The sequence below is a fragment of the Rubrivivax rivuli genome, from assembly GCF_004016505.1.
GTDB classification, from domain to species: Bacteria; Pseudomonadota; Gammaproteobacteria; order Burkholderiales; family Burkholderiaceae_C; genus Rubrivivax; species Rubrivivax rivuli.
Genome location: NZ_SACR01000002.1, coordinates 1 through 110,366, shown reverse-complemented (window position 1 = coordinate 110,366; position 110,366 = coordinate 1). Strand labels below are relative to the sequence as shown.

Here is a 110,366-nt window from a genome sequence, read left to right as displayed (position 1 = left end):
TCGATCTGCGGGCGTTTGCCAACGACGATCGTGCTAATCTGATCGACCAGCTTTCCGAGCTGGTGCGCAAGCTGTGCATCCATGCGCGGCACCATACCCGAATTGCGGAAACCGGATTCCTTGATGAGCACCGTGTTCTACAGCCACCCCGATTGCCGTCTTCACGACATGGGGGCTGGCCACCCGGAGTGCCCGGCGCGGCTGGACGCCATCAACGACCACCTGCTCGCCACCGGCCTGGACATCGCGCTCGAGTTCAAGGAGGCGCCTGCCGCCACCGCCGAGCAGATCGAACGTGCGCACACCACGCACTACGTCACCGAACTGCAAGAGAAGCTGCAACTCGTGAAAACCAGCGGCGAATCACGCTCGCTCGACCCCGACACCGTGGCCTGCCCCGCCACGCTGAGCGCCGCGCTGCACGCCGCCGGCGCCGCCGTGGCCGCCACCGACGACGTGCTGGCCGGCCGCGCGCGCAACGCCTTCTGCAGCGTGCGCCCGCCCGGTCACCACGCCACGCGTGACGAGACCATGGGCTTCTGCTTCTTCAACAACGTGGCCATCGCCGCGCGCCACGCGCTGGACGTGCACGGCCTGAAGCGCGTGGCCATCATCGATTTCGACGTGCACCACGGCAACGGCACCGAAGACATCATCGCCGGCGACGAACGCGTGCTGATGTGCAGCTACTTCCAGCACCCGCTCTACCCCTACAGCGGCGCCGTGCCCAAGGGCACGAACATGGTCAACGTGCCGATGGCGCCCTACACGCGCGGCCCCGCCGTGCGTGAGGCCATCGAGCAGCAGTGGCTGCCGGCGCTGGAGGCCTTCCGCCCCGAGATGGTGTTCATCAGCGCCGGCTTCGACGCCCACCGCGAAGACGAACTCGGCCAGATGGGCCTGGTGGAGGCCGATTACGAATGGATCACGCGCCGCCTCGTCGAGGTGGCGAACCGGCACGCCCAAGGCCGCATCGTCAGCTGCCTGGAGGGCGGCTACCACCTCAGCGCGCTGGCGCGCAGCGTGGCGGCACACGTGCGCGTGCTGGCCGACGTGGCCTGATGGCCGCCGCTGCGGTGGGCCGCGGCCTCGACGCCGAGGAACTCGGCCGCCTGCTGCACGCGCTGTGGCAGCCCACGGCGCTCATCGAGATGGGCGTGATCGGTGGCTGCCTGGGCCTCGCGTGGGCGATCGTGCGGCTGGTGCGCGGGCCCGAGCCGCGCCGCGGCTCGATCTGGTTCGGCCATGGCGTGGTCGACGGCATCTTCTTTCCGGTGCTGGCGCTGCTGCTGGTGCTGCTGGCGCGCTGGGCGCTGAAGACCTGGGTGCCGCTGGCGGTGTTCAAGCTGGCGGTGCCGGTGCTGCTGTCGCTGGCCGTCATCAGGCTGACCGTGCGCGTGCTGCACGCCAGCTTCCCCGATTCGAGGCTCGTGCGGGTGGTCGAGCGCAGCGTCTCGTGGATGGTGTGGCTGGGCGTGGTGCTGTGGATCACGGGGCTGCTGCCGTTGCTGCTGCAGGAACTCGACACCATCCAGTGGAAGATCGGCAGCACGCAGATCAGTGTGCGCAACATCCTGGAAGGCGCGGTCAGCGCGGTGCTGGTGCTGGTGGGCGCGCTGTGGCTCTCGTCGATGCTGGAAGCGCGCTTGCTGCAGGGCGCCACCACCAACCTGGGCGTGCGCAAGATGGCGGCCAACGCGCTGCGCGCGCTGCTGCTCTTCATCGGGCTGATGTTCGCGCTGTCGGCCGCGGGCATCGATCTCACCGCACTGGGCGTGCTGGGTGGCGCTCTGGGCGTGGGCATCGGCTTCGGCCTGCAGAAGCTGGCGGCCAACTACGTGAGCGGCTTCGTCATCCTGGCCGAGCAGAGCATGCGCATCGGCGACCTGGTGAAGGTCGACAACTTCGAGGGCCGCATCACCGACATCAGCACGCGCTACACCGTCATCCGCGCCATCAACGGCCGCGAGGCCATCGTGCCCAACGAGATGATGATCACGCAGCGCGTGGAGAACGCCTCGCTGGCCGACTCGCGCATGCTGCTGAACACCGTGGTGCAGGTGGCCTACGGCACCGATGTCGAAGACCTGATCGTGCGCATGAAGGAGGCCGTGGCCGCAGTGCCCCGCGTGATGGCCGATCCGGCGCCCGCGGTGCTGCTGACCAATTTCGCGGCCGACGGCCTGGAACTGACGGTCGGCTTCTGGATCGCCGACCCCGAGAACGGCCAGGGTAACGTGCGCTCTGACGTGAACCTGGCCATCCTCAAGTTGTTCGAGGTCCTGCAGGTCGAGATCCCCTTCCCGCAGCGCGTGCTGCGCCGGGCTGCCGCCTGATGTCGCAACGGCGCATGCCAGGGGCTCGGCGGCCGAGTGCCGCGCACGCGTGGCTGCTCGCCGCGTTGCTGCTGGTGGCCCAGGGGCTGGGGCTGGTTCACGGCGTCTCGCACGGGCTCGGGCACGCTGTCGCGCACAGCCTCGCGCAGGGCACCCCGCAGCGTGACGCGCCTTCGTGTGCCGATGCAGGCCACGTCCACGAGTCCCGGCCGGTCTTCTCGGTCGCGCAGGTGCATGGCGGTTCACACGAAGCCGGCGATGCCGAGTGCCGCCTCATCGACCAGCTGGCGCATGCCGACGCACTGTTCGCGGCACCGGCCTGGGCCGGGCTGCCGCCGCCCGGGCGCGACGCCCCCGCCACGGCCCCGCGACTGGCCTGGGCCGCCGGGGGCTCGGCGGCCTACCTCGCCCGCGCTCCCCCGCGCGGCTGAGCCGGCGCAGGCGCCGCGCGCCTGCTTCACCCCGCCCTGTCCCTGACCACCGCCCCGCCGCCGCAGCGCGGCGCCGTGGCGGCCCTCTTCATTTCTGGTGCTGCCGTGCCTCAAGGCCGTCAGTGCCTGCGAGCCCTTTCATGTGCAAATCCTTTTCCGCCCCCCGTCGTCGCCGTGCCACCCGCCCGCGCGACCCTGCCTTGCATGCCTTGGCCCTTGCCGCCTGGCTGAGCGTGCCTGCCGTGCACGCGCAGACCGCCGCCCCGGCGGCGGCCCAGACCGTGGTGATCACCGGCAATCCGCTGGGCCGCGAAGCGGCCGCCGCGCCAGTCAGCGTGCTGGCCGGCAGCGGCCTGCTGCTGCGCCGCGCCGGCACGCTGGGTGAAACGCTCGACGGCCTGCCCGGCGTCAGCGCCAGCGGCTTCGGGCCCAACAGCAGCCGGCCCGTCATCCGCGGCCTGGATGGCGACCGCGTGCGCCTGCTCGATGGCGGTGCTGCCTCCATCGACGCCTCCAACCTGAGCTTCGACCACGCCAGCGCCACCGATCCACTGGTGGCCGAGCGCATCGAGGTGCTGCGCGGACCGGCAGCCTTGCTCTACGGCGGCAACGCCACGGGCGGTGTCGTCAACGTCATCGACAACCGCATCCCGCGCGTGGTGCCGGTGGGCGCCTTGAGCGGCCGCGCCGAAGTGCGTTTCGGCGGTGCCGCAGCAGAGCGCGCCGGCGCCGTGGTGCTGGAAGGCGGCGCCGGCGGCTTCGCCTGGCATGCCGACGCCCACGGCCGCCAGGCCAGCGACCTGCGCACGCCGCGCTACACGCCCATCGAGGACGGGCAGGCCCTCGAACCCACGAAGCGCGTGCGCAATTCAGCCGCGCGCACCGAAGGCGGTGCGCTGGGCGCCGGCTGGGTGGGCGCCAAGGGCTACCTCGGCGCTTCTTTCGACACCGGCGAGCAGCGCTACGGCGTGACGGTGGAACCCGACGTCATCATCCGCATGAAGCGCGACCGCAGCTCGCTGGCGGGTGAACTGCGCGCACTGGGCGGCCCCATTGCCGCCATCACCGCGCAGGCCAGCCACACGCGTTACCGGCACGACGAGGTGGAGGGCAGCGGCGAGATCGGCACCACCTTCCGCAGCACCGGTGATGAACTGCGCCTGCAGCTGCGCCACGCGCCCCTCGGTCCGCTGCAGGGCGTGTTCGGCGTGCAGACCGAGAAGCTCGACTTCTCGGCCCTGGGCGAAGAGGCTTTCGTGCCCGGCACCCGCACGCGCAGCACCGCGCTCTTCGCGCTGGAAGAACTGGACGCCGGCCCCGTGCGCCTGGGCTTCGGCCTGCGCACCGAGCGCGTGCGCGTGGCCAGCGTCGGCGATGCGCCCGATGCCGCCGAGCCGCGCTTTGGCGCGGCCGTCGAGCGCCGCTTCTCGCCCCGCAGTGCCTCGGTGCAGGCCAGCCTCGGCACGGGTCCGGGTTGGCAGCTCGGTGCCACGCTGGGCCACACCGAGCGTGCGCCGGCCTACTACGAGCTCTACGCCAACGGCGTGCACGTGGCCACCGCCGCCTACGAGCGCGGTGATGCCACGCTGCCCACCGAACGCAGCCGCCATGCCGAACTGGGCCTGGGTTGGTCGGGCGCCGGCAGCAGCCTGAAGTTCAGCCTTTGGCAGACCCGGTTTGCGCGCTACATCGCGCTCGATGCCACGGGCGTGGACATCGTCGTGCCCGGCGAGAACGGCGATCCCGACAGCAGCGTGCCCGAGTACGCCTTCCGCAGCGTGGGCGCGCGGCTGCAGGGCCTGGAACTCGAGGGGCGCACGCGGCTGTTCGACGCTGGCGCAGGGCGTCCTTTCGCGCTGGAGCTCAGCGGCAGCCTGGACCGCGTGAGCGGCCGCAACACCAGCACGGGCGAAGCGCTGCCGCGCCTGGCGCCGCTGCGGCTGCGCCTGGCGCTGCAGGCCCAGGCCGAAGGCTGGCAGGCCGGCGTGGCGCTGCGCCATGCCGCGAGGCAAAGCCGTGTGCCTGCCACCGACACCGCCACGCCTGGCCACACGCTGCTGGACCTGACAGCGGCCGGTGCACTGCCGATGGCCTGGGCGGGTGGTCGCACGCAGTGGTTCGCCAAGCTCAGCAACGTGACCGACCGCGTGGCCATCAATGCCGCGGCGATCGACACCGTCCGCGGCCTGTCACCGGCCGGCGGGCGCGCGTTGAGCGTGGGCCTGCGCGCCACCTTCTGACGGAGCGGCGGCCGTCCGCAGGCGTGTGCGAGAGGCGCTCGGTACACTGCGCCTGCGGGCCCAGGCCCGACCCCCAAGCAGTCTCCGAACCGTTCCATGCCGCCCGCTGACGACCCGCCTGCTGACAGCCTTCGCGTGCTTTGCGTCGAAGACAACCCGGTGAATCTGCAACTCGTGCGCGAGCTCATCGCCTTGCGCCCCGCGGTGCGCCTGCGCACGGCCGAAGATGGCCTCTCGGGCGTGGCCGCCGCCCAGGCCGAGCCTCCCGAGCTGGTGTTGCTGGACATCCAGCTGCCCGACATCGACGGCCTGGAAGTCATGCGCCGCCTGCGCTCGGCGCCGCGCACCGCAGGCTGCCGCATCGTGGCCTTGTCGGCCGATGCCATGCCCGAGCGCATCCGCGCGGCCTTGTCGGCCGGATTCGACGACTACTGGACCAAGCCCATCCAGTTCGATGCCTTCCTGAGGCATCTCGACCACCTCATCTCGGCCCGCGCGGCAGGGCAGGCCTTGCGCTGAGCCGGCTCAGGGCGCCAGGCGTTCACGGACCCAGGCGCCACCCACCTGCCGGTAGCGCAGGCGGTCGTGCAGGCGGCTCTTGCGGCCCTGCCAGAACTCCCAGGCGTCGGGCACGAGACGGTAGCCGCCCCAGTGTGGCGGGCGCGGCGGGTTCAACGCGTGGCGCACGGCAGCCTCGGCCGCGGCCTTCACGAGCACCGCACGCGAGCTGATCACCTGGCTTTGCGGCGAAGCCCAGGCACCGAGCCGCGAATCGAGCGGACGGCTGTGGAAGTAGGCGTCGGATTCTTCTTCGCTGGTCTTCTCGACACGCCCTTCGATGCGGACCACGCGCTCCAGTTCGACCCAGTGAAACTGGAGTGCAGCGAAGGGCCGTTGCGCCAGTTCGCGGCCCTTGCGGCTGCCGTAGTTGGTGTACCAGACGATGCCGCGTGCATCCACGCCCTTGATCAGCACCACGCGGGTGCTCGGCCGGCCGTCGTCACCCACGGTGGCCAGCGTCATGGCGTTGGGTTCGGGCAGCTGCGATTGCAGGGCCTGCTCGAACCAGAGCTGGAACTGGTGCAGAGGGTCGGCGGCCGAGGCCGTCTCGTCGAGTTCTGCCTTCTCGTAGCTCTTGCGCAGGCTGGCGATGTCTTCCATGCCGGGCAGTATAGGAAGGCGACAGAGCGTCTAGGGTTAACGCCCTAAGTGAATGGCCGTAAGTGGTTGGCCGTAAGTGATGGCCCCAGTTCATGGCGGGCCTCCACGGCGCCATTCTCGGCACCCAGGAAGAGGCCGCGCGCACAACCCGTGCCTGCCACGCGCGGCCAGACCACAAGCATGCGATTGCGCCCCACCATCGTCGTGCCCGCCGCCGGGCGGGGCAGCCGCTTCGGCGGGCCCTTGCACAAGCTGCTGCAACCCTTCGGTGGCAGCACCGTGCTGGGCACCACGCTGCGACAGGCGGTGCAGACCCAGCTGCCGGTGGTGCTGGTCACCACCGCAGCCATGCTGCCGCTGGCCAGCTTGGTGCTGGCCACGCGTGACATCGTGGTGCTCAGCGAAGAAGAAGCCGCGCGCGGCATGGGCGCCACCATCGCCCGCGGCGTGTCAGAGCGCTCGGGCGCGCCGGGCTGGGTGGTGCTGCCGGGCGACATGCCGCTGGTGCAGCCCGGCACCGTGCTGGCCGTGGCCGGCGCGCTGGAGCAGCACCCGGTGGTCTATGCCCAGCACCGGGGCCGCCGCGGCCACCCCGTGGCCTTCGGCGCCGAGCTGTATTCCGAGCTCATCCAGCTCAACAACGACGACGGCGCCCGGCGCGTCCTGCTGCGTTACCCGGCCCACGGCCAGGAGACCGAAGATGCCGGCGTGCTGCTCGACGTGGACACCGCCACCGATCTCGAAGCCCTGCGCCAGCGCGCCGTGCAAACCGCCGGCTGAAGCGCGCAGCAGGGCCGGCTAGAGCAGCCGATGGGCCTGTGCCAGCGCCATCAAGCGCTCCACCTCGCGGTCATGCCAGCCTCGCTCACGCAGGGCACGGGCGGTCTGTGCCAGGTAGTCCAGCGTGCTGCCGTAGCGGCCGCGGGCATGGCGCAGGATGTGCACCATCTCTTCGTCGGGCAGGCGCGGCAGGCAGGCCACGCTGCGGCGGCTGAGCGTGAAGGCCAGGGCCGGCACCACACCGTGCGCCGTGCGGGCCGGCAGCAGGCGCGCGTCGTACACGCCCGTGGGTTGTTCGCGCGCCCAGAGGCGGTCGAGCTCGGCCTCGGCGCTGTCGGTGCGCAGGCGGTACACCACGCCGCGGCAGGCGCCGCCCGGCAGCAGGGCGAAGACCAGGCCCGGTTGCTGGGGTGTGCCGCGGTTGATGCGAGAGCGCATGCGCAGCGCGCGGTGCCAGCCGCGCACCAGCGCCGGGCGGTGCTCGGCGGCTTCGAACTCGGGGCGCCAGATCAGCGAGGCATAGCCGAACACCCACCACTCGCGGTGAGGGCGCCATTGGGTGCGGAGCTGTCGCAGCGCTTCGGCGGGGTCGCGCAGCACCAGGCTGGCAGCGATGCTTTCGGTCATGGCGCGCAAGCATCGCACAGCCGCTGCGGGCGCTGGGCCCAGGATTGACGATGTAACCCGGTTACCGAATAATCGACGTAACGGTTACATGCCCGCTGCAGCCTGACGCTGCGGCTTCCACGCCCCACCGCCCGCCATGCCTGCATCCACCCCCGCCCCGGCCCTGCACCCCGTGATCGAGGCCGTCACGCGCCGCATCGCCGAGCGCAGCGCTGCCACGCGCAGTGCCTACCTCGCCCGGCTCGACCGCCTGGCCGGGCGCGCGCCCGGCGCCGCCCGCATGGGTTGCGCCAACGTGGCGCACGCCTTCGCGGCGCTGCCGGCCAACGACAAGTTCCGCGTCGTGGCCGAGAAGGCGCCGCACATCGGCATCGTCACGGCCTACAACGACATGCTTTCGGCGCACCAGCCGTACGAGGGCTACCCGGAACTCATCCGCGAGCAGGCCCGCGCCCAGGGCGCCACGGTGCAGGTGGCCGGCGGCGTGCCGGCCATGTGCGACGGCGTCACGCAGGGCCTGCCGGGCATGGAGCTCAGCCTCTTCAGCCGCGACACCATCGCCATGGGCACCGCGGTGGCGCTGACACACGACGTGTTCGATGCCGTGCTGCTGCTGGGCGTGTGCGACAAGATCGTGCCGGGCCTGCTGATCGGTGCGCTGCACTTCGGCCACCTGCCGTGCGTCTTCGTGCCCGCGGGGCCGATGAGCAGCGGCTTGAGCAACAACGACAAGGCCAAGGTGCGCGAGCAGGCAGCACAAGGCCTGGTGGGCCGCGAAGAACTGCTGAAGGCCGAGAGCGCGGCTTACCACGGCCCCGGCACCTGCACCTTCTACGGCACCGCCAACAGCAACCAGATGCTGCTGGAAGCCATGGGCCTGCACGTGCCCGGCGCGGCCTTCGTGCACCCGCACGCCGGTTTGCGCGAGGTGCTCACGCGCGAGGCCGTCAACACCGTGCTGGGCCTCACCCAGCGCGCGCGCTACACGCCCATCGGCCGCGTGGTCGATGAGCGCTGCATCGTCAACGCCATGGTGGCGTTGCTGGCCACCGGTGGCAGCACCAACCACCTCATCCATTGGGTGGCGGTGGCGCGTGCGGCCGGCATCCTCATCGACTGGAACGACTTCGCTGATCTTTCGGCCGTGGTGCCGCTGCTGGCCCGCGTGTACCCCAACGGCAGCGCCGACGTGAACCAGTTCCAGGCCGCCGGCGGCCCGGGCTATGTGCTGCGCGAGCTGCTGGACAGTGGCCGCCTGCATGGCGACGTGAACACCGTCAGCCCCCGCGGCCTGCGCGCCTACACCGAGCTGCCCACCACCGAAACCGGCACGCTGACTTGGCGCCGCCTGCCGCCCGACAGCGGCGACAGCAGCGTGCTGCGCCCCGCCGCGCGGCCCTTCAGTGAAAGCGGTGGCCTCAAGCTGCTGCAGGGCAACCTGGGCCGCGCCGTCATCAAGACCTCGGCGGTGCCCGAAGACCGCCACGTCGTGGAAGCCCCGGCGCGCGTGTTCAGCACGCAAGAGGCGCTGCAGGTGGCCTTCAAGGCCGGCGAGCTGAACCGCGACGTGGTCGTCGTGGTGCGCTTCCAGGGCCCGCACGCCAACGGCATGCCCGAATTGCACAAGCTCACGCCGCCGCTGGCGGTGCTGCAGGGCCAGGGCCACAAGGTGGCACTGGTGACCGACGGCCGCATGAGTGGCGCCAGTGGCAAGGTGCCGGCGGCCATCCACGTCAGCCCCGAGGCGCTGGCCGGCGGCCCTCTGGCCAAGGTGCGCGATGGCGACCTGATCCGCGTCGATGCGCTGGCCGGCACGCTGCAGGCCCTGGTGCCCGAGGCCGAATGGGCCGCGCGCGAGAACGCCACGCTCGACGCCACACAGGCCGAGGTGAACGCCTACGACCTGGGCCGCGAACTTTTCGGCGGCATGCGCCGCAACGTCACCAGCGCCGAGCAGGGCGCCGTGACTTGGCTTTGACCCCACAGGCTGTGAACATGAACACCCTCGAACTCGCCGACCACGGCCCCGTCATCCCCGTCATCGTGCTGCACCGCGTGCAGGACGCCGTGCCCATGGCCCGCGCGTTGGTCGAAGGCGGCGTGAAGGTGCTGGAGGTGACGCTGCGCACGCCGGCCGCGCTGGCCTGCATCGAGGCCATCGCACGCGAGGTGCCCGAGGCCATCGTCGGCGCCGGCACGCTGCGCGTGGCGGCTGACGCGCAGGCCGCGAAGAACGCCGGCAGCCGCTTCGCCGTGAGCCCGGGCTACACCGCGGCGCTGGGCGCGGCCTGCCGTGAGGCGCAGTTGCCGCTGCTGCCCGGCGTGGCCAGCGCCAGCGAGGTGATGGCCGCCATGGCCGACGGCCTGCAGTTCCTGAAGTTCTTCCCGGCCACGGCGGCCGGCGGCATCCCCATGCTGAAGGCGCTGGCGGGGCCCTTCCCGGACATCGCCTTCTGCCCCACGGGCGGCATCACGGTGGAGACGGCGCCGCAGTTCCTGGCGCTGCCGAACGTGAAGGTGTGCGGCGGTTCGTGGCTGACGCCGCAGGCCGCGGTGGACGCGGGCGACTGGGCGCAGATCACACGCCTCGCGAAAGCGGCTTCGGCGCTGCGCGCCTGAGGGCGGCCTCAGCGCTGCGCGCCTGAGTGCTTCCAGGCGTCGGCGCTCACCAGCGCCAGCCCGGCCCAGATGAAGACGAAGCCGATCAGCTTGGCCTGGCCGAAAGGTTCGTGGAAGAGCCACACGCCCAGCAGCAGCTGCAGGCTGGGCGAGAGGTACTGCACCAGCCCCAGCGTCGCGAGCTTCAGGCGCCTTGCGCCGGCCGCAAAACACAGCAGCGGCAGCGCCGTCAGCGGGCCTGACAGCAACAGCCAGCCGATCTGCGAGTTGGGCCCGGTGAGCAGCACGCCGTCGCGCGTGAAGGTCCACCACAGCAGGGCCGGGATCACCACCGGTGCCAGCAGGATGTTCTCCAGCGCCAGGCCTTCCAGCGCGCCCAGCGGCGCCGTCTTGCGCAGCAGGCCATAGAGGCCGAAGCTGCAGGCCAGCGCCAGCGCGATCCACGGCAGCCGGCCGCCCTGCCAGGTGAGCCACACCACACCGCAGGCCGCCAGCGCCACCGCCGCCCACTGCAGCAGGCGCAGCCGCTCGCGCAGCACCAGCACGCCCAGCAGCACATTGACCAGCGGGTTGATGAAATAGCCCAGGCTGGCCTCCACCACATGGCCGGTCTGCACGGCCAGCACGTAGACCATCCAGTTGCAGGCCAGCAGCAGCGCGCTGAAGCCGAAGAGCGCCACGCGCTTGGGCTGGCGCAGGTTCTCGCCCAGCCAGGCCCAGCGGCCTTGCCAGGCCAGCACCAGCAGCACGAAGCCCAGCGACCATACCGAGCGGTGCAGCACCACCTCCAGCGGCGGCACCTTCGCGATGAACTGGAAGTACAGCGGGAACAGCCCCCAGATGCCGAAGGCGAGGGCGGCGTAGGCGAGACCGGGGTTCATGCAGGCTTCATGGGAGGGGGCGGATTGTGGCAGCGCCAGCCGGCGCCACCTGCCGCGCCCGCGACAACCCTGGTGACGGCCGCCTTCGGCCGGTCCATCATCACCGCCCCATGGCCCGTGTCGTCTTCACCCCGCAGCTGCGCCGCTTCACGGCCACGCCCGAAGTGAGCACCGCCGCGGCCACGCTGCGCGCGGCGCTGGAAGACGCCTTTGCCGCGAACCCGCAACTGCGCGGCTACGTGCTCGACGACCAGGGCCACATGCGCGTGAACGTGGTGGCCTTCATCGACGGCCGCCGCTGCGACGACCGCGTGGGCCTGAACGACCCGCTGGGCCCCGAGAGCACGGTGCACGTGCTGCAGGCGCTGAGCGGTGGCTGAGCTTCCACTGCCGAGGAGACGCCGAGATGGACACACGCGCCTGGGTCGCCACCCGCAAGGGCCTGTTCGAGCTGCAGCGCAGCGATGCCGCGGCCACCGATTGGCGCATCGTGCGCCACAGCTTCCTCGGCGAGCCGGTGACCATGCTGCTGCCGCCGAGTGCCGACCCCCAAGGCCGCATGCTGGCGGCGCTGAACCTGGGCCACTTCGGCGTGCACCTGCACCGCAGCGAAGACGGCGGTGCCACCTGGGCCGAGGTGGCCGCGCCCACCTACCCGCCGCAGCCGCCGGAAGACAAGGGCTTCGCGTGGAAGCTGGTGCTGCTGTGGGCGCTGGAAGCCCAGCGCACGGAGGAGGGCAGCACGCTGTGGGCCGGCACCATCCCCGGTGGCCTCTTCCGCAGCAGCGATTGCGGCAGCAGCTGGCAACTGGTCGATGCGCTGTGGAACCGGCCCGAGCGCGCCGGCTGGTTCGGTGGTGGTTACCCCGAGCCGGGCATCCACTCCATCTGCACGCACCCGCAGCGGCCTGATGAACTGCTGGTGGGCCTGAGCTGCGCCGGCGCCTGGGTCACGCGCGACGGCGGGGCGAACTGGTTCATCCAGGCCAGCGGCATGCGCGCCGACTTCATGCCGCCCGAGCAGGCCGAAGACCCCAACGTGCAAGACCCGCACCGCATCGTGCGCTGCACGGCGCAGCCCGAGGTGCTGTGGTGCCAGCACCATGCCGGCATCTGGCGCAGCACCGACAACGCCGCCAGCTGGCAGCAGATCGAGGCGCCTGTGTCGAGCTTCGGTTTTGCGGTGGCCGTGCACCCGCACGATGCCGACACCGCCTGGTTCGTGCCCGCCATCAAGGACGAGAAGCGCGTGCCGGTGGACGGCGCGCTGTGCGTCAACCGCACACGCGACGGCGGCCAGACTTTCGAGACGCTGCGCACCGGCCTGCCGCAGCAGCACGCCTACGACCTGGTGTACCGCCACGGGCTGGACGTGTCGTCCGACGGCCGCAGCCTGCTGATGGGCAGCACCACGGGCGGCCTGTGGGCCAGCAGCGATGGCGGCGAGAGTTGGCACACCGTCTCGCTGAACCTGCCGCCGATCGCGGCCGTGCGCTTCGGCTGAGCAGGCCTTAAAGCAAGTCGCCGTCGACGTAGAACCAGCGCCCGTCTTCGCGCACGAAGCGGCTGCGTTCGTGCAGCCGGTGCGCGCGGCCGCCGAGCTTGCTGCGCGCGACGAACGTCACTTCGGCACTGTCGGCGCCCGTGATGCGGTGTTGCTTCACCTCCAGCCCCAGCCAGCGCAGGCCGGGCTCGAAGTTGAAGGGTTCGGCCGGCCGCGTGCGCGGGTGCCAGGTGGCGAGCAGGTAGGCCGCGTCTTCGCGCACGTAGGCGCTGTAGCGGCTGCGCATCAGCGCCTCGGCCGTGGGCGCCTGCAGGTGCAACTCGCCGCCATGCCAAGGGCCGCAGCAGGCGGGGTAGGGCAGGCCGCTGCCGCAAGGGCAGGGCTCGGTGGGGGCTGTGGCTGAGGCGGGGGCAGTCGGCTTCATCCACGCAGTGTGCCGCGCCGGCCGGCCCGCACCACGGTGCTGGGCAGGGGCATGGCGGCCAGCGCGCTGTTGCCTGCTTCAGGCGGCTCGCGCAGCTGCTCGCGGAAGGGCGCGAACAGCCACGAGCGCATGCCCACCAGCACCGTGAAGGCCTGCTTCTCGGTGCTGGGCAGCTTCTGGTTGCCCAGGTGCTGCTGCGAGAAGTCTTGCGCCAGGCGCTGCAGGCGTTCGTTGAAAAGCGCGGCTTGGGCTGGCGTCACCTGGCCGTGCACCAGCATCAGCAGTTCGCCGGCGCCGTCGAAGCCGCCTTCGAAGTAATCGGCCACCGCGTGCTGGCGGAAGAACTGCATCACCGGCCCGTGCGGGCGCCAGCGGAAGGTCTTGTCGATCTTCAGCCGGTAGCGGTTGTTCGCGCGCAGCTCGATGAAGCCCAGCTTGTCCAGCGCCAGCAGGCAGCCCACGGCCTGCGGCTTGCTGAGGGTGTAGGTCTGCACGATCTGCTCCAGCGTCCAGCCGCTCAGCGTGCAGATGGCCGTGAGCAGCAGCTTGGGGTCGGCCACCACGGCGCGCTCCTGCTCCAGCGTCAGCTCGCGCCGCGGCGGGCTGGCCAGGGCCACTTCGCGGGCCAGCTCGGCGAAGTCCATCTTCAGCACGGCCAGCACCTCGTCGATGCGCGACAGCGGCATGTCGGCCTTGGCAAACATGCGCTTGACGCTGCTCTCGGCCAGGCCCAGCTCGCGCGCGACATCGGCATAGGTCAGGCCGGCGCGGCGCAACTCGGCCTTCAGCACGGTGATGAGGTCCTGGCTGCTGCTCATGGCAGTCTTCCTTCAAAAAGTATCGCCAAACGATACCGGAAGTGCGATGAGGTGCCACGTCTCTTGGGGTGATGGATACCGAAGGCCGGCATCGGCAGGATGCGTTCCGTGTTCAACGAAACCCCCGCTGCCATGCAAACCGCCACCACCGCTTCAGCCCCCACGGCCCCCACCGCGCACATCGCCCACCACCCCAGCCGCCAGCGCGTTGCCACCGTCATGCGCAGCGACACCAAGGCCTGGCGCGTGCAGGTGTGGGTGAGCTTCGCCACCGCGGTGGCCTTGTGCGGCACGGGCCTGGCCTGGCTGCCGGGGCAGGACCTGGACCGCGCCTTCATGGTGATGGGCTACCTGTTCACGCTGTCGGCGGCTTTTGCCGTCAGCAAGTACGTGCGTGACAACGAAGGCCGCCGCGTCGACACGCCGATGTGGGGCCTGGTGGTCTGGGGCGGCTTCGCGCTGGCGATGGGCCTGACGGGCTGGGGCCTGTGGCGCATGGAGATCAACCCGACCTACAAGGCTTTTCTCGCGGTGAGCTGGCTCTTCCTCATCAGCAGCGTGTTCACGCTGGCCAAGACGCTGCGCGATGCCCACGAGTTGGCCTTGCACAACGCCCGCCACGGCCGTGACGCTGCCGACGACGCGAACGCCTGAAACCCCGCCCCGCCTGCGCCTGTTCCGTGCCTGTTGCCCCTGGAACCCTGTTGCTTCAACCTGAGGACCTCGACATGAAAAAGCTTGCCTTCACCCTCGCCCTGGCCGCCGCGCTGGCCGGCACCACCTTCACCGCCCCGGCCCACGCCCAGCGCGACACCATGGCCTCGGAGCTCAGCGCCCTCTCGGCGCTGCCGGTGGCGGTGTCGGTGGTCGCACCGGCCGTGCTGCTGTCCACCGGCGCCGTGTTCACCGTGGTGGCGGTGGAAGCCACCTCTCGCGGCACCGTGTGGGTGCTGGAGCGCGCCAGCGACGGCGCCCGCGCCAGCCTCACGCTCAGCGGCGCGGTGGTGGGCGGCGCCTCGCTCGTGGTGGGCGCCAGCGTGGTGGCCGTGGCCAGCACGGCCGGCTGGGTGATCTCGGCCGCCGGCAAGGCCATCGCCTTCATCCCCAACGAACTGGGCCGCGCGCTGCTGCACAACGAACGCATCACCTACTGATCAAGCGCTGAACGCCACCGCCATGAAGCTCACCACCCTCCTCACCACCCTGGCCCTGGCCGCCACGCTGGCCCTGGGCGCTGCCCCGGCCCAGGCCGGCCGCAGCTGCGAAGCGCGCCAGCCCGACACCACCGCCGTCGTGCGCGGCCTGAACCTGGCCGAGCGCACGGCCCGCGCGCTGGACGCCAGCGGCGCCGAGGTGGTGGTGCTGGCGCGCGCCGGGCAAGACCTCTCGAAGTACCGCCTGCGCTGGAGCCACCTGGCCCTGGCCTACAAGGAGACCACCGACACCGGCACGCGCTGGCGGGTCGTGCACAAGCTCAACCAGTGCGGCAGCGCGCGCGCCGATCTGTACCGCCAGGGCCTGGGCGAGTTTTTCCTCGACGACCCGCACGAGTTCGCCGCCGCCTTCAGCGTGCTCTCGGCCGAGGCGCAGCAGAAGCTGCACACGCTGCTGCATGACAACTTCAACGTGCAGAAGCTGCACCAGCCGGCCTACAACATGGTGGCCTACCCCTGGGCGCAGCAGTACCAGCAGAGCAACCAGTGGGTCATCGAGACCCTGGCCATGGCCATGGACGGCCGCATCCAGAACCGCGACCGCGCCCAGGCCTGGCTGCGGTACCAGGGCTACGAGCCCAGCGTGCTGCGGCTGGGCGCGTTGACGCGCCTCGGCGCCCGCGTGAGTGCGGCCAACGTCGCCTTCGACGACCACCCGAACGAGAAGCGCTACAGCGACCGCATCGAGACCATCACCGCCGATTCGGTGTTCGACTGGCTGCCCCGTGCCGGCCTCGGCCAGCGCCTGCAGGAGGTGCGATGAACCTCGGCCGCCGTCACGCCCTGTGTTGCGGCGCCGCTTTGGGCGCCGGGCTCTTCACCAGCTTGATGAGCCCGCCGGCCCGGGCCGCGCTGCGCAACCCCTGCCGCGGCGCGCTGCCGCCTGCGCTGGCGCAGCACCCGATGGTGCTGCAGGCCTTCGAGGGCATCGACGCCGCACGGCTGGTCGACACCCACGCCCACCTGCTGGGCAATGGCGACAGCGGCAGCGGCTGCACGGTGCACGCGTCCATGCACCAATGGTGGCGGCCCACCGAGGTGCTGCGCCGCCGCGCCATCCTCAACGCGGCCTGCGTGGCGGCCGATGCACCGTCCATCGACCGCGCCTACGTGCAGCGCCTGCAAGAACTGGCCGCGGGCTTCCCGACGGGCGCGCGCTGGTGGCTCTACGCCTTCGACCGCGCGCACGACAACGCCGGCCGGCCCGATGCCGAGCACACCACCTTCCACGTGCCCAACGCCTATGCCGAGCGCATCGCGCGTGAGAACCCGGGCCGCTTCGACTGGGTGGCCTCGGTGCACCCCTACCGCGAAGACGCCGTGCCGACCCTGGCCGCCGCGCTGGACGCCGGCGCCGTGGCGCTGAAGTGGCTGCCCAGCGCGATGAACATCGACCTGGCCGATGCCCGCTGCAAGCCCGTGTACGAGCTGCTCGCCCGGCGCGGTGTGCCCGTGGTGGTGCACTGCGGTGAAGAGAAGGCCGTGCCCGGCGCCGAGCAAGACGCCTACGGCAACCCGCTGGCGGTGCGGGCGCCGCTGGCCCTGGGCGTGCGCGTGATCGTGGCGCACTGCGCCTCGCTCGGCCGCGCGCGCGACACCGATCGCCGCAACGCGCCGCTGGTGCCGGCCTTCGACCTCTTCGCGCGGCTGATGGACGAGCCGGCGCACCGCGGCCTGCTTTTCGGCGACCTGTCGGCCGTGTTCCAGCGCAACCGCGAGCCCGCCGTGTGGCAGGCCGTGCTGCAGCGGCGCGACTGGCACGCCCGGCTGCTGCACGGCAGCGACCACCCGCTGCCCGGGCTGATGCCGCTGTTCTCGCCACCGGCGCTGGTGAAGGCCGGCCTGCTGGCCGAGGCCGACGTGCCGGTGCTGCAGGCCGTGCGCGAGCACAACGCGCTGCTGTTCGACTTCATGCTCAAGCGCCGGCTGCGTTGGCAGGGGCAGGGCCTGCCAGCGGCGGTGTTCGAGGGGGCGGCCTTGTCACCGCGCCCCGCTACAGTCAGCGGCGGCTGAGCCGTTTCGCCACCCACCCGAGGAAGACCGTGTCGACCCCGTCCAGCATCACCGCAGCGCCCGGCCCCGCGCCGCACGAGCACCCCAACCAGTTCGCGCTGCTCGGCCAGCGCCGCTTCGGCCCCTTCTTCTGGGTGCAGTTCCTCGGCGCCGGCAACGACAACCTCTTCAAGTTCGCCTTCACCGTGCTGGTCACCTACCAGCTGCAGGTGAGCTGGCTGCCGCCGGCCATGGCCGGGCTGGTGATCGGCGCGCTCTTCATCCTGCCCTTCGTGCTGTTCTCGGCCACCAGCGGGCAGCTGGCGGACAAGTACCCGAAGGAGGTGCTGATCCGCTTCGTCAAGAACCTCGAGATCGCCATCATGGCGCTGGCCGGCTGGGGCTTCGTGGTGCAGCACGTGCCTGTGCTGCTGGCCTGCGTCTTCCTCATGGGCCTGCACAGCACGCTCTTCGGCCCGGTGAAGTTCGCCTACCTCCCGCAGCATCTGAACGAGCGGGAACTCACAGGCGGCAACGGCATGGTGGAGATGGGCACCTTCGTGGCCATCCTGCTGGGTCAGGTGGCCGGCGGCCTGCTCATCGCCATCCCCGGGCAGGGCGGCATGTACGTGGCCATCGGCTGCGTAGCCGTGGCCGTGCTGGGCCGCGCGATGGCGCAGGCCGTGCCCGTGTCGCCGGCCACCGACCCCGGCCTGCAGATCAACTGGAACCCCTTCACCGAGACCTGGCGCAACCTGAAGCTGGCGCACGGCAACGTGGTGGTGTTCCGCTCGCTGCTGGGCATCAGCTGGATGTGGTTCTTCGGCGCCGTGTTCCTCAGCATGTTCCCGGCCTTCGCGCGCGACGTGCTGCACGGCAACGAGCAGGTGGCCTCGCTGCTGCTGGTGGTGTTCTCCATCGGCATCGGCATCGGCGCGCTGCTGTGCGAGGTGCTCTCCAAGCGGCACGTGGAGATCGGCCTCGTGCCGCTGGGCGCCATCGGCATGAGCGTCTTCGCCATCGACCTCTACTTCGCCGCGCGCGGCCTGGCGCCTTCCAGCGGCTACACGCTGGCGGCCTTCGTGGCCCAGCCCGCGCACTGGCGCGTGATGGCCGATCTGGCGCTGCTGTCGCTGTTCGCGGGCATCTACAGCGTGCCGATGTACGCGCTGATCCAGTTGCGCAGCCAGCCCACGCACCGCGCGCGCATCATCGCGGCCAACAACATCCTGAACGCGCTGTTCATGATCGTCAGCAGCCTGGGTGTGGGCGCTCTGCTGGCGGCGGGTTTCACCATCCCCGAGGTCTTCCTGGTCGTGGGCCTGCTCAACGCGGTGGTGGCCGGCTACATCTTCCTGCTGGTGCCCGAGTACCTGCTGCGTTTCATCGCCTTCATCCTCACGCGCTGCATCTACCGCTTCCAGGTGCGCGGCGACGAGCACATCCCGGTGCAGGGCGCGGCCATCCTCGTGTGCAACCACGTCAGCTTCATCGACGCCGTGGTGCTGATGGCGGCCAGCCCGCGGCCCATCCGCTTCCTCATGGACCACCGCATCTTCGCCATTCCCGTGCTGGGCTGGCTGTTCCGGCTGGGCAAGGCCATCCCCATCGCGCCGCAGAAGGAAGACCCGGCGGCCTACGAACGCGCCTTCGTGCAGGCGCGTGCCGTGCTGGACGAGGGCGACCTGCTGGCCCTCTTCCCGGAAGGCGGCATCACGCGCGACGGCAGCCTGGGCGAGTTCAAGGGCGGCGTGATGAAGATCCTGCAGACCCACCCGGTGCCCGTGGTGCCGATGGCACTGCAGAACCTGTGGGGCAGCTTCTTCAGCCGCATCGAAGGCGGCACGGCGATGGTCAAGCCCTTTCGCCGCGGCCTCTTCAGCCCGGTGGGCCTGGTGGCCGGGCCGGCGGTGCCGGCGGCCGAGGCCAGCCCGGCACTTCTTCGCGAACGTGTGGCCGCGCTGCTGTCGGCGGGCCCCGGCAGGTAGCGCCTGCTTGCAAAGCCCGCCAAGGCCTGCGATACCATGTACTTGAAACCTCTTTTGATGAAGGGACGACGTTCCATGACGACTCAGACCTCCCGCACCCCGTCGCCGCTGGCGCGTGCCACCGCCCTGGCCCTGCTGCTGGGCGCCTTCGCCGCGGCACCGGCACTGGCCGGCAGCTCGGCTTCGTCGGCCTCGTCCGACAGCGTCTCCACCTCGGTGGGCAGCAGCTCCACGTCCATCCAGACCTCCAGCGACAGTTCCAGCGGCGACAACAAGGTCGCCGAGGGCGATTACCGCGTCATCGAGGTGGCCGAGGCCCCGGCCCGTGCCGACACCGTGCGCCTGAAGCTGCACGCCGTGGCGGCCGACGCCAAGCAGGGCGAGTTCTTCCTCTACATGCCCAAGGAAGCCTACGAGCAGAGCCGTCTGGGCCAGGGCAGCGTGGTCACCGCCCGCGCCCGCGCCTACGGCCTGGAATTCGCGAACGCGCGCGCCCAGAAGCCCTTCTTCCTGGTGCTGGCCGACGAGTGGTTCCGCGAACTGCAGACCAAGATCGTCCGCCTTTGATCCGCGCGGCCCTGGCCGCGCTGGGCCTCGCGGCTGCGCTGTGCAGCCCGGGAGCCCAGGCCACCTCGCTGCGCGCCTGCGATCCGCCCGACAACCTCACGGCGGAGCAGAAGGACAAGATCTTCACCTTCGGCGCGGTCATCAAGACCGAGCTCGAGAAGTCGGGTGTGCGCCTGGCGCTCATCGCCCGCGCTGGTCTCGACCTCGGGCGGTTTGGCGTGCGTTATTCGCACGCCGGCTTCAGCCTCAAGCACAGCCCCGACACGCCCTGGGCCATCCGGCAGCTCTACTACGCCTGCGACGAGAAGCAGCCGCACATCTTCGACCAGGGCATGCTTGGCTTCCTGCTGGGCATGAACGAGCCCTCACGCGGTTTTGTTTCGGTGCTGCTGCTGCCCGAGGCCGAGGCCGCGGACATCGAGCGCGCTGCGCTCGACAAGAACCAGGCGCTGCAGCTGCTGGGCGCCACCTACAGCGCCAACGCCTACGCCTTCAGCCAGAAATACCAGAACTGCAACCAGTGGGTGGCCGAGGTGCTGGCCGCGGCGCGCGGGGGCCTGCTGCAGGGCCCGGGGGCCGCAGCGCCGGCACCGCAGCCCCCCTTGCCGCCTTTGCGTGAACGCGCCCAGGCCTGGCTGAAGGCCCAGGGCTACACCCCCAGCGTCATCGATGTGCGCTGGCGCCCGCTGATGTGGGGCACGGTCTTCGTGCCCTGGCTCAACAACGACGACCACCCGCCCGAAGACCAGGCGCAGGCGATCTACCGCGTCAGCATGCCGGCGGCCATCGAAGCTTTCCTGCGCCAGCAGGTGCCCGGCGCGCAGCGCCTGGAGTTCTGCCACACCGAGCGCCACGTGGTCGTGCGCCGCGGCTGGACACCCATCGCCGAGGGCTGTGTGCCCGAAGAGGGCGACACGGTGGTGCCGCTGGGCTGAGGGCGTTTTTCGCGGTCGGCCAGGATCCCGCCACTTGCCGAAAATACTGTATAGACGTACAGTATTTTCGTGGTCCTTCCGCCTGTTGCCCCGTCTTTGCCCTTGTCGCCGGTTGCGCCTGTTCGCCCACCGGGCGGTGGGGTGCGCCGCCTGCGTGGTCCTGGGGGTTTGCCGGCGGCCTTGTCCGGCGGGCGGGGGGCGCCCCCCGGGGGACAGGCGGGGCTGTTTGCCGATGACGAGCCGGCCCCGCTGTTGCCACGGCCACAGCAGCCACCGTCCGCCCCCACGCCGCCCTGCGTGGAGCCCGTGGCCCCGCCCGGCCCCGCCCCCGGCTTGTTGCTGCCCCCTGCGCCTGAAACCCTGCACCCGGCCCTGTGGCGCGCGCACCAGCTGGGCCGGCCCGTCGGCGCCGGCCTGCCCAGCGGCTTTGCCGCGCTCGACGCCCAGCTGCCCGGCGGCGGCTGGCCGCTGGGCGCGCTGACCGAGTTGCTGCTGCCGCACGAAGGCCTGGGCGAACTGCGCCTGCTGGCCCCCGCGCTGGCCGCGGTGCAGGCGCAGCAGCGCTGCGTGATGTGTTTCGACCCGCCGGCCTCGCCCTGCGCCTGGGCGCTGTCGGCCCTGGGCCTGGATTTGCAGCAGCTCGTGCTGCTGCGCGCCCGGCAAACGCTGAAAGGCCCGGCGCGCAGCCGCCTGCCGGCGCCTGACGTGCTGTGGGCGCTGGAGCAGGCGCTCAAGAGCGGCCACGTCGGTGCCGTGCTGGCCTGGCTGCCGGCGCGGCTGCCGGCCGATGCGCTGCGCCGCCTGCAATTGGCCGCGCAGTCGCATGACGGCCCGGTGTTCCTGGTGCGCGATGCCGCGCTGCGCCACCAGCCCAGCGCCGCGCCGCTGCGCCTGGCGCTGGCCGGCGCGGGCGCCGACCGCCTGCGCGTGGCCTTGCTCAAGCGCCGCGGCCCGCCCCTGGCCCAGCCGCTGGTGCTGGCGCTGCCGCCGGTGCTCTCGGGGCCGGCTGCGGCGCGCGCGCAGCGGGCCGTGGCGGCGCCCATGGGCGCCACGGCCGCGGTGTCGCCGCGCTGAGCGGCCGCGCTGTCGCTGCTGACCGTGCTGTCTGCCTGGAAGCTGCCTGATGCTGTGGTGGGCCCTGCACCTGCCGGCCTTGTCGCTGGAGGCCTTCATCGCCACGCTGCCGCCCGAGCAGGCCGCGCGGCCGGCGGCGCTGGTGGCCGCGCACCGCGTGGCCGTGGTCAATGCCGAAGCCGCGGCCTGCGGCGTGCGCGTGGGCATGAAACGCGCCACCGCGTTGGCGCTGGCCAGCGATCTGCTGCTGGCCGAAGCCAACGCCACGCGTGACGCCACCGCGTTGCGCGCCGTGACCCACACCGCGCTGGCCTACACCCCGGCCGTCACGCTGCAAGACCGCCAGACCGTGCTGATGGAGGTGCAGGGCAGCCTGCGCCTCTTCGGCGGCGCGGCCGGCCTGCAGCAGCGCCTGGCCGCCGCGCTGGCGCCGCTGGGCCACCGCGTGCAGATGGCCGCGGCGCCCACCGCGGTGGGGGCGGGTCTGCTGGCGCGCTGGTACCCGCAGCCGGGCGGTGCCAACGCAGCCGCGCCAGAGGGCGCTGCCGCAGCGAACCTGCTGCACGGCCCGCACAGCACCGACCTCACCGCGCTGCAGGCGCTGCTGGCCGGCGCACCGGTGTGGCTGCTGGGCCCGGGCCGCGAGCACTGGGAAGCGCTGCAGGGCATGGGTCTGCACACGCTGCACGATCTGCAGCAACTGCCGCGTGCCGGTCTGGCGCGTCGCTTCGGCACCGAGGTGCTCGACGAGCTCGACCGCGCCCTCGGCCAGCGCGCCGACCCGCGGCGCTGGCTCACTCTGCCCACCGTCTTCGAAAGCCGGCTCGAACTCTTCGCGCGCGCCGAAACCACCGAGCAGGTGCTGCATGGCGCCGGCGTGCTGCTGGCGCGGCTGCTGGCCTGGGCGCAGGCGCGGCAGGCGCGCGTGGGCGGCTTCACGCTGCGCATGCGCCACGAGCGCCAGCGCCAGGTGCTGCAGCCGCCCACCGAGCTGGCGGTGGCCCTGGCCGACCCATCGGCCGAACTCGGCCACCTGCAGCTGCTGCTGCGCGAGCGGCTGGCGCGCGTGGTGCTTACCGCACCCACGCTCGAGCTGCAGCTGCACTGCCAGCAGCTGGTGGCCGGTGAGGCGCCCAACGGCGAACTTTTCCCCACCCGCGCCGGGCAGGCCGAAGGCCTGGTGCGCCTGCTGGAGCGCCTGCGCGCGCGCCTGGGCGACGACCAGGTGCTGCGCCTGCAGCCCGTGGCCGACCACCGCCCCGAGTGCGCCACCCGCACCGTGCCCGCACAAGGCGGCGCAGGGGCTGCCGCCGGGGATGGGCCGGCCGATGCTCACCTGCAGGCCACCCTCGCGCTGGCCCAGGCGCAGGCCCACGGCCTGCTGCCGCTGCATCGCCCCACCTGGCTGCTGCCGCAGCCGCAGCCCCTGAGCGAACGCGACGCCGTGCCCTGGCTGCAGGGCCAGCCGCTGCAACTGCTGAGCGGCCCCGAGCGCATCGAAACCGGTTGGTGGGACGGCGAACCCGCCACGCGCGATTACTACATCGCCCAGACGCGTGAAGGCGCGCTGCTGTGGCTGTGGCACGCGCGCCTGCCCAGCGCCGACGAGGCGGCGCCGCGCTGGTTCCTGCAGGGGCGCTTTGGGTGAGGCGCGCCGAAGCGCTGGAAGGCGGGCCTGGAGCCCGCCCTGGAGTCCAGCCTAAAGCCTGATGACGAAACGCAGCCCCGGCCCGCCGCCAAAGGCCTCGGGCTTGGTGAAGCGCTCCAGCAGCTCGCCGCCATTGGCCGTGATGACCCGCTGCGATGGCGCGTTGTCGACGTCGGTGGTGAGCTCCACCTCGCGCAGCCCGAAGCCGCGCGCCAGCGGCAGCAACTGCGCCAGCGCCTGCGTGGCGTGCCCGCGGCGCTGCTGCCAGGGCACCACGGCATAGCCGATGTGGCCCAGCACGTGCGGCGGCATCGGCCCCAGGTCGCGCGGCCAGCGCAGGTTGATGCTGCCGCAGAAGCCTTCGTCGCTCCACATCCAGCGCACGATGCCGGGCAGGCGCTGCACCTGGCTGCCGTCGGGCAGCTTCACCGGCGGGCCCAGGGCCTCAGGGTCGTGCGTGACGGCGAGAAAGGCCGCGGCATCGGCCGCGATGTCGGCCAGCTGCTCTTGCGCCGCCTCGGGCCGCGTGGTGTTGGGCGACCAACCGCGAGACAAGGCCTCGCAATAACCGGCCAGGTGCTCGGGGGCGGGGCGGACGAGCTGCATGCCGGGCTTGCGGTGAAGCTTCAGGCGGGCTGCAGCACCTGCAGCAGCCAGCGCTGCAGGTCGCGCACTTCTTCGATGCACACCGAGTGCTGCATCGGGTAGTCGTGCCAGTCCAGCGGCTGGCCCAGCGCCTGCAACTGGTCGCGCGCGGCAGCACCCCGGGCCAGCGGCACCACGGGGTCGCTGCGGCCGTGGGCCAGGAACAGCGGCGTCAGCGCGTTGGCGTCGTGGCGCTCGGCTTCCAGCGCGGCGGCCAGCGGCATGTAGCCGGACATGCCCACCAGCCCCGCCAGGCGCTGGCCGTAGCGCAGGCCAGCGCCCAGCGTGATGGCGCAGCCCTGCGAGAAACCGCCGAGCACGATACGGTTGGCAGGCACGCCACGCGCCACCTCGCGGTCGATGAGCGCGTGCACTTGCGCAAAGCTCTCGCGCAGACCGCCTTCGTCTTCGCGCCGAACCAGATCGGTGCCGAGGATGTCGTACCAGGCGCGCATGCGGTGGCCGCCGTTGATCGTGACCGCTCGCTCGGGCGCGCGCGGGAAGACCCAGCGCACCGGGCCCACGGCGGCCAGCTTCATCTCGTCGGCGAAAGACAGGAAATCGGTGCCGTCGGCGCCCAGGCCGTGCAGCACGATGATGGTGGCCCGCGGCTCGGCGCCGGGGTGCACTTCGAAGGTCTGCAGCGCGTCCATCAGTAGTTCAGGCATCAATAGTTCAGGCCCATCGCGGTGCGCACGTCCTTCATGGTCTGGCGCGCCACCGTGCGCGCGCGCTCGGTGCCCATCTCCACGATCCAGTGCACCTGCTTGGGGTTGGCCAGGTACTGCTCGGCGCGCTCGCGCCACGGGGCCTGCTCCTTCACGATGGCGTCGATCACCGGCTGCTTGCATTCCAGGCAGCCGATGCCGGCGCTCTTGCAGCCCTGCTGCACCCATTCGTGCGTGGGCGCGTCGGTGTAGACCTTGTGCAGCTGCCACACCGGGCAGCGCGCCGGGTCGCCGGGGTCGGTGCGGCGGGCGCGGGCCGGGTCGGTGGCCATGCCTCGCACCTTGCGCGTCACCTCGGCCGGCTCTTCGCGCATGAGGATGGCGTTGCCGTAGCTCTTGCTCATCTTCGCGCCGTCCAGGCCGGGCAGCTTGCTGGTTTCGGTCAGCAGCGCCTGCGGCTCGGTGAGCACGCTCTTGCCGCTGCCCTTGAGGTGGCCGAGCAGCAGTTCGCTGTCGTCAGGCGTCCAGCCTTCCACCTGCGCGGCGGCCTTGTTGACCATGCCTTCGCCCTTGGCCAAGGCCTCGGGGCTGCCGGTCTCGCCGAATGCCTTGCGCTGCTTCTCGAAATAGCGCGCGTCGTCCTTGGGCAGCTTGGCCAGCGCCGCGGCCACCTGGGCCTCGAACTGGCTGCTGCGGCCGTAGAGGTTGTTGAAGCGGCGCGCCACCTCGCGCGTGAGCTCGACGTGGCTGCTCTGGTCTTCACCCACGGGCACGTGGTTGGCCTTGTAGATCAGGATGTCGGCGGCCTGCAGCAGCGGGTAGCCGAGGAAACCGTAGGTCGCGAGGTCGCGGTCCTTCAGCTTCTCCATCTGGTCCTTGTAGGTGGGCACACGTTCCAGCCAGCCCAGCGGCGTGCCCATGGCCAGCAGCGTGAAGAGCTCGGCGTGCTCGGGCAGGCGGCTCTGGATGAAGAGCGTGCACTTGTCGGGGTCCAGGCCGGCGGCGATCCAGTCGATCACCATCTCGTAGACGAACTTCTCCATGACCTCGCGCTCTTCGTAGTGCGTGGTCAGGGCGTGCCAGTCGGCCACGAAGAAGAAGCACTCGTGCTCGTGCTGCAGGCGCACCCAGTTCTTCAGGGCGCCGTGGTAGTGGCCGAGGTGCATGGCGCCGGTGGGGCGCATGCCGGAGAGAACGCGTGATCGCATGGTGGGCTACCGGGCTAGCGGGCAAAAGAGGCTGGCGGGGAAGGCCGCGATTGTCTCAGCAAGCCACGGCGCGGCGCAGGCGCCCGCCTACACTCCCGGCCGCTGCCAGCCGACCACCGCCATGAAACGCATCGTCATCCTCATCTCGGGCCGCGGCTCGAACATGGAAGCCCTCCATCAGCGCTGCACCGAGCAGGGCTGGCCGGCGCAGGTGGTGGCCGTCATCGCCAACCGCCCGCAGGCCGGCGGCCTGGCCTGGGCGGCCGAGCGCGGCATCGCCGCGACCTGCGTGGACCACAGGGCCTACCCCCAGCGCGAAGCCTTCGACGCCGCCCTGGCCGCCGCCATCGATGCCCACGCGCCCGACCTCGTGGTGCTGGCCGGTTTCATGCGCGTGCTGGGCGCTGATTTCGTGCGCCGCTATGAAGGCCGGCTGCTGAACATCCACCCTTCGCTGCTGCCGGCCTTCCCGGGCCTGCACACGCACCGGCGCGCGCTGGAGGCCGGCTGCAAGGCCGTGGGCGCCACCGTGCACTTCGTGACGCCCGAACTCGACCACGGCCCCATCGTGATGCAGAGCGTGGTGCCGGTGCTGCCCGGCGACGACGAGCAGAAGCTGGCCGCGCGCGTGCTGGCCACCGAGCACGTGATCTACCCGCTGGCCGTGCGCTGGTTCGTGGAAGGCAAGCTGCGCGTGGAGAACGGGCTGGTGATCCAGGCCGACGGTGCTTCGCAGGTGTTGATGTAGGGCCGCGCCCTCAGTCGCCGATGCGGGTGAAGCGCGGCTGTACGCGGCCGTCGATCGTCACCGTCTCGAAGAACATCGCGTAAGGCCGCACCCAATCGCCGCTCTGGTTGTAGAGCGGCCGGTAGAGCACCAGCGGCTCCAGTGTCTCGCTGTGGCGCACCACGCCCAGCAGTTGGTACTCGCCGCCCTTGTGGTGGCGGTAGCGGCCGGGCGGGGCGGCGGGCAGCGGTGGCAGATCTTCCGAGGCGACGTGGGTGGGCGGGTTCATGCCGGGCAGGATAATCCGGCGATGCATCCGAAAGCCCTTGTCGACCTGAGCACCGAGCTGCTGCGCGCCGTGCTCAAGCTCGACCAACCCGCCGATGGCGTGGTTTCTGCCTTTTTCCGCCAGCACCGTGCCCTGGGCTCGCGCGAGCGCCACGCGCTGGCCGAAACCGCCTACACCGTGCTGCGCCAGCGCCTGCTGTTCCAGAACCTGGCGCAAAGTGGCACCGGCCCGCTGGAGCGCCGCCTGGTGCTGCTGGCTTGGCAAGGGACGCCCAACTACCTGCTGGCCGCTACCGAGGCGCATGAACAGGCCTGGCTGGACAAGATCCGCCAGATCGACCCCGCCACCCTGCCCGAGAAGCAGCGCCACAACCTGCCCGACTGGCTGGCCGCGCCGCTGAAGGACACGATGGGCGACGACTTCTGGCCCCTGGTGCAGGCCTTGAACGAGGCCGCGCCGTTGGACCTGCGCGTCAACGTACTCAAGGCCAAACGCGACGAGGTGCGCCAGGCCTTGGCCGATGCCGGCCTGGCCGCCGAGCCCACGCCTCATTCGCCCTGGGGCCTGCGCCTGCACGGCAAGCCTGCGCTGCACAAGCTGGACGTCTTCACCCGGGGCCTGGTGGAAGTGCAGGACGAGGGCAGCCAGCTGCTGGCGCTGATCACCGACGCCAAGCGTGGCGAGATGGTCGTCGATTTCTGCGCCGGCGCCGGTGGCAAGACCTTGGCGCTGGGGGCGGCCATGCGCAACACGGGGCGGCTGTACGCCTTCGACGTCTCGGGCCACCGGCTGGACGCCTTGAAGCCGCGCCTGGCACGCAGCGGCCTGAGCAACGTGCACCCGGCGCAGATCGCCCACGAGCGCGACGACCGCATCAAGCGCCTGGCCGGCAAGATCGACCGCGTGCTGGTGGACGCGCCCTGTTCCGGCCTCGGCACCCTGCGCCGCAACCCCGACCTGAAGTGGCGCCAGAGCCCCAAGGCGGTGGAAGAACTGCAGGCCAAGCAGACCGCCATCCTGGCGAGTGCCGCGCGCCTGCTGAAGCCCGGCGGCCGGCTCGTCTACGCCACCTGCAGCCTGCTCGCGGCCGAGAACGAGGCCGTGGCCGAGGCCTTCACGGCCGCCAACGCTGCTCAGTTCGAGGTGCTGCCGGCCTTGCAAGCCCTGGAAGCCGCCCGCGTGGAAGCGCCGGCCCCGTTGGTGGCGGGCCCATACCTGCGCCTGTGGCCGCACCGGCACCAGACCGACGGCTTTTTTGCCGCGGCCTGGCAAAAGCGTTGAAATCAGGCGCTTCTGTCGCCATCTGATTTGATCTGGCGCAGGGTTTTGCGTCTTGGGCCGCGTTTGCGGGGTGTTGGCTACGCATAAACCGCAGCACGCGAGGCGTCGCCCCCCTACAATCAGTCGGTAACTTTTAAGCAGTCCCCAAGGAAAAGCTGATGGATCAACTGTGGCAGGTGCACGACGCGGTCGTCCAAATGCTTTCGCACGGCTTGCTCGAAGCGAGCTGGTGGCAAGTGCTGCTTTACACGCTGGTGACCACGCACCTCACCATCTGCGGCGTGACGATCTTCCTGCACCGCGCCCAGGCACACCGCGCGCTGGAACTGCATGCGATTCCTTCGCACTTCTTCCGTTTCTGGCTGTGGATCGGCACCGGCATGGTCACGAAGGAATTCGTGGCGGTGCACCGCAAGCACCACGCCAAGTGCGAGACCGAAGAAGACCCGCACAGCCCGCAGGTCAAGGGCCTGAAGGCGCTGCTGCTCACGGGCGTGGAGCTCTACCGCGTCGAAGCCAAGAACAAGGAAACCGTGGCCAAGTACGGCCACAACACGCCTGACGACTGGATCGAGCGCAACCTCTACACCCGCTACTCGTGGCAGGGCGTGGGCCTGATGCTGATCCTGAACCTCACGCTGTTCGGTGCCATCGGCGCGGCGGTGTGGGCTGTGCAGATGGCCTGGATCCCGGTGATGGCCACCGGCATCATCAACGGCATCGGCCACTACTGGGGCTACCGCAACTTCGAGGCGCCCGACGCCTCCACCAACGTCTCGCCCTGGGGCGTGCTGATCGGTGGCGAAGAGCTGCACAACAACCACCACACCTACCCGACCTCGGCCAAGTTCTCCGTCAAGCCTTACGAGTTCGACGTGGGCTGGATGTACATCCGCGCCATGGAGAAGGTGGGCCTGGCCCGCGTGAAGAAGGTGCCGCCCAAGCTGGAACTGGGCACCGCCCGCCCGGTGGCCGACGGCAAGACGCTGGAAGCCGTGATCGCCAACCGCTACGAAGTGATGGCGCGTTACGCGAACGAGCTGAAGGCGGCCGTGGGCAGCGAACTGGCCCGCCTGCAGGCCCAGGGCGCGCAGAACAGCGCGCGCTTCCGCAACCTGCGCGTGGCCAAGACCTGGTTGCACCGCGACGACGACAAGATCCCTCAAGGGGTGAAGCCCACGCTGCAAGAGGCGCTGGGCGAAAGCCCGCAGCTGGCCAAGTTGGTGGCCATGCGCGAAGAACTGCGTGCGCTGTGGACGCGCACCGGCGTCAGCGCCGAGCAGCTCGTGGCCGACCTGCAGGCCTGGTGCCGCAAGGCCGAAGAGAGCGGCATCGCCGCGTTGCAAGAGTTCTCGATGAAGCTGCGCGCCGCGCACGCCTGAGTCGGTTCCTGCCTCCGGAAGAAGCCCGCGTCAGCGGGCTTTTTTCATGGGGCGGGCGCGAGCCTCAAACCTGCGCGATGCCCGCGTACTCGGCCTGGCGCTGCAGATCGGCGCTGGAGTCGCTGTAGGCGATGGCGACGGCCTGGAAGTTGTCCTGCACGGCGAGAAAGGCGTCGACCACGTCGGGGTCGAAGTGCCGGCCGCGGGTCTGCTGGATGATGTGCGTGGCCTGTTCGTGGCTCATCGCCTCCTTGTGCAGGCGACGGCTGATCAGCGCGTCGTACACGTCGGCCAGGGCCATCAGCCGGCCCGACAGCGGGATGGCGCTGCCGGCCAGGCCTTCGGGGTAGCCGCTGCCGTCCCACTTCTCGTGGTGCGAGTAGGCGATTTCCTTGGCCACGTTGAGGTAGTCGACATCCACGCCGAGCTTGCGCTTGGCGTTGGCGATGGCGTCCCGGCCCAGCGTGGTGTGGGTCTTCATGATCTCGAACTCTTCCGGGCTGAGCCTGCCGGGCTTGAGCAGGATGCGGTCGGGGATGCCGGCCTTGCCGATGTCGTGCAGGGCCGCCGCCCGGAACATCAGGTCGATGTGCGTGGAGGTCAGCGAGGCCGCCAGGTGCGGCAGCGTCGACAGACGCCAGCCCAGGGCCTTGACGTAGTACTGCGTGCGGCGGATGTGGTTCGAGCTCTCGGTGCCGCGCGTTTCGGCCAGCGTGGCCATCACCAGCGTGGTGACGTCCTGGATGGCCTGCAGCTGCGCCGTGCGCAGCGCCAGTTCGTCCTGCAGGCCCTGCAGCCCGGCGCGCGCCGCAGCGGCCACGCGCAGCGCCCGTGCGCGGGCCTGCAGGCGCGCGGCCAGCAGCGCCTCGCCTTGCGGCAGGCCGATGCAGTCGGCAGCGCCGCGCTGCAGCCACTGGGCGGCAGCTGCTTCGTTGGCCGCATCGAGCAACACCACCACGGGCCCCGCGGTCGCGTCGCCGGGCACCGCTTCGCACAGTGCCGCGAGTTCGAGGCCGGGCAGGGCGGCGTCGGCCACCACGAGCGCGGGCTCCAGCCCGGCCACGGCCCGGGCGCGCTGTGCGGCTTGCACATCGGGCAACGCGGCAGGGCCTTCACGCTGCCATTGGACGGTGGCCCAGCCCCGCAGCGCCGCCTGCGCCAGGTTGCAGGCCGGGCCGGGCGCGGCCAGCAGCAGCACGGAAGCGAGTTCTTCAGAAGGGGCAGGGTGGGTCAAGGCCATGGTGAAAGCGGGCCGCAGGTGTTCAAGCGATGTCGCCGGCGTGCACGCCGTAGTGTCCGCTGCGGCGGTCTTCGAAAAAGCGCTCCAGCGTCAGGCGCACGGTGCGGAAGGCGAGTTCGTCCCAGGGTACTTCGTCTTCGCGGAAGAGCCGGGCTTCGATGGTCTCGGGGCCGGGGGCGAGCGTGGTGTCGAGCATGCGGGCACGGTAGAACAAGTGCAGCTGACCGGCACGCACCACGTTCAGCACGCTGAAGAGCGGCTCCAGTTCCACGCGGGCGCCCGCTTCCTCCACGGTCTCGCGCAGCGCGCCCTCCGCCGTGCTTTCGCCAAGCTCCAGGAAGCCGGCCGGCAGCGTCCAGAAGCCGAAACGCGGTTCGATGTTGCGGCGGCATAACAGCACCTGCTCGCCCCACACGGGCACGGTACCCACGACGTTGATCGGGTTCTCGTAGTGGATCTCGCCGCACGCGGTGCAGACGGCGCGCTCGCGGTTGTCGTCGGCAGGCACGCGGTAGCTGACCTCGGCACCGCAGACGCGGCAGTGCTTGATTCGACGGTGCAGGAACATGCAGACCAGTGTACCGGGGCCCCCCTGGCCCTCGGCCCCTGTGGGGAACCCGCGGCGGGCCGGTGGGTATCGCGTGGCATCATCTTCCGACTTCTTCCACGTTGCCTGCGCTGCCGCGCGCCACACCGCCATGAGCTTCGTCTTTCCGCCCTCCGCCCCCGTTGCCGTGCCCGTGGCAGGCGGTGGCAGCCTGCCGGTGCACCGCATCTACTGCGTGGGCCGCAACTACGCCGATCACGCGGTGGAGATGGGCTTCACCGGCCGCGAGCCCCCCTTCTTTTTCATGAAGCCTGCCGATGCCATCGTGGCGGTGCCGGACGGCGAAACCGGCCACATCGACTACCCCACGCTCACCGCCAACCTGCACCACGAGATCGAGCTCGTGGTGGCCATCGGCACCGGCGGCCGCAACATCGCTGCAGCCGATGCGCCCAAGCACATCTGGGGCTATGCCGTCGGCCTGGACATGACGCGCCGCGACCTGCAGAACGAGATGAAGAAGCAGGGCCGGCCCTGGTGCATCGGCAAGGCCTTCGATCAGAGCGCGCCCATCGGCCCCGTCGTGCCGATCGCGAGCACGGGCGAACTGCTCACCGGCGCCATCACGCTGGCCGTCAACGGCACGTTGAAGCAGCAGGGCGACCTGAAGGACCTGATCTGGAGCGTGAACGAGACCATCGAGCAGCTCAGCGCCGCCTGGACGCTGCAGCCCGGCGACCTGATCTTCACCGGCACGCCGGCCGGCGTGGGCGCGGTGGTGCGCGGTGATGTGATGGAAGGCGCCGTCGCCGGCCTGGGCACCCTGAAGGTGGCGGTGCGGTAAGCACCGCGGGCTGTGGAAAGCGCACGGGCCATGGAGCTCTTCAACTACTTCCGGTCGTCGGCCTCGTACCGCGTGCGCATTGCGCTGGCGCTCAAGGGCCTGGACTACGCCTACCTGCCGGTGCACCTGGCCAAGAGCGAGCAGCTCGGCGAGAGTTATGCCCAGGTCTCGGCCAGCCGCCTGGTGCCGCTGCTGCGTGACGGTGAGGCCAGCCTCACGCAGTCGCTGGCCATCATCGAGTACCTCGACGAGACCCACCCACAGCCACCGCTGCTGCCGGGCACGCCGGCCGAGCGGGCGCGTGTGCGTGCGCTGGCGCTGGACATCGCCTGCGAGGTCCACCCGCTGAACAACCTGCGCGTGCTGCGCTACCTGGTGCGCGACCTGAAGGTCAGCGAAGACGACAAGAACCGCTGGTACCGCCACTGGGTGGAGACGGGCCTGGAGGTGGTGGAACGGCAGCTGTCCGCAGCGCCCGCCACCTTCTGCCACGGCGAAGCGCCGACGCTGGCCGACTGCTGCCTGGTGCCGCAGATCTTCAACGCGCAGCGCTTCAACTGCCGGCTGGACCACGTGCCCCAGGTGATGCGCGTCTTCGACGCCTGCATGGCCTTGCCGGCCTTCGAACAGACCCGGCCCGAGCGCTGCCCGGATGCGGAGTGAGGCTGCGCTGAGCGCCAGCGTGGCCGCGCCGCTGTTGCGGCTCGCCTGGCGGCTGCCCCCTGGCGTGCAGGCCGGCATGAGCACCCGCGACGGCGGCGTGAGCAGCGGCCCGCATGCCACGTTGAACCTGGGCGTGGCCGTGAGCGACGCGCCGGCCGCGGTGGCCGAGAACCGCGCGCGTTTTGAAGCCGCGATGGGCGCGCGCCCGGTGTGGCTGCGCCAGGTGCACGGCAGCAACGTGCTGCACCTGCAGGCTGGCTGTGGCAGCCACCCTGAGACTCCGGCCGATGCCGCGTGGACGCGCGAGCGCGGCATCGCCTGCACCGTGCAGGTGGCCGATTGCCTGCCGGTGCTCTTCGCGCTGCGCGATGGCTCGGCCGTGGCCGCCGCACATGCGGGCTGGCGCGGCCTGGCCGGCGGTGTGCTGGAAGCCACCGTGCAGGCGCTGTGCGCAGGCACAGGCGCAGCCCCTGCCGAGGTGCAGGCCTGGCTGGGCCCGTGCATCGGACCGCGCCAGTTCGAGGTGGGGGCCGAGGTGCTGCAGGCCTTCGGCGATGACCCCGTGCAGCCCGACCCCGGGCGCTTCGTCTACCGCGCGCGGCCCGATGGCACGGCGCGTTGGCTGGCCAACCTGCCGGCGTTGGCCGCGGCCCGGCTGCAGGCGCTGAGCGTGGTGGCCGTCACGGCCGAGGGCGCGTGCACGGTGGAAGACGCCTCACGTTTCTTTTCGTTCCGCCGCGACGGTGTCACCGGCCGCATGGCCGCCGCCATCTGGCGCACCTGAGCCGGCGGCGGCGGCCGCCAGCGCCGCCTCTTCGGCGGCCTCGGCGGCGCGGCGCGCGCGGCGCCGCGCCGGCGTGCCGAAGATGTAGAGGAAGATGGACAGCGGCAGCATCCCGTAGAGCAGGAAGGTGAAGAAGGCGCCGAGCACCGAGCCCTGCGTCGACAGCGCCTCGGCCACGGCCATCATCAGCACGACATAGATCCAGGCGATGGCGATCAAGTACATGTGGGAACCCGCAAAGTGCCGCGGCCGGTGGCGGCTAAAGTGCATACACCGTCATGGCGCCGTCAGCGCTTCGGCGTAGAACGTGAAGTCGTGCCGCCCCGGCGTGGCACCCGCATGGCCAGGAGCGCCCGCCGAGCGCCCAGAAAGACCCAGGAGACACGACCGTGAAGCACAAGCCTAGCGCAGCTTTCCCACCCGCTGCAGCGCCCGTGCAGGCATTCGGGGCTGCCTTCGGGGACATCTTCAAGTCCATGGCGGGCTTGAACTTGCCGGTGCAGCAGCTGGCCGAGATCCAGGCCAACTACCTGAAAAGCGCTGCGGAGGTGTGGAACCAGTCGCTTCACACCCTGCAGGGCGAGGCTGCAGCAAGCCCCAAGGCCTTGGGCGACCGCCGGTTCGGCAGCGAGTGGCTTGGCAACCCGGCCTCGGCCTTCACGGCGCAGATGTACCTGCTGAACGCGCGCACGCTGATGCAGATGGCCGAGAGCGTGGAGGGCGACGCCAAGACACAGGCGCGCATCCGCTTCGCCGTGCAGCAGTGGGTGGACATGGCCAGCCCCAGCAACTTCTTGGCGCTCAACCCCGAGGCGCTGAAGAAGGCCATCGAGACCCAGGGCGAGAGCCTCACCACCGGCATGCACCATCTGCTGCAGGACCTGCAGAAGGGCCACGTCTCGCAGACCGACGAAAGCGTGTTCGAGGTGGGCCGCAACGTGGCCACCACGGCCGGGCAGGTGGTGTTCGAGAACGCGCTGTTCCAGCTGATCGAATACAAGCCCTTGACGGCCAAGGTGCACGAGCGGCCCATGCTCTTCGTGCCGCCCTGCATCAACAAGTACTACATCCTCGACCTGCAGCCCGACAACAGCGTCATCCGCTACACCGTCGAGCAGGGTCACCGCACCTTCGTGGTGAGCTGGCGCAACCCCGACGAGAGCCTGCGCGCCACCACCTGGGACGACTACATCGAAGACGGCGCCATCGCCGCCATTCGAACGGTGCAGGCCATCAGCGGCCAGGAGCGCATCAACACCCTGGGTTTCTGCGTGGGCGGCACCATCCTCTCCACGGCGCTGGCGGTGCTGGCCGCACGGGGCGAGCAGCCGGCGCAGAGCGTGACGCTGCTGACCACGCTGCTCGACTTCGAGAACACCGGCATCCTCGACATCTTCATCGACGAGGCCTCGGTCCAGCTGCGCGAGATGACGCTGGGCCCCGACGCCCCGGGCGGCCCCGGCCTGCTCAAGGGCCAGGAACTGGCCACCACCTTCAGCTTCCTGCGGCCCAACGACCTGGTGTGGAACTATGTCGTCGCCAACTACCTGAAGGGCGAGGCGCCGCCGCCCTTCGACCTGCTGTACTGGAACGGCGACAGCACCAACCTGCCCGGGCCCATGTATTGCTGGTACCTGCGCCACATGTACCTGCAGAACGAACTGAAGCAGCCCGGTGCACTGACCGTGTGCGGCGAAGCAGTGGATCTGGGCGCGATCGAAGCGCCGGTGTTCATCTATGGTTCACGCGAAGACCACATCGTGCCCTGGCCGGCGGCCTACGCTTCGGTGGCGCTGTTCAGCGGCGAGCGACAGTTCGTGCTGGGTGCCAGCGGGCACATCGCCGGCGTCATCAACCCGCCGGCCAAGGGCAAGCGCAGCCACTGGACGAACAACACCGGCTCAGCAAAGCACCCGGCCACCGCCGAGGCCTGGTTCGCCGGCGCCACCGAGCACCCGGGCAGTTGGTGGCCGGTGTGGAGCGACTGGCTCAAGCCGCAGGCCGGCAAGCTCGTCAACGCTCCGAAGAGCGCAGGCAGCGCCAAGTTCAAGCCCATCGAACCGGCCCCGGGGCGCTACGTGCGCGCCAAGGCCTGACATGGAGCCCCCAAGCTCGCTCGCGCTCGCTACCCCCCGAGGGGGCCGCCCGCCGACGGCCCGGCTGAGCCGGTTCCGTGGCGGGGAGCTTGAAGTTTTCCGCTCTTCGATCATTCCCAGGAGACATCCATGAGCCAGCAAGACATCGTCATCGTCGCCGCCGCCCGCACCGCGGTGGGCAAGTTCGGCGGCACGCTCGCCAAGACCCCGGCGCCCGAACTCGGCGCCACCGTGCTGAAGGCGCTGCTGGCGCGCAGCGGCCTGAGCAGCGAGCAGATCGGCGAGGTGATCCTCGGCCAGGTGCTCACCGCCGGCAGCGGCCAGAACGCCGCGCGCCAGGCCGTCATCAAGGCCGGTTTCAACACCGGCGTGCCGGCCATGACCATCAACAAGGTCTGCGGCAGCGGCCTGAAGGCGGTGATGCTCGCGGCGCAGGCCATCCGTGATGGCGACAGCGAGATCGTCATCGCCGGCGGCCAGGAGAACATGAGCGCTGCGCCGCACGTGCTGCTGGGCAGCCGCGACGGCCAGCGCATGGGCGACTGGAAGATGGTCGATTCGATGATCACCGACGGCCTGTGGGACGTCTACAACCAGTACCACATGGGCATCACGGCCGAGAACGTGGCCAAGAAGTACGGCATCACGCGCGAGGCGCAGGACGCGCTGGCGCTGGCCAGCCAGCAGAAGGCCGCCGCGGCGCAGGAAGCCGGGCGTTTCGTCGACGAGATCGTGCCCGTCAGCATCGCTCAGAAGAAGGGCGACCCGATCGTGTTCGCGGCCGACGAGTTCATCAACAAGAAGACCAGCGCCGAGGCCCTGGCCGGCCTGCGTCCGGCCTTCGACAAGGCCGGCAGCGTGACGGCGGGCAACGCCAGCGGCCTGAACGACGGCGCCGCCGGCGTGATGGTGATGACGGCCGCCAAGGCCGCCGCCTTGGGCCTGAAGCCGCTGGCGCGCATCGCCAGCTACGCCAGCGCGGGCCTGGACCCCGCCCTCATGGGCATGGGCCCGGTGCCCGCCGCGAAGAAGGCGCTGGAGCGCGCCGGCTGGAAGCCGCAAGACCTGGACCTGCTGGAGATCAACGAAGCCTTCGCTGCCCAGGCCTGTGCCGTGCATCAAGAGATGGGCTGGGACACCAGCAAGGTCAACGTCAACGGCGGCGCCATCGCCATCGGCCACCCCATCGGCGCCAGCGGCTGCCGCATCCTGGTGACGCTGCTGCACGAGATGATCAGGCGCGACGCGAAGAAGGGCATCGCCTCGCTGTGCATCGGCGGCGGCATGGGCGTGGCCCTGACCGTCGAGCGCTGAGCGCTCGCGCCACCTGTTTCAACCCCCCGAACAACACCGGGCGAACCCGCTTGACCGCAACAGGGCGGCCGGCGAACCTCGCCCCATCCAGCACCTAGGAGAGAGAAATGTCGAAGAAAGTGGCTTACGTGACCGGCGGCATGGGCGGCATCGGCACCGCCATCTGCCAGCGCCTGGCCAAGGAAGGCTTCACCGTCATCGCCGGTTGCGGCCCGAGCCGCGACCACGCCAAGTGGCTGGCCGAGCAGAAGGCCCTGGGCTACGAGTTCCACGCTTCGGTGGGCAACGTGGCCGACTGGGAAAGCACCGTCGCCGCGTTCACGAAGGCGCGCGAGGAACACGGCGCCATCGACGTGCTGGTGAACAACGCCGGCATCACGCGCGACCGCATGTTCCTGAAGATGTCGCCGGAAGACTGGCACGCCGTCATCGACACCAACCTCAACAGCATGTTCAACGTCACCAAGCAGGTGGTGCCGGGCATGGTGGAAAAGGGCTGGGGCCGCATCATCCAGATCAGCAGCGTGAACGGCGAGAAGGGCCAGGCCGGCCAGACCAACTACTCGGCCGCCAAGGCCGGCATGCACGGCTTCACGATGGCGCTGGCGCAGGAGCTGGCTGCCAAGGGCGTGACGGTGAACACCGTGAGCCCGGGCTACATCGGCACTGACATGGTCCGCGCCATCAAGCCCGAGGTGCTGGAAAAGATCGTCGCGACGATCCCCGTCAAGCGCCTGGGAACGCCGGAAGAAATCGGTTCCGTCGTGGCCTGGCTGGCCGGCCCTGATTCGGGCTTCACCACCGGCGCCGACTTCAGCTGCAACGGTGGCCTCCACATGGGTTGAGCGCCTGCGCTGCACCTGTTCAAAAGGCGGCCTGCGGGCCGCCTTTTGCATGCTCAGCCGTCGATGAAGAACTTGATGACGCTCTTGGCCGCGAAGCCCACGAGCCCGAAACCCAAAGCCAGGAAGAGCACGAAGGTGCCGAAGCGCCCAGCCTTCGATTCGCGTGCCAGCTGCCAGATGATGAAGGCCATGTAGAGCATGAACGCGCCCACCCCGAAGGTGAGCCCGAACTGCGCGATCTGCTCTTCGGTGTAGCCGAACATCAGGCTGGCGCCCCGGCGGCTTCGTCGGGTGGCACCAGATCGCGGTAGGCGTGCCAGCTGGCGTGCGCGAGCCAGGGCACCACCACCACGAGGCCCACCATGAAGCTGGCCATGCCGACGAGCGTGAGCACGAGGATGAGCGTGGCCCACAGCGCCATTGCCGGCGGGCTGGCCAGGGCCGCGCTGGCGCTGGTCATCACCGCCTGCAGCACGCTGTGCGGGCGGTCCAGCAGCAGGGGCAGGGCGACCACGCTGCTGATGAACATGGGTGCGGCCAGCGCGCTGCCAAGCATCAGCCAGATTTCGAAGAGCAGGCTGTGGTCGCTGAGCACCACCACGCGCAGGAAATCGGCCGGGCTGCCCACCGGCGCTGGCGCGAAGCGCGTGATCAAGGATGCCGAGGTCAACACCCAGCCGGTGCCGGCCAAGGCCAGCAGCAGACCGAAGACGACGAGGCGGTGGTCCCGGGGGCGCCATGCGGCCAGCGCGGTGCGCAGCGTGGGCCGCTGGCCCTGTTCCAGCGCGCGGCTCACGGCGTAGAGGCCGGTGGCCACCACCGGTGCCACCAGCAGGAAGCCGCTGAAACTGCCCGCCAGGGCCCAGAAGCGGTCGCGCGCGAGGGTCAGCAGCAGCGCGCCGAAAGCCGCCGCCAGCGCGCCGTGCAGCAGGCCCGGCAGCGGGCAGCGCCACAGGTCGGCCCAGCCCAGGGCCAGCCACTGCAGCGGCCGCGTGGCCGGCACCGGACGGACGCGCAAGGCCGCGGTACGTCGCTCAGGCTGGGACATGCGGCGTCTCCAGGGGCCGGTGCAGGGGCGCTGCGGCCCAGCGGGCCGCCACGGCCTGCAAGGTGGACGGATCTCCGTTGTCCAGGGCCACCACCTCGGCCTGCGCGTAGTGCTTGAAGTTGCGGGCCATCGATTTCTCGTAGACCGGGTCGTAGTGCAGCGTCAGCAGTTCTTCCACCACGCCGCCGTGCGCCCCGGCGCGGGCGCGCTGCTGCCAGCCTTCCACCACCGCGGCGCCGCGCAGCTCGCGCAGTGCGGCCAGGCGCTGGCAGAAGCTGTCGGTGTCACGCACGAAGTGCGCGTAGTCCTGCAGCAGGAACTGCACGCGTGCGGCCAGCGGCATCTGCACCTGCAGGCACCGAGCGGCGCGCACGGCCTCCGTCAGCGCCTCGGGCAGGCGCAGCCGGCCGATGGTGCGGCTCTCGCCTTCCACGAACACCGGGCGCGCCGGGTCCAGCGCGCGCAAGGCCTGCCACACCTGCGTTTCAAAGGCCTTCTGCGAGGGCTGCGGGCGCCCCGGTTCAGGGCCCAGCACGCTGCCGCGGTGGCAGGCGATGGCCTCCAGGTCGAGCACCTGCGCGCCTTCGGTGGCCAGCGCCTGCAGCAGCCGGCTCTTGGCGCTGCCGGTTCGGCCACACAGCACCACGAACTGCAGCCGCGCGGGCAGCACCTCCAGCTCGGCCAGCACGGCGCGGCGGAACTCGCGGTAGCCGCCTTCGAGCACCTGCACCTGGAAACCGATCTCACCCAGCACCAGGCTCAGCGAGCCCGAGCGCTGGCCGCCGCGCCAGCAGTACACCAGCGGCCGCCAGCTGCGCGGCAGTTCGGCGGCGTGCGTCTCGATGTGCTGCGCGATGTTGCGCGCCGCCATCACCGCGCCGCGCTTGCGCGCATCGAAAGGCGAGACCTGCTTGTACTGCGTGCCGATGTCGGCGCGCTGCGCGTCGTTCAGCACCGGCCAGTTCACGGCCCCGGGCAGGCGGTCTTCGGCGTGTTCGCTTTCGCTGCGCGCATCGATCACGGCATCGAACTGGCCGAGCTGTGCAATGGCGTCGGCGGCGGTGATACGGCGCAGGCTCATGTCGGCGGGAGAGGGGCTGGGATGGCGGGCCCGGCTTCAGCCGCCTGAAGCCGCCACCGCATCGAGCAGTTCGCTCTCGATGCGCAGCTGGGCCTTGCTCTTCTGCAGCTCGGGGCCGTCGACGAGAAAGGTGTCTTCCACGCGTTCGCCCAGCGTGGTGATCTTGGCCAGCTGCAGGTTGATGTGGTTGCGGCCCAGCACGCGGGCGATGGCGTAGAGCAGGCCCGAGCGGTCGCTGGCCGAGACCGTGAGCAGCCAGCGCTGCGCGCGCTCGTCAGGCGCCAGCGAGACGCGCGGCGTGACGGGGAAGCTGCGCACGCGGCGCGAGACGCGGCCGCTGCGCGGCTCGGGCAGCGGGCCCTCGCTGGCCAGCGCCAGGCCGAGCTGCGTTTCCACCAGCGAGACCAGATCGCGGTACTTGAGTTCGTGGTCGCTGCCGGCGTCGCTCCAGGCTTGCGTGGCCACCACCTGGAAAGTGTCGAGCGCGTAGCCGGCCTTGGTGGTGTGCACCTTGGCATCGAGGATGCTGAAGCCGGCGTTGTCGAAGTAGCCGCAGATGCGCGCGAAGAGGTCGGGCCGGTCGGGTGCGTACACCAGCACCTGCAGCCCGTCGCCCACCGAACTGGGCCGGGCGTTGACGATAGGCAGCGGGCTCTTCACGTAGCGCCACAGGCTGCGCGCGTGCCAGGCGATGTCGGCGGCGTCATGGCGCGCGAAGTAGCTCACTTCCAGCGTCTGCCACAGCGGCTCTTCGGTGCCGGGCAGCGCGCTGTGCAGGGCCAGGTTCTGCCGGGCCTCTTGCTTGCGCGCCTCGATCTCGGCGTCGAGGTTGGGCTGCGCGCCGCCCAGCGCCCGCAACGTGTAGCGGTACAGGTCCTCGAGCAGCTTGCCCTTCCAGGCGTTCCACACCTTGGGGCTGGTGCCGCGGATGTCGGCCACCGTCAGCAGGTACAGCGCCGTCAGGCGGCGCGGCGTGCCCACCAGCCTGGCGAAGCCGGCGATGACGTCGGAATCCGAGAGGTCTTCCTTCTGGGCGATGCGGCTCATCGTGAGATGGTGCTGCACGAGGAACTCGACCAGCTGGGCGTCCTCGCGGCCCAGGCCGTGGGCGCGGCAGAAGCGGCGCGCCTCGATGCTGCCGAGATCGGAGTGATCGCCGCCACGGCCCTTGGCGATGTCGTGGAACAGCGCCGCCACGTACAGCAGCCAGGGCTTGTCCCACTGCGCCGCCAGCTGGCTGCAGAAGGGGTACTCGTGAGCATGCTCTGGGATGAAGAAGCGCCGCGCGTTGCGCACCACCATCAGGATGTGCTGGTCGACCGTGTAGACATGGAACAGGTCGTGCTGCATGCGCCCGACGATGCGCCGGAAGGCCCACAGGTAGCGGCCGAGCACGCTGGTTTGGTTCATCAGCCGCATGGCATGCGTGATGCCGCGCGGCTGGCGCAGGATGTCGAGGAAGAGCTCGCGGTTGATGGGGTCGCGGCGGAACTTCGCGTCCATCACGTTGCGCGCGTTGTAGAGGGCCCGCAGCGTGCGGGCGCTCAGGCCCTGCAGGCCGGGCGTCTGCGCGAAGACCAGGAAGGTCTCCAGGATGGCGTGCGGGTTCTCGGTGTAGAGATCGTCGTGCGCCACTTCCAGCATGCCGGCGCGGTCGAAGAAGCGCGCGGTGATCGGGCGCATGGGGGCGTCTGCCGAGCCGTTGATGCGCTCTTCGATGTTGAGCATCAGGATCTGGTTCAGCTGCGTCACCGCCTTGGCCGCCCAGTAGTAGTGGCGCATCAGCACTTCGGAGCTGCGCTGCTCCTTCGTGGCCTTGTAGCCGAAGCTCTCGGCGGTGGCGGTCTGCAGGTCGAAGACCAGGCGGTCTTCGCGCCGCCGCGCCACCGTGTGCAGGCGTGCGCGGATGAGCTTGAGCGTGCCTTCGTGCTTCATCAGCTGCGAGGCCTCGAAGGGCGTGATCAGCCCCTTGGCGGCCAGTTCGGCCCAGGTGCGCCCCAGGCCGGCGGCACGCGCCACCCACACCACCACCTGCAGGTCGCGCAGGCCGCCGGGGCTTTCCTTGCAGTTGGGCTCCAGCGAGTAGGGCGTGCCTTCGTACTTGACGTGGCGCTGCTGCATCTCCAGCGTCTTGGCGCGCAGGAAGGCCTTGGGGTCGATGGCGGCCTGGTGCACCTTCGTGAAGCGCGTGAACAGCCGCCGCGCGCCCGCCACGAGGCGCGATTCGAGCAGCGCCGTCTGCACCGTCACATCACGCGCGGCCTCGGCCACGCACTCGTCGACAGTGCGCACCGAGGAGCCGATCTCCAGGCCGATGTCCCAGCAAGCGGTGACGAAGGCGCTCACCGCGGCGGCGGTGGCTTCGTCGGGCGGCGAGGCGTTGTCGGGCAGCAGCAGCAGCACGTCGACATCGGAGTGCGGGAAGAGCTCGCCCCGGCCATAGCCGCCCACAGCCACCAGCGCCGCCCCCGCCGGCAGCCCTGCGCCGCGCCAGAGTTCGGCCAGGGTGCCGTCGACATGCCGTGCCAGGGCCCGCACCAGGCGGCCGGCGGCTGGCGCGGTGGCGCGGGCCGCCGCAAAGCCCGCCAGCAGTTCGGCTTTGCCGTCGCGGAAGCGCGCGCGCAGGGCACCGATGCTGGCGGCGGCCTCGGCCACGCGCGCGGCTCCGGCGCTCAGGAGGTGACCAGGCTCGGCGCCCGGCAGGCCGCCGGCACCAGCACCGAGCCGTAGCCCAGCGGCGCGAAAGCCGGCGGCGGCGGGCTGCCGTCGCTGACCGTCAGCACCTCGTAGCCCGTCTCGGTGACGAGCACGGTGTGCTCCCACTGCGCCGAGAGGCTGCGGTCGCGCGTGACGATGGTCCAGCCGTCGTAGGGGCGGTTGCCCTTGCGGTCTTCCTTGATGTCGCGCTTGCCGGCGTTGATCATGGGCTCGATCGTGAAGATCATGCCCGGCACCAGTTCTTCCAGCGTGCCTGGGCGGCCGTAGTGCAGCACCTGCGGCTCTTCGTGGAAGCGCTTGCCGACGCCGTGGCCGCAGAACTCGCGCACCACGGTGAAGCCGGCGGTTTCGGCGAAGGTCTGGATGGCATGGCCGATGTCGCCCAGGCGTGCGCCGGGCTTGACCTTCACGATGCCCTTCCACATGGCGTCGAAGGTGATCTGGCACAGGCGCCTGGCGGCGATGCTGCCTTCGCCCACCACGAACATGCGGCTGTTGTCGCCGTGCCAGCCGTCCTTGATGACGGTGACGTCGATGTTGACGATGTCGCCGTTCTTCAGCGGGCGGTCGTCGGGGATGCCGTGGCACACCACCTCGTTGAGGCTGGTGCACATCGAGGCCGGGTAGGCCGGGTAGCCCGGCGGCTGGTAGCCCAGCGTGGCCGGGATGCCGCCCTGCACGTTCACCATGTGGTCGTGCGCGAGGCGGTCAAGCTCCTTGGTGGTGACACCGGGCTTGACGTGGGGGGTGAGCATGTCCAGCACTTCGCTGGCCAGCCGGCCGGCCAGGCGCATGCCTTCGATCTCGGCGGCGGATTTGAGGGTGATGGCCATCCCGGGATTATCCCACCGGGGCCCTAAAATCGCCGGCTCCCCCTCCTGCCCACCGGAACCTGCCGGGTCTGCATGACTGCCACGCCGCTCCATCTGATGCACTTCGAGGGCGGCGCCGCGCTCTCGGCCTTCCGCGCCCAGGCCCTGCTGGCGCGCCTGCAGGCGGCCTGCCCGCGCATCACCGGTGTGGCCGCGCGCCACGTGCACTGGGCCGGCTTCGATGCTGCGCCGTCAGGCGCCGAGGTGGACAAGCTGGCCGCGCTGCTGACCTACGGCGACGCCTACACCGGCCCCGCCAGCGGCGAACGCGTGGTGGTGATGCCGCGCCTGGGCACCGTCTCGCCCTGGGCCAGCAAGGCCAGCGACATCGCCCGCAACGTGGGGCTGCAGCTGCACCGGCTGGAGCGCGTCACCGAGTTCGTGCTCACGCTGAAGGCGCCGCTGCTGGGCATGGGTTCGCCCAAGCCGCTGAGTGCCGAAGAGCGCGCAGCCGTGGCCGCCGAGCTGCACGACCGCATGACCGAGAGCGTGGCCTTCGAGCGCGAGGCCGCGCGCCACCTCTTCGACGTGCAGCCGGCCGCGCCGCTGGCGCATGTGGACGTGCTCGGCGCCGGCCGAGCCGCCTTGGTCACGGCCAACACCGAGTTCGGCCTGGCACTGAGCGACGACGAGATCGACTACCTGGTGGCCGCCTTCACGCAGCTGGGCCGCAACCCCAGCGACGTCGAGCTGATGATGTTCGCGCAGGCCAACAGCGAGCACTGCCGCCACAAGATCTTCAACGCGAAGTTCACCATCGATGGCGTGGAACAGCCGCACTCGATGTTCGGGATGATCCGGCACACCGAGAAGACCAGCCCGCAGCACACGGTGGTGGCCTACGACGACAACGCCGCGGTGATGGAAGGCGGCCCGGCCACGCGCTGGCTGCCGCAAGGTTTCACCAACGCGCCGGCCTACGGCCCGCGGGAGGAGACCACGCACGTGCTGATGAAGGTGGAGACGCACAACCACCCCACGGCCATCAGCCCCTTCCCGGGCGCCAGCACGGGCGCGGGCGGCGAGATCCGCGACGAAGGCGCCACCGGTCGCGGCGCGCGGTCCAAGGCGGGCGTGACGGGCTTCAGCGTCAGCAACCTGCACCTGCCGGGCACGAACGAACCTTGGGAGCAGAACCCCATCGGCAAGCCGGCGCACATCGCCAGCCCCTTGCAGATCATGACCGAGGGCCCGCTGGGCGGCGCGGCCTTCAACAACGAGTTCGGCCGGCCCAACCTGGGCGGCTACTTCCGCGTCTTCGAGATGCCCGTGGCCGGCGTGCAGCGCGGTTACCACAAGCCCATCATGATCGCCGGCGGGCTGGGCAGCATCAGCGAGAGCCAGGTCAAGAAGCTGCCTTTCGGCGCGGGCACGCTGCTGGTGCAGCTGGGCGGGCCGGGCATGCGCATCGGCATGGGCGGCGGTGCCGCCAGCAGCATGGCCGCCGGCAGCAACACCGCCGCGCTCGATTTCGACAGCGTGCAGCGCGGCAACCCCGAGATCCAGCGCCGGGCGCAGGAAGTCATCAACCACTGCTGGGCGCAGGGCGCGATGAACCCCATCGTCGCCATCCACGACGTGGGCGCTGGTGGCATCAGCAACGCCTTCCCCGAGCTGGTGGACGGCGCAGGGCAGGGCGCCACCTTCGACCTGCGCAAGGTGCCGCTGGAAGAAAGCGGCCTGGCGCCCAAGGAGATCTGGTGCAACGAAAGCCAGGAGCGCTACGTCCTGGCCATCAACCCCGAGCTGATGCCGCTCTTCGAGCAGATGGCCGCGCGCGAGCGCTGCCCTTATGCCGTGGTGGGCGTGGCCACCAGCGAACGCGAACTGGTGCTGGAAGACGGCCCGGGCGGCGATCGCGTGATCGACATGCCCATGGACGTGCTGCTCGGCAAGCCGCCCAAGATGCACCGCGACGTGGCCCGCATGGCGCGCAGCGAAAAGCCGCTGGACCTGACGGGCGTGAAGCTGGAGACCGTGGCGCTGGACGTGCTGCGCCACCCCACGGTGGCGAGCAAGCGTTTCCTCGTGACGATCGGCGACCGCACCGTGGGCGGCCTGAACCACCGCGACCCCATGGTCGGCCCCTGGCAGGTGCCGGTGGCCGACTGCGCCGTGACGCTGGCCGACTACAGCGGCTTCCGCGGCGAGGCCATGGCCATGGGCGAGCGCACGCCGCTGGCCGCGCTGGACGCCCCCGCTTCCGGCCGCATGGCCGTGGGCGAGGCCGTCACCAACCTGCTGGCGGCGCCCATCGAGCTGCCGCGCGTGAAGCTCAGCGCCAACTGGATGGCTGCCTGTGGCGAGCCGGGTGAAGACGCGGCGCTCTACGACACGGTGAAGGCCGTGGGCCTGGAGTTGTGCCCGGCTTTGGGCATCGGCATCCCGGTGGGCAAGGATTCGCTGTCGATGAAGACGCGCTGGTCCGACAACGGCGCGACGAAGCAGGTGACAGCGCCGGTCTCGCTGATCGTCACGGCGTTTGCCACGCTGCCCGACGTGCGGGGCACGCTGACGCCGCAGCTGCAGCCGGGCGACACCACGCTGATCCTTGTCGACCTCGGCGAAGGCCGCAAGCGCATGGCCGGCAGCATGCTGGCGCAGGTGCTGGGCCAGTTCGGCCACGAGGTTCCTGACCTCGACGACCCGCAGTTGCTGAAGAACCTGGTCGCCGCCGTCAACGCGCTGCGCGCGCAAGGCTGCCTGCTGGCTTATCACGACCGCAGCGACGGCGGCCTGTGGGCGGCGGTGTGCGAGATGGCCTTCGCGGGCCACCTGGGCGTGAGCCTGAACGTCGACATCCTCGTCACCGAAGGCGACGGCATCAACGACAGCTTCGCCGAGTACGGGGATTCCAAGAACTGGGCCAGCCAGGTGAGCGAGCGCCGCAACGAGCTGATGCTCAAGGCCCTGTTCAACGAAGAACTCGGCGTGGTGCTGCAGGTGCCGACCGCGCAGCGCAACGAGGTGATGGCCACGCTGCGCGAGCACGGCCTGAGCCGCCACGCGCACTTCATCGGCAAGCCCAACGAGCGCGGCGTGGTGGAGGTGTGGCGCGACACCAAGCTGCAGTTCAGCGCCCCGCTGCACACGCTGCAGCAGCAGTGGGACGAGGTGAGCTGGCGCATCGCGCAAGGCCGCGACAACCCGGCCTGCGCCGACAGCGAACACGCCGCGGCCGGCGTGGCCGACGACCCCGGCTTGCACGTGCACCTGACCTTCGACGCGGGCAGCGCACCCGCCGTGCTGAGCACGCGCCCGAAGATGGCCATCCTGCGCGAGCAGGGCGTGAACTCGCACGTCGAGATGAGCTACGCGATGCACGCCGCTGGCTTCGACACCTTCGACGTGCACATGAGCGACCTGCAGGCGGGCCGCGCGAAGCTGGCCGATTTCCAGGGTCTGGTGGCCTGCGGCGGCTTCAGCTACGGTGACACCCTGGGCGCCGGCGAGGGCTGGGCGCGCAGCATCCTCTTCAACCCGGCCCTGGCCGAGCAGTTCGCGGCCTTCTTCAACCGCCCCGACACCCTGGCCCTGGGCGTGTGCAACGGCTGCCAGATGATGGCCGCGCTGGCGAGCATCATCCCCGGCACGCAGGCCTGGCCGAAGTTCACGCGCAACAAGAGCGAGCAGTTCGAGGCGCGGCTGAGCCTGGTGGAAATCCTGCAGAGCCCCAGCCTCTTCTTCACGGGCATGGCCGGCAGCCGCTTGCCCATCGCCGTGGCGCATGGCGAGGGTTTTGCCGATTTCAGCCAGCGCGGCGACGCGCAGGCCGTGCACGCGGCGATGCGTTTCGTGGATAACCACGGCCGCGCCACTGAGGCTTACCCGGCCAACCCCAACGGCAGCCCCGGCGGCCTGACCAGCGTGACCACGGCCGACGGCCGCTTCACGGTGCTGATGCCGCACCCCGAGCGTGTGTTCCGCAACGTGCAGATGAGCTGGACCTCGGGCAACATCGGTGCGCCCAGCCCGTGGATGCGCATGTTCCACAACGCCCGCCAGGCCTTGAAGTGAGTCCTGCATGAACCTCACCGTTCGCCGCCTGCTCGTCGACCTGAAGACACCCTTCGCCCGCCATTGGGCGGGCGGCTGTGCCTTCCGCAGCGCCTTCTTCAACGCGCTGTCGATGAGCTTCCCGGCGGGCGAGCAGCTCTTCATCGACAGCGTGAAGCTGGGCGTGCAGCAGCTGTCGCCGGAGCAGCAGGCGCGCTTCGCTGACGAAGTGAAGGGTTTCATTGGGCAGGAGGCCACGCACCGGCGCATCCACACGCTGTTCAACGAACAGCTCACCGCCCAGGGCTATGTGAACCACTGGGAAGGGCGCATCGCCCAGCGGCGCGAACGGATGGCCGAGCTGGACCCGCGCAACTGGCTGGCCGTGACCGCGGCGACCGAACACCTGACGGCGGTCTTTGCCGAGTACCTGCTGGCCCACCCCGAGTCGCTGGCGGATGCCGAACCGCGCCTGCGCGACCTGTGGCTGTGGCACTCGGCCGAAGAGAGCGAACACCGCAGCACGGCCTTCGACCTCTACACGGCCGCTGGCGGCAACCACGCCTGGCGCGTGCGCATCTTCCGCATCGTCGCCACGCATTTCGCACTGGACGTGGCGCGCCAGACCCTGCACAACCTCTGGCGCGACGGCCATTGGTGGCGCCCCGCCACCTGGGCCGGTGCCTGGCACCTGCTGATGGGCCGCGACGGGCTGCTGCGCCACAGCATCGTGCACGGCCGGCGCTACCTGCGCGAAGACTTCCACCCTTCGCAGGGCGACGGCCGTGCCGCCGAGGCCTGGCTGGCCGCCCACGCCGAGCTGGCGCCGCCGGTGCGCGCCGGCGCCTGAGCGCTGCGGGCCGCATGCCTGCCCGACACCCCGCGCTGGCGCGCGCCCAGGCCTTCGCCGGGCGCTATGGCTTGCAAGCACCGGTGCTGATGGCGCCGATGGCCGGCGCCAGCCCCGTGGCGCTGGCGCGGGCGGTGGCGCAGGCCGGCGGCATGGGCGCGCTGGGCGCCTTGCTGATGGACCCGGTGGCCATCACCGATTGGGTGGCGCGCTTCCGCGAAAGCGGCGGCGGGCCGCTGCAGATCAACCTGTGGGTGCCTGATCCGCCACCGCGTCGCGACGCCGCGCACGAGGCTGCGCTGCGCGAGTTTCTTGGCCGGCACGGCCCGCCCGTGCCAGCGACGGCTGGCGATGTACCGTTGCACGACTTCCACGCCCAGTGCCAGGCGCTGCTGGCCGCGCGGCCGATGGCGGTGTCGTCGATCATGGGCCTGCTGCCGCCGGCCTTCGTGGCGCAGTTGAAGGCGGCCGGCACCGCCTGGTTCGCCACCGTCACCACCGTGGCGGAGGCGCGCGCGGCCGAGGCGGCAGGCGCCGATGTCATCGTCGCCCAGGGCGCCGAGGCCGGCGGCCACTGCGGGGCCTTCCGTGCCGAGGCCGCACGCGACGAAGCGGTGGGCCTCTTCGCGCTGCTGCCGCAGGTGGTGGATGCGGTGCGCCTGCCCGTGGTGGCCACGGGCGGCGTGGCCGATGCGCGCGGGGTGGCCGCGGCGCTGCTGCTGGGGGCCAGCGCGGTGCAGCCCGGCACGGCGCTGCTGCGCACGCCCGAAGCGGCCGTGAACCCGGCCTGGGCCGAGGGCCTGGCCGGGGCCGCACCTGAAGGCACGCGGCTCACCCGCGCGTTCTCCGGCCGCGGGGGCCGGGCGCTGGCCACCGGCTACGTGCAGGCCGCGGCCGCGCCCGGGGTGCCCGAGCCTGCCCCCTACCCGGTGCAGCGCGGGCTGACGGCCGCGATGCGCGAGGCCGCGGCGGCGGCTGGCGATCTGCAGCACCTGCAGGCCTGGGCCGGCCAGGCCGCCGCCCTGGCGCCAGCGCGGCCGGCTGGCGACGTGGTGCGCGGCCTCTGGGCCGGCGCCTGCGAACTGCTCGGCTGAAGGCTGCGGCAGCAGCCCGGCGCAGCGCTCAGCGCCGCTGGGCCGGCGCCGGGCCAGGCACCGTGCGGCGCATCTGCTCGCAGGGGTCGGGCCGGGCTTGCGCTGGCGTGTAGACGCGGCGGTCGTAGGCGGTGAGCGGGTCGCCCTGCTCCAGCACGCCGATGGCTTCGCTGCGCGCCCGCAGTTCGGGCGCCATCCAGTGCGCCACGCCGATGTCCACGCGCACGTGGCCATTGCCGGCCAGCAGCACCACGCCCCGCTCGCTGTGCTGTTGCAGCACGCGGGCCATGAACTGGTCGCGCGCCACCTGGGCCAGGGCCATGCGGCGGGCCGTGGCGGTGTCCAGCAGGCCGCAATGGCTGGCCTCGATGCCGGCGGCCTGGCGGGCCAGCAGGTCCTCGGGCACCGCGGCGTCGAAGCCGGTGGCGGCCAGTCCCTCGCGCATCACGCGGCGGGCTTCTTCGCGGCCGACGTTGGCCGCCACGATGGGCAGGCCTTTGGCCAGGGCGGCCTCGATGAAGGGCCGGTAGTGCGGCCAGTGCCAGCCACCGCCGCCGGCGGCCTGGATCAGCGCATCGGCACCGGGCCGCGGGTTCTGGGCCAGCAGGCGGTCGATCAGCGGCTGCTTGTCGCGGTCGAACTGCTCCAGCGCCAGCGCAGGGCGGGCGCCGCGGGCCAGCAGGGCGGAGAAGGCCTCGGCGCGCAGCGCATGCTGGGCGGCGTTGTCGTGCACCTCGCCCAGCAGCACCACGGGCAGCCGCAGGGCCAGCGGGCGTTCAAGCGCCGGCGTGCCGCAGCCGGCGAGGCCGAAGAAAACGAAAGCGGCCGCGAGAAGCGGCCGCCATGAGCAGGGGGGAGAGGCCATGCCGGCATGCTAGCCGGCCGGCCGCCCCGGCGTCAGTTCAGTTGCTCGATGCCGGCGATGGCCCAGCTGCGGCTGTCGTCGTGCGGCTTGACCAGGTGCCACACCTCGTTGAAGGCCACCGGCGCCGCGCCGGCTTCTTCGACGATCAGGCCGTGGAAACGCACGCTGACGATCTGACGGTCGGCTTCGTTGGCAACGTCCAGCACCTCGGCTTCCACCTGCTGCACGTCGGTGTGCTGGCCGGTGTTGCCGCGCTCGAGCAGGTCCATGCGCAGCGAGGCGAAGAGCTCGGGCGTGGTGAAGCGCTTGAGGTCTTCCAGGTCGGCGCTGTCATTGGCGGCCTGCAGGCGGATGAAGATCATCTTGGCAGTGCGGGCGAAGCCTTCGGCGTCGAAGGCGGCGGGCACGAAGGCTGCGGCCACCGGGGCGGCCACGGCGGCGGCAGCGGCCACAGGGGCAGCGCCGGCGGCGGGCAGCGAGGGCTCGTTCAGCGCGCTGCGTTCCATCGGCGCCGGGGTCACCGGGGCGGGCTGCTGCACTTCCCAGGCACCGCGGCTGCTGCCGTTGGCGCCAGCACCGGCACCGGCCAGGGCCGGGCCGCCCATGCTGGCGTTGTTGCCGGCCTTGTTGCCGAAGCGGCGCATCAGGAAGACGCCCAGCGCCACCACGGCCACGGCCAGCAGCGCCAGCATCAGGAAGTTGGCGAAGGCTTCACCCAGACCCAGGTGGCTCATCAGCGCGGCCAGGCCCAGGCCGGCTGCGAGGCCTGCGATCGGGCCCATCCAGCTGCGCTTGGCCGGGGCGGCCGCTGCGGCGGCGCCGGGCGTGGCTGCGGCGGCGTTGGTGGGCGCGGCTTGCTGGCCCTGCGCCGGCGTGGCCGGCTTGGCCGGCGGCGCCGTGGGGGCCGTGCGCTCCGGCATGTTGCGCTGCATGCCCGACGACTTGTTGCCACCCAGGCGCTTGGCCTCGGCATCGAAGGGCAGGCTGGTGGTGAAGACGGCCACCGCCAGGGCGCCGATCAACCAAGTTTTCATGGGGAACTGTTCCTCGTGAGACATGCGGGATGAACCAGGGCTGCGCGCACCCAAGCGCGTCAGCACGCGTGAGTGTCGGTGACAGGGCCACAGCGGCCAAATCGGCAGCCGCATGGCCTTGTGCAGTTTGCGGGCTCCGTGCAGTCGGGCGGGTTTCGGCGTGCCACGGCGGACGCGACGCGAGGCAGAATGCAAGGAATGGCAAGCAAACGTGTCCGTCAGCTGTTCGGTGCCGTGCTGTTGGCCGCCAGCCCGGTGCTGGCCCAGGGCGACCGCACTTTCGAGCGCGAACTGTTCAAGACCCGCTTCGAGCAGGAGGTCAAGTTCCGCGCTGCCGCCATCCACGTGGCCTGGGGCGCCGAGGCGCTGTGCGACGCCACGACGCAGATCGAGCCCTTCGTGCTGCTGTCGGTGCACTCGATGCGCAGGCGCCTGGACGACAAGGACATGGCGCTGTTCCGCGAGATCACCGGCATGGACGAGAAGTGGCGCGTGGTCTGGGCCGACGAGGCGGCGCCCGAAGACCTGCACGTGCGCGACGTTGTCACCCACGTCAACGGCCGCCCCTTGCCGGCTGGCGGCACGCGCTTCGAGATGGGCGCGCTCTTCCGCGGCGGATCGGTGGTCTCCAACGACGACGGCGGCTTCTGGGACGCCATGCTGAAGGCGCGCAAGGAGGCCAGCGAAGGCAAGCCCATGACGCTGACGCTGGAAGACGGCCGCAAGCTCACGGTGGAGACGCAGAAGGGCTGCGCCGGCAGCGTGACGGCGAGCTCCTTCGACAACGACCCCGACAGCTTCTGGCGCCAAGGCACCGAGCGCGCCAAGATCCCGGCCAACGCGATGATCGAAGCGCAGACCGCCGACGAGTTCCGCTGGCTCGCGGCCTTCGGCACCTACTTCCAGGCCAGCCAGAGCGCGATCAAGGCCTCGCAACGCAGCGAAGGCGTGAGCAACGGCTTCCTGGTGGGCAAGATCCTGGCCATCGCCGTGCCGGGCGCGGGCATGCTGCTGTCTGCGGCCGAGGCGCAGGCCGAGAAGGCCATCGCGGTGGACAGCATCGTGGGCAGCGCCGACCTGTTCGCCAACGAGGTGGTGGCTTCGCTGGGGGGGGATCCCTCGGCGGGCTTGCGCCTCACCGAGCGCCTGATGGCGCGCGGCGTGAAGGTGGATGCGGTGATGATGGACGACTTCCGCCGCAGCAATTCGGCCAGCCACGCCAAGCAGATCAAGGCCATCCAGGTGGCGCAGGCCGAGCGCGAGCGCGCCGAACTTCGGGCCCAGGAAGACGCCGAGCGGCGCAAGCAGTTGATGCTGCCGCCCTTGCTGCCGCCGCTGCTGAAGTAGGCCCGTCGCTACGGGCTGTAGCTCACGCGCCGGCCAGGCGGCCGATCCACTCGCGCAGCGCGAAGACCGTGTCCTGCAAGCGGCTGGCGTTGGGCAGCCAGTCGTGCCAGCTCAGGCTGCCGGACTGCGGCAGGTCCATCGGTGCCGGGACGATCTCCATGGCTGCGCCCGCGGCCTTCTCGAAGTTCAGCACGGCGCGACGCATGTGGAAGTCGTGCGTCACCAGCACGATCCGCTGGATGCCATCCGCCCGCAGCATCGCGACCGTGCGCTGCGCGTTCTCTCTGGTGTCGCGCGAAGCCGATTCGATCCAGCGCAGAGGGCGCCCGAACTCACGTTCGGCGATGCGGGCCCCGATCTCGGCCTCGCCGGGCCCCTCGCGGGCGCCGTGGCCGACGCCCCCGCTCATGGCCACCGGCAGGCCGGTGGCGCGGCTCAGCCAGAGGCCGTAGCGCAGACGCTCCATCGTGCGCGGCAAGAGCGATGACATGCCGTACTCCGGCGCGTAGGACCGGCTGCCGCCGCCGAGAACGACGATGGCGGTCTTGGCTTGGCCCTTCAGCGACAGCACCTGCGCTTCGGTCAGCGCCGGCGGCGGGCGGGTCAGCACGCGAGTGAGCATGCCGCTCACGGCCCCGGTGCACGCGAGCCACAGGCTCACCACCCCGAGAAGGATCAGGAACCAGGCCAGCAGACGCCGGCGGAACATGAGCCGCGCCCCGACCAGCACCAGCAACAGCATGGGCAAGGGCGGCAGCAGCAGCACGCCGACGAGGGGCTTCCAGCTCTCGATACCGAGGGTGAGGAACAGCTCGTTCATGCGACCTCGCCCGCCGCGGCCTCACCGGACCTTGGCTTCAGAAGAAGGCCTGCAGGCCGGTTTGCGCCCGGCCGAGGATGAGCGCGTGCACGTCGTGCGTGCCTTCGTAGGTGTTGACGGTCTCGAGGTTGATCATGTGGCGGATGACGTGGTACTCGTCGTGGATGCCGTTGCCGCCATGCATGTCGCGCGCCATGCGCGCGATCTCCAGCGCCTTGCCGCAGCTGTTGCGCTTGATCAGACTGATCATCTCCGGCGCGACGCGGTCTTCGTCCATCAGCCGGCCCACGCGCAGCACGGCTTGCAGGCCCAGCGTGATCTCGGTCTGCATGTCGGCCAGCTTCTTCTGGATGAGCTGGTTCTGGGCCAGCGGGCGGCCGAACTGCTGGCGGTCCATCGTGTACTGGCGGGCGGCCATCCAGCAGAACTCGGCGGCGCCGAGCGCACCCCAGGCGATGCCGTAGCGCGCCTTGTTCAGGCAGCCGAAGGGGCCCTTCAGGCCGCTCACGTTGGGCAGCAGGTTCGCCTCGGGCACGAACACGCTGTCCATCACGATCTCGCCCGTGATGCTCGCGCGCAGGCTCATCTTGCCTTCGATCTTCGGTGCGCTGAGGCCCGGCATGCCCTTCTCGAGGATGAAGCCGCGGATGCTTTCCTGCCCACCGACCTTGCCATCGGGGTCTTCCAGCTTGGCCCAGACGACGAATACATCGGCGATGGGGCTGTTGGTGATCCACATCTTGCTGCCCTTGAGCAGGTAGCCACCGTCCACGGGCTTGGCGCGGCTCAGCATGCTGGCCGGGTCGCTGCCGTGGTTGGGTTCGGTCAGGCCGAAGCAGCCCACCCACTCGCCGGTGGCCAGCTTGGGCAGATACTTCTGGCGCTGCGCCTCGCTGCCGTAGGCGTGGATGGGGTGCATCACCAGGCTGCTCTGCACGCTCATCGCGCTGCGGTAGCCGCTGTCCACGCGCTCGACCTCGCGGGCCACGAGGCCGTAGCACACCGAGTTCAGCCCGGCGCAGCCGTAGCCTTCGATGGTGGTGCCCAGCAGGCCGAGAGCGCCCATCTCGCTCATGATCTCGCGGTCGAACTTTTCGTGCCGCGCGGCCATCAGCACACGGGTCTGCAGGCGCTCCTGGCAGTAGGCGGCGGCAGCGTCGCGCACGGCGCGCTCGTCGTCGCTGAGCTGGCTGTCGAAGAAGAAAGGGTCATCCCAGGTGAACTTGGTGGCCATGGCAACTGCTCCGGATAATCCAGCGAGTGTAAGGATTCAGGCTCGGTGGCGACTGTCACCTGGGCAAACCGGAGAGTGCGGGTGAACGAGCAAGTGAGCGAGCCAGTGAACGAGCAGGCGATCACCTTGGGCGGTGGCTGCTTCTGGTGCGTGGAAGCGGTGTTCGAACTGGTCGATGGGGTCATCGCCGTGGAGAACGGCTACTGCAATGGCCACGTGCTGCGGCCCACCTACGAGGCCGTGTGCAGCGGCAGCACCGGCCATGTGGAGGTGGTGCAGGTGCGTTTCGACGCCAACCGCATCAGCCTGCGCGAGGTGCTGGAGATCTTTTTCGTGGTGCACGACCCGACCACGCTGAACCGCCAGGGCAACGATGTCGGCACGCAGTACCGCAGCGGCATCTACCTGCACGATGGCTCGCAGGAGGCGGTGGCGCGCGAGGTGCTGGCCGAGGCGAATGCCGCCAGCGGCGGCCGCGTCGTGACGGAGCTGAAGCTGCGCGAAAACTACAGCACCGCCGAGGGCTACCACCAGCACTACTACGCGCGCAACCCGAACGCGGGCTACTGCGCCTACGTCGTGGCGCCCAAGGTCGAGAAGTTCAAGCGCACCTTCCGTGCGCGAGTGAAGGCGTGAAAGCCTGAAAGCCTGAACGCCTGAACGCGCGATGGGCCTGAAGAGCGGCCGGCCCTTCCCCGGAAGCCGGGTCAGAAGGGCGTGAATTCGATCGGGCCGTCGAGGTCGGGGAAGACGCTGTCGAGGCTGCGTCGCAGCAGCTGGCGGCGCTGGCGGGCATCGTCGTCCGTCGCGCTCAAGGTGTCGAAGACCGGGGCGCGCAGGAGCCACAGGTCCACCGGCTCTTCGGCGGCCCGCACCTGCACGCGCAGCCACTCGGCGCCGGGCAGCGTGTCCAGGGCCTGCAGGTAGCTGGTCTTCAGGTCCACGAAGGCCTGCCGGGCCGCCATGCGCGCGCCGCGGTCGCCCGGCAGGCCGGCGAAAGCGGCACCGGGCGTGAAGTCGCGGGGGGCGATGGAGGCTTGCATGGGCTGTGCTTCAGAGCGGCGCGAACTGCGAGCGCGGCGCGCGGGTCGGGAAATGGCGGTTGAGCAGGTCCACGCGGGCCTGCGCCTCGAACTGGCTGTGCGCCACGCCCACCAGCCGGTAGACGTCAGCGCGCGTGTGCCACAGCTCGCGCAGCGAGCGGGCGTCGTGGATGCGGCGGCGCAACTCGTCGGCCTCGACGCTGTCGATGTCCGACAAGGTGGCGAGAAACTCCATGCGCACGCCGGGCAGGCGGTTGATGGGCGGTGCCACCTCGTGCGGGGCCGGGGCCAACAGCCAGAACATCAGACGCTGCCAGGCGTTGCCTTCGGGCGCGTAGCGCAGCGAGGGCGGGCAGACTTCCACGCGCAGGCTGCTGGGGTCGGCCAGCGTCGTGCTGCGACGGCTCCAGCGGGACAGGGGGGCGAGGGCTCTGAGCATGTTGGGTTTATCGGCCGCAGGTGACTGCAACCTGAGGGCGATGCTCGGGCAAGCCGGCCCTGGCTGATGGGCGGAAGAGGCGGGCCAAGGCGGGCCAGTTCGCGGCGGGCCGGGTTGCTGCGGACGCCTGCCCGCCGCGCGGCCGGTTAGCCTTGCCGCCCCCTCATCGGAGAGATGTCGCGTGGTGAAGACCTGGATCAAGCGCGGGGCCTGGGCCCTGCTGGCGGTGGTGGTGCTGGCGCTGGCGGCGGGGCTGATCTACGCCCGCCGCACGCTGCCTGTCACGGAAGGCCGGCTGGCCTTGCCCGGCGTGCAGGCCGAACTGCGCATCGAGCGCGATGCCCAGGGCATCCCCAGCATCCGCGCCGCCAGCGAGCGCGACGCCTGGTACGGCCTGGGCGTGGCGCACGCGCAAGACCGGCTGTGGCAACTGGAGACGCACCGCCGCATCGCGGCCGGCCGGCTGGCCGAGGTGTTCGGCCCCAGCGCGCTGGAGACCGACCGCTTCCTGCGTGCCCTGGGCGTGCGCCGTGCCGCGCAGCAGCAATGGCAGCGCCTGCCCGAGAGCAGCCGGCTGGCGCTGCAGGCCTATGCCGATGGCATCAACGCCGTGCTCAGCGACGGCCTGCGGGCGCGGCCGCCCGAGTTCGTCATCCTGGGCGTGCAGCCCGAGCCGTGGACGCCCGTCGACAGCCTGGGCTGGGCCACCATGATGGCCTGGGACCTGGGCGGCAACTGGTCCACGGAACTGCTGCGCCTGCGCCTGTCGCTGCAGATGCCGGTGGCCCGCGTGCACCAGCTGCTGCCGCCTTACCCGGGCGAGCAGCCGCGCCCGACACTCGACTTCTCGGCGCTGTACCGTGGCCTCGGTCTGGACGGCCAGAAGACCACCGTCACCGCCTGGGGCCGCCTGCCCGACATCGCGCCCGAGAGCGGCATCGAGGGCGTGGGCAGCAACAACTGGGTGCTGGCCGGCAGCGGCACCACCACGGGCGCGCCCCTGCTGGCCAACGACCCGCACCTGAAGCTGAGCACGCCGGCGCTGTGGTACTTCGCGCGGCTGGAAGCGCCGGGCGCCAACGGGGTGGCACCTCTGAAGGTGGCTGGCGCCACGCTGCCCGGCATCCCCGGCGTGGTGCTGGGGCAGAACGCGCACATCGCCTGGGGCTTCACGAACACGGCGCCCGACGTGCAGGACCTCTACCTCGAGAAGCTCGACCCGCAGGACCCCAACCGCTACCGCACGCCCGAGGGCTGGGCGGTTTTCGAGACGGTCACCGAGATCGTCAAGGTCAAGGGCCAGCCCGATGTCGCGATGACGGTGCGCCGCAGCCGCCACGGCCCCGTGATCAGCGACGCCGGCAATGCCCCCGACGTGCTGGGCCCCGCCGAGCGCCCCACGCACGTGCTGGCGCTGCGCTGGACGGCGCTGGATGTGGACAGCGACCCCATCGCGCCGGCCTTCGCGATGCAGCGTGCCGAGTCGGTGGCCGCTTTCGTGGCGGCGGCGCGCGGCTGGGTGGCGCCGATGCAGAGCATGGTGGTGGCCGACAAGGCCGGGCGCATCGGCCTGGTGGCCCCGGGCCGCGTGCCGCTGCGCCGCGCTGACAACGACCTGCAGGGCCTGGCGCCCGCGCCCGGCTGGGAGGCGAAGTACGACTGGGCCGGCTGGGTGCCGGCCGACGAAACCCCGCGCGAGTTCGACCCGCCGCGCGGCTGGATCGCCACCGCCAACCAGCGCATCGTGCCGGCCGACTACCCGCACTACCTCACCAGCGAGTGGGCGTTGCCCTACCGGCAACAGCGCATCGAGCAGGTGCTGGGCGCCAAGCCCAAGCACAGCCTGGACGACCTGGCGGCGCTGCTGGCCGACGAGATGTCTCTCGCCGTCGCGCCGCTGCTGCCTTTTGCCCTGAAGGCGAAGTCGGTGCACCCGCTGGCGCCGACGGCGCAGGCGCTGCTGAAGGATTTCGACGGCCGCATGGCCGCCGACCGCGCCGCGCCCCTCATCTACTGGGCCTGGCAGCGGCAGCTGGCCCGCGCCGTGTTCGCCGACGACGTGAGCGAGGCCTTGTGGGAGAAGTCGCTGGCCGGCCGCAACTTCCAGGATGCACTGGAGCGGGTGCTGAAGGCCGACGACGCCGCCTGGTGCGACCAGCGCGACACCCCACTGGCCGAGAACTGCGCCGACCAGGCCGGCCTGGCGCTGACACGCGCCTTGGGCGAACTGCAGCAGCGCTTTGGCGCCGACCTCACGAAGTGGCGCTGGGGCGATGCCCACCAGGCGCGCGGCGAACACCGGCCCTTCAGCCGGGTGCCGGTGCTGCACCGGCTCTTCGAACTGCGCGCGCCCGTGGGCGGCGACACGCACACGGTGAACGTTTCGCGCGTGAACCTGCGGCCCGACAAGCTGACCGGCGATCTCTTCCACAGCGACCACGGCCCCAGCCTGCGCGCGCTGTACGACCTGGGCGACCCGCAGCAATCGCGGGTGATGAGCTCCACCGGCCAGAGCGGCAACGTGTTCTCCGCGGCCTACCGCAGCTTCCTGAAGCCCTGGGTGGCGGTGCAGTACGTGCCGCTGTGGCCGCGCGCCGGCGAGGCGGGCGAGCTGCTGGTGGTGACGCCGGCGCGGCCCTGAGGCGACGTGGCGGGGCCGCGAACGACCCCGCGATTCAGAGCGCGCCGTAGCGCGCCTTGCGCTCGGCGGTGTAGTCCCACCACGGGCGCGCCTCGGCGCCGCCCATGAAGGCCGTGGCGGCCATGAAGGTGTCGAGCACGCAGGGATCCTGGCGCTTGCCGGTTTTCTCGCACAGCGCCACGTAGAGCGCATGCGGGTCGCGGCCGGCCAGTTCCTGCGGGTGCTGGATGCCGAGGCTGCGCAGGTCGCCGGCGATGGAGGGGCCGATGTTGGGCAGTTGCTCCAGCCGTTCGCATTCGGCCGCGTGCCGGGCCTTGCGCGGCGGGATGGCCTTGGGTGGCGGACTCCCGAGATCGCGATCAAGCTTCCCGCCACGGATCCGGCTTGGCCGGTCCGTCAGCGGACGGCCCCCTTGGGGGGTAGCGAGCGGAAGCGAGCTTGGGGGCTCCATGTCACATGAGCATCGTGTTGCGGATGAGACCCACCGCGATGCCTTCCAGCTCGAAGTCGGCCGCATCCAGAGGCACGTGGATGGTCTGGAAATCGGGGTTCTCGGGCAGCAGCTCGATGCCCTTGCTGGTGCGGCGCAGGCGCTTGACCGTGACGTCGTCACCCAGGCGGGCCACGACGATCTGGCCGTTCTTGGCGTCCTTGGCCTTCTGCACGGCGAGCAGGTCGCCGTCGAGGATGCCGGCGTCGCGCATGCTCATGCCGCGCACCTTCAGCAGGTAGTCGGGGCGGCGGGCCCACATCGAGGCTTCCATCAGGTAGGTCTGGTCGACGTGCTCTTGCGCGAGGATGGGGCTGCCCGCCGCCACGCGGCCCACCAGCGGCAGCGTGAGTTGCGCCAGGTGCGGCAGCGGCAGCATGTACTGCTTGCCGAAGGGCGCCAGGCGCGCCTCGTTCAGCGCGCGCAGCGTGTCAGACTTCAACCTGATGCCGCGCGAGGTGCCGCCCACCAGTTCGATGACGCCCTTGCGCGCCAGGGCCTGCAGGTGCTCTTCGGCGGCGTTGGCCGACTTGAAGCCCAGCTCGGCCGCGATCTCGGCCCGCGTGGGCGGCGCGCCGGTGCGTTCGATGGCGCTCTGCACCAGGTCGAGCACCTGTTGCTGGCGGGCGGTGAGCTTGGGGCTGTCATCGATCATCGGCAGGCACTTCCGTAGGTTGGCGGGCACTGGCATTCCGTCCAGTGGCTGTATTTTTATCCAGAAAGCTCATCCATGCCAAGCACCGAGGGCGTGATCGTCATCCTGGGCACCGGCGGCACCATCGCCGGCACCGCCGCCAGCGCCACGCAACACACGGGCTACACCGCCGGCGCCCTGGGTGCCGAGGCCCTGTTGGCCGCCGTGCCCGCGCTGCAAGGCCGGCCGCTGGAAGCCGAAAGCATCGCCCAGATCGACAGCAGCAACATGGACGGCGCCACGTGGGCGCGGCTGGCCACGCGCTGCGCCACCCACCTGGCGCGGCCCGAGGTGGCCGGGGTGGTCGTCACACACGGCACCGACACCCTGGAAGAAACCGCCTACTGGCTGCACCGCGTGCTGGCGCCGCAGAAGCCGCTGGTGCTGACCGCGGCCATGCGCCCGGCCACGGCGCTGTCGCCCGACGGGCCGCAGAACCTCTTCGATGCGGTGAACGTGGCCGGCACACCGGGCGCGCGTGGCGTGCTGGCGGTGCTGGGCGGCGTGGTGGTCGGCGCGGCCGACCTGCGCAAGGTGCACGGCTACCGCGTGGACGCCTTCAGCGCCGGCGATGCAGGCCCGATGGCGCTGCTGGAAGACGGCCGGCTGCGGCTGCTGCGGCCTTGGGCCGAAGGCACGCCGCATGCCGCAGCCGCGCACCTGCCCGGTTTGCTGGCGGGCCAGCCCTGGCCACTGGTGGACGTCGTCACCAGCCACGCCCTGGCCGATGGCCGTGTGGTGGAGGCCCTGGTGGCCGCTGGCAGCCGCGGCCTGGTGGTGGCTGGCACCGGCAATGGCAGCGTGCACGCGGCCGTGAAGGCCGCCGCCGAGCGCGCGATGGCGCAGGGTGTGCGCGTGCTGCGCGCTTCGCGCTGCCAACTCGGCGGCGTGGTGGGCGGGGCGCCCGACGATCTGCCGAGCGCCGGCACGCTGACGCCGGTGCAGGCCCGCATCGAGCTGATGCTGGACCTGCTGGTGGAAGCTGGCTGAGTGAGGCCTGGGCTTCAGACCACCGACAGCGTCACGTCGATGTTGCCGCGGGTGGCGTTGCTGTAGGGGCAGACCTGGTGGGCGGTGGCCACCAGGGCTTCAGCGGCGGCCTTGTCCATGCCGGGGATGCTGATGGCCATGGCGACGCTGATGCTGAAGGCGCCTTCCTTGCCCGTCATCGGGCCGATGGCCACTTCGGCGGTGATGCTCACTTCGGCCGGCAGGCTGATCTTCTGGCGCGCGGCCACGGCCTTCATCGCGCCGATGAAGCAGGCCGAGTAGCCCGAGGCGAACAGCTGCTCGGGGTTGGTGCCGGGGCCGTCGTCGCCGCCCAGCGCCTTGGGCGTGGACAGCTGCGACTTCAGGCGGCCGTCGTTGCTGGCGGTGGTGCCGGCGCGGCCGCCGGTGCTGGTGGCGGTGGCGGTGTAGAGGGCTTTGTCGATGGCCATGGTGTTTCCTTCGGGGCGGGGTGGGTGAAAGACGCGGGCCGGTTCAGGCCACGCGCGGGAGGGACGCGGAGAGCTCTTCGCGCAGGGCGTGCAGCCGCGCGGTGAGCGAGGAGAGTTCGCCGAGCGTGCAGCCCGAGGCCTGGGCCACCTGCGGCGGCACGGCCGCGGCCCGCTGTTTCAGCGCGCGGCCGGCAGGCGTGAGTTGCAACAGCACGCGGCGCTCGTCGGCGGCATCACGCAGGCGCTGCACATAGCCTGCGCCTTCCAGGCGCTTGAGCAGCGGGGTGAGCGTGCCCGAGTCGAGGGCCAGGCGTTCGCCCACGGCGCCCACCGTGAGGCCATCGCCTTCCCACAGCACCAGCATCACGAGGTACTGCGGGTAGGTCAGGCCCAGCGGGTCGAGCAAGGGCTTGTAGAGCTTGGTCATGGCCAGCGAGGCCGAATACAGCGCGAAGCAGAGCTGGTGGTCCAGCGCGAGCCAGGCGGGGTCGGCGGTAGGGCTGGGGGCTTTGGAGCGCGGCATGGGCATTAATATAGCGCGCAATTGAATTGTGTGCAATGCAAATGACGGCGAGCCGCCGGCTGTCGGTGGTGAAACAAGCGGGCGGCCCTTTCAGCCCGCCGCCCGTCGCCCGCAGCCCACTCAGCCGGCCTGCAGCGCTTCCAGCTGCGTCTGCAGCTCGATCCAGCGCTCTTCCAGCATCGCCATCTCGGCGCTGGCGTGGGCCAGGCGGCGGCCCAGGTCGGCGTAGGCCTCGGCGCTGGCGTCGGGGCGCGAGAGCTCGGCCTCCAGCGCCGTCTTCTCGGCGGCCAGCTTGGCCAGCCGCATGTCGATGCCGGCCAGTTCGTTGCGCAGCGGGCGCGTGACCTCGGCCTGCTTGATGCGGGCCTGCTTGGCTTTGTCGCGGTCTTCGCGGCTGGCCGGGGGCGGCGGGGAAGGGGCTTTGCTCGGCGCGGGCGCAGACGGTTTGCCGGCGGCTGGCGCGGGTGCGGCGGCCTTGGGCTTGGCCGCAGGCGCCGGCGCTTCGGCCACGCTGTTGCCGCGCGGCGGGTCGGGGATGGGCTGGCCGCGCGCCGCAGCGCGCGAGACATCGAGCAGCCACTTCTGGTAGTCGTCGAGGTCGCCGTCGAAAGGCTCGACCTTGCCCTTGGCCACGAGCCAGAACTCGTCGCAGGTCTCGCGCAGCAGCGCGCGGTCGTGGCTGACCAGCATCACCGTGCCTTCGAACTCGTTCAGCGCGATGGACAGCGCCTCGCGCGTCTGCAGGTCGAGGTGGTTGGTGGGCTCGTCCATCAGCAGCAGGTTGGGGCGCTGCCACACCAGCATGGCCAGCACCAGGCGCGCCTTCTCGCCACCCGAGAGGCTGCCCACGGCCTGCTGCACCATGTCGCCGACGAAGCGGAAGCGGCCCAGGAAATCTCGCAGCTCCTGCTCGCGCGCGGCGGGGCCCACGTCGCGCGCCAGGCGCACCATGTGCATCAGCGGGCCGTCGTCCAGGCACAGCACGTCCACTTCCTGCTGCGCGAAGTAGCCGATCACCAGGCCTTTGCCCTGTGTCGTCTTGCCGCTGATCAACGGGATGGCGCCGGCGATCGTCTTCACCAGCGTCGACTTGCCCTGCCCGTTGGCGCCCAGGATGCCGATGCGCTGACCTGCCAGCACGCTGCGGCTGACGTTCTGCACGATGGGCGTGCCGGCATAACCGCAGCTGATGCCGTCGAAGGCCAGCATGGGGTTGGGCAGGCTCAGCGGTTCGCGGAACTCGAAATGGAAGTCGCCGGCCGTCATCACCGGCGCCAGCTTCTCCATGCGCGCCAGGGCCTTCACGCGGCTTTGCGCCTGCTTGGCCTTGCTGGCCTTGGCCTTGAAGCGGTCGATGAACTTCTGCAGGTGGGCCACACGCTCCTGCTGCTTGGCGAAGGCCGCGGCGGCTTGGCTCAGGCGCTCGGCGCGCATCTCTTCAAAGGCCGTGTAGTTGCCGCTGTAGCGCGTGAGCTGCTGGTCCTCCAGGTGGACGATGACGTTGCAGATGGCGTCGAGGAACTCGCGGTCGTGGCTGATGATGATCATCAGGCCCTCGTAGCGCTTGAGCCAGGCTTCCAGCCACACCAGCGCGTCGAGGTCGAGGTGGTTGGTGGGTTCGTCCAGCAGCAGCAGGTCCGACGGGCACATCAGTGCGCGCGCCAGCTGCAGCCGCATGCGCCAGCCGCCCGAGAAGGTGTTGACCGGCGCATCGAGCTGGTCCGATCGGAAGCCCAGGCCCAGCAGCAGCGCCTGCGCGCGCGCCGGTGCGTCGAAGGCGCCGGCTTCGTCCAGCGCCTGGTGGGCCTCGGCCATGGCGTGGCCGTCGTCGGCGGCTTCGGCGGCGGCCAGCGCGGCCTGCGCCTGCATCAGCGGGATGTCGCCTTGCAGCACGAAGTCGGTGGCGCCGTCGTCCGTTTCAGGCACGTCCTGCGCCACCTCGCCCACGCGCCAGCGCGGCGGGATGTCGACATCGCCGGCATCGGCCTGCAGCCGGTTCGTCATCAGCGCGAAGAGGCTGGACTTGCCGGCGCCGTTGCGGCCGATGAGGCCGACCTTCTCGCGCGGCTGCAGCGTCACGCTGGCGTTCTGCAGCACGACCTTCACGCCGCGGCGCAGGGTGACCTGGGAAATCTGGATCATGGGTTCTCTTGGGCAGGCAAGGCGCCAGCATGGCGCAAGGCCTCGGCGGTGATGAGCAGCACCTGGTCGTCGCCGGCGCTGGTGCTGAGCCACACCACCTCCAGCGCCGGAAAGGCGGCTTCGAAGTGGGCGCGCTCGTGGCCGATCTCCAGCACCAGCACGCCCTCGTCGTTCAGGTGCTGCGGCAGCGCGGCCAGCAGGCGGCGGATGAAGTCCATGCCGTCATCGCCGCCGGCCAGGGCCAGCGATGGCTCGGCGCGGTACTCGGGCGGCAGCGCCGCCATCGAGCCGCTGTTGACGTAGGGCGGGTTGCACAGCACCAGGTCGAAGCGCCGGCCGGCCACGGCGGCCAGGCCGTCGCCCTGGTGCAGCGTGATGCGGTCTTGCAGGCCGTGGCGGGCGACGTTCTTCGCGGCCACGGCCAGCGCGTCGGCGCTGAGGTCGGCGGCGGCCACCTGCACCTCGGGCCAGGCCATCGCCGCCAGCACCGCCAGGCTGCCGTTGCCGGTGCACAGGTCCAGCACCTGTTGTGTTTGCGGATGCAGCCAGGCGTCGAAGCTGCCTTCGGCCAGTGGCTCGGCGATCAGCGAACGCGGGATGATCACGCGCTCGTCCACGAAGAAGGGCACGCCCTGCAGCCAGGCTTCACCGGTCAGGTAGGCGGCGGGGCGGCGCGTGCGGATGCGTTCTTCCACGAGGGCCTGCACCTGCAGTTGCTCTTCCGCGCGGGTGTCGCGTTCGGCCTCGGCATCCAGCGCATCGAGCGGCAAGCGCAGGCGCCACAGCACCAGCCAGGCGGCTTCGTCGAAGGCGTTGGTGGTGCCATGGCCGAAGTGCACACCCGCGGCCTGCAGGCGTTCGGCGGCCTGCTCCACCAGGGTGATCAGCTTCATGCCGCCGCCGTGCCGAGAAAGCCTTCGGCCGTCTGGCGGTAGACCTGCTTCAGCGGCTCCAGCGCCGCCACGTCCACCCACTCGTCGAGCTTGTGGATGCTTTCGTTGATGACGCCGAACTCCATCACCTGGGGGCAGATCTGCGCGATGAAGCGGCCGTCGCTGGTGCCGCCCGTCGTGCTGAGTTCGGTGCTGAGATCGGCGCCCTGGCCCTCGCCACAAGCGGCGGCAATGGCCGCCAGCAGCGCGGTGCTCAGCGTGCCGGGTGGGGTGAGAAAGGGCTCGCCCCCCAGCGTCCATTCCAGCGTGTGCGGCACGGCGTGGCGCTGCAGCACTGCTTCAACGCCCTGGCGCAGCGCGGCCGGCGTGCTTTCGGTGCTGAAGCGGAAGTTGAAGTCGAGCACCAGCTCGCCCGGGATGACGTTGAACGCCCCCGTGCCCGCATGGATGTTGCTGACCTGGAAGCTGGTGGGCGGGAAAAACGCGTTGCCGCGGTCCCACTCGGTGGCCACCAGCTCGGCCAGCGCCGGCGCCAGCAGGTGCAGCGGGTTGGCGGCCAGTTGCGGGTAGGCGATGTGGCCTTGCACGCCGTGCACCACCAGCCGCCCCGACAGCGTGCCGCGCCGGCCGTTCTTCACCATGTCGCCCAGCCGGTGTACCGAGGTGGGCTCGCCGACGATGCAGCCGTCCAGCCGCTCGCCGCGCGCGCGCAGCAGCTCCACCACGTGCCGGGTGCCGTGCAGGGCCGGGCCTTCCTCATCGCTGGTGATGAGCAGCGCCACGCGGCCCGGGTGCCGGGGGTGGGCGGCCACGAACTCGCAGGCGGCCACCGTCATGGCGGCCACGGCGGCCTTCATGTCGGCCGCACCGCGCCCGAAGAGGCGCGGCCCGTTGGGGTAGGCGGCGCCGCTGCGGTGCGTGGGCACGAAGGGGTCGGTGGCCCAGCGTTCCAGCGGGCCGGTGGGCACCACGTCGGTGTGGCCGGCGAACACGAGCGTGGGCCCGGGCACGCCGGCGTCGTGCACCGCCCAGAGGTTGGTCACGCGGGCCTCGGGCGGGCCGGCGTCCAGCGCCTCGCAGGCGAACCCGGCAGGCTGCAGGTGCTGCAGCAGCAGCGCGCGGCAGCCGGCGTCGGCCGGGGTCACGGAGCGGCAGGCGATCAGCGCCTCGGTCAGGCGCAGCGTGGCGCCCACGGCCGCGGTGGTGCCGGTCATCGCTTCGTGGTCGCCCACGGCGGCTGCGCGCTGGCCCGGGGCTCTTCGGGCCGCACGTCGATGCTGAACTCGGTGAAGGTGGGCGCTTCCTGCTCTTCCTTCTTGGGCGCGGTGCGCGAGGCTGGTGCCTGCTCGTTCTGCAGGCGCCACAGCAGGTTGGTGGGCGAATCGGCGTAGGCCAGGCCTTCGTCGCGCGACACCACGCCTTCGCTGATGAGCCGCGCGATGTCGGCCTCGAAGGTCTGCGAGCCTTCGGCCAGGCTCTTCTCCACGGCTTCCTTGATGGCGGACAGGTCGCCCTTGTCGATGAGCTCGCTCACGAGCTTGGTGTTCAGCAGCACTTCCACCGCCGGCACGCGGCCGCCGCTGTTGCTGCGCAGCAGGCGCTGCGAGATCACCGCGCGAAGGCCGCTGGACAGGTCGGACAGCAGCGTGGGCCGCGCTTCGGGCGTGTAGAACGACAGGATGCGCCCCATCGCGTGGTAGCTGTTGTTCGCGTGCAGCGTGGCCAGCACCAGGTGGCCCGAGAGCGCGTAGCTGAGCGCCGCGCTCATGGTCTCGCGGTCGCGGATTTCGCCGATGAGGATGCAGTCGGGCGCCTGGCGCAGCGCATTCTTCAGCGCGATCTGCAGGCTTTGCGTGTCGCGGCCCACCTCGCGCTGGTTGATCACGCTCTTCTTGTTGCTGAAGAGGAACTCGATGGGGTCTTCGATGGTGAGGATGTGCCCCGTCATCTGCTGGTTGCGCCATTCCAGCATGGACGCCAGCGTGGTGCTCTTGCCGGTGCCGGTGGCGCCCACCATCAGGATGAGGCCGCGCTTCTCCGTCACCAGCTGCGCCAGCAGCGGCGGCACGCCCAGCGAATCGAGCGATGGGATCTCGAAGGGAATGCAGCGGATGACCGCGGCGATGCTGCCCCGCTGCTTGAAGGCCGAGAGCCGGAAGCTGCCCACGCGTGAGACGCTGATGCCGACGTTGAGCTCGCCGGTGTCGTCGAGCTCTTCCAGTTGCTGCGGTGCCAGCATCTCGGCCAGCAGCTGGCGCGTCTGGTGCGTGGTGAGGACCTGGTCGGAGAGCTGGAGGATCTGCCCGTTGATCTTGATGAGGATGGGCGTGTTGGCCGACATGTAGACGTCGGACGCGTTTTTCTCCGCCATCAGGCGCAGAACGCGTTCCAGATTGTTGGCCATGCTCGGTCCTCAGCAGAAGGGCAGGTGCAGGGAACGCGGCCTCAGGCGCGCAGCAGCTCGTTGATGCTGGTCTTGCTGCGCGTCTGCGCGTCGACGCGCTTGACGATGACGGCGGCGTACAGGCTGTAGGGCTGGCCGCCCGCCGCCGTCTTGGGCAGGTTGCCGCTGACCACCACGCTGCCGCTGGGCACGCGGCCGTAGCTGATCTCGCCGGTTTCGCGGTTGAAGATGGGCGTGCTCTGGCCGAGGTACACACCCATGCCCAGCACCGAGTTCTCTTCGACGATCACGCCTTCCACGACCTCCGAGCGCGCGCCGACGAAGCAGTTGTCTTCGATGATGGTGGGGTTGGCCTGCAGCGGCTCCAGCACGCCGCCGATGCCCACGCCGCCGCTCAGGTGCACGTTCTTGCCGATCTGCGCGCAGCTGCCCACGGTGGCCCAGGTGTCGACCATGGTGTTCTCGCCCACGTAGGCGCCGATGTTCACGTAGCTGGGCATCAGCACCGCGCCCTTGGCGACGAAGCTGCCGCGGCGCGCCACGGCCGGCGGCACCACGCGCACGCCGGCTTCGCGCATCTGCGCCTCGTCCAGGTGGCTGAACTTGGTCTTCACCTTGTCGAAGAAGCCCAGGTCGCCGGCGCGCATCACGGCGTTGTCGTTCAGGCGGAAGCTCAGCAGCACGGCCTTCTTCAGCCATTGGTTCACCTGCCACTCGCCCACGCCGCGCTGCTCGGCCACGCGCAGGCGGCCGCCGTTGAGTTCGGCAATCACGGCTTCCACCGCTTCGCGCACGTCAGGGGCGTTGAGCGCGCTGATCTCGGCGCGGGCTTCCCAGGCGGTGTCGATGGTGGCTTGCAGTTGGGCGAGATTCATCGCGGGCTTTCGGTGAGTTCTTGGGTGTACCGGACGATGCGTTCGGCGGCTTCCAGGCATTCGGCCACCGGCGCCACCAGGGCCATGCGGATGCGGCCGGTGCCGGGGTTGGGGGGGGTGTGGCCGGCCACGCTGCGCGCCAGCAGGCTGCCCGGCAGGACCTGCACATTGTATTGAGCGAGCAGGCCGCGGGCGTAGGCGATCTCGTCGCCCGGCCCCGCCGGGCCGCCGGGCACAGCCGGAATGCCGGCCCAGAGGTAGAAGGCGGCGTCGGGCAACTGCACGTCGAGCACCTGCGCCAGAACAGGCGTGACCTGCGCGAACTTGCGGCGGTAGAGCTCGCGGTTGGCCACCACGTGGGCTTCGTCGTTCCAGGCGGCGATGCTCGCGCGCTGCACCAGGCCGCCCATGGCGCTGCCGTGGTAGGTGCGGTAGAGCAGGAAGGCCTTGATGAGCTTGGCGTCACCGGCCACGAAGCCCGAGCGCAGGCCGGGCACGTTGCTGCGCTTGGACAGGCTGGTGAGCGCGATCAGGTTCTTGAAATCGCTGCGCCCCAGCGCCTGCGCAGCCTGCAGGGCGCCGAGCGGCGGCTCGTCGCGGAAGTAGATCTCGCTGTAGCACTCGTCGCTGGCGATCACGAAGCCGTGGCGCTCGCTCAGCTCGAACAAGGTCTGCCATTCCGACAGCGGCATCACCGCGCCGGTGGGGTTGCCCGGGCTGCAGACGTAGAGCAGCCGCGTGCGCGCCCAGGTGGCCTCGCTGACCGCGCCCCAATCGGCGGCGAAATTGCGCGCCGGGTCGCTGGGCACGAAATGCGTCTGCGCGCCGCCGAGCAGCGCCGCGCCTTCGTAGATTTGATAGAACGGGTTGGGGCACACCACCAGCGCGTCGCGCTCGGCCGGGTCCAGCACCGTCTGCGCCAGCGCGAAGAGGGCCTCGCGCGAGCCATTCACGGGCAGCACCTGGGTGCCCGGGTTCAGCACCACGCCGTAACGCCGCTGCACCCAGCCGGTGAAGGCCTCGCGCAGCGCGGGCTCGCCCAGCGTGGCGGGGTAGGCGCTCAGGGTGGGCAGGGCCTGCAGCAGCGCATCCTCGATCAGCACCGGCGTGGCGTGCTTGGGCTCGCCAATGCCCAGGCTGATGGGCCGGTAGGCCGGGTTGGGCGTGATGTCGGCGGTGAGTTCGCGCCAGCGCTCGAACGGGTAAGGGTGCAGGCGGGCGAGCAGGGGGTTCATGCACCGGGATTATCCCGGTCCCCTCGCACCGCCGCCGAGGTCAAGGCGGCCGCTGGCCGCCCGCGGGGCCGTCTCAGGCGTGCTGCAGGCGGAAAGCCGCCACCACGTCCACCAGCTGCTGGGCTTCGTGGCGCAGGCTCTCGGCGGCCGCCGCACTCTGCTCCACGAGGGCTGCATTGCGCTGCGTGGTCTGGTCCATCTGCGTGACCGCCTGGCCCACCTGCGCCACGCCGGCGCTCTGCTCCTGGCTGGCCGAGCTGATCTCTCGCACGATGGCCGTCACGCGGGTGATGGAGTTCACCACCTCGGTCATCGTGGCGCCGGCTTCGTCGACCTGGGCGGTGCCCTGCTCGACACGTTCCACGCTGGCCGCGATCAGGCTGCGGATTTCCTTGGCCGCCTCGGAGCTGCGCTGGGCCAGGCTGCGCACTTCGCTGGCCACCACCGCGAAGCCACGGCCCTGCTCGCCGGCACGCGCGGCTTCCACGGCGGCGTTCAGTGCCAGGATGTTGGTCTGGAAGGCGATGCCGTCGATCGTGCCGATGATGTCGGCGATCTTGCGGCTGCTCTCGTTGATGCCGCGCATGGTCTGCACCACCCGCGTGACAGCCTCGCCGCCGCGGCTGGCCACGACGCTGGCGTTGTTGGCCAGTTCGTCGGCCTGGCGGGCACTCTGGGCGTTCTGCTGCACCGTGCTGCCCAGTTGCTCCATCGAGGCCGATGTCTCCTGCAGCGCGCTGGCCTGCTGCTCGGTGCGTGCCGAGAGGTCGGCATTGCCCTGCGCGATCTCGTTGCTGGCGCCGGCCACGCGTTCGCTGCCGCTGCGCACCTGCTGCACCACGGTGGCCAGGCTGGTCTGCATGTGCTTCAGGCCGGCCATGAGGCTGGTGGTGTCTCCGCGGCGCAGCGGGATGTTGGTGCTGAGGTTGCCTTCGGCCACGGCGCGTGCCACGGCCGAGGCCACGGCAGGCTCGCCGCCCAGTTGCTTGAGCAGCCCGCGCGTGATCAGCACCGCCATCACCACGCCCAGGGCCAGGGCCAGGGCCACCAGGCCCAGGTTGACCGTGCGGCTCAGCTTGTAAGTGGCCGCTGCGCCGTCGGCAGCATGGCTGCCCCGTTCGAAGCTGAAGGCCGATAGCTTGTCCAGCTCGGCGATGGCTTCGTCGGCGGCCATCTTGGCCGCACCATCGCTGATGTCCCGCGCGTCGTCGACCTTCTCGCTGCGCCCCAGTTCCTGCACCTTGGCGCTGAAGCCCAGATACTCCTTCCACTTGGCACCCAAGGCGGTGGCCATGGCCTTTTCCTCGGTCAGGGCCGCCAGCTGCGCGTGCGCGGCGAGCTTCGCATCGACGCGGCCGTGCACTTCCTTCAGCTTGTCTTCGTATTCGGCACGGTAGCTGGCGTCGGCCGCCCGCGCGTGCTTCATCTCCAGATCGCGGTACTCGAGCATGGCCGCGCGTGCCTCGCCCAACGCGCCGACGCTCGGCAACCAGTGCCTGGCCAGGTCATCGGACGCTGCATTGACGCGTGCCAGGTTCACCACCGACGCGATACCGAGCAGGGCGGTCAGCGTCAGCACCGTGGCAAAAGCCAGGCTCAGCCGGGTGCCGATGCGCATGCTGCCGAACCAGGTCGAGAAGCGGGCCATGGTGTTCATCCTCGTGTGTTGTCTCGCTCTTTTTGCCTGCCGCGCACGCCGTGCGCGCGGGGTCTCACTTCTTGTAGCCGACGTAGGTCAGGCCGATGGTCTTGCCGCCGGCGTCCTTGATGGGGTGGTAGCAGGCGTCGAACTTGGTGCCCAGCACGTCGACCTCGCCGCAGAACTTCTCGCCCTTGTTCATCGCCTCGTAGGCCTTGGCGCGGGCCAGCGTGGTGCCCACGCCGCGCTTGCCCTCGGGCGTGAGCACGTTGGTGCTGACGCGGACGTAGTCGTCGCCGTCCTTCACGAACACCGTGGCGCTGGCGCCGGTGCTCTTCTTGATCTCGTCGACGACGTCGTAGTTGTTGTTGATCTTGCGCGGGCCGAAGAACAGCGCGCCGACGGTCTTGTCGCCGGCCTTGTCGGTGCCTTCCACCTTGGCCGGGCCGATCTTGGCCAGGCGGGCCTCCAGCGCGGCGATGGCGGTCTTGGGGTCGTTGGCGTGGGCGGCGAAGCTGGCGCTCAGCAGGGCAGCGGCGGCGAACGCGTAGAGGCTCTTCATGGGTCTATCTCCGGTGTAGAGGGGTCAGGTCATGGCTCACGAGCCGCGAAAAGGCCCGGGGTCCCTGGGATATCGGGAGTTCGCGGGCCAGCTTGAGCCCGCGCAAGCCCTGGTGATTTCGGGGTGTTCAGCGCTCAAGTTCGGCCTTTTGCGGCCGAGGGGGCTGCGCGCCGATGCGGGCCGGGATCAGGCCTGCATCGAGCCTGGAACCAGGCTGCTGCAGGCCCTGAGCAGACCTACAGCGCCCCTCGGCAGCCGGCCACGCCGCAGCGGCAGGCCAGGCGGCCTTCGTGGTGGGTTTCGCCGTAGTCGACGGTGATCTCTTCACCGGGCGCGATGTCGCGCAGCGCGTAGAACTCCACCCGCCCCTGGCGGATGCACAGCCGCGCGTTGGGGCGGCAGCTGTGGTTGGTGTAGCGCATGGGATCGGCGCTCTTGCTGAAGTCGATGGCTTTGCGGGCGCTCAGCTCCACGATCATGATGCGTTCGCTGCGCGTGGCGCGGATGCGCGCTTCCTGCACGCTGATGCTCTCGCCGCGGATCTCGCCGATCTTCAGCCGCGCGCGCACGGCCTCGGCCGCGAAGGCCCCCTGGCCGTCGATGGCGCTGGGGTGCACGTCCACGGCGAACTTCTGGTACGCCGGCCTGGCGGGCACGGTGGGCACGGTGACGCCTGCGGCCGCCGAGGGCACCGGGGCCGGGGGCCGGGCATCGTGCAGGCGCGGCATGGGCGTCAGGCGCCGGGCAGGTCCACCTTCGGGGCCGGCTTCCAGCCCTTCTGGCGGTGTTCCACCGTCACCAGGGTGCGGATGCCGCCGCGCACGAACCAGTCGGCGTGGATGCGCACGTAGCGCGGCGCGATGGCCTTCACGATGTCGCTGACGATGGTGTTGGTCACCTTCTCATGGAAGGCGCCCTCGTTCCGGTAGCTCCAGAAATACTGCTTCAGGCTCTTGGTCTCGACGCAGAAGCGGTCGGCCACGATGTCGATCTTGAAGTGCGCGAAATCGGGCTGGCCGGTCAGCGGGCAGAGGCAAGTGAACTCGGGCACGTCGAAGTGGATGAGGTAGTCGCGCTCGGGGGCCGGGTTCGGGAAGGCCTGCAGTTCCTTGCCCGGCGCGCTGGGCGGTGTGGCGGGCTTGGCGCGTTCGGGGGGCGAGGGCGGTGTCTTGCGGGCCATGGCGTCGGGGCGGCTGGAAGGGGTGGCGATGCTATCATCGCGCCCGCCCTGCGCCTTGGTAGTTGGCGCAATTTCTCAATGAAATCAAGCACTTGCGATCGCGCTCTGCCGCACTCGCCGGTGCTCACGACGGCCCCCGATGCGCCTGAACCAGATCAAGCTTGCGGGCTTCAAGTCCTTCGCCGAACCCACCACCTTCCAGTTGCCCGGGCAGCGCGTGGGCGTGGTGGGCCCCAACGGCTGCGGCAAGAGCAACATCATGGACGCCGTGCGCTGGGTGCTCGGCGAGAGCAAGGCGTCTGAGCTGCGTGGCGAGAGCATGCAGGACGTCATCTTCAACGGCAGCGGCAACCGCAAGCCGGCCAGCCGCGCCAGCGTGGAGCTGGTGTTCGACAACACGCTGGCGCGTGCCGGCGGCCAGTGGAACGCCTTTGCCGAGATCGCCGTCAAGCGCGTGCTCACGCGCGACGGCACCAGCAGCTACTTCATCAACAGCCAGCCGGTGCGCCGGCGTGACGTGCAGGACGTCTTCCTCGGCACCGGCCTGGGCCCGCGGGCCTACGCCATCATCGGCCAGGGCACCATCAGCCGCATCATCGAAAGCCGGCCCGAAGAGCTGCGCCTCTTCCTGGAAGAAGCCGCCGGCGTCAGCAAGTACAAAGAGCGCCGCCGGGAAACCGAGAACCGCCTCAAGGACACGCGCGAGAACCTCACGCGCGTGGAAGACATCCTGCGTGAGCTGGGCGGCAACCTCGAGAAGCTGGAGAAGCAGGCCGAAGTGGCCGCGCAATACCGCAGCCTGCAGGAGCAGGGCACCACCAGGCTGCACCAGCTGTGGTTCCTGAAGCACCGCGACGCCGCCAGCGAAGAAGCCCGCGTGCAGGCCGCCGCCCTGGCCGCCACCAACGCCCTGGAAAGCCGCATGGCCGACCTGCGCGCCGTGGAAGCGCAGTTGGAGCAGGTGCGCCAGGCGCACTACGCCGCCAACGACGTGCTGCACGCCAAGCAGGGCGCCCTGGGTGAGGCTGCGCTGGAAGTCAGCCGGCTCGAAGAACGCATTCGCTACGTGGTGGAAGGCCGCCAGCGCGCGCAACAGCGTCTGGCCGACCTGAAGACGCAGAACGCGCAGTGGGAAGACCGGCAGGAGACGGCCAAGGCCGAGCTGGAAGACATCGCCGCGCAGATCGAAGGCGCTGACGAGCAGGCCGGCGTGCTGGCCGCCCAGGCCGAAGAGCAGGGCTTCGAGTTGCCGACGCTGGAAGACGCGGTGCGCACGGCGCAGGGCGTGGCCAACCAGCAGCGCCAGAACGTGGTGCAGGTGCAGCAGCAGATCCAGGTGCTGGCGGCGGAGAGCCGCAGCATCGAAGAGCAGTCTCGCGGGCTGCGCACGCGGCGCGAGCGCCTGGCCACCGAGCGCCAGGGCCTGCAGGCGCCCGACATGGGCAAGATCGACACCCTGCGCGCCCAGGAGGCGGCAGCGGCCGAGCAGCGAGACGTGCTCGACGCCCGCCTGCACGAGCTGCAGGAAGAGGTGCCGCAGCTCGATGAGCAGCGCCGCGCCGCGCAGGCCCGCGTGAGCAGCGAGTCGGCACGCCTGTCCGACATCGGCGCACGCCTCGATGCGCTGCGCGCGCTGCAGGAGAAGGTGCAGACCGAGGGCAAGCTCAAGCCCTGGCTGGAAAAGCATGGCCTCTCCGGCCTGCAGGGCCTGTGGACGCAGGTGCACATCGAAGCCGGCTGGGAAACGGCGCTGGAAGCCGCGCTGCGCGAGCGCCTGAACGCGCTGGCCGTGGGTCGGCTCGACACCGTGCGCGCCTTCGCCACCGATGCGCCGCCGGCCAAGCTGGCCTTCTACGCCACGCCCGCCGGCGCCGCACCGCACACGCACCAGACGCTGCCGCAGCTGGCGCAGCGTCTCCAGCTGGGCGATGCGGGGCTGAAGGCGCTGCTGTCGGATTGGCTGGAAGGTGTCTACACCGCCACCAGCATCGACGAAGCGCTGGCGCAACGCAGCCAGCTCACACCGGGCGAAGTGATCATGACGCGCGAAGGCCATGCCGTCAGCGCGCACGCCGTGGCCTTCTATGCGCCCGACAGCGAACAGGCCGGCATGCTGGCCCGCGCGCAGGAGATCGAGAACCTGGGCCGCCAGCAGAAGGCGCAGGCGCTGATCGCCGACGACGCCAGGAGCGCCAGCGTGCGCCTGGAAGCCGCCTACACCGAGGCCAGCCAGCACCTGCAGACCGCCCGCCGCGAGGCCGCCGAGGCGCAGAACCGCGCCCACGGCCTGCACGTGGAACTGCTGCGCCTGACGCAGCAGGCCGAGGCCGCCACCAGCCGGCGCGAGCAGCTCAGCGAAGAGCTGGCCGAGATCGACGCGCAGATGGAAGCGCTGGAAGAGCGCAAGGCCACGGGCGAAGCGCGCTTCGAAGAGCTGGACATCGGCCTGGGCGACGCGCAGCAGAAACACGCCGAACTCGAAGACGCCGTCATCGCCGCCGAGCGCAAGCTGGCCGATGCGCGCGAGCAGCAGCGCGCGCTGGAGCGCCAGGCGCAGGAGGCCCGCTTCCAGGCGCGTGCGCTGGCCGCGCGGCGCGACGAGCTGCAGCGCAGCATCGAAACCGCCGCGGCGCAGGTGGCGGCCAACCTGCAGGCCGGCGAACAGCTGCAGCTGGAGCTGGGCAGCTTCGACGACGCCGCCGCGCAGAGCGGCCTGCAGGCTGCTCTGGAACTGAAGAGCGAGCGCGAGAAGGCCCTCGGCCTGGCGCGCAGCGAGTACGACGACCTGAGCGCGCAGCTGCGCCGCGCCGACGAGCAGAAGCTGGGCTTCGAACGCAGCCTGGAGCCGCTGCGCGAGCAGATCACCAAGCTGCAGCTGGAGCTGCAGGCGGCGCAGCTGGGCGGCGCGCAGTTCCTGGAACAGCTGACCGCGGCCGAGGTCGACTTGGAGGCGCTGGCGCAGGGCATCGAGCGCGACGGCATCAAGCTCTGGGGCCTGCAGACCGAGATCGACCGCATCCAGAAGGAGATCAACGCCCTGGGTGCGGTGAACCTGGCGGCGCTGGACGAGCTGACCGCCAGCCGCGAGCGCAAGACCTTCCTGGATGCGCAGAACGCCGACCTGCTCGATGCGATCAAGACACTGGAAGACGCCATCACCAAGATCGACCTGGAAACGCGCGACCTGCTGGCCAGCACCTTCAACCAGGTGAATGAGCACTTCGGGCGCATGTTCCCCACGCTCTTCGGCGGCGGCAATGCCAAGCTGGTGATGACGGGCACCGAGATCCTCGATGCCGGCGTGCAGGTGATGGCCCAGCCGCCGGGCAAGAAGAACAGCACCATCCACCTGCTCTCGGGCGGCGAGAAGGCGCTCACGGCCATCGCGCTGGTGTTCGCCATCTTCATGCTCAACCCCGCGCCCTTCTGCCTGCTGGACGAGGTGGACGCGCCGCTGGACGACGCCAACACCGAGCGCTACCGCAACCTCGTGCACGAGATGAGCCTGAAGGGCACGCAGTTCCTCTTCATCAGCCACAACAAGATCGCGATGGAAATGGCCGAGCAGCTCATCGGCGTGACGATGCAGGAGCAGGGTGTCAGCCGCATCGTGGCGGTGGACATGGAAGCGGCGCTGTCGATGGCGGAAGCCTGAATGGAGCTGGGCCTCGGCACAGCGCTGGCCCTGGCGGGCGCGGCCGTGCTGGCCGGCTTGGGCCTGCACGGCTGGTGGACCACGCGCCGCGCGGCCCAGCACGGCCAGCCCCGCGGCGGGCCCACCAGCGTGCTGCCCGGTGACCGGGTCGAGCCGCCCCTGGGCGCCGACCCCGTGACGGCTGGGCTTGCCGACACCGACACCGACCCCGACACCGAGCCCGCGCCCCTGCGCACGCCGGCCCGCCGCGTGCCGCGCCTGGACGCGCTGATCGACGCCATCGTGCCCATGGTGCTGGAAGCCCCGGTCAGCGGCGACATGGCGCTGCAGCACCTGCCGCCCAGCCGCCGCGCCGGCAGCAAGCCCTTCTACATCGAAGGCCTGGACACCGAAACCGGCACCTGGGAACCCCTGCAGGCCGGCCGGCGCTATGGCGAGCTGCAGGCCGGAGTGCAACTGGCCAGCCGCACGGGCGCCCTGGGCGAGATCGAGTACAGCGAGTTCATCCAGAAGCTGCAGGCCTTCGCCGACGCCATGGGCGCGCGCATGGACCCGCCCGACATGCTGGAGGTGGTGGCCCGCGCGCGCGAACTCGATGGCCTGACCAGCCCGCTGGATGCGCAGCTCACCGTCACGCTGCGCACCAACAGCGTGGCCTGGAGTGTGGCTTTCGTGCAGCAGGTGGCGCAGCGCGCGGGCCTGGTGCCTGGGGCGGTGCCCGGCCGCATGGTGCTGCCGTCCGACGAAGAGGGCGCGCCGCCGGTGCTGGTGCTGGCCGTGGACGCGCAAGCCGCCTTGGCCGCGCTGGGCGAGAGCCCGCAGGCCGCCGCGGTGCGCGAGTGTGCGCTGGTGCTCGACGTGCCGCAGACGGCCGCCAGCGCCGAGCCCTTCCCGGCCTGGCACCTGCTGGGCAAGCAACTGAGCGACGACCTCGACGCCACCGTGGTGGACGACCAGGGGCAGCCGCTGACCCTGCACGACTTCGCCGGCATCGGCCGCGAGGTGAACGAGCTCTACGCCCGCCTGGAAGCGCTGGACCTGGCCGCCGGCTCACCCGCGGCGCGCCGCCTTTTCAGCTGACCCCCCATGAGTGCCGAGACCGACCTGGCGCCGCGCGCCGCCGAGCTGCGCGCGCAGCTGCACCACCACGCCCACCTGTACTACGTGCTGGATGCGCCTGCGCTGCCTGACGCCGAGTACGACCGCCTGTTCCAGGAGCTGCAGGCCATCGAGGCTGCGCACCCCGAGCTGCTGACGGCCGATTCGCCGACGCAGCGGGTCATCGGCCGGGTGCTCGATGGCTTCACGCCCGTGCGGCACGCGGTGCCGATGCTGAGCATCCGCACCGAGACCGACACCACCGCCGCAGGTGCCACGGCTTTCGACGAGCGTGTGCGCCGCGAACTCGCGCTGTCGCCCGAAGCGCCGCCCGTGGCCTACAACGCCGAGCTGAAGTTCGACGGCCTGGCGCTGAACCTGCGCTACGAGCACGGCGTGCTGGTGCAGGCCGCCACGCGCGGCGATGGCGAGACGGGCGAGGACGTGACGCAGAACATCCGCACCATCGGGCAGATCCCGCTGCGCTTGAGGGGCGAGGCTGAAAGCCTGCCACCCGTGCTGGAGGTGCGTGGCGAGGTCTACATGCGCCGCGATGACTTCGAGCGCCTGAACGAACGACAGCGCGAGAAGGGCGAGAAGACCTACATCAACCCGCGCAACACCGCGGCCGGCGCCGTGCGCCAGCTGGACCCGGCCATCACCGCGCAAAGGCCGCTGAGCTTCTACGCCTACGGCCTGGGCGAGGTGCAGGGCTGGGCGCAGCCGCCCACGCACAGCGCCACGCTGGATGCGCTGGCCGCTTTCGGCCTGCCCGTGTGTGCCGACCGCGCCGTGGCGCTGGGCGCCGAGGGCCTGGTGGCTTTCCATGCCGCGATGGGGGCGAAACGCGACGCGCTGCCCTTCGACATCGACGGCGTGGTCTACAAGGTCGACAGCGTGGAGTTGCAGCAGCGCCTGGGCTTCGTCACGCGCGAGCCGCGCTGGGCCGTGGCGCACAAGTACCCGGCGCAGGAGCAGCTGACGCGCCTGAACGCCATCGAGATCCAGGTCGGCCGCACCGGCAAGCTCACGCCCGTGGCCAAGCTGGAGCCGGTGTTCGTGGGCGGCACCACGGTGAGCAACGCGACGCTGCACAACGTCTTCGAGCTGCGCCGCAAGGGCGTGCGTGTGGGCGACACGGTGATCGTGCGCCGCGCGGGCGACGTCATTCCCGAGGTGGTGGGCCGTGTGCCGGGTGAACGCGCCGCCTACGTGCCCAACTTCCGCCAGCCCACCGCCTGCCCCGTGTGCGGCAGTCGCGTGCTGCGCGAGAAGGGCGGCATGGACCACCGTTGCACCGGCGGCCTGTTCTGTGCCGCGCAGCGCAAGCAGGCGCTGCTGCACTTCGCGGGGCGCCGCGCGATGGACATCGAGGGCCTGGGCGACAAGCTGGTCGACCAGCTGGTGGATGGCGGCCTCATCCGCACCTTGCCCGAGCTCTACAAGCTGGGCGTGGCCAAGCTCGCGGCGCTGGAGCGTTTTGGCGAGAAGAGCGCGGCGAACCTGGTGGCTGGGCTCGAGAAGAGCAAGACGACCACCTTCGCGCGCTTTCTCTACGCCCTGGGCATCCGCCAGGTGGGCGAGACCACCGCGAAGGACCTGGCGCGCCACTTCGGCGGCATCGACCGGTTGATGGCCGCGAGCGTCGAAGAACTGCTGCAGGTGAAGGATGTGGGTCCCATCGTCGCGCAGAGCATCCGCACCTTCTTCGACCAGCCGCACAACGTGGAGGTGGTGGAGCAGCTGCGCGCCGCTGGCATCCACTGGCCCGAACAGGAGGCCGCGCTGGGCCCGCAGCCGCTGGCCGGCAAGACGCTGGTGCTCACCGGCACGCTGCCCACGCTGAGCCGCGACGAGGCCAAGGCCTTGATCGAAGCCGCCGGCGGCAAGGTCTCGGGCTCGGTGTCGAAGAAGACGAACTTCGTGGTGGCCGGTGAGGAAGCCGGCAGCAAACTCGACAAGGCGCGCGAGCTGGGCGTGCCCGTGCTCGACGAAGCCGGGCTGCAGGAGCTCTTGCGTGCAGACGACTGAACCCGCGGGCCCCGCCCGACGTCTGGCGCTGCTGGGCGGCGAGAGCAGCGGCAAGACCACCCTGGCCCAGGCCCTGGCCGAACAGCTGCACACGGCGTGGGTGCCCGAGTACGGCCGCGAGCTCTGGGAGCGCCTGCGCCAGACGCTGAGCGTGGAAGAACTGCTGCACGTGGGCCGCCACCAGATCGAGCTGGAAGACGCAGCCGCGGCCGGGCGCGGCGGCTGGATCGTCTGCGACACCACGCCGCTGACGACGCTGCAGTACTGCCTGCACGACCACGGAACGGCACCTGAGGAACTGCAGGCCATGGCCCGCCGCCGCTATGACCTGACGGTCGTGTGCGCGCCCGATTTCGCCTTTGTGCAGGACGGTTGCCGCCGCGACGACAGCTTCCGCCAGGCGCAGCACGCGTGGACGCTGGCGCAGTTGCAGGCCCAGGGTGTGCCCTGTCTGTTGGCGCAGGGCAGCGTGGCGCAGCGCGTGCAGCAGGTGCTGGCGGCCCTGCGCTGAGGGCCTGGCGCTGACAGCGCGCCCGGCCAGCCGCGACAATCGGCGCCGTTTGTGTGCAACCGAGGCCGGCCCCGATGACTGTTCGAGAAATCCTGAAGATGGGCGATGCGCGCCTGCTGCGCGTGGCCCAGCCCGTGCGCGAGTTCGGCACGCCCGCGCTGAAGACGCTGATTGCCGACATGTTCGAGACCATGGCCGCGGCCAACGGCGCGGGCCTGGCGGCGCCGCAGATCGGCGTCGATCTGCAGCTGGTGATCTTCGGCTACACCCACAACGTGCGCTACCCCGAGGCGCCCCCTGTGCCGCCCACGGTGCTGATCAACCCCGAGATCACGCCGCTGGACGAACAGCTGGTGAACGGCTGGGAAGGCTGCCTCTCGGTGCCCGGCCTGCGCGGCGTGGTGCCGCGCCACGCGCGCATCCGCTACCGCGGCTTCGACCCCGAAGGCCAGCCCATCGAGCGCGAAGCCGACGGTTTCCACGCCCGCGTGGTGCAGCACGAGTGCGACCACCTCATCGGCCGCCTCTACCCCACGCGCATGACCGACCTCACCCAGTTCGGCTACACCAGCGTGCTCTTCCCCGAACTCGACCCCACGGCCGACGACTGACGGGCCGGCTCGCTACAAGCCTTTACATCCGCCGGGGTCGGCGTGGGCGGGTGGGGCACCGTTGTAGGGCCATGAGCTTCACCGCCACCCCTTCGCCTTTCGCGTTTCAACCGCCGCGGCCGTTGCGCCTTGCTGCAGCCGGGGCTGCAGCATCTTGGCCGGCCAGGCTGTGGATGCTGGGCCTGGCCTTGCTGCTGGCACTGGTGGCACCGCTGGCGCTGGCCGACGAAGACCCGCCCGGTCGCGTGGGCCGGCTGGCCGATTTCAACGGCAGCGTCTCCTGGTGGGACAGCGACACCGGCGAATGGGCCGAGGCCGAGCGCAACCGCCCCCTGACGCAGGGCGACCGCGTGAGCACGGCGCAGAGCGGCCGTGCCGAACTGCGCGTCGGCTCGACCGTGCTGCGCCTGGCCGCGAACACCGAGTTCGAGGTACTGCGCCTGGACGACGAGCGCCTCGTCTTCCAACTGCACAGCGGCAGCGTGGCGGTGCGGGTGCGCTCGCGCGAGATCGCCGACGAACTGGAACTCGTCACCGCCGAGGCGCGCTTGCGCCCGTTGCGCGCCGGCCATTACCTGCTGACACGCACCGACGACACCACCACTGCCGGCGCCTGGCGTGGCGAGTGGCACGTGCGCGGCGAACGGGGCAGTGATGGCCTTGTCGTCGGCCCCGAGCGGTGGGCCGAGCTCTACCGCGCGGGCCGCCGCGGCGAGGCGGGTGAACTGCGCAGCGCCTGGGTTTCGCCACGCGACGACGGTTTCACGCGCTGGGCGCAGGGCGAAGACGCCCGCGACGAGCGCAGCGCCTCCACGCGCTACGTCTCGCCCGAGATGACGGGCGTGGAAGACCTGGATCGCCACGGCCGCTGGGAGCAGCACCCCGAGTACGGCGCGCTGTGGCTGCCCCTGGTGGTGCGGGCCGACTGGGCGCCCTACCGCCACGGACGCTGGGCCTGGGTGCGGCCCTGGGGCTGGACCTGGATCGACGAAGCGCCCTGGGGTTTTGCGCCCTTCCACTACGGCCGCTGGGTGAACTGGCGCGGCCGCTGGGGATGGGTGCCTGGGGCCTATGTGGCACGCCCGGTGTATGCGCCGGCCTTGGTGGCCTGGGTGGGAGGCGGCGGCAGCGGCTGGGGCGTTTCGGTGCGCATCGGCAGCCCGTCCGTGGGCTGGCTGCCGCTGGCCCCGCGCGAGGTCTACATGCCGCATTACCGCCACACGCCGCGCTACGTGGAACGTGTGAACCCGGCGCCGCCCTACCGTTGGCGGCATGCGCCGGGGCAGGTGCCCACCGGGCCCATCAGCTACGGCAACCAGGGCGTGCCCAACGCGGTGACGGTGGTGCCGGGCGACGTGCTGGTGCGGCGCCAACCTGTCGCCGGCGCTGTGATGGGGCCGCAGCGCGACGGCGCCCGTGCGCCGCTGATGGTGCAGCCGCCGCCCGATGGCCCGGCTTTCGTGGGCCCCCGCATGCCGCGCGTGGCCGCCCCCGCAACCCGTGGTGACGGCCCGGTGGGCACAGAGTGGCCGGGGCGGCCGGATCGGCCGGTTCGCCCGGAATCACCCGACCGGCCGGGTGCCGTGGCTCCGGTGCAGGTGGTGCCCGGGGGTGCCATGCCGCTGCCAGCACCGGCGGCTGCCGAGGTGCGGCCGCAGCGTCCAGCCGACGGCGATCGTCGGGTGCGGGACGACGGCCGGGGTGATGGTCGAGTGGATGGCCGATTTGATGGCCGCTATGACAGCCGTCGTGAAGATCGCGTCGACGATCGACGCGATGACCGCCGCGACGAACGCCGTGATGACAGGCCGGACAACCGCCGCGAGCCGCGCCGCGACGAGGTGCGAGACCTGCGCCGCGTCGAACCGCCTGCGGCTGCCGTGGGTCCGAGCCAGCCACGCGCGCCGGTGGCACCGCCGGCCCCGGTGGCCCGCCCGGCACCGCCGCCGCCCGCCCCGCCCCCGCAGAACATGGGGCCGCAACGCCCGGAACGTGTGGAGCGCCCTGCCGGCCCGGCACCCTCTGAGCGCGCGAACACGCCCGACCGGCAGCGCGACAAGGACCGTCAAGACTTGCGCTGAGCCTGACGCGCTGCAGCGCGCGCCTGGGCTTCAGCGCAGCAGCGGCCTCAGCACCGGCCACACGTTGGCCAGCATGCGTGGGTGTGCCTCTGCCTTCGGGTGGATGCGGTCCGGTTGGAACATCGCCTCGGCATCGGGCCCGTCGGCCACGCCGGCCAGCAGGAAAGGCACGAGCGCCGCACCTTCGGCCTTGGCGACGGTCGCGAAAAGCGCGGTGAAGGCCTCGCCGTACTGGCGCCCGTAGTTCGGCGGCACGGCCATCCCGGTGATGAGCACGCGCGCGCCGGCGGCCTTGGCGGCCTGCGCCATGGCCGTCAGGTTGGCCTGGGTCTGGGCCAGCGGCAGGCCGCGCAAGGCGTCGTTGCCACCGAGTTCCAGCACCACCACGCTGGGTTTGTGCTGGGCCAGCAGCGCCGGCAAACGCGCGCGCCCACCGGAGGTGGTGTCGCCGCTGATGCTGGCGTTCACCACCGTGGCGGCGATGCGCTCGCGGGCCAGGCGCGCTTCCAGCAGGGCCACCCAGCCGCTGCCACGCGGCAGGCCGTACTCGGCAGAGAGGCTATCGCCCACCACCAGCACCTTGGGCGGGGGCCTCGTCCCCACGCCGCTTGCGGCTGCGCCGCCCGCAGACAGGGCCAGCAGGCCGAGCGCGCTACAGTGCACGAAGAAGGCGCGTCGCGCCTGGGCAGAAGCTTCGATGTCAGAACCTCTCATAGACGTGCGCAGTGTCAGCAAGCAGGTGGCCGATGCCACCGGGGCCTTGACCATTCTCCATGACATCAAGTTCCAACTGCGCCCGCGCGAGAGCGTGGCCATCGTGGGTGCATCGGGCTCGGGCAAGAGCACGCTGCTGTCCATCCTGGCCGGCTTGGACGTGCCCACCGCGGGCACGGTGATGCTGGCGGGCCGTGATCTGTTCCAGCTCGACGAAGACGCGCGCGCCGCCTTGCGTGCGCAGCAGATGGGCTTCGTCTTCCAGAGCTTCCAGTTGCTCGGCAACCTGACAGCGCTGGAGAACGTGATGCTGCCGCTGGAACTGATGGGCCGCAGCGACGCGCGCAGCGCCGCCACCGAGATGCTGCGCCGTGTGGGCCTGGGTGAGCGCCTGGCGCACTACCCGAAGCTGCTCTCGGGCGGTGAGCAGCAGCGTGTGGCGCTGGCGCGGGCCTTCGTGGTGCGGCCGGCGCTGCTGCTGGCCGACGAACCCACCGGCAGCCTGGATTTCGCCACCGGCGAGCGCGTGATGGCGCTGATGTTCGAGCTGAACCGCGAAGCCGGCACGACGCTGGTGCTGGTGACGCACGACCGCGGCATCGCCGCGCGCTGCGACCGCCAACTCGTCATCGAAGCCGGGCGCCTGCTGCCCGAAGTCTCGGGCGCGGTGCCCGCCTGACCGGCAGCCGCTTTGGCGTCAGCAGACGCCGGCGGGCTTCAGTCGAAGGCGCGCACCGCTTGCACCTGGGCTGCCGGCACGACGATGGCCTGGCCCCAGAGGCCGCCGCGCGTGGGCAGGCAAAGCCGGTAGGTCTCGCCACACGCCAGGATGGCCATGACCGGCTGGTGCTCCGTACCGAAGACGGCCGGCAGCGGCGCGCCCACTTCGGCATGCACCGGGGTGTCGCCATGCAGGAAGCGCAGGCTGTGGATGCGCTGCTCGGTCGGCACCATGCCGTTGAAGCGGGCGACGGCGTCATACAGTGACTCGGCATGTTCGATGCTGTCGGCGGCGGGAACGAAGAACTTGACCACGGTGGGATGTCTCGAAAGGGGCGAACCAACCAGTGTGGGCCGCGGGAAAGAGAAGCCGGCGCGCCGCGGCAGTGTCACTTGCCGCCGACGCGAGCGAGCGCAGCCTGTGCATCAGCCGGGAAGCGGATGCCGTCGCAACTGTCGAAAACCAGGCCATCGCACTTGCCTGGCGTGGCCAGGGAAAGCCGGTAGTAGACGGCGGCCGCTTGCGGCCTGCCGCGTGCTTCGGCGGCGCGTCCGAGGTAGAAGTAGCCGAGGTCGGAGGCGTAGCCGATGCGCACCACCTCCACGACGAGTTCCTGCCAGACCCCGTGCTGGTGCAAGCCGCGCAAGGCCTTGCGTGCGGCCCGCCAGGTGCCCGCGCAAGCCAGGTCGCAGGTGAGGCGGAGGCGGCCCGCATCCAACTCTGTGACGATCTGGTGCTGCTCGATCGGATCGTCCGTGCCGGCACGTTCGGTGGCACAAGCGGTCAGGCCCAAAGCCAACACGACACCCAGCACCGCAAAGAGGCGCGTGCGGATCATCGGACTGTGTGCATGCATGCCAAGCCGGAAGCAGTAGGGCGGGGCCACACTGTAGCCGCCACAGGCTGGCGCAGGTGGCCGACCCCGTGGGTGCCGCCGTGGTCTTCGTGAGTTCAGCCCCGCTTGCCGCCGATCAGCAGCAAAAGACCGCCGACCACGATGGCACCGACACCGGCCCAGACGGGCACGTTCACGGTTTCCTTCTCCTTGACCGACAGTTCCAGTGGCCCCAGCTTCAAGGCGGTGGTGTCCTTGGTGTAACTGAAACTGCCATAGGCCAGGCCCAGCGTGCCCGTGATGAGGAGCAGCAGTCCGATCAGTTTGGTGGCGTTCATGGTTTCCTTGATTGGCAACGGCGGTTGGGGACTGGCGTTCTGATGTTCGAGGCCCACCAGACCATGCAAGTGAGCCGGCCCGCCGTTGCGGGTCGGGGAACGAGCGAGGCGTCAGGCGGCTGAGCGCAGGTGCAGCGCACTACGAGATGAACCAGCGCTGTTCGAAGGTGAATGTGCCCAGGGTCGGTGGCCCCGAAGCCTTGTACTTGCAAGACTGCACCAAGCGGACGGCCGAGCGATCGAGCAGCTTGTGTTCACGGCTGTCACCGGCGCTGACCTGCACGACGACATCCGTGATGAGCCCTGGCTCGGTGACCGTGTAGCGGACTGTTGTCTTTCCCTGGGCACCCGCGCGCATGGCCGCTGCCGGGTAGAAGGGTTCTTCGCAAACAAAGCCAGAGTTGCCCAGTCGAAAGCTCAAGACGGGCTCAGCCGGCTGACCGGAGGCCACTCCGGTTGCCAAACCCGCTGCGCCGATGGCCAAGCAGAAGAGCGATGTGCGGGACGTGCCCAAGAGCAGAGATCCTGGTTGCGAGATATCCGACGATCGAGCTGACCCTGGCCATGGAAGCCCGTGTTGTCAGCCCTAAGCGTGAAGATGCTACAGCGGGCACACGACAGGCTCACAACCCGTGTCGTGCGGGGGTGGAGCTTGAGCGAGGGTGCCGGCCTCAGAGCGTGCGCCCTTGGACAGCCCTGCATTCGGAAACTGAACGGACGAGGGACCGTTTGGCCGAACGGTCGGCTTCCTTGGCCGAAGCCGGAAATGTCACCCGGAAGGACGGGAAGCTTCCTGGGACGCGCCTGGCTGCAACCCAGACAGCACTTCTGGCCTCGAGCGCTGCGCACATCCCTTTGAGAACCAACTCGGAGAAATCTGAGTCCTTCCGAGGCGCGGTTCTCACCTCGAGCACGGAAAACGCTTCTTCTCGTTGTGACTCGATCAGGTAACCAGCGCGGCTGCCCTCGGCGCCAAGCTGAACGAGGGACGCTGGAAGCGATGTGTCGGGCGAAGCCAGCGCAGGAAGCACGAGGCCACTGAGAAGCAACGGGAGAGTGACTCTGGACATTGGAGGGGCGATTTGACGTTCGAGGTGGGCTGCCGGTGGCGCCCAGTCTGACCGAGCGATCAGGCCTCACCGGGATGGCCGATCTTCAATGATCTTTGGCAGAACACCGGCGAAAAAAGAGGCGCCGTCACTTTCCATTGTGGCCCGTATGCTTTCTGCCACATACGAAAATGCCACGAGATAGCCCACCGGCTGATCAGGCAGGCGGCACAAATGAAGGACGATCTGCCTCAGGATGGGCCCGCTGTGGGCCATGTTGGCAGCCGCAGATGAAACATCGATCACTGCTCGCACGCGCGCGCAGGCATGCATGAGGTTCGTCAGTCGCTCAACTGACTTGCTGACGATGATGGCGTTCGAGCCACGAAAGTGCTGTTCGATGTTCTTCTCGACCTCCATCTGCCATGCTTGTGAGTCGTTCGGCACTGATGTCGGACAGACATTGACGATGGCCGTGTCTGGAAAGTAGGCGTGGTCTGAGGTCTGCCGAACAAAAATGACCCCGCTTTCCGTCTTGCGGAAAACTGACCACTGGCCTGCAGTTGGATACTTGACCATCAGCGGGCCGATCGCAACGTGGGCCGGCTCGGCAGCGTCAGCGATGAGCCCGTGCGAGTGAAGCAGGAGTGCTACGAAAGCAGTGCGGAGGCGCATTCGATGGGATGCTTGGCGGCCTAACGTTAGGGCCCACCCCAAGCGCGGAGCTCGGCGGTGTTAGCCCGGTGGCCCATGATGCGACGAACGGCGGGCACCGGGCTGACGACGTCTGCCATAGCAGGTCTTGGCCTGAGCGAGGGCTTAGGCTGCATTTGGGGTTGAGCGAATGTGACCTGCAATCTGAGATGCCAGTTGCTCCGGCTGGATGTCCGTCGTGTCGTACACCAAGTGTGCGGTGATGTGACCGCGACACTTTCGGAACCCGTGATCAGCTTCCTCAAGTGTTCGGTCGCCGCGTGCCAGTGTCCTTTCCGTGATGGAGTGCCAAGAAGCATGCAGCTCAACAATCAACGGGTTGAAGGAACCCAGGGCAGTCAGAAGCTGCTTTGCCCCGGCCGGGGTCATGATGACGGTGTCGAAGATGACGCTGTGGCCTTGCTGGAGCAGTACCGCGGCGCAGGCGTAGGCTGCAGCATTGATTGAATGCCAATCGACCGCGGTGTGATCGTTCAGTGCGTTCACCCGCTTCACCACTGATGCAGGCAGGCATCCCTGAATCGCATCGGGAGAGAAGCGAATCCACTGTTTCGGCAGCAACTCTTCTTGCAATGCCTGAGCGAGAGTCGACTTCCCGACGCCTGAGCTGCCGACGATCAGGATGAGTTGTCGGGGCATGCAGTGAGCTTCGTTTGTGCGGTCTATCGTTCGAGCCAACGCCGGATGCGGACGCGGGTGGCGTAGGCCCGGAGACTGGTGATGCTGACAACGGCGGGCGCAGTGCTTGCGACGCCAGCCCTTGTGGGTGGGGGGCTGAGCGAGATGTCAGGCCTCGCAGCAATCTCGCAGACGCCATTGCGTTCGTATCGAGATTGCATGCAAAGCACTGCAGAAGTCAGCTGTTGATCGGCCTGCGACTGATCGCGCTCGCCATGAACAAGCTGATGAGAAGAAGGCTCACGACGGTCGGCTCTGGAATCGATGCGCTGACGGGAGAAACGGGTCCAAACTCAAGGTTGTCGAAGCCAACTGTCCCTGAGGTCCCGCTGATCACGACTCTGTGAATTCCCTGTGCAAAGTCAAGCTGAAGAGCCGCGCCTTGTCCGATAGAGCCATTGTCAAACTCAGTATCAGAGCCCAACAATGTCCCGTCAATGCCGAAGGCGCTCATGGTGATGGTACCTGAATTCAGTGGGAACCAGTCACCCAAGATCCTGACCATGGTCGTTGTTCCGAGCGTGGAGGAGTCGCCTGGCTTTACGAAGGTAATGGTGATTGGGGCTGTATAGCTCAACGTGCCGTCGGCCAGGGTTCCCCCGATTACCGCGGGCGGCGATGGGGTTGCGGACGGATTAGGACTGTGATTTACGACTGCAGCAAACCCGCCTTGCGAGGTAAAGAGAGCGCCAAGCCCGAGGTACTGATCCGTCAATCGGGACGCTACTGGGACGGCAGCTCCCGGTGAGTTGAGCATGGCCGCAGGTGCTATGCCAGTCTCTTCAAAGGTGATTACTGCTGCATGGGAGGCCGTGGCAATAGAGCCCAGAGCCAAAAGGCCAGCGACTGTGAATTTCATGGCATGCGGTCCAAGAGGGTAAGGGAGGGCTCTTGGACTGTGCGGTCACAAGTGATCATCGAACATCCCGCGAGCGCGGGGATGCAAGGCCCAACGTTCGAGCGACCCCGACCGCAGAGGCGGGACGGCTTGCCCCTGTGGTGCAGCAGAAACCAGCGCGCCGCATGGGCGAGACGGCCTGCCGTATTGGCTCGGGGGCTGAGCGAGGGGTCAGGCCGTATGCACCTGCGAGAAGGAGAAAGCCAAGCCTTGCCTTGGAACTCTAGATGGCGGGAAGCAGGAGTGGCAGGCTGTGAGTGCTTGGTGCGGGTCAGCCATGAAAAAAGACCGTGCGCAGCTGCGAACAGTGCAAAGCCAAGGCCGCCGCCCTAGAGCCGGAAGAATGCGCGAGCCGCTATGTGCCCCAGCGATGACCAGTACGTGCAATTGAGCATTTCTGTTGACCTGAGGCTGAGGAGTTCGGTGCCCATAACGAACACCAGTAAGGGGCCAAGGAACAGTAAAGCCAGCCCTGAGACGAAGGTGAGATCTTGCGCCTTTTGGGCAGTCCTGTGACTTGATCGACCGTCTCGAGTGGGGGTATGACGACTCCGAGGACAGCGCCGCTGGCGAGTGCAGAGACTTTGGTGGCACAAAGGATTTGCTTCATGCGGCCTAACGTTCGATCTATCACCAACTCACCACGAGGGAACGGTACCTGATCGTGGAGCACAAGTCGACGGGTATGAGCCTTCGGGAGATTGCGAAGGCGCTGTGCAGGAGTGCGTCGACGATCAGTCGTGAGCTCAAGCGCAACGCGGACAAGAGCGACGGCCGGTACCGGGTAGAGAAGGCCGACAGCTACGCCAGGGCCAGGCGCCGGCGAAGCCGGCGAGGCAGCCGGTTCAAGCCAGAGGAGAGGGTGCAGGTGCACCGGCTGCTGGGAAGAAGGTGGAGCCCGGAGCAGATCAGCGGGCGGCTGCGCAAGGAAGCGGGGCTGAGGATCGGGACGAGCACGATCTACCGGTGGCTGGCCAGGGACAAGGCCTTGGGCGGGACGAGCTGGCTGAGGACGAGGCAGCTGGCGCACCGGTACCGCAAGGGCTACCGGGTGAAGGATTTACGAGGGAGGATGAGCGGCAAGAGGCCGCTGAGTGAGAGGCCCGAGGCTGCAACCGACAGAAGCGAGGTGGGGCACCTCGAAGGCGACACGGTGATGGGCCGTGACGGGCGGCACTGCGTACTGACGCTGGTGGACAGGAAGACCCGGAAGGTACGGATCCTGAAGCTGCAGGCCAGGCAGGCGGCGCAGGTGAACAAGGCGCTGATCAGAGAGGCCGGGGCGGGAAGGCTAGAGATGAAGAGCCTGACGCTGGACAACGGGACGGAGTTCCACGGGTTCAGGGAGTTGGAGGCGAAGCTGGGGATACGGGTGTACTTCGCGCAGCCGTACCACTCATGGGAGAGGGGCACGAACGAGAACACGAACGGGCTGATCAGGCAGTACCTGCCCAAGGGCAGCTGCTTCAAGGAGCTGACTCAGAGGAGATGCAACGAGATCGAGCGAGAGCTCAACAACCGGCCGAGAAAGATTCTCGGGTTCAGTACGCCGAACGAGGCGCACGCAGCTGAGTGTTGCACTTAGTATGGGAATTCGTGCTGCCTAACGTTCGAGCTAACCCCGACCGCGGAGGCAGGTGGCGTAAGCCCGGTGACCGATGATGCTACGAACGTCGGGCGCCGGGCTTACGACGCCTGCCGTAGCGGGTCGGGGGCTGAGCGAGGGGTTAGGCCGCACTAGAGAGGTCGCTGTTCGCGCAGCTTGTACAGCACGATCTGCAAGTCCTTGAGTTCCGCGAGGATCGCCTCTAGGTCTTCAAGCCTGTACCGGACCTCGCGCTGGTCTTCGGACGTAGGCAAGCCGATGACGTTGACGACATGTTCACTTGCGGCTTCAACCCCCCAACGACCGTGGACAAGTTCGTTTCGGACGACTCTGACCGTGTTGGCGCGATTTAGCCAGAGCTTGTAGTTCCTGTACGAAGGCTTGCTCTTCTTGATGTTCCGGTCCACCGCTGCGTCTATGAACTCCAACTTCTTGTGGAAGGACATTGCTTGCACCCTGGGCGTGAGTTCCTTCAGCAGACGCCCTTCGTCGACCCAGACGGCGCAGAGACCGGCAGCCATATCGAGCCGAGAGTACTCAAATAGCATTCTTCCGAGCAGAGAGGCCGCGGTGCTTTCGAGATGCTCGCGTCTGCGGAGCAGGTCGAAGCCGGTCAGTTCGCTCATATCAAGAAGCTTTGCATTTCGGGGCGGAGGATTTGCACGGTCTTGGCCTGTGCGGCCTAACGTTCGAGCTAACCCCGACCGCGGAGGCGGGACGGCTTGCCCGCGTGGTGCAGCATTAACCAGCGCGCCGCGCGGGCAAGACGGCCTGCCGTAGTGGGTCGGTGGTTGAGCGAGGGGTTAGGCCTCACTGTGTTGCAGGCAGAGGCGTGCCAAGTACATGACTAGAAGCGACAAAGGAGATCTTGTAGCGAGGCTCGCCAGGCGCCTGAAACTCAATGGTGCTCGGTACGTCGCGCTTGGTGATCAGTCGAGGTGTTGCGATTACCTTCAGTCCGTCGGTTCCTGCTGCGTACACCTTCATCGCGATGTGAACCATCCCTTCCTTGTCGGTCGGGGTCACTTCAATCCTGAGGTCCTGGTCTCGTTGCATCGACGCTGTCGAATCTGACTTCGTCAGGAGTCGGGGCTTCGCGATGACTTGGTCGTTCTTCTCAACCGTCATGCTGAGCAAGATGCCGGGCTCCTGGGCGGAAGCGAGTGCGGAGGTCAGGCCCATGAGTAGACCGATAACAAACGACTTGGCTTGCATTGTGGACTCCCGATAGTGAGGACTGAATTGTGAGGCCTAACGTTCGAGCTAACCCCGACCGCGGAGGCAGGTGTTGTAAGCCCGGTTCGTGATGATGCTACCGCTGGCACGGACCGGGCTTACAACGCCTGCCGTAGCGGGTCGGGGGCTGAGCGAGGGGTTAGGCGTCGTTTATGGCCGTAACTCTGAGGGAAGGCGTTGCCACGTTAGGCGATTGAACGCTTCCTTGCCGCCGCTCCTGTACGGAGGAGTAGTGAGAAGGAGTCGGTCCCCCTCAATGCTGAAAGTGCGCTCGTAAGTTCTTCCGACTTCGTGGGGAAGGAGACTTGCTGTGAGAACATGGCTGACTTTGCTTTTGCTTGCGTCGATGGAGTATCTGCCCCAATAAGCATAGTAGGCAGAGTACGCGGCCGACTTCTCCTCGAGAGTAGCGCCAATAAGAGAGTGTCCCGAAGCAGGGACAGGTGGCATGGGGTCGCGAACGACCTGTACAGACATCCATCCGCTGGGCTCGTAGATGATGAATCCAGTAGGCGTCTTGCCATATGGATGAGTTACTGTCCCATCCTTAAAGACCGTTTCCCAGCTGACTAGGCGCCAAGCCCCTTGAACTGACTGCCCCTGCGGCGGTATGGAAGCACAGCCCACCGCAAGGAAGAGAATCAACATCAGGCTCCCAGTGCCGAGGAGCAGTCGTCGGAGTTCGGCCTTCATTCGTGACTACCTTCAAATGCCAAAAAAAGATGGAGTGGCTTGGGGCGGAGCGACGCCTAACGTTCGAGCTAACCCCGACCGCGGAGGCGGGGCGGCTTGCCCGCGCGGTGCAGCATAAACCAGTGCGCCGCGTGGGCAAGACGGCCTGCCGTAGCGGGTCGGGGGCTGAGCGAGGGGTTAGGCCTCGGATTCTGCATTCGGTGGGAACTTCGCGTCAGCAGCGGACGGCAGAGGAAGGGCTCTGAGTGCTGCCCTAGTTTTGAATGCGCGAATCATTCCGTGTGTCGACATGCCCGACAGCCAGATTCCGACTAGCGTCAAGAACGGGGCCCAGAACAAGTAGTCCGGATCTGAGTCGACGAGTGAGTAGCCGAAGTACACAGCCATGCCCACGGAGAGTATTACTCCTTGAAGTCTGTCCACGGGATCGCTGCACGACAGTTCGCCTGTGGTTAGATTCCTCCATCCAAGGACAGACTGCCAATCTCCCGCACTCTTCAAGGCTACAGCCAAGCTGTCGCCAACCTCAATACGTGGCCACCCTGCGACGGTTACATAGGGCTTCTTTAGCTTGCCAGCTTCAAAACCAAACACCGTCTGCTTCCGCGTGTACCTTGACTGCTCGGTTCTTCTCAAACTGATGACCCTACTAATGGTTACGTACTCGATGTGCATCAAAGTCGGGTGGGCGGTTTGTTTGGGAAGGCGTATTCCGAGGCCTAACGTTCGAGCTAACCCCGACCGCGGAGGCAGGTGGCGTGAGCCCGGTGACCGATGATGCTACGAACGGCGGGCGCCGGGCTTACGACGCCTGCCGTAGTGGGTCGGGGGCTGAGCGAGGGGTTAGGCCGCATGCTTGAGTGTGGAGGCGCGACAGCAAGCCTTTGCTTGACGAAGTGAGTCTGTGCTGCAGCGCGTTTTGGTGGGCATTTGAGAACCTAGGTGCATCGCTGTGCGGCGATGGCACTTGAGGCTGAGAGGAAGGCAAAGCCAAGTGCGCCGCCCAAAAGCCAGAAGATGCTACGCACGCCGACTTGCTTGAGTGATGCCCAGTAGGTGCGCTTGTGCATCTCCCGAGAGCCGATGGCAAGGTGCTCTGCGCCAACCACAAAGACGAGTACCGGCACGAAAAACAAGACTGCTAGAACGAGAACGTAGACCAGGCCTTGAGTTTGTTCGGATAGTCCGATGAACTGTCCTGCGGCCTGGAAGGCTGGCATGCCAATGCTGAGTACTACTCCGCTGAGGAGTGCAGTAAGTTTGGTAGCGCGGAAAGGTTCTTTCATGCGGCCTAACGTTCGAGCTAACCCCGACCGATACGGCAGGACGGCTTGCCCGTGCGGTGCAGCATAAACCAGCGCGCCGCGCGGGCAAGACGGCCTGCCGTAGCGGGTCGGGGGCTGAGCGAGGGGTTAGGCATCACCGGATTTGGCGGTTGGACTGGTTGGGTTGTAAGTGCCCTTTGCCTTGCAGGTGTGACAGCGGTAGGCGGCAGCGCGACGAGCGAAGAGGTGACTCCGGATACGAGAGCGCCGAAGCAAATGCGGCTGGCCAGCAGACGCGTGTTTTCTTGCTGGGCAGGCACAGGGCTGGCGCCGGAGCTGGAGGCCGCTTGCGTATGATTTTGCAGACGCGAGCTGTCTCGGCGCGTAGTGCTTTCTGCCGCCGCAGAAGCGCATGCCGAAGCAAAAGTGCTCGGACGGTGGCGGCTCAACTGACTGATTGACCTGCACAGGAGTCTTGGCCGGCGACCCGCGAAGCGCACAGGCATTGACCTTTTGAGGGGCGAGAATCCAGTAAGTCGGGCTTCAGTGCGCGGCCTCAGCCGCGCTTTGTGGCTGTTCAGCTCACGCCGAAGGCGCTGACCTGGCAACGAAACCAAACGCCTCGTTTCTGCCGCCTAACGTTCGAGCTAACCCCGACCGCGGAGGCAGGACGGCTTGCCCGTGCGGTGCAGCATAAACCAGCGCACCGCGCGGGCAAGACGGCCTGCCGTAGCGGGTCGGGGGCTGAGCGAGGGGTTAGGCCTCACTGCATTCTGCTCACGGCGAAAGATCCTGAGCTTGCCAGCCAAGGTAGTAGCCGTTCTCTTGCGCTGCTAGTGCGGATAGTCGCGTGCGGATGCGACCCAAGGTGTTTCCGTAGAGTACAACGACCTTGCAGGCGACCAGGAAGCGACCTTCCTCGAGCGAGGCAGGTTCATCGCGTTTGTAGTAGATCTCAATCTCTCCGGGCTCGCATTGCACGGAGTAGCCTTCAGTGGTAAGCCTCGATGAGAGGTAATCTGCCGAGGCTTCAGTTCGCACGAACAGCACGAACTGCACTCTGCGCGCACGCTCTAGATTTATGCCACGTCCCGACAGAGCGGTTAGCTTCGCATGATCCTCGGTGTTCTCGCCGCGTCCGCGGATTGACAAGTAGATGATCGGCAGCAGCGCCAGGCCGATGAGTGCTCCACCGATGGCTCCCTCGATCAGGGGATTCATGTGTTGATGTGAGGCCTAACGTTCGAGCTAACCCCGACCGCGGAGGCAGGACGCGCCCGCCGCGAAGTGGAGCATAAACAAGCCCGCTTCGCGGCGGGCGTGGCCTGCCGTAGCGGGTCGGGGGCTGAGCGAGGGGTTAGGCCTCGCTGTAGCGGTGGCGTCTACTTTTGGAATCCGGAGATGATTCGATAAGTTATTTCTGTATTCGTTGCCTTGATTACTTCTATCCGAGCTCCTTTGTATCCAATGACGTTGGATTCGGATAGGTCATATTCAACGGTATTGTTGAAGGCCGGCCGCGCCATGTTATTCTGAAGCTCTCGATAAGCAAGAGTTATCCGATTCCCAATCTTCCCGTTGTATAGCAGTGTCTGTTGCAGGCTGTCCGCCTTCGCTGTGTCTGGAATAGGACCGCGACCCATGCTGAAGTCATGCTTCACGCAGTCCTTTCCATCGATGCAGATTTGGTTGTTCGTCTTGTCGACGTAGAAGTAGTAGTCCCCTTTGTAGAACCACGTGCCAGTGGAGTTCTCCGTGTTGTAATGGTATTTCCCCCGCGGGAGCTTTACTTTTCCGACGGTGACATCCTCCGCGAACTCAATTTCCGTCCCGATTTCGCTGTAGCCCTGTTCTATTAGAATGTCGCCGATCGACCGAATTGCAACTTTTCCAACGGCAGGGATGACCCAATCTTCGTAGACTTTGGGTGGCCTTGTTCCGCATCCTGCTAGTGTGATAAACAAAGCAGCGGTAGATAGGGTTAGTATTGACTTCAATCGAGTTTCCTTGTGTTCGGTTGACGTTTGTTTCTGACGAACTCTATGGGCCAGCGCTGGTATTTGATAACAGGTGCCATGGGGCGTCTATAGGGCCTTGGTGCGGCTCGACCCCGCAAAAACGACATTTCAGTGAAGGAGTGTGTGTCTGAGAGGCCTAACGTTCGAGTTAACCCTGACCGCGGAGGCAGGCGCTGTAAGGCCGGGCTGCGACGATGGTACACACTGGCGCAGCCCGGCCTTACAGCGCCTGCCGTAGCGGGTCAGGGTTGAACGAGGGGTTAGGCCGCAGCCCGCAGCCTGCCCGTACGCCAGTTGGCGAGCCAGTAGAGACCATGCAATTGCCCTGAGGCGAGTGGCGCACCGCCCTTTGTGTGGAGGGTAGTGACGTAAGAGATGGGGAAGGGTTCGGAGCAAACCTTTCGCAACGGGCGAAGAAACGACTTCAGGACCGCGGACGTGGGCTCCATGGCGCCGTTGTAGAAGAACACAGGCCCATCCTCAAGGAAGACGACCGGCTGGTGACCGGAAAGAGTGTCTCCGGCATTGAGTGTGATCAGTCCAGAACGAAGGCGCCCATTGGGAAACATGAAGGCTGCCTGCACGATAGTCGGTCCTGTCTCGGCAAGCAGGTCTTGGAGCTTCAGAGGCCCGACAGTGCACTCGTCTTGACCCGCTCTTCCTTCCTCATCGCTGACGTACACCCAACACGGGTGCGCCTCAAGATCAGCGACAGAGAGTTCGTGTACTTGCTTGCGGATGCGACGGGGCATGTTTTCTGCGGCCTAACGTTCGAGCTAACCCCGACCGCGGAGGCAGGACGCGCCCGCCGCGGAGTGGAGCATAAACAAGCCCGCTTCGCGGCGGGCGTGGCCTGCCGTAGCGGGTCGGGGGCTGAGCGAGGGGTTAGGCATCAGCGTTGGGCGCGGGCCATACCCTGCTGGTGAGCAGCAATGCCACTCAGCAGCGTAGTTACCAGCTGATTCATCAGTTCGCTAGCTTCCTGATTAGTGACCTTCGCGATCTCGTCTGCCGTGCGATTACAAATTTCCAATGTCAATCGCGATGTTTCTGTTGCCATCAATGCTGCCATCATTTCTCGGCCGACCACGAGTACCTCTGGAACCGTCAGATCGAGATCCTGTTTACGCTTCGACCGCAGGCCTTCAAGCGCAGCTTGAAGTTTTGTGCGCGACTGAGCCGCGCTCTCCACAAAACGCTGAGACTGTTGCGGATGTGCCTTTGCGCAGTCACTCATCTCTCGCTCCGGCAATGAAATGGCCATGTGCAGCGCTTCAGCCGCAACGGAGCGCGGCTCTTTGGTCTGCGCCTGGAGCGTAGAAGAAAGCGACAGAACGAGAAGAAGGAATAACGCGCGCATAGGATTGAACTCTGATGCCTAACGTTTGAGCTAACCGCGACCCGCGCGGCAAGGCGCTTGGGCGGCGTGGTGCAGCATAAACCAGCGCACCACGACGCCCAAGCGGCTTGCCGTGTGGGGTCGCGGCTGAGCGAAGGGTTAGGCCGCACTTTGTTTGCACCGTGCTGGCTGTGCTGATGGCCGCCTTGATGGAAAGACAAGGCAGGCGAGCGCGGCGCGGGTGAAGGCGTACTTCGAGTGCGGACGCGTTGCGCGCGCAGCGCATCTTGACTGACTGATCTTCTGAAAGCGAGGACGCTGCGAACTGGGACTGTCTGCCCCTGTTGGCCTGCACGAGGTTCTTGACCGAGGCGGAGGTGCATGCCCCGGCGTTGACCGGGCGCCTTGCGCCCGCGCCGCGCTGTGCGCGGCTAACGCGAGTCGCGGGCTGGAAGAGAGGCGCTTCGAGCGGTGGACCAAGCCTGGTGGACGCGCTACAGCTAAAGCGTTCCGCTCACTGACTGGCTTGGCTGTGCGGCCTAACGTTCGAGCTAACCCCGACCGCGGAGGCAGGACGGCTTGCCCGTGCGGTGCAGCATAAACCAGCGCGCCGCACGGGCAAGCTGGCCTGCCGTAGCGGGTCGGGGGCTGAGCGAGGGGTTAGGCCTCATGCTGCATTGCTTAGGTGGAGCAACCTTGGACGTACTCTAGCGACGGCCCGACTCGAGTGGCTAGCTGGGCACAGAGTTCCTTCTCGGCCGGCACACAAGAGTTGAGGCGCTTCAGGAGGCGGCAAGCTGTGTTTTTTGCGTTCACCTCGGTCTCTTCCGGTTTGTAGAAGACCCCTAGAAGCAGCCAGTTCAGATAAGCAGGATTCTGGGCAACCAATCGTTTGAGTGTGCCGAGTTTCGGCGCGGTCCTATCCAGAAGCTGGGTGTGCTGTGAGCTCAGGGCCTCACCGAGCGCCGCGTCCGAGCAGCCGCCCTTGTAGCGGACAAAGTACGCATACGAGTCGTTCCACGTCGCGAACTGCCGCTTTGAGAGCTGTTTGTCAGCTTCACTGCAGCCTTCGGCATGGGCGGCGCATGAGACGGCAGCGGCAAGCGCAATGAGTGTTGCGAGGTATGTATTCATGAGGCCTAACGTTTGAGCTAACCGCGACCCGCGCGGTAAGGCGCTTGGGCGGCGTGGTGCAGCATAAACCAGCGTGCCACGACGCCCAAGCGGCTTGCCGTGTGGGGTCGCGGCTGAGCGAAGGGTTAGGCAGCACGCCAAGGTGGATGCCCAGGGTTTGGGGCTAGTGACTTCCGTTCCCTGGCGCCTTAGCGCCGGCTGAGAAAGGGGCCAGAGGTGGATGAGCTCCGCGGCACTTCCAGAGCGGTCCGACCTTAGACGGGCCGTGATGACGGGCGGAGGAGAGAAGCCCCGGTGCGCGGTGGTGTAGGCCGAAGAAGCCGCGAAGAACCACCCGGAGCACGCGTCTTGGCGGCGGACGCCGCAAGCGAGGTGGGGGTGCGCGAACAACTTTGCTCGTGCTGCCTAACGTTCGAGCTAACCCCGACCGCGGAGGCAGGACGGCCTGCCCGCGCGGTGCAGCATAAACCAGGGCGCCGCGCGGGCAAGCCGGCCTGCCGTAGCGGGTCGGGGGCTGAGCGAGGGGTTAGGCGTCACTCGGCCCCCCGTGGAGTTGATGTGCCAACGGCGACTTTGCCGAACCCTAGGGCAGCAACCGCAACCAGCCCTAGTGATATTGCGGGAACGAACCACCAGCCGTTCAGCTGTTCCGACTGGACGATTGGATTCACTGCTCGTCCGATGGCGACCACCACAACGAAGTTGACAGCAAACGCGATCCAGCTACCGAGGTGAAAGCGTTCGTCCCCACGATTTTTGCGTTGGTACCGCACAGCGAGTCCGCTGCTTGCTCCGATAGCCAAGCCTGCGAGTGCGAGCAGCAGACCATCAAGCATATGGACGGACTGAAGCTGAAGTGGTAGGGATCTGTCTTGAGCTCAAGAGAACTTCGATGGATCAACTGGGTGCAGTGACTGGCGGCAAGCGAGGGGCTGTGGGTTGTGACGCCTAACGTTCGAGCTAACCCCGACCGCGAAGGCAGGTGGCGTAAGCCCGGTGACCGATGATGCTACGAACGGCGGGCGCCGGGCTTACGGCGCCTGCCGTAGCGGGTCGGGGGCTGAGCGAGGGGTTAGGCGGCACTTTGGGTGCTACCCGAAGAAGCAACACAGTTCATCTGCGTTCACTACTTTGAGAGCTGACTGCAGCGTGCTGTGTAGATGGACAGGGTCGTAGGCGTACCACTTCAAGTCTCCGCGCATCCAGTAAAGGCGCCAGTGTTCCTCGGTACGAACAAACTTGATCCTAGCTACAGGTTCGTGCCGAAGCTTCGATTTGTCCTTCCGGTCGGGGCACACATGGAACAGATCAATGGTGTGACCGCTGATCTCGTAGGAAAGATCAAGTTGCGGTCGGATGTGTTCTGGAGGACGCCGCTGCTCCATGAACCAGTCAAGAGCGTTCTGGTTGATTGAGGTCTCGAAGTCGTTGAATGCCATCTTCAGTCCGGTCCAGTGGAGTCGCAAGGATGGCTTCTGGTGCCGCCTAACGTTCGAGTTCACCCGGGCCGCGAAGGCAGGTGTTGTAAGCCCGGTGCGTGACGATGCTACCGCTGGCACGGACCGGGCTTACAACGCCTGCCGTAGCGGGTCCGGGGTGCAACGAGGGGTTAGGCCTCATTCGGGTCGTCAGCATAGATGATGGAAGTTAGATCTTGGCGGCACTGCTCAAGTTGAATGCTCAAGTCGTTGACCTTTTCAAGATCCTGTTCGAACGACTCGGGCAAAAGCTCCTCTTCAACTTGTTCCAAGATGCCCTTTGCACCACGGAGTCGTGAGTTCTTTCTAATCAGGCCAAGCTTCTTCTCGTGTGTGATCCAATAGTGATACGACGAATGCACTAATTCATTCCGACGCTGGCTGATTCTTTCCAGATTTGTGGCGAGTGTATGAAAATCTGAGCGAAAGGTGGTGTGTTCCCTGCCCCTTAGGCTGAAGAAGTACCCATGTAGAACATCTGCCGTCTTCAGCCTCTTTGAGAACTCAAGCTCGTTAATCAGAATGCGCGTGACCTCTTCGTTCCCTCCAGCCAAGAGAACGATGATCTCATTGACCTGAGCTTCAAGTTGCTGGAACTGAACGATGAACGATCCGACGCGTTGGAGTGCTACTTCGGGATTCATATGAGGGGCGGATTTTCAGATCAAGTGCAACACCTTCAAGAAGAAGGCGGTGAGTTGGAGACTTGCTGCTTCTCTTCGGGCAGGAAGGGTCTGCAGTGGGATATCACCAACTCACCACGAGGGAACGGTACCTGATCGTGGAGCACAAGTCGACGGGTATGAGCCTTCGGGAGATTGCGAAGGCGCTGTGCAGGAGTGCGTCGACGATCAGTCGTGAGCTCAAGCGCAACGCGGACAAGAGCGACGGCCGGTACCGGGTGGAGAAGGCCGACAGCTACGCCAGGGCCAGGCGCCGGCGAAGCCGGCGAGGCAGCCGGTTCAAGCCAGAGGAGAGGGTGCAGGTGCACCGGCTGCTGGGAAGAAGGTGGAGCCCGGAGCAGATCAGCGGGCGGCTGCGCAAGGAAGCGGGGCTGAGGATCGGGACGAGCACGATCTACCGGTGGCTGGCCAGGGACAAGGCCTTGGGCGGGACGAGCTGGCTGAGGACGAGGCAGCTGGCGCACCGGTACCGCAAGGGCTACCGGGTGAAGGATCTACGAGGGAGGATGAGCGGCAAGAGAGGGGCACGAACGAGAACACGAACGGGCTGATCAGGCAGTACCTGCCCAAGGGCAGCTGCTTCAAGGAGCTGACTCAGAGGAGATGCAACGAGATCGAGCGAGAGCTCAACAACCGGCCGAGAAAGATTCTCGGGTTCAGTACGCCGAACGAGGCGCACGCAGCTGAGTGTTGCACTTAGTATGGGAATTCGTGCCGCCTAACGTTCGAGGTAACGCCGACCGCGGAGGCGGCTGGGCTTGCCCGTGCGGCCGATGATGATCAAAGGCGGCCGCGCGGGCAAGCACGGCCGCCGTAGTGGGTCGGCGTTGAGCGAGGGGTTAGGCCGCACCCGCAGGGCGCAGCTCTTTGCGGACGACCAGTTTGAGGCCAGACCAAACCTCTGAGACAGCGCAGACCTTGACATCGACGAACCCCAAAGGAAGCGCAAGCTCGCGAATCGTGTCTTCAGTGATGTCAGTGCTGACCTTGGAAGACTTCTTTGGCCATGACACCCAAACGGAAGCACTGGGCGCAAGGAGTGCGCGTAGCTTCTTGAGGTGCTTCTCCAAGGCCGCACGCTCGGTGCAAAAGACATGAACCATGTCCGAGTTCTTGGTCGGTGCCTGGCTGAACGACACACCAAGAACCTCCTCACCGAGGATGTCGAGGTAGGAACTTGGCGAGTCGATGACTGCGACTCGCATGTGCGCCTTGATGCCCAGCTTCTTGGGCAGAGGGGTTCCAGAGTAGCCGACGACCATGGTGTGTCCCTGTGCGGCCTAACGTTCGAGCTAACCCCGACCGCGGAGGCGGGACGGCTTGCCCGCGTGGTGCAGCATAAACCAGCGCGCCGCGCGGGCAAGACGGCCTGCCGTAGTGGGTCGGGGGCTGAGCGAGGGGTTAGGCCGCACTCTTGCCGGAGCGAGATAACGCCCGATACCCTAGCCAGCCCAAGCTGAGCCATACGGTTGCAACCAAGGACTTACCCCACCACTCCTGCAGCATTGCTTGAAGGCCCCAGCCTGCAGCCCGTGTGGGCCCCTCGAGTGCTGGCACGAACCCAAGAAGCAGCAGAACAGGTGGGCCGAAGCACACAAGGGCGCCGACTAAGCGGGCGAGCCAGCGCAACGTGACCGTCGCAGTTGTTGGACGAAGAGCAGCTGCTGTGGGCTTTGAAGTACGAGTTCGCCTGTTCGCCATGAGTTGCGGTGCAGAGAGCGTGCGAGACGGTGCTTGAAAGGCCGTCGAATACGTTTGCCTAGCGAGCCGAGAACCGGTCCCCTATGCGGCCTAACGTTCGAGCTAACACCGACCGCGGAGGCGGGACGGCTTGCCCGTGCGGCGCAGCATAAACCGAGGCGCTGCACGGGCAAGCTGGCCTGCCGTAGCGGGTCGGTGCTGAGCGAGGGGTTAGGCAGCACTGTGTTTCGTGGGGCTGAAGAGAGCGGCTTCCGTGTACGCCGTGCACAGCAGAACTCGCCAACCGTCACCCGTTCGGAGTAGGTTGTAGCTCGTGTTGAACTGCCAAGGCGCTTGCTCGCCAGTCCATTCGATGCGCCACAAGAGGTCGGCGACTGCGTGGTTGGGTCCTTGGTCCAAGAACTGCCCAGGCTCAAAGGTGGCTCGCACAAAGCCGCGCTTTTGGTACAGCTGACACAGGGCGGTCATGTTCTGTTCGACTGACGCCCTGCTACTCCAGTGCGTATAGACGCCGTCCTGCGCGATGCCAGACGGCTCTGCATACAGCTCAGCCACTGCTCTCCCGTCCAGGGCATTGAAGGCGTCACGATAGCTCTCGAAGATGGCTGTGACTTCGTGCGGCATGAAGACTTTCCGAAGCGCTGGTGAAGCAGGCGCGGGATGTTTTGGTGCTGCCTAACGTTTGAGCTAACCGCGACCCGCGCGGCAAGGCGCTTGGGCGGCGTGGTGCAGCATAAACCAGCGCAGCACGACGCCCAAGCGCCTTGCCGTGTGGGGTCGCGGCTGAGCGAAGGGTTAGGCGGCACGCTGAGGTAGATGCCAAAGGTTTGGGGCAAGTGACCTCCGTTCCCCGGCGCCTTAGCGCCGGCTGGGATAGGGGCAAGAAGTTGATGAGCGCCGCGGCATTGCCAGAGCGGGCCGGCCTTAGACGGCCCGCGATGACGGGCAGCAGAGAGGAGCCCAGGCACGGGGTGGTGCAGGCCGAAGAAGCTGCGAAGAACCATCCGGAGCGCGTGACTTTGCGGCGGACGCCGCAAGCGAGGTGGTGGCGAGCCGACGGCGTTGCTCGTGCTGCCTAACGTTCGAGCTAACCCCGACCGCGGAGGCAGGACGGCTTGCCCGTGCGGTGCAGCATAAACCAGCGCACCGCGCGGGCAAGACGGCCTGCCGTAGTGGGTCGGGGGCTGAGCGAGGGGTTAGGCGGCACTCTCCTCACCTGGCGTGATGAGCGATTGACTCAGGCAGCAGAACTGGCTGCAGGTGAGGGCGCTGGCGAGTCCCCCGGTGCGTAGGGCTCTCCTCGCTTGCACTTGCGGTTGCGCTCCTTCCAGTAGAGCGCGTTCCCAACCTGGACGACTGAGCCCGAGATGACGATGCTGGTTGCGGAGAAGGCAAGACCAGTAGCAAGGCTCAGAAGGCACGAGTCGTTTTCGCACGACTGAGCTACTCGGACGTTGGTGACGTCCAGTTCCATGCGCTTGGCCATGATTTGGCACTCTTCGTCGTAGTACTTGACCACTTTCGGGTACGCACAGCCCTGCAGCACGAGGACGCAGGCGACAAGAGGCAGAAGCGGTAGGCGTAAGTGCATTGAGAAGCTAGCTGAGCTGAAGAAACTGGGTTTTGGTGCCGCCTAACGTTCGAGCTAACCCCGACCGCGGAGGCAGGTGGCGTAAGCCCGGTGACCGATGATGCTACGAACGGCGGGCGCCGGGCTTACGACGCCTGCCGTAGTGGGTCGGGGGCTGAGCGAGGGGTTAGGCCGCAATTGCCGGAGTTGGCTGGGCCGTTTTGAACCAAGTGCTGTATGGGCTCAAGAAGGGGATTAACAGAGAAGCACCCCAAGTAAGCCATGATGCGGCATGAAGAGAGTACGCGACCCCAGACTGCACCAGACCACCATATTGCATGACGACAAGCAGCGGTAAGACCGTGGCGAAGAGGGCGAGCTTAGGTCCCCAAGTCTTAAAGCTCCAAAGCCCGTACATGGCAGCCGTCATAAGAACAGTTGAAGTCAGCGACAAAAGCATAAAGGCGACGGCACTCGTCCCGGTCCATTGCTGGTTGAGGGAGTTTTTGGCCCGAAGGAGCTCATCGGTCAGGAGGCTCGGGAACAGGAAGTCAACTAGCGCGCTGGTCCAGCAAAGGGCGAATGTGACAAGGACGAGATTTCGGAATTGCGACTGCGTCATGGTGTTCCTTTCGTCGAAGACAAGGTTACTGACTTGCGGCCTAACGTTCGAGCTAAGTGGGCGACGACGGCAGGACGCCAGGCCCGGGCTGGCGAAAATGCACCGCGCACCGCCAGACCGGGCCTGGTGGCCTGCCGTTGGCGCTCCGCTTGAGCGAGGGGTTAGGCGTCACTGCGCTTAGTGGAGATTGAGTGCCTTCCAGAGGCCTTTGTGTAGGACTACTGTTCGGGAGGGGTTAAACGTGGCATTAGGATTCCGGAACTTGAATTCGAACCAGTCCTGCCTGGTGGCGCGATCGCGCCACGTTAGTCCAATTGCGCTAGCGGAGAAGAGTGCATGCATCAAAACGTCGATTTTTGCTTTGGGTAAGCCAAGCGGTATTGCGACTGCCTCAAGTCGTTGCATGTTAAATCGACGTTCGTGAATTTCCCCGACGCTGTTCAGGAATATCTCAAGCTCTCTTGCTGTCACATAGCCCACAAGTTCATCCTTGATCTCTGGCAGAAAGTACTTTTCGGAGTAGAGCTTCACTCCATTCAAGACTTCAGTCTTGGTTGGTGCATCAGCGACTGATGCCTTTTGAATTTGAGTCAGTAGGGCAATGAAGTCTCTTGGAGTGTGCCGAGTCAAATCAGTGAGGTACTTCTTGGTTGGCACCCCGTGGTCCATAGACTTGGGAAGATACTCAGTGATGACATCAATCTCCTTGCCGACAGAAAGCTTGGCCCTGAGATTGATTAGAGTTAGGAGTTTCGACTGCTCGACGTCGCCAGAAGGTGGGTACCAGTCAATCTCAAGGGATGAGTCCTGTCGAATCTTATTCTTGTTGGCGCCGGGAAGCACTTCGTAAATGTCTGTCCGACAAAGTACGATAATCCATACAGGGATCTTACTGACTCGAAAATGCGCATTTAGCCTTGCAGTCTCGAAGATCAAGGCTGATAGAGTCTCGTATTGAATTGCCGCCTTTGTTAGTACATCGTCCAAGCCATCGATGACTAAGTATTGTGTTCCGTGGAAGTGGTAGTTTCCTATGAGCTTCTTGAGACTCGCTACTAGGTTCAGAAATGCCAAATCGGGCGGCATTCCTCCTGCTGAGGATTCTCCGAAAAATTCTAGAATGGCGGGAATCTGAGCCTTGAATCCAGCCTTGGATGAGCGCACTACCAGTTGCTGAATGTCGGCGGTCGGAAGCAGGCCGAACGTTTTCAGCTGTGCTATTGCACCGTTCGTATCGAAGTTCAGCGACTTGGTTGAGCCGGGATGTGTGCTCAATGCGTCAATGATCTGTAGGCAGAGCAGCCACGACCACGACGCCGGGTACCTAGATGCTGTCTCAACTGTTGATGGCATCAACTGAGCGAAAGTCTTGTACGGAAAGTCTGCCAAGTGAATGAGGCTGACGGCGGATGCCTTCTTCGTGTCAGTAGCGACCTGCTTTATTTTCTCGCCCAGAATCGACTTACCCGCGCCCTTTCGCGCAAGCAGCAGCCACTTCCTGTGGCTCAGAAATGGTTCTAAGAGTCCGTCATCAACGTAGCCATCCGCGACAAGGTGGGGCACTTCGGCGGCTTCGGCTTCACCTGAAGTCCGGCCGAAGTCGATTGTCTTGAAGGTCACCTGAGGCTCCCGATGTAGTTTGTGTTGGTGAGGATAGTCGACACGGGTGTTCTGTGACGCCTAACGTTCGAGCTAACCCCGACCGCGGAGGCGGGACGCGCCCGCCGCGAAGTGGAGCATAAACAAGCCCACTTCGCGGCGGGCGTGGCCTGCCGTAGCGGGTCGGGGGCTGAGCGAGGGGTTAGGCCTCACGTTGCTTCTCTCGGGTTCGCTGCTCGCGGACTCGTTGACGGTGGTCTTGACGTTGCTGGCGGGTTGGACGGTCATTTGTCTTCTTCTTCCAGTCGCAGTCCACACAGTCCAGACAGTCGCAGAGCCCGTCAAGGCAACGAGCGTCCTTGCCGTCGCAGGGTATGTCGCATGGAGGATCGCATGAGCCAAGCTGTGCTCTTCTCTTGGACGATATGGCCTTCCGTTCGGCGTGGCAGTCGGAACAGAGGGCCAGCCTTACGTTGAGAACATCTGTGCCGCCGAGCAGGCCGTACCTACGGATAGCTCTGTAGCCCAACTCGGAACAGCCGCTGCGGCCTGTATGAACGCGGTAGGCGCAGGAGAAGCCTTTGATCGGAGAGATCCACCGCTGGTAGAGGCGGATGGCAAGTAATGCGATGCGTGTCAAGGGTTGTATTCGTGAGGCCTAACGTTTGAGCTAACACCGACCGCGGAGGCGGGACGGCTTGCCCGTGCGGCGCAGCATAAACCAAGGCGCTGCACGGGCAAGCTGGCCTGCCGTAGCGGGTCGGTGCTGAGCGAAGGGTTGGGCAGCACGCTGAGGTAGATGCAAATGCTTTGGGGCGAGTGACCTCCGTTCCCCGGCGCCTTAGCGCCGGCTGGGACCGTGGCTGGAGGTTGCTGCGCGCCGCAGCATGCCCAGAGCAGCCCGGCCTTAGACGGGCTGCGATGACGGGCAGCCGAGAGGAGCCCAGGCGCGCGTTGGTGCAGGCCGAAGAGGCCGCGAAAAGCGACCCGGAGCGCGTGTATTGGCGGCGGACGCCGCAAGCGAGGTAGGGGCGCACAAACAGCTTTGCTCGTGCTGCCTAACGTTCGAGTTAACCCCGACCGTGGAGGCAAGGCTTGTAAGGCCGGGCTGCGACGATGGTACCTGTGGCGCGGACCGGCCTTGCAAGCCTTGCCGTAGCGGGTCGGGGGTTGAACGAGGGGTTAGGCCGCACCGTGCCGCAGCCGGCCTGGACCGAGAGAGAAGGTGATGCCGAAAGCATGTTCTACGAGCCACTCTCGGCTATGGCGGCGGTGTGCCACCGAGGCGTACAAGGTATGGCCCGACCTCGCGTTCCAGGACTCTGATGAGCGCGGGATCCATGAACTCGTACTCGTCGGGGATGTCCAGAACCACTAGGCGCTTGTTTCGGACTTGATGTCCGAACCTCTTGGTGACCCTGTTCCGGTGGGCGCGCTCCATGACAAAGATGATCTCGGCCCACTCGATTGCTTCAGCATCAAGGGGTGAGCCTGCCTTCTCATCTGTACCTGCGGAGGCCGCTTCGACGCCTTGCCACTTGCCGAAGATGTCTTCGGCTGTTGGACTGCGGAGTCGATTCTGAGAGCAGACGAAGAGTGCGCGGACCATTCGCTTGTGCGGCCTAACGTTCGAGCTAACGCCGACCGCGGAGGTGGGACGGCTTGCCCGTGCGGTGCAGCATAAACCAAGGCGCCGCACGGGCAAGCTGGCCCGCCGTAGCGGGTCGGCGCTGAGCGAGGGGTTAGGCCTCACACGAGTTGCACGAGTAGTGGCGAGCCGACTCGAGGCCGCTCGTGGCGCAGGTGCGGTGCGCGGGCTCTGGAGCCGCGTGAGCGTTGTGGCTTCAATCCGCTCGCACGGACGTGGCCGAAGAGCAGGGGAGTTCGCTTATTGCGGCCTCCTGGCCGCTGCTTGGTGTGCTGCAGTGCTGCCCGAGCGCTGCAGCTGCTCGCGTGCAGGAACGCGAAGCTTTGCGGGCGTTTGGGCGGATGTTTTGAGCGGCCGCCCGAGCGCTGAAGTGCCGCCGAGGCGCGGTGATGGCGCCGTATTTGCGTTTCGGCTTGTGAGGCCTAACGTTCGAGCTAAGCGGGCACCGGCGGAATGACGCCAGGCCCGCGAGGCGGAAGATTAACCAATGGAGCCTCGCGGGCCTGGTGGCCTGCCGTTGGTGCTCCGCTTGAGCGAGGGGTTAGGCGTCGCCGTTTCGGCGCTCAACTCGCGTGCGCGAGATGCATTGCATTCGAATGTGATTGCAGTGCATTCAAGGCGTGGGCCGGATTCGGAACCGCCTCTTTCAACTCGGCTGAAGGTTCCTTGTGGAACATACGAATCGCGCCCGAAAGGAAAAGAATGCAAGCGATTTGCGCTCTACTGTTTCGTCGGATCAAGCTGTGGGTAGTCATGAAAAAGTCCGTCAAGACTTCTCTGACGTCCTCTCGATCAACCTTCCTGCTGTACCGCTCCACCTTCCTCTCCTCTTCTGGAGAAGTGTGGTAGTCACTGAACACTTCAATTAGTCGCATCAGCGACAGCTTTTCGGTGGAACTGATATGGAAGTTGAGTGCTTTGACGGTTTCCTTGTATTCCCAAGAGTCCTCCGCCAGACCCTTGTAGACGACAAGCAATGCCAGCCTGTCGCGCAGCGCGAAGAAACGAAACTTGAACTTAGTAATGATGAGCTTGTTGTACTCATCAATCTGTAGAAACAGCACGTAGCAAAGAAAGCCGCCAACGAAGAGGCTCATGATCATTTCCATGGTCACTTCTTTCTCTTGGACGGGGTTACAGAGTCCGGCATAACGTACGACTCGCGTTGAGTGCCGTTGCTGGTGTGGAGTTCCTTGATTGGCGTGAAGTCACTCGACTTATCACCCAAGAGCAGCTTGGACCGAAGGTCGGACAGCCGCGTGATTTCCGACTGATAGATCTCGCGCTGACGGCGGATCAGCCACAGCCATCCAACATTCGTGACTATCAGAGCGCCCATCGCGAATCCGAACGACGAGCGAAGAAGCTGGAAGAACTCGCGGATGAGGCCAGCGAGTTCAGTATCCGGGACCCTCCAGGCGATGAGTCCCATGAGGACGAGCAGGAGCAAGCCGAAAGCAGGGAAGACCTTGCCGGAGTTGAGCAGCGAAAAGACACCACTGGAGAAGTCACGCGCGAAGCCCCAAAAACCATACGAAGCGCCCGGGGACTTGGCAGTCTTGGGCTTCGTCTCCTCTTCCCTTTTCGGCATCTGATGTGCTTTCTTGAGGCGCCCGCTGCGCGAGTACTGGCGTGACGGGTCACAGAACTGGGCGAGGATAGCAGACCACTAGCTTGACAGCAACGGGTCTGTGGGGTAGGGATTCAGGACGGCGATGAGGGGGGCTGCGACGCCTAACGTTCGAGCTAACCCCGACCGCGGAGGCAGGACGGCTTGCCCGCGTGGTGCAGCATAAACCAGCGCGCCGCGCGGGCAAGACGGCCTGCCGTAGCGGGTCGGGGGCTGAGCGAGGGGTTAGGCCGCAATGGTGCCGCTCTACGGGTAGGACACGGTCTGTCTGCGCCAAAGCTAACGCCTGAGGCACACGCACGGATCGGCGGGGTCAACACCGTAGATCTCGTCGTCGTCACCCGTGACGCGTGCGGACAAGGCTGCGGCGATCTCAACGAGGATCGCAACTGCTTGCGGGTCAGGGTTCTTTGTATGGAGCCCGCCGACGTCCCACCACCAGATCGGCCACCTCTTCGGATGCTGACTCATGATCCAGTTGGTTGGTCCTGGATTCTCGGGGTCGGGTTCAACTAAGGGTGAACTACTAGCGAACGCAATCCATTCATCGAGCGATATTGCTGGTCCTTCAGTATCTGACCAGAACTCTTTTCGCGAGATGTGGAGGTCGTAGCCCATAGAGCGTGTCTTTGCGGCCTAACGTTCGAGCTAACCCCGACCGCGGAGGCAGGCGGCGTAAGCCCGGTGACCGATGATGCTGCGAACGTCGGGCGCCGGGCTTATGACGCCTGCCGTAGCGGGTCGGGGGCTGAGCGAGGGGTTAGGCCCCACTCGTTGCCCTGTGTTGAGTGCCTTCGCCACGAGTGATGAAGAACATGCGGCTTGGTGCGAAGACCTTTGCTGTGTGCCAGACACCGCGCGGAACAAGCCTCGCGCCGCGACCGGTGATTCTTTCGGTTTGCAGACCTTCCGGCAGCTCAAGGATGAGCTCGACGTCTCCGCTGAGCAAGTACACAAACTCGTCTCCATGCGGATGCATTTCCCAGTTGCTCCAGTCTTCAGAGCAAACGAACTCGCTCACCAACCAGCCTTGATCGAAGCGCGCCATCTCGGCAGGTGGAAGTTGCCAGAAGGCAGCACCACCGGGCGTCTCTGTGCCTTGCCCGTTCTCTGCAAGATGCACATAGGTGTGCTCAGGATCTAGAGGCATAGTGAGTTCCGTGACTTTCGGCTGTGGGGCCTAACGTTCGAGCTAACCCCGACCGCGGAGGCAGGCGGCGTAAGCCCGGTGACCGATGATGCTACGAACGGCGGGCGCCGGGCTTACGACGCCTGCCGTA

The 110,366-nt window shown here is 68.3% G+C and carries 109 protein-coding genes and 2 pseudogenes (1 of these 111 running past the window's edge); 45 read left to right on the top strand and 66 right to left on the bottom strand.

Annotated elements, in window-relative coordinates; translation table 11 throughout:
- A protein-coding gene (locus EOE66_RS05150) for an AAA family ATPase (protein WP_128227620.1) crosses the window boundary here: on the bottom strand, window positions 1-83 show its start. Its footprint begins 844 nt before the window's first position; the window shows 83 of its 927 coding nt (coding positions 1-83); it begins with the start codon at window positions 81-83; its stop codon lies beyond the left edge, outside the window.
- Window positions 84-123: 40 nt separating this feature from the next.
- On the opposite strand from EOE66_RS05150, the gene EOE66_RS05145 reads away from it, so the two are divergent.
- The 5 genes from EOE66_RS05145 (at window position 124) to EOE66_RS05125 (ending at window position 5,526) form a co-directional block, all read left to right on the top strand.
- Entirely contained in the window at window positions 124-1,062 is a 939-nt protein-coding gene (locus tag EOE66_RS05145; protein WP_128227619.1) for a histone deacetylase family protein, read from the top strand.
- Window positions 1,062-2,336 carry a mechanosensitive ion channel family protein gene (locus EOE66_RS05140; RefSeq protein ID WP_128227618.1) on the top strand — a complete coding sequence of 425 codons (1,275 nt, stop codon included), beginning with the start codon at window positions 1,062-1,064 and terminating at the stop codon, window positions 2,334-2,336. The genes EOE66_RS05145 and EOE66_RS05140 overlap by 1 nt, the downstream gene beginning before the upstream one ends.
- Entirely contained in the window at window positions 2,336-2,767 is a 432-nt protein-coding gene (locus EOE66_RS05135) for a hypothetical protein (RefSeq protein ID WP_128227617.1), read from the top strand. The genes EOE66_RS05140 and EOE66_RS05135 overlap by 1 nt, the downstream gene beginning before the upstream one ends.
- A 209-nt stretch (window positions 2,768-2,976) precedes the next feature.
- A complete protein-coding gene (locus EOE66_RS22275) occupies window positions 2,977-5,007 on the top strand; it encodes a TonB-dependent receptor (protein WP_310733092.1) in 2,031 nt (676 codons plus the stop codon).
- Between the two features lie 96 nt (window positions 5,008-5,103).
- On the top strand, window positions 5,104-5,526 hold the full coding sequence (locus tag EOE66_RS05125; protein ID WP_128227615.1) for a response regulator: 423 nt from the start codon (window positions 5,104-5,106) through the stop codon (window positions 5,524-5,526).
- Window positions 5,527-5,532: 6 nt separating this feature from the next.
- On the opposite strand, the gene pdxH is transcribed toward EOE66_RS05125, so the two are convergent.
- On the bottom strand, window positions 5,533-6,168 hold the full coding sequence (gene pdxH, locus EOE66_RS05120) for a pyridoxamine 5'-phosphate oxidase (RefSeq protein WP_128227614.1): 636 nt from the start codon (window positions 6,166-6,168) through the stop codon (window positions 5,533-5,535).
- Between the two features lie 180 nt (window positions 6,169-6,348).
- Here pdxH and EOE66_RS05115 point away from each other — a divergent pair, with 180 nt between their 5' ends.
- Window positions 6,349-6,948: a nucleotidyltransferase family protein gene (locus EOE66_RS05115; RefSeq protein ID WP_128227613.1), complete on the top strand. Its 600-nt coding sequence runs from the start codon at window positions 6,349-6,351 to the stop codon at window positions 6,946-6,948.
- Window positions 6,949-6,966: 18 nt separating this feature from the next.
- Here the strand turns inward: EOE66_RS05115 and EOE66_RS05110 are convergent, their stop codons facing one another.
- On the bottom strand, window positions 6,967-7,575 hold the full coding sequence (locus EOE66_RS05110) for a gamma-glutamylcyclotransferase (protein WP_128227612.1): 609 nt from the start codon (window positions 7,573-7,575) through the stop codon (window positions 6,967-6,969).
- Window positions 7,576-7,711: 136 nt separating this feature from the next.
- Here EOE66_RS05110 and edd point away from each other — a divergent pair, with 136 nt between their 5' ends.
- Both edd and eda read left to right on the top strand, forming a co-directional pair.
- The gene (edd, locus tag EOE66_RS05105; protein ID WP_128227611.1) at window positions 7,712-9,553 is read left to right on the top strand and encodes a phosphogluconate dehydratase; all 1,842 of its coding nucleotides are present in this window, start codon (window positions 7,712-7,714) and stop codon (window positions 9,551-9,553) included.
- 17 nt (window positions 9,554-9,570) lie between these two features.
- Window positions 9,571-10,194, top strand: coding sequence for a bifunctional 4-hydroxy-2-oxoglutarate aldolase/2-dehydro-3-deoxy-phosphogluconate aldolase (gene eda, locus EOE66_RS05100; protein ID WP_128227610.1), 624 nt, complete (start codon window positions 9,571-9,573; stop codon window positions 10,192-10,194).
- Window positions 10,195-10,202: 8 nt separating this feature from the next.
- Here eda and rarD read toward each other — a convergent pair whose 3' ends face one another.
- Entirely contained in the window at window positions 10,203-11,075 is an 873-nt protein-coding gene (rarD, locus tag EOE66_RS05095) for an EamA family transporter RarD (RefSeq protein ID WP_128227609.1), read from the bottom strand.
- Window positions 11,076-11,185: 110 nt separating this feature from the next.
- On the opposite strand from rarD, the gene EOE66_RS05090 reads away from it, so the two are divergent.
- A complete protein-coding gene (locus EOE66_RS05090) occupies window positions 11,186-11,455 on the top strand; it encodes a MoaD/ThiS family protein (protein WP_128227608.1) in 270 nt (89 codons plus the stop codon).
- 26 nt (window positions 11,456-11,481) lie between these two features.
- A complete protein-coding gene (locus EOE66_RS05085) occupies window positions 11,482-12,579 on the top strand; it encodes a WD40/YVTN/BNR-like repeat-containing protein (protein ID WP_128227607.1) in 1,098 nt (365 codons plus the stop codon).
- Window positions 12,580-12,586: 7 nt separating this feature from the next.
- On the opposite strand, the gene EOE66_RS05080 is transcribed toward EOE66_RS05085, so the two are convergent.
- Window positions 12,587-13,003 (bottom strand): YchJ family protein, encoded by a 417-nt coding sequence (locus tag EOE66_RS05080; RefSeq protein ID WP_128227606.1) that lies wholly within the window; start codon window positions 13,001-13,003, stop codon window positions 12,587-12,589.
- Window positions 13,000-13,821, bottom strand: coding sequence for a helix-turn-helix domain-containing protein (locus EOE66_RS05075; RefSeq protein WP_245478915.1), 822 nt, complete (start codon window positions 13,819-13,821; stop codon window positions 13,000-13,002). Before EOE66_RS05075 ends, EOE66_RS05080 begins: the two co-directional genes overlap by 4 nt.
- A gap of 219 nt (window positions 13,822-14,040) precedes the next feature.
- Between EOE66_RS05075 and EOE66_RS05070 the strand changes: the two genes are divergently transcribed.
- The 9 genes from EOE66_RS05070 to EOE66_RS05030 all read left to right on the top strand — a co-directional run bounded on the left by EOE66_RS05070 (window position 14,041) and on the right by EOE66_RS05030 (window position 23,239).
- Window positions 14,041-14,475: a YiaA/YiaB family inner membrane protein gene (locus EOE66_RS05070; RefSeq protein WP_245478957.1), complete on the top strand. Its 435-nt coding sequence runs from the start codon at window positions 14,041-14,043 to the stop codon at window positions 14,473-14,475.
- A gap of 74 nt (window positions 14,476-14,549) precedes the next feature.
- Complete coding sequence (locus EOE66_RS05065; RefSeq protein ID WP_128227604.1) at window positions 14,550-14,975, top strand: hypothetical protein; 426 nt, start codon at window positions 14,550-14,552, stop codon at window positions 14,973-14,975.
- A 22-nt stretch (window positions 14,976-14,997) separates the two neighbouring features.
- Complete coding sequence (locus EOE66_RS05060; RefSeq protein ID WP_128227603.1) at window positions 14,998-15,798, top strand: DUF2145 domain-containing protein; 801 nt, start codon at window positions 14,998-15,000, stop codon at window positions 15,796-15,798.
- A complete protein-coding gene (locus tag EOE66_RS05055; RefSeq protein WP_128227602.1) occupies window positions 15,795-17,048 on the top strand; it encodes an amidohydrolase family protein in 1,254 nt (417 codons plus the stop codon). Before EOE66_RS05060 ends, EOE66_RS05055 begins: the two co-directional genes overlap by 4 nt.
- A 29-nt stretch (window positions 17,049-17,077) precedes the next feature.
- Window positions 17,078-19,015: an MFS transporter gene (locus tag EOE66_RS05050; protein WP_128227601.1), complete on the top strand. Its 1,938-nt coding sequence runs from the start codon at window positions 17,078-17,080 to the stop codon at window positions 19,013-19,015.
- Window positions 19,016-19,090: 75 nt separating this feature from the next.
- Window positions 19,091-19,582: a hypothetical protein gene (locus EOE66_RS05045; RefSeq protein WP_128227600.1), complete on the top strand. Its 492-nt coding sequence runs from the start codon at window positions 19,091-19,093 to the stop codon at window positions 19,580-19,582.
- Window positions 19,579-20,517, top strand: coding sequence for a DUF2145 domain-containing protein (locus EOE66_RS05040; protein WP_245478914.1), 939 nt, complete (start codon window positions 19,579-19,581; stop codon window positions 20,515-20,517). Before EOE66_RS05045 ends, EOE66_RS05040 begins: the two co-directional genes overlap by 4 nt.
- A gap of 333 nt (window positions 20,518-20,850) precedes the next feature.
- Window positions 20,851-21,591, top strand: coding sequence for a translesion DNA synthesis-associated protein ImuA (gene imuA, locus EOE66_RS05035; protein WP_128227599.1), 741 nt, complete (start codon window positions 20,851-20,853; stop codon window positions 21,589-21,591).
- Window positions 21,592-21,640: 49 nt separating this feature from the next.
- Window positions 21,641-23,239, top strand: coding sequence for a Y-family DNA polymerase (locus EOE66_RS05030; RefSeq protein WP_128227598.1), 1,599 nt, complete (start codon window positions 21,641-21,643; stop codon window positions 23,237-23,239).
- A gap of 51 nt (window positions 23,240-23,290) precedes the next feature.
- On the opposite strand, the gene EOE66_RS05025 is transcribed toward EOE66_RS05030, so the two are convergent.
- From EOE66_RS05025 to EOE66_RS05015, 3 genes are read right to left on the bottom strand one after another with little or no spacing between them, the layout of a single operon-like run.
- Window positions 23,291-23,845 (bottom strand): GNAT family N-acetyltransferase, encoded by a 555-nt coding sequence (locus EOE66_RS05025; RefSeq protein ID WP_128227597.1) that lies wholly within the window; start codon window positions 23,843-23,845, stop codon window positions 23,291-23,293.
- A gap of 20 nt (window positions 23,846-23,865) precedes the next feature.
- Window positions 23,866-24,552: an alpha/beta hydrolase gene (locus EOE66_RS05020; RefSeq protein ID WP_245478913.1), complete on the bottom strand. Its 687-nt coding sequence runs from the start codon at window positions 24,550-24,552 to the stop codon at window positions 23,866-23,868.
- Window positions 24,552-25,760: a tryptophan--tRNA ligase gene (locus tag EOE66_RS05015; RefSeq protein ID WP_128227596.1), complete on the bottom strand. Its 1,209-nt coding sequence runs from the start codon at window positions 25,758-25,760 to the stop codon at window positions 24,552-24,554. The genes EOE66_RS05020 and EOE66_RS05015 overlap by 1 nt, the downstream gene beginning before the upstream one ends.
- Window positions 25,761-25,881: 121 nt before the next feature.
- Between EOE66_RS05015 and purN the strand changes: the two genes are divergently transcribed.
- Complete coding sequence (purN, locus tag EOE66_RS05010) at window positions 25,882-26,508, top strand: phosphoribosylglycinamide formyltransferase (protein WP_128227595.1); 627 nt, start codon at window positions 25,882-25,884, stop codon at window positions 26,506-26,508.
- A gap of 10 nt (window positions 26,509-26,518) precedes the next feature.
- Here purN and EOE66_RS05005 read toward each other — a convergent pair whose 3' ends face one another.
- Entirely contained in the window at window positions 26,519-26,776 is a 258-nt protein-coding gene (locus EOE66_RS05005; protein WP_128227594.1) for a DUF1653 domain-containing protein, read from the bottom strand.
- Window positions 26,777-26,797: 21 nt separating this feature from the next.
- Between EOE66_RS05005 and EOE66_RS05000 the strand changes: the two genes are divergently transcribed.
- Both EOE66_RS05000 and EOE66_RS04995 read left to right on the top strand, forming a co-directional pair.
- The gene (locus tag EOE66_RS05000; protein WP_128227593.1) at window positions 26,798-28,057 is read left to right on the top strand and encodes an RsmB/NOP family class I SAM-dependent RNA methyltransferase; all 1,260 of its coding nucleotides are present in this window, start codon (window positions 26,798-26,800) and stop codon (window positions 28,055-28,057) included.
- A gap of 158 nt (window positions 28,058-28,215) precedes the next feature.
- Window positions 28,216-29,439, top strand: coding sequence for a DesA family fatty acid desaturase (locus EOE66_RS04995; protein WP_128227592.1), 1,224 nt, complete (start codon window positions 28,216-28,218; stop codon window positions 29,437-29,439).
- Between the two features lie 64 nt (window positions 29,440-29,503).
- Here the strand turns inward: EOE66_RS04995 and EOE66_RS04990 are convergent, their stop codons facing one another.
- Window positions 29,504-30,679 carry an HD-GYP domain-containing protein gene (locus tag EOE66_RS04990; protein WP_128227591.1) on the bottom strand — a complete coding sequence of 392 codons (1,176 nt, stop codon included), beginning with the start codon at window positions 30,677-30,679 and terminating at the stop codon, window positions 29,504-29,506.
- Between the two features lie 22 nt (window positions 30,680-30,701).
- Window positions 30,702-31,247 (bottom strand): NUDIX hydrolase, encoded by a 546-nt coding sequence (locus tag EOE66_RS04985; protein ID WP_128227590.1) that lies wholly within the window; start codon window positions 31,245-31,247, stop codon window positions 30,702-30,704.
- A gap of 130 nt (window positions 31,248-31,377) precedes the next feature.
- Between EOE66_RS04985 and EOE66_RS04980 the strand changes: the two genes are divergently transcribed.
- Genes EOE66_RS04980 through pgeF form a run of 3 tightly spaced genes read left to right on the top strand, consistent with a single transcriptional unit; the run spans window position 31,378 to window position 33,517 of the window.
- A complete protein-coding gene (locus tag EOE66_RS04980; protein WP_128227589.1) occupies window positions 31,378-32,070 on the top strand; it encodes a fumarylacetoacetate hydrolase family protein in 693 nt (230 codons plus the stop codon).
- 30 nt (window positions 32,071-32,100) lie between these two features.
- A complete protein-coding gene (gene maiA / locus EOE66_RS04975; protein WP_128227588.1) occupies window positions 32,101-32,733 on the top strand; it encodes a maleylacetoacetate isomerase in 633 nt (210 codons plus the stop codon).
- Window positions 32,723-33,517: a peptidoglycan editing factor PgeF gene (gene pgeF / locus EOE66_RS04970; RefSeq protein WP_310733091.1), complete on the top strand. Its 795-nt coding sequence runs from the start codon at window positions 32,723-32,725 to the stop codon at window positions 33,515-33,517. Before maiA ends, pgeF begins: the two co-directional genes overlap by 11 nt.
- On the opposite strand, the gene EOE66_RS04965 is transcribed toward pgeF, so the two are convergent.
- A complete protein-coding gene (locus EOE66_RS04965; protein WP_128227587.1) occupies window positions 33,449-33,742 on the bottom strand; it encodes a hypothetical protein in 294 nt (97 codons plus the stop codon). The two genes, pgeF and EOE66_RS04965, sit on opposite strands and share 69 nt — an antisense overlap.
- Window positions 33,743-33,993: 251 nt before the next feature.
- On the opposite strand from EOE66_RS04965, the gene phaC reads away from it, so the two are divergent.
- From phaC to phbB, 3 genes are all read left to right on the top strand, one after another.
- The gene (phaC, locus tag EOE66_RS04960; protein WP_164885038.1) at window positions 33,994-35,613 is read left to right on the top strand and encodes a class I poly(R)-hydroxyalkanoic acid synthase; all 1,620 of its coding nucleotides are present in this window, start codon (window positions 33,994-33,996) and stop codon (window positions 35,611-35,613) included.
- Between the two features lie 129 nt (window positions 35,614-35,742).
- Window positions 35,743-36,927: an acetyl-CoA C-acetyltransferase gene (locus tag EOE66_RS04955; RefSeq protein WP_128227585.1), complete on the top strand. Its 1,185-nt coding sequence runs from the start codon at window positions 35,743-35,745 to the stop codon at window positions 36,925-36,927.
- Window positions 36,928-37,034: 107 nt separating this feature from the next.
- Entirely contained in the window at window positions 37,035-37,772 is a 738-nt protein-coding gene (gene phbB, locus EOE66_RS04950; RefSeq protein WP_128227584.1) for an acetoacetyl-CoA reductase, read from the top strand.
- 53 nt (window positions 37,773-37,825) lie between these two features.
- Here phbB and EOE66_RS04945 read toward each other — a convergent pair whose 3' ends face one another.
- From EOE66_RS04945 to map, 5 genes are read right to left on the bottom strand one after another with little or no spacing between them, the layout of a single operon-like run.
- Window positions 37,826-38,035: a DUF2788 domain-containing protein gene (locus EOE66_RS04945; RefSeq protein WP_128227583.1), complete on the bottom strand. Its 210-nt coding sequence runs from the start codon at window positions 38,033-38,035 to the stop codon at window positions 37,826-37,828.
- Complete coding sequence (locus tag EOE66_RS04940; protein ID WP_128227582.1) at window positions 38,035-38,820, bottom strand: DUF2189 domain-containing protein; 786 nt, start codon at window positions 38,818-38,820, stop codon at window positions 38,035-38,037. The genes EOE66_RS04945 and EOE66_RS04940 overlap by 1 nt, the downstream gene beginning before the upstream one ends.
- A complete protein-coding gene (mnmH, locus tag EOE66_RS04935) occupies window positions 38,807-39,901 on the bottom strand; it encodes a tRNA 2-selenouridine(34) synthase MnmH (RefSeq protein WP_128227581.1) in 1,095 nt (364 codons plus the stop codon). Before mnmH ends, EOE66_RS04940 begins: the two co-directional genes overlap by 14 nt.
- A gap of 36 nt (window positions 39,902-39,937) precedes the next feature.
- The gene (locus tag EOE66_RS04930; protein ID WP_245478912.1) at window positions 39,938-42,556 is read right to left on the bottom strand and encodes a [protein-PII] uridylyltransferase; all 2,619 of its coding nucleotides are present in this window, start codon (window positions 42,554-42,556) and stop codon (window positions 39,938-39,940) included.
- A gap of 17 nt (window positions 42,557-42,573) precedes the next feature.
- Window positions 42,574-43,452, bottom strand: coding sequence for a type I methionyl aminopeptidase (gene map, locus EOE66_RS04925; protein WP_128227580.1), 879 nt, complete (start codon window positions 43,450-43,452; stop codon window positions 42,574-42,576).
- Between the two features lie 72 nt (window positions 43,453-43,524).
- Between map and purL the strand changes: the two genes are divergently transcribed.
- From purL to EOE66_RS04910, 3 genes are read left to right on the top strand one after another with little or no spacing between them, the layout of a single operon-like run.
- The gene (gene purL, locus EOE66_RS04920) at window positions 43,525-47,508 is read left to right on the top strand and encodes a phosphoribosylformylglycinamidine synthase (RefSeq protein ID WP_128227579.1); all 3,984 of its coding nucleotides are present in this window, start codon (window positions 43,525-43,527) and stop codon (window positions 47,506-47,508) included.
- Between the two features lie 7 nt (window positions 47,509-47,515).
- Window positions 47,516-48,337 (top strand): metal-dependent hydrolase, encoded by an 822-nt coding sequence (locus EOE66_RS04915; RefSeq protein WP_128227578.1) that lies wholly within the window; start codon window positions 47,516-47,518, stop codon window positions 48,335-48,337.
- 14 nt (window positions 48,338-48,351) lie between these two features.
- A complete protein-coding gene (locus EOE66_RS04910; protein WP_128227577.1) occupies window positions 48,352-49,431 on the top strand; it encodes an NAD(P)H-dependent flavin oxidoreductase in 1,080 nt (359 codons plus the stop codon).
- A 28-nt stretch (window positions 49,432-49,459) separates the two neighbouring features.
- Here the strand turns inward: EOE66_RS04910 and EOE66_RS04905 are convergent, their stop codons facing one another.
- A complete protein-coding gene (locus tag EOE66_RS04905; RefSeq protein WP_128227576.1) occupies window positions 49,460-50,296 on the bottom strand; it encodes a ChaN family lipoprotein in 837 nt (278 codons plus the stop codon).
- 32 nt (window positions 50,297-50,328) lie between these two features.
- Window positions 50,329-51,330, bottom strand: coding sequence for a Tim44 domain-containing protein (locus EOE66_RS22270; RefSeq protein ID WP_128227575.1), 1,002 nt, complete (start codon window positions 51,328-51,330; stop codon window positions 50,329-50,331).
- A gap of 198 nt (window positions 51,331-51,528) precedes the next feature.
- Here EOE66_RS22270 and EOE66_RS04895 point away from each other — a divergent pair, with 198 nt between their 5' ends.
- Window positions 51,529-52,677, top strand: coding sequence for an SPFH domain-containing protein (locus tag EOE66_RS04895; protein WP_128227574.1), 1,149 nt, complete (start codon window positions 51,529-51,531; stop codon window positions 52,675-52,677).
- Between the two features lie 22 nt (window positions 52,678-52,699).
- Here the strand turns inward: EOE66_RS04895 and EOE66_RS04890 are convergent, their stop codons facing one another.
- Both EOE66_RS04890 and EOE66_RS04885 read right to left on the bottom strand, forming a co-directional pair.
- Window positions 52,700-53,497 carry a YdcF family protein gene (locus EOE66_RS04890; protein ID WP_128227573.1) on the bottom strand — a complete coding sequence of 266 codons (798 nt, stop codon included), beginning with the start codon at window positions 53,495-53,497 and terminating at the stop codon, window positions 52,700-52,702.
- Between the two features lie 37 nt (window positions 53,498-53,534).
- Complete coding sequence (locus tag EOE66_RS04885) at window positions 53,535-54,731, bottom strand: acyl-CoA dehydrogenase (RefSeq protein ID WP_128227572.1); 1,197 nt, start codon at window positions 54,729-54,731, stop codon at window positions 53,535-53,537.
- Between the two features lie 105 nt (window positions 54,732-54,836).
- Here EOE66_RS04885 and msrA point away from each other — a divergent pair, with 105 nt between their 5' ends.
- On the top strand, window positions 54,837-55,367 hold the full coding sequence (msrA, locus tag EOE66_RS04880; RefSeq protein WP_128228245.1) for a peptide-methionine (S)-S-oxide reductase MsrA: 531 nt from the start codon (window positions 54,837-54,839) through the stop codon (window positions 55,365-55,367).
- Between the two features lie 71 nt (window positions 55,368-55,438).
- Here the strand turns inward: msrA and EOE66_RS04875 are convergent, their stop codons facing one another.
- Entirely contained in the window at window positions 55,439-55,774 is a 336-nt protein-coding gene (locus EOE66_RS04875; protein ID WP_128227571.1) for a hypothetical protein, read from the bottom strand.
- Between the two features lie 10 nt (window positions 55,775-55,784).
- Window positions 55,785-56,213: a hypothetical protein gene (locus EOE66_RS04870; RefSeq protein WP_245478911.1), complete on the bottom strand. Its 429-nt coding sequence runs from the start codon at window positions 56,211-56,213 to the stop codon at window positions 55,785-55,787.
- A 184-nt stretch (window positions 56,214-56,397) separates the two neighbouring features.
- On the opposite strand from EOE66_RS04870, the gene EOE66_RS04865 reads away from it, so the two are divergent.
- Window positions 56,398-58,854, top strand: a complete 2,457-nt coding sequence (locus EOE66_RS04865; protein WP_128227570.1) for a penicillin acylase family protein — start codon at window positions 56,398-56,400, stop codon at window positions 58,852-58,854.
- Window positions 58,855-58,888: 34 nt separating this feature from the next.
- Here the strand turns inward: EOE66_RS04865 and EOE66_RS04860 are convergent, their stop codons facing one another.
- Together EOE66_RS04860 and lexA are read right to left on the bottom strand one after the other, a co-directional pair.
- A complete protein-coding gene (locus tag EOE66_RS04860; protein WP_128227569.1) occupies window positions 58,889-59,305 on the bottom strand; it encodes a helix-hairpin-helix domain-containing protein in 417 nt (138 codons plus the stop codon).
- 1 nt (window position 59,306) lies between these two features.
- Window positions 59,307-59,996: a transcriptional repressor LexA gene (gene lexA, locus EOE66_RS04855; protein WP_128228243.1), complete on the bottom strand. Its 690-nt coding sequence runs from the start codon at window positions 59,994-59,996 to the stop codon at window positions 59,307-59,309.
- A gap of 78 nt (window positions 59,997-60,074) precedes the next feature.
- Between lexA and EOE66_RS04850 the strand changes: the two genes are divergently transcribed.
- Entirely contained in the window at window positions 60,075-61,028 is a 954-nt protein-coding gene (locus EOE66_RS04850) for an asparaginase (protein WP_128227568.1), read from the top strand.
- Window positions 61,029-61,042: 14 nt separating this feature from the next.
- Here EOE66_RS04850 and EOE66_RS04845 read toward each other — a convergent pair whose 3' ends face one another.
- The 12 genes and pseudogenes from EOE66_RS04845 to queF form a co-directional block, all read right to left on the bottom strand.
- Window positions 61,043-61,477, bottom strand: a complete 435-nt coding sequence (locus EOE66_RS04845; protein WP_128227567.1) for an organic hydroperoxide resistance protein — start codon at window positions 61,475-61,477, stop codon at window positions 61,043-61,045.
- Window positions 61,478-61,520: 43 nt separating this feature from the next.
- The gene (locus tag EOE66_RS04840; RefSeq protein WP_128227566.1) at window positions 61,521-62,000 is read right to left on the bottom strand and encodes a MarR family winged helix-turn-helix transcriptional regulator; all 480 of its coding nucleotides are present in this window, start codon (window positions 61,998-62,000) and stop codon (window positions 61,521-61,523) included.
- 120 nt (window positions 62,001-62,120) lie between these two features.
- Entirely contained in the window at window positions 62,121-64,142 is a 2,022-nt protein-coding gene (locus EOE66_RS04835; RefSeq protein ID WP_128227565.1) for an ABC-F family ATP-binding cassette domain-containing protein, read from the bottom strand.
- On the bottom strand, window positions 64,139-65,035 hold the full coding sequence (gene prmB, locus EOE66_RS04830) for a 50S ribosomal protein L3 N(5)-glutamine methyltransferase (RefSeq protein ID WP_128227564.1): 897 nt from the start codon (window positions 65,033-65,035) through the stop codon (window positions 64,139-64,141). The genes EOE66_RS04835 and prmB overlap by 4 nt, the downstream gene beginning before the upstream one ends.
- Entirely contained in the window at window positions 65,032-66,228 is a 1,197-nt protein-coding gene (gene dapE, locus EOE66_RS04825; RefSeq protein ID WP_128228242.1) for a succinyl-diaminopimelate desuccinylase, read from the bottom strand. Before dapE ends, prmB begins: the two co-directional genes overlap by 4 nt.
- Before the next feature lie 17 nt (window positions 66,229-66,245).
- Window positions 66,246-67,439, bottom strand: a complete 1,194-nt coding sequence (locus tag EOE66_RS04820; protein WP_128227563.1) for a PilT/PilU family type 4a pilus ATPase — start codon at window positions 67,437-67,439, stop codon at window positions 66,246-66,248.
- 41 nt (window positions 67,440-67,480) lie between these two features.
- Window positions 67,481-68,314, bottom strand: a complete 834-nt coding sequence (gene dapD / locus EOE66_RS04815) for a 2,3,4,5-tetrahydropyridine-2,6-dicarboxylate N-succinyltransferase (protein ID WP_128227562.1) — start codon at window positions 68,312-68,314, stop codon at window positions 67,481-67,483.
- Window positions 68,311-69,549, bottom strand: coding sequence for a succinyldiaminopimelate transaminase (dapC, locus tag EOE66_RS04810; RefSeq protein ID WP_128227561.1), 1,239 nt, complete (start codon window positions 69,547-69,549; stop codon window positions 68,311-68,313). Before dapC ends, dapD begins: the two co-directional genes overlap by 4 nt.
- 85 nt (window positions 69,550-69,634) lie before the next feature.
- Window positions 69,635-71,197: pseudogene (locus tag EOE66_RS22345) on the bottom strand (methyl-accepting chemotaxis protein); the annotation flags it as partial.
- Between the two features lie 64 nt (window positions 71,198-71,261).
- Entirely contained in the window at window positions 71,262-71,750 is a 489-nt protein-coding gene (locus tag EOE66_RS04800; protein ID WP_128227559.1) for a Cache 3/Cache 2 fusion domain-containing protein, read from the bottom strand.
- Between the two features lie 236 nt (window positions 71,751-71,986).
- On the bottom strand, window positions 71,987-72,478 hold the full coding sequence (locus tag EOE66_RS04795) for an SET domain-containing protein (protein WP_128227558.1): 492 nt from the start codon (window positions 72,476-72,478) through the stop codon (window positions 71,987-71,989).
- 5 nt (window positions 72,479-72,483) lie between these two features.
- Window positions 72,484-72,930 (bottom strand): preQ(1) synthase, encoded by a 447-nt coding sequence (queF, locus tag EOE66_RS04790; protein WP_128227557.1) that lies wholly within the window; start codon window positions 72,928-72,930, stop codon window positions 72,484-72,486.
- Between the two features lie 139 nt (window positions 72,931-73,069).
- Between queF and smc the strand changes: the two genes are divergently transcribed.
- From smc to EOE66_RS04760, 6 genes are all read left to right on the top strand, one after another.
- On the top strand, window positions 73,070-76,585 hold the full coding sequence (smc, locus tag EOE66_RS04785; RefSeq protein WP_128227556.1) for a chromosome segregation protein SMC: 3,516 nt from the start codon (window positions 73,070-73,072) through the stop codon (window positions 76,583-76,585).
- Window positions 76,586-77,665, top strand: coding sequence for a cell division protein FtsZ (locus EOE66_RS04780; RefSeq protein ID WP_128227555.1), 1,080 nt, complete (start codon window positions 76,586-76,588; stop codon window positions 77,663-77,665).
- A 6-nt stretch (window positions 77,666-77,671) separates the two neighbouring features.
- Window positions 77,672-79,714 (top strand): NAD-dependent DNA ligase LigA, encoded by a 2,043-nt coding sequence (ligA, locus tag EOE66_RS04775; protein WP_128227554.1) that lies wholly within the window; start codon window positions 77,672-77,674, stop codon window positions 79,712-79,714.
- Window positions 79,701-80,225, top strand: a complete 525-nt coding sequence (locus EOE66_RS04770) for an AAA family ATPase (protein WP_164885003.1) — start codon at window positions 79,701-79,703, stop codon at window positions 80,223-80,225. The genes ligA and EOE66_RS04770 overlap by 14 nt, the downstream gene beginning before the upstream one ends.
- 74 nt (window positions 80,226-80,299) lie before the next feature.
- Window positions 80,300-80,836, top strand: coding sequence for a peptide deformylase (def, locus tag EOE66_RS04765; protein ID WP_128227552.1), 537 nt, complete (start codon window positions 80,300-80,302; stop codon window positions 80,834-80,836).
- A 173-nt stretch (window positions 80,837-81,009) separates the two neighbouring features.
- Complete coding sequence (locus EOE66_RS04760; RefSeq protein WP_205702635.1) at window positions 81,010-82,917, top strand: DUF6600 domain-containing protein; 1,908 nt, start codon at window positions 81,010-81,012, stop codon at window positions 82,915-82,917.
- Window positions 82,918-82,947: 30 nt separating this feature from the next.
- On the opposite strand, the gene EOE66_RS04755 is transcribed toward EOE66_RS04760, so the two are convergent.
- The gene (locus EOE66_RS04755) at window positions 82,948-83,631 is read right to left on the bottom strand and encodes an arylesterase (protein WP_128227550.1); all 684 of its coding nucleotides are present in this window, start codon (window positions 83,629-83,631) and stop codon (window positions 82,948-82,950) included.
- On the opposite strand from EOE66_RS04755, the gene EOE66_RS04750 reads away from it, so the two are divergent.
- Window positions 83,615-84,310: an ABC transporter ATP-binding protein gene (locus EOE66_RS04750; RefSeq protein ID WP_128227549.1), complete on the top strand. Its 696-nt coding sequence runs from the start codon at window positions 83,615-83,617 to the stop codon at window positions 84,308-84,310. The genes EOE66_RS04755 and EOE66_RS04750 overlap by 17 nt on opposite strands.
- 38 nt (window positions 84,311-84,348) lie before the next feature.
- Here EOE66_RS04750 and EOE66_RS04745 read toward each other — a convergent pair whose 3' ends face one another.
- The 7 genes from EOE66_RS04745 to EOE66_RS04715 all read right to left on the bottom strand — a co-directional run bounded on the left by EOE66_RS04745 (window position 84,349) and on the right by EOE66_RS04715 (window position 88,825).
- On the bottom strand, window positions 84,349-84,666 hold the full coding sequence (locus EOE66_RS04745) for a hypothetical protein (protein ID WP_128227548.1): 318 nt from the start codon (window positions 84,664-84,666) through the stop codon (window positions 84,349-84,351).
- A gap of 74 nt (window positions 84,667-84,740) precedes the next feature.
- Window positions 84,741-85,190: a hypothetical protein gene (locus tag EOE66_RS04740; protein ID WP_128227547.1), complete on the bottom strand. Its 450-nt coding sequence runs from the start codon at window positions 85,188-85,190 to the stop codon at window positions 84,741-84,743.
- 113 nt (window positions 85,191-85,303) lie between these two features.
- Complete coding sequence (locus tag EOE66_RS04735) at window positions 85,304-85,525, bottom strand: hypothetical protein (protein ID WP_128227546.1); 222 nt, start codon at window positions 85,523-85,525, stop codon at window positions 85,304-85,306.
- A gap of 139 nt (window positions 85,526-85,664) precedes the next feature.
- The gene (locus tag EOE66_RS04730; RefSeq protein WP_128227545.1) at window positions 85,665-85,946 is read right to left on the bottom strand and encodes an energy transducer TonB; all 282 of its coding nucleotides are present in this window, start codon (window positions 85,944-85,946) and stop codon (window positions 85,665-85,667) included.
- 715 nt (window positions 85,947-86,661) lie between these two features.
- Window positions 86,662-87,249, bottom strand: coding sequence for a hypothetical protein (locus EOE66_RS04725; protein WP_128227544.1), 588 nt, complete (start codon window positions 87,247-87,249; stop codon window positions 86,662-86,664).
- Window positions 87,250-87,393: 144 nt separating this feature from the next.
- A complete protein-coding gene (locus EOE66_RS04720; protein WP_259376386.1) occupies window positions 87,394-87,966 on the bottom strand; it encodes a phosphotransferase-like protein in 573 nt (190 codons plus the stop codon).
- 178 nt (window positions 87,967-88,144) lie between these two features.
- Window positions 88,145-88,825: a hypothetical protein gene (locus tag EOE66_RS04715; protein ID WP_128227542.1), complete on the bottom strand. Its 681-nt coding sequence runs from the start codon at window positions 88,823-88,825 to the stop codon at window positions 88,145-88,147.
- A 664-nt stretch (window positions 88,826-89,489) separates the two neighbouring features.
- Between EOE66_RS04715 and EOE66_RS04710 the strand changes: the two genes are divergently transcribed.
- The gene (locus tag EOE66_RS04710) at window positions 89,490-90,449 is read left to right on the top strand and encodes an IS30 family transposase (protein WP_128227541.1); all 960 of its coding nucleotides are present in this window, start codon (window positions 89,490-89,492) and stop codon (window positions 90,447-90,449) included.
- A gap of 152 nt (window positions 90,450-90,601) precedes the next feature.
- Here the strand turns inward: EOE66_RS04710 and EOE66_RS04705 are convergent, their stop codons facing one another.
- From EOE66_RS04705 to EOE66_RS04655, 11 genes are all read right to left on the bottom strand, one after another.
- Window positions 90,602-91,096, bottom strand: coding sequence for a hypothetical protein (locus tag EOE66_RS04705; protein ID WP_128227540.1), 495 nt, complete (start codon window positions 91,094-91,096; stop codon window positions 90,602-90,604).
- A 184-nt stretch (window positions 91,097-91,280) separates the two neighbouring features.
- Complete coding sequence (locus tag EOE66_RS04700; RefSeq protein WP_128227539.1) at window positions 91,281-91,685, bottom strand: hypothetical protein; 405 nt, start codon at window positions 91,683-91,685, stop codon at window positions 91,281-91,283.
- Between the two features lie 171 nt (window positions 91,686-91,856).
- Entirely contained in the window at window positions 91,857-92,354 is a 498-nt protein-coding gene (locus EOE66_RS22440) for a lipocalin-like domain-containing protein (RefSeq protein WP_375137464.1), read from the bottom strand.
- Window positions 92,355-92,576: 222 nt separating this feature from the next.
- Window positions 92,577-93,074, bottom strand: a complete 498-nt coding sequence (locus EOE66_RS04690) for a hypothetical protein (protein WP_128227537.1) — start codon at window positions 93,072-93,074, stop codon at window positions 92,577-92,579.
- Window positions 93,075-93,337: 263 nt separating this feature from the next.
- Window positions 93,338-93,685 (bottom strand): hypothetical protein, encoded by a 348-nt coding sequence (locus EOE66_RS04685; RefSeq protein WP_128227536.1) that lies wholly within the window; start codon window positions 93,683-93,685, stop codon window positions 93,338-93,340.
- Between the two features lie 756 nt (window positions 93,686-94,441).
- Complete coding sequence (locus EOE66_RS04680; RefSeq protein WP_128227535.1) at window positions 94,442-94,885, bottom strand: ribonuclease E inhibitor RraB; 444 nt, start codon at window positions 94,883-94,885, stop codon at window positions 94,442-94,444.
- Between the two features lie 161 nt (window positions 94,886-95,046).
- A complete protein-coding gene (locus EOE66_RS04675; RefSeq protein WP_128227534.1) occupies window positions 95,047-95,661 on the bottom strand; it encodes a hypothetical protein in 615 nt (204 codons plus the stop codon).
- Window positions 95,662-96,574: 913 nt separating this feature from the next.
- Window positions 96,575-97,042 (bottom strand): hypothetical protein, encoded by a 468-nt coding sequence (locus EOE66_RS04670; protein ID WP_164885000.1) that lies wholly within the window; start codon window positions 97,040-97,042, stop codon window positions 96,575-96,577.
- Between the two features lie 660 nt (window positions 97,043-97,702).
- Complete coding sequence (locus EOE66_RS04665) at window positions 97,703-98,155, bottom strand: hypothetical protein (protein ID WP_128227532.1); 453 nt, start codon at window positions 98,153-98,155, stop codon at window positions 97,703-97,705.
- Window positions 98,156-99,246: 1,091 nt separating this feature from the next.
- Window positions 99,247-99,594 (bottom strand): DUF3024 domain-containing protein, encoded by a 348-nt coding sequence (locus EOE66_RS04660; RefSeq protein ID WP_128227531.1) that lies wholly within the window; start codon window positions 99,592-99,594, stop codon window positions 99,247-99,249.
- 170 nt (window positions 99,595-99,764) lie between these two features.
- A complete protein-coding gene (locus tag EOE66_RS04655; protein WP_128227530.1) occupies window positions 99,765-100,277 on the bottom strand; it encodes a hypothetical protein in 513 nt (170 codons plus the stop codon).
- A gap of 158 nt (window positions 100,278-100,435) precedes the next feature.
- Between EOE66_RS04655 and EOE66_RS04650 the strand changes: the two genes are divergently transcribed.
- Both EOE66_RS04650 and EOE66_RS22505 read left to right on the top strand, forming a co-directional pair.
- The gene (locus EOE66_RS04650) at window positions 100,436-100,867 is read left to right on the top strand and encodes a helix-turn-helix domain-containing protein (RefSeq protein ID WP_441347002.1); all 432 of its coding nucleotides are present in this window, start codon (window positions 100,436-100,438) and stop codon (window positions 100,865-100,867) included.
- Window positions 100,834-101,016: pseudogene (locus tag EOE66_RS22505) on the top strand (transposase); the annotation flags it as partial. The gene EOE66_RS04650 and the pseudogene EOE66_RS22505, both read left to right, overlap by 34 nt.
- Window positions 101,017-101,155: 139 nt before the next feature.
- On the opposite strand, the gene EOE66_RS04645 reads toward EOE66_RS22505, so the two are convergent.
- The 9 genes from EOE66_RS04645 to EOE66_RS04605 form a co-directional block, all read right to left on the bottom strand.
- The gene (locus tag EOE66_RS04645; protein WP_128227529.1) at window positions 101,156-101,578 is read right to left on the bottom strand and encodes a DUF3052 family protein; all 423 of its coding nucleotides are present in this window, start codon (window positions 101,576-101,578) and stop codon (window positions 101,156-101,158) included.
- Window positions 101,579-102,227: 649 nt separating this feature from the next.
- Entirely contained in the window at window positions 102,228-102,641 is a 414-nt protein-coding gene (locus EOE66_RS22520; protein WP_128227528.1) for a DUF6841 family protein, read from the bottom strand.
- Window positions 102,642-103,774: 1,133 nt separating this feature from the next.
- Window positions 103,775-104,209: a hypothetical protein gene (locus EOE66_RS04635; RefSeq protein WP_128227527.1), complete on the bottom strand. Its 435-nt coding sequence runs from the start codon at window positions 104,207-104,209 to the stop codon at window positions 103,775-103,777.
- Window positions 104,210-104,386: 177 nt separating this feature from the next.
- Window positions 104,387-105,829, bottom strand: coding sequence for a P-loop ATPase, Sll1717 family (locus tag EOE66_RS04630; protein WP_128227526.1), 1,443 nt, complete (start codon window positions 105,827-105,829; stop codon window positions 104,387-104,389).
- Between the two features lie 181 nt (window positions 105,830-106,010).
- Window positions 106,011-106,448: a membrane protein insertion efficiency factor YidD gene (gene yidD, locus EOE66_RS22435; protein WP_164884999.1), complete on the bottom strand. Its 438-nt coding sequence runs from the start codon at window positions 106,446-106,448 to the stop codon at window positions 106,011-106,013.
- Window positions 106,449-107,069: 621 nt separating this feature from the next.
- Complete coding sequence (locus EOE66_RS04620; protein WP_128227525.1) at window positions 107,070-107,417, bottom strand: low molecular weight protein tyrosine phosphatase family protein; 348 nt, start codon at window positions 107,415-107,417, stop codon at window positions 107,070-107,072.
- A 602-nt stretch (window positions 107,418-108,019) separates the two neighbouring features.
- Window positions 108,020-108,565, bottom strand: coding sequence for a hypothetical protein (locus EOE66_RS04615; protein ID WP_128227524.1), 546 nt, complete (start codon window positions 108,563-108,565; stop codon window positions 108,020-108,022).
- Window positions 108,566-108,567: 2 nt separating this feature from the next.
- On the bottom strand, window positions 108,568-109,047 hold the full coding sequence (locus EOE66_RS04610; protein WP_128227523.1) for a hypothetical protein: 480 nt from the start codon (window positions 109,045-109,047) through the stop codon (window positions 108,568-108,570).
- Window positions 109,048-109,846: 799 nt separating this feature from the next.
- A complete protein-coding gene (locus EOE66_RS04605) occupies window positions 109,847-110,236 on the bottom strand; it encodes a cupin domain-containing protein (RefSeq protein WP_128227522.1) in 390 nt (129 codons plus the stop codon).
- Window positions 110,237-110,366: the final 130 nt, after the last annotated feature.

Excerpts from the sequence above, each read along its gene's own strand:
- EOE66_RS04895 (WP_128227574.1), top strand. The coding sequence starts at position 51,529 with ATGGCAAGCAAACGTGTCCGTCAGCTGTTCGGTGCCGTGCTGTTGGCC.
- EOE66_RS04645 (WP_128227529.1), bottom strand. The coding sequence starts at position 101,578 with ATGGTCGTCGGCTACTCTGGAACCCCTCTGCCCAAGAAGCTGGGCATC.
- rarD (WP_128227609.1), bottom strand. The coding sequence starts at position 11,075 with ATGAACCCCGGTCTCGCCTACGCCGCCCTCGCCTTCGGCATCTGGGGG.
- EOE66_RS04910 (WP_128227577.1), top strand. The coding sequence starts at position 48,352 with ATGCCTGCCCGACACCCCGCGCTGGCGCGCGCCCAGGCCTTCGCCGGG.
- EOE66_RS04665 (WP_128227532.1), bottom strand. The coding sequence starts at position 98,155 with ATGAATACATACCTCGCAACACTCATTGCGCTTGCCGCTGCCGTCTCA.
- EOE66_RS04715 (WP_128227542.1), bottom strand. The coding sequence starts at position 88,825 with ATGAAATTCACAGTCGCTGGCCTTTTGGCTCTGGGCTCTATTGCCACG.
- EOE66_RS05025 (WP_128227597.1), bottom strand. The coding sequence starts at position 23,845 with ATGCAGCTCGTCCGCCCCGCCCCCGAGCACCTGGCCGGTTATTGCGAG.
- EOE66_RS04990 (WP_128227591.1), bottom strand. The coding sequence starts at position 30,679 with ATGGCCTTGACCCACCCTGCCCCTTCTGAAGAACTCGCTTCCGTGCTG.
- EOE66_RS05020 (WP_245478913.1), bottom strand. The coding sequence starts at position 24,552 with ATGCCTGAACTACTGATGGACGCGCTGCAGACCTTCGAAGTGCACCCC.
- EOE66_RS04615 (WP_128227524.1), bottom strand. The coding sequence starts at position 108,565 with ATGGAAATGATCATGAGCCTCTTCGTTGGCGGCTTTCTTTGCTACGTG.
- EOE66_RS04705 (WP_128227540.1), bottom strand. The coding sequence starts at position 91,096 with ATGAGCGAACTGACCGGCTTCGACCTGCTCCGCAGACGCGAGCATCTC.
- EOE66_RS05110 (WP_128227612.1), bottom strand. The coding sequence starts at position 7,575 with ATGACCGAAAGCATCGCTGCCAGCCTGGTGCTGCGCGACCCCGCCGAA.
- EOE66_RS04740 (WP_128227547.1), bottom strand. The coding sequence starts at position 85,190 with ATGATCCGCACGCGCCTCTTTGCGGTGCTGGGTGTCGTGTTGGCTTTG.
- EOE66_RS04760 (WP_205702635.1), top strand. The coding sequence starts at position 81,010 with ATGCTGGGCCTGGCCTTGCTGCTGGCACTGGTGGCACCGCTGGCGCTG.
- EOE66_RS04620 (WP_128227525.1), bottom strand. The coding sequence starts at position 107,417 with ATGGTCCGCGCACTCTTCGTCTGCTCTCAGAATCGACTCCGCAGTCCA.
- EOE66_RS05015 (WP_128227596.1), bottom strand. The coding sequence starts at position 25,760 with ATGCGATCACGCGTTCTCTCCGGCATGCGCCCCACCGGCGCCATGCAC.
- queF (WP_128227557.1), bottom strand. The coding sequence starts at position 72,930 with ATGGCCCGCAAGACACCGCCCTCGCCCCCCGAACGCGCCAAGCCCGCC.
- EOE66_RS05075 (WP_245478915.1), bottom strand. The coding sequence starts at position 13,821 with ATGAGCAGCAGCCAGGACCTCATCACCGTGCTGAAGGCCGAGTTGCGC.
- EOE66_RS05145 (WP_128227619.1), top strand. The coding sequence starts at position 124 with ATGAGCACCGTGTTCTACAGCCACCCCGATTGCCGTCTTCACGACATG.
- EOE66_RS04985 (WP_128227590.1), bottom strand. The coding sequence starts at position 31,247 with ATGTTCCTGCACCGTCGAATCAAGCACTGCCGCGTCTGCGGTGCCGAG.
- dapC (WP_128227561.1), bottom strand. The coding sequence starts at position 69,549 with ATGAACCCCCTGCTCGCCCGCCTGCACCCTTACCCGTTCGAGCGCTGG.
- maiA (WP_128227588.1), top strand. The coding sequence starts at position 32,101 with ATGGAGCTCTTCAACTACTTCCGGTCGTCGGCCTCGTACCGCGTGCGC.
- EOE66_RS04795 (WP_128227558.1), bottom strand. The coding sequence starts at position 72,478 with ATGCCGCGCCTGCACGATGCCCGGCCCCCGGCCCCGGTGCCCTCGGCG.
- EOE66_RS04965 (WP_128227587.1), bottom strand. The coding sequence starts at position 33,742 with ATGTACTTGATCGCCATCGCCTGGATCTATGTCGTGCTGATGATGGCC.
- EOE66_RS04690 (WP_128227537.1), bottom strand. The coding sequence starts at position 93,074 with ATGCACATCGAGTACGTAACCATTAGTAGGGTCATCAGTTTGAGAAGA.
- EOE66_RS04835 (WP_128227565.1), bottom strand. The coding sequence starts at position 64,142 with ATGATCCAGATTTCCCAGGTCACCCTGCGCCGCGGCGTGAAGGTCGTG.
- EOE66_RS05115 (WP_128227613.1), top strand. The coding sequence starts at position 6,349 with ATGCGATTGCGCCCCACCATCGTCGTGCCCGCCGCCGGGCGGGGCAGC.
- EOE66_RS05080 (WP_128227606.1), bottom strand. The coding sequence starts at position 13,003 with ATGAAGCCGACTGCCCCCGCCTCAGCCACAGCCCCCACCGAGCCCTGC.
- EOE66_RS04850 (WP_128227568.1), top strand. The coding sequence starts at position 60,075 with ATGCCAAGCACCGAGGGCGTGATCGTCATCCTGGGCACCGGCGGCACC.
- def (WP_128227552.1), top strand. The coding sequence starts at position 80,300 with ATGACTGTTCGAGAAATCCTGAAGATGGGCGATGCGCGCCTGCTGCGC.
- EOE66_RS04980 (WP_128227589.1), top strand. The coding sequence starts at position 31,378 with ATGAGCTTCGTCTTTCCGCCCTCCGCCCCCGTTGCCGTGCCCGTGGCA.
- EOE66_RS05055 (WP_128227602.1), top strand. The coding sequence starts at position 15,795 with ATGAACCTCGGCCGCCGTCACGCCCTGTGTTGCGGCGCCGCTTTGGGC.
- EOE66_RS05005 (WP_128227594.1), bottom strand. The coding sequence starts at position 26,776 with ATGAACCCGCCCACCCACGTCGCCTCGGAAGATCTGCCACCGCTGCCC.
- EOE66_RS04725 (WP_128227544.1), bottom strand. The coding sequence starts at position 87,249 with ATGCGCCTCCGCACTGCTTTCGTAGCACTCCTGCTTCACTCGCACGGG.
- EOE66_RS04845 (WP_128227567.1), bottom strand. The coding sequence starts at position 61,477 with ATGGCCATCGACAAAGCCCTCTACACCGCCACCGCCACCAGCACCGGC.
- EOE66_RS04780 (WP_128227555.1), top strand. The coding sequence starts at position 76,586 with ATGGAGCTGGGCCTCGGCACAGCGCTGGCCCTGGCGGGCGCGGCCGTG.
- EOE66_RS04655 (WP_128227530.1), bottom strand. The coding sequence starts at position 100,277 with ATGAATCCCGAAGTAGCACTCCAACGCGTCGGATCGTTCATCGTTCAG.
- EOE66_RS04750 (WP_128227549.1), top strand. The coding sequence starts at position 83,615 with ATGTCAGAACCTCTCATAGACGTGCGCAGTGTCAGCAAGCAGGTGGCC.
- mnmH (WP_128227581.1), bottom strand. The coding sequence starts at position 39,901 with ATGAGCCTGCGCCGTATCACCGCCGCCGACGCCATTGCACAGCTCGGC.
- smc (WP_128227556.1), top strand. The coding sequence starts at position 73,070 with ATGCGCCTGAACCAGATCAAGCTTGCGGGCTTCAAGTCCTTCGCCGAA.
- EOE66_RS04605 (WP_128227522.1), bottom strand. The coding sequence starts at position 110,236 with ATGCCTCTAGATCCTGAGCACACCTATGTGCATCTTGCAGAGAACGGG.
- pdxH (WP_128227614.1), bottom strand. The coding sequence starts at position 6,168 with ATGGAAGACATCGCCAGCCTGCGCAAGAGCTACGAGAAGGCAGAACTC.
- map (WP_128227580.1), bottom strand. The coding sequence starts at position 43,452 with ATGGCCATCACCCTCAAATCCGCCGCCGAGATCGAAGGCATGCGCCTG.
- EOE66_RS04840 (WP_128227566.1), bottom strand. The coding sequence starts at position 62,000 with ATGCCGCGCTCCAAAGCCCCCAGCCCTACCGCCGACCCCGCCTGGCTC.
- EOE66_RS04680 (WP_128227535.1), bottom strand. The coding sequence starts at position 94,885 with ATGAATCCCCTGATCGAGGGAGCCATCGGTGGAGCACTCATCGGCCTG.
- EOE66_RS04860 (WP_128227569.1), bottom strand. The coding sequence starts at position 59,305 with ATGGAGCCCCCAAGCTCGCTTCCGCTCGCTACCCCCCAAGGGGGCCGT.
- EOE66_RS04995 (WP_128227592.1), top strand. The coding sequence starts at position 28,216 with ATGGATCAACTGTGGCAGGTGCACGACGCGGTCGTCCAAATGCTTTCG.
- EOE66_RS04670 (WP_164885000.1), bottom strand. The coding sequence starts at position 97,042 with ATGCGCGCGTTATTCCTTCTTCTCGTTCTGTCGCTTTCTTCTACGCTC.
- EOE66_RS04875 (WP_128227571.1), bottom strand. The coding sequence starts at position 55,774 with ATGCAAGCCTCCATCGCCCCCCGCGACTTCACGCCCGGTGCCGCTTTC.
- pgeF (WP_310733091.1), top strand. The coding sequence starts at position 32,723 with ATGCGGAGTGAGGCTGCGCTGAGCGCCAGCGTGGCCGCGCCGCTGTTG.
- purN (WP_128227595.1), top strand. The coding sequence starts at position 25,882 with ATGAAACGCATCGTCATCCTCATCTCGGGCCGCGGCTCGAACATGGAA.
- EOE66_RS22520 (WP_128227528.1), bottom strand. The coding sequence starts at position 102,641 with ATGCCGCACGAAGTCACAGCCATCTTCGAGAGCTATCGTGACGCCTTC.
- EOE66_RS05125 (WP_128227615.1), top strand. The coding sequence starts at position 5,104 with ATGCCGCCCGCTGACGACCCGCCTGCTGACAGCCTTCGCGTGCTTTGC.
- EOE66_RS04660 (WP_128227531.1), bottom strand. The coding sequence starts at position 99,594 with ATGGCATTCAACGACTTCGAGACCTCAATCAACCAGAACGCTCTTGAC.
- EOE66_RS04800 (WP_128227559.1), bottom strand. The coding sequence starts at position 71,750 with ATGAAGAGCCTCTACGCGTTCGCCGCCGCTGCCCTGCTGAGCGCCAGC.
- EOE66_RS04735 (WP_128227546.1), bottom strand. The coding sequence starts at position 85,525 with ATGAACGCCACCAAACTGATCGGACTGCTGCTCCTCATCACGGGCACG.
- EOE66_RS04905 (WP_128227576.1), bottom strand. The coding sequence starts at position 50,296 with ATGGCCTCTCCCCCCTGCTCATGGCGGCCGCTTCTCGCGGCCGCTTTC.
- eda (WP_128227610.1), top strand. The coding sequence starts at position 9,571 with ATGAACACCCTCGAACTCGCCGACCACGGCCCCGTCATCCCCGTCATC.
- EOE66_RS04955 (WP_128227585.1), top strand. The coding sequence starts at position 35,743 with ATGAGCCAGCAAGACATCGTCATCGTCGCCGCCGCCCGCACCGCGGTG.
- EOE66_RS04940 (WP_128227582.1), bottom strand. The coding sequence starts at position 38,820 with ATGTCCCAGCCTGAGCGACGTACCGCGGCCTTGCGCGTCCGTCCGGTG.
- EOE66_RS04650 (WP_441347002.1), top strand. The coding sequence starts at position 100,436 with ATGAGCCTTCGGGAGATTGCGAAGGCGCTGTGCAGGAGTGCGTCGACG.
- EOE66_RS22440 (WP_375137464.1), bottom strand. The coding sequence starts at position 92,354 with ATGTTGATTCTCTTCCTTGCGGTGGGCTGTGCTTCCATACCGCCGCAG.
- prmB (WP_128227564.1), bottom strand. The coding sequence starts at position 65,035 with ATGAAGCTGATCACCCTGGTGGAGCAGGCCGCCGAACGCCTGCAGGCC.
- EOE66_RS22270 (WP_128227575.1), bottom strand. The coding sequence starts at position 51,330 with ATGAAAACTTGGTTGATCGGCGCCCTGGCGGTGGCCGTCTTCACCACC.
- EOE66_RS04700 (WP_128227539.1), bottom strand. The coding sequence starts at position 91,685 with ATGCAAGCCAAGTCGTTTGTTATCGGTCTACTCATGGGCCTGACCTCC.
- dapD (WP_128227562.1), bottom strand. The coding sequence starts at position 68,314 with ATGAATCTCGCCCAACTGCAAGCCACCATCGACACCGCCTGGGAAGCC.
- EOE66_RS05090 (WP_128227608.1), top strand. The coding sequence starts at position 11,186 with ATGGCCCGTGTCGTCTTCACCCCGCAGCTGCGCCGCTTCACGGCCACG.
- EOE66_RS05030 (WP_128227598.1), top strand. The coding sequence starts at position 21,641 with ATGCTGTGGTGGGCCCTGCACCTGCCGGCCTTGTCGCTGGAGGCCTTC.
- EOE66_RS04945 (WP_128227583.1), bottom strand. The coding sequence starts at position 38,035 with ATGTTCGGCTACACCGAAGAGCAGATCGCGCAGTTCGGGCTCACCTTC.
- EOE66_RS05045 (WP_128227600.1), top strand. The coding sequence starts at position 19,091 with ATGACGACTCAGACCTCCCGCACCCCGTCGCCGCTGGCGCGTGCCACC.
- EOE66_RS04820 (WP_128227563.1), bottom strand. The coding sequence starts at position 67,439 with ATGGCCAACAATCTGGAACGCGTTCTGCGCCTGATGGCGGAGAAAAAC.
- EOE66_RS05070 (WP_245478957.1), top strand. The coding sequence starts at position 14,041 with ATGCGCAGCGACACCAAGGCCTGGCGCGTGCAGGTGTGGGTGAGCTTC.
- ligA (WP_128227554.1), top strand. The coding sequence starts at position 77,672 with ATGAGTGCCGAGACCGACCTGGCGCCGCGCGCCGCCGAGCTGCGCGCG.
- EOE66_RS05140 (WP_128227618.1), top strand. The coding sequence starts at position 1,062 with ATGGCCGCCGCTGCGGTGGGCCGCGGCCTCGACGCCGAGGAACTCGGC.
- EOE66_RS04635 (WP_128227527.1), bottom strand. The coding sequence starts at position 104,209 with ATGACGCAGTCGCAATTCCGAAATCTCGTCCTTGTCACATTCGCCCTT.
- EOE66_RS05085 (WP_128227607.1), top strand. The coding sequence starts at position 11,482 with ATGGACACACGCGCCTGGGTCGCCACCCGCAAGGGCCTGTTCGAGCTG.
- phaC (WP_164885038.1), top strand. The coding sequence starts at position 33,994 with ATGGCGGGCTTGAACTTGCCGGTGCAGCAGCTGGCCGAGATCCAGGCC.
- phbB (WP_128227584.1), top strand. The coding sequence starts at position 37,035 with ATGTCGAAGAAAGTGGCTTACGTGACCGGCGGCATGGGCGGCATCGGC.
- EOE66_RS05065 (WP_128227604.1), top strand. The coding sequence starts at position 14,550 with ATGAAAAAGCTTGCCTTCACCCTCGCCCTGGCCGCCGCGCTGGCCGGC.
- EOE66_RS04755 (WP_128227550.1), bottom strand. The coding sequence starts at position 83,631 with ATGAGAGGTTCTGACATCGAAGCTTCTGCCCAGGCGCGACGCGCCTTC.
- edd (WP_128227611.1), top strand. The coding sequence starts at position 7,712 with ATGCCTGCATCCACCCCCGCCCCGGCCCTGCACCCCGTGATCGAGGCC.
- EOE66_RS04885 (WP_128227572.1), bottom strand. The coding sequence starts at position 54,731 with ATGGCCACCAAGTTCACCTGGGATGACCCTTTCTTCTTCGACAGCCAG.
- EOE66_RS05000 (WP_128227593.1), top strand. The coding sequence starts at position 26,798 with ATGCATCCGAAAGCCCTTGTCGACCTGAGCACCGAGCTGCTGCGCGCC.
- purL (WP_128227579.1), top strand. The coding sequence starts at position 43,525 with ATGACTGCCACGCCGCTCCATCTGATGCACTTCGAGGGCGGCGCCGCG.
- EOE66_RS05060 (WP_128227603.1), top strand. The coding sequence starts at position 14,998 with ATGAAGCTCACCACCCTCCTCACCACCCTGGCCCTGGCCGCCACGCTG.
- EOE66_RS04685 (WP_128227536.1), bottom strand. The coding sequence starts at position 93,685 with ATGAAAGAACCTTTCCGCGCTACCAAACTTACTGCACTCCTCAGCGGA.
- EOE66_RS05135 (WP_128227617.1), top strand. The coding sequence starts at position 2,336 with ATGTCGCAACGGCGCATGCCAGGGGCTCGGCGGCCGAGTGCCGCGCAC.
- EOE66_RS04610 (WP_128227523.1), bottom strand. The coding sequence starts at position 109,047 with ATGCCGAAAAGGGAAGAGGAGACGAAGCCCAAGACTGCCAAGTCCCCG.
- EOE66_RS04890 (WP_128227573.1), bottom strand. The coding sequence starts at position 53,497 with ATGAACGAGCTGTTCCTCACCCTCGGTATCGAGAGCTGGAAGCCCCTC.
- EOE66_RS04915 (WP_128227578.1), top strand. The coding sequence starts at position 47,516 with ATGAACCTCACCGTTCGCCGCCTGCTCGTCGACCTGAAGACACCCTTC.
- EOE66_RS04870 (WP_245478911.1), bottom strand. The coding sequence starts at position 56,213 with ATGCTCAGAGCCCTCGCCCCCCTGTCCCGCTGGAGCCGTCGCAGCACG.